The sequence below is a fragment of the Photobacterium sp. 53610 genome (genome assembly GCF_036409375.1).
Taxonomy (GTDB): domain Bacteria; phylum Pseudomonadota; class Gammaproteobacteria; order Enterobacterales; family Vibrionaceae; genus Photobacterium.
This window is the reverse complement of record NZ_JAXOFS010000005.1, coordinates 173,015-286,152: the sequence shown is the minus strand read 5'-3', so window position 1 is coordinate 286,152 and position 113,138 is coordinate 173,015. Positions and strand designations below refer to the sequence as shown.

Below are 113,138 nucleotides of genomic sequence, written 5' to 3'. Positions count from 1 at the left end.
AGATACAAAAAACCCGACGCTTTCGCATCGGGTTTCGTGTGTTGGCGGAGCGGACGGGACTCGATGGTCCGGCAACCCGGCCCGCGACCAAAGTGCACAGCGCTTTTCAGCAAACGTCAGATACAAAAAACCCGACGCTTTCGCATCGGGTTTCGTGTGTTGGCGGAGCGGACAGGACTCGATGGTCCGGCAATCCGGCCCGCGACCAAAGTGCGCAGCGCTTTTCAGCAAATGTCAGATACAAAAAACCCGACGCTTTTGCATCGGGTTTCGTGTATTGGCGGAGCGGACGGGACTCGAACCCGCGACCCCCGGCGTGACAGGCCGGTATTCTAACCAACTGAACTACCGCTCCAATTTTTTATCATGCTGGCGATGCCAACCTGATGAAAGTGGCGGAGAGATAGGGATTTGAACCCTAGATACGCTATTAACGTATGCCGGTTTTCAAGACCGGTGCTTTCAACCACTCAGCCATCTCTCCGTAATTGCGGTGAATAATACCAGCTCTTTTTTTACTGTAAAGTACCAAGATGTTCAAATGTCTATTTTTTGAACCAAAAAGAATGTTTTTTATGGTTTTGTGCTATTTTTAATCACTAACGGCCTGATTTTTGTAGTCAGCATTCCTAAAACACCGCAAAAACAAGGTAACATAGCTTCAGTTCACAGCTCAGTATCAGACTGATATCCCCTTAGCCAGCATTACTGGAACAAGGTTGCAACTTGGTACTAGCCTAAGGACTGGGGCTGCTGATAAAATCAGTCCACCTATCGAAAGTATCAATTACAGAGAGTGATTCCCCATGGGACGCAGTTTCGAAGTTCGTAAAGCCTCAATGGCTAAAACTCAAGGCGCAAAAATTAAGGTCTACTCCAAATACGGTAAAGAGATCTACATGAGTGCCAAAAACGGCGGTACAGATCCGGACAGCAACCTGTCTCTGCGCCGTCTGATGGAAAAAGCAAAGAAAGATCAGGTGCCGAGTCACGTGATCGAAAAAGCTATTGATAAAGCAAGCGGTGGCGGCGGTGAAGATTTTGCAACGGCGCGTTACGAAGGTTTTGGCCCGGGCGGCTGCTCTGTCATCGTTGACTGTCTGACCGACAACAACAACCGGACCTACATGGATGTTCGCCAGTGCTTTGTGAAAAACAACGCGAAAATCGGTGCTCCAGGTGCTGTTGCTCACATGTTCGATCATCAGGCTGTTTTCCAGTTCCAGGGTGACGATGAAGAAGCCGTCATGGAAGCGCTGATCATGGCCGACGTTGATGTTTCAGACATTGAAGCAGAAGACGGCGTGATCACAGTGTTTGCACCGCACACCGAGTTCTTCAAAGTGAAAAACGCGCTGTCTGACGCAATGCCTGACGTGACCATGGAAGTTGAAGAAATCACTTTCGTACCTCAAGCCATGCATCCGGTTACGGGTGACGATGTCGCAGCATTCGATAAGTTCCTCGACATGCTGAACGACTGTGACGACGTCCAGAACGTTTATCACAACGCAGAAATTGAAGGTTAATGCAGTCGCGTTGACCTGAAAAAAAGCCGGGGTTGCTGAACGACCCCGGCTTTTTTCTATGTCATTTCCAGCAAAATTAATGCTGTAAATGCTGTTCTGAATATCTTAACGCTTAGATTCTGTTCTTCGGACAATTGGCACAGTACTTCCCATCATCCCGACGGTAATGCATACAGCAGCTGACTCTCATTTGCTGCCACTGGCCTTCTTCTGAACAATATAAAGTATTGATATGTTTCCCTGGTAGACCCAGACTTTCCAGCCACCAAGCCGCATGTTGCAGTACAACGTCTGCAGGCAAGCGTTCGGGCAAGGTATTGTGGTAACGCAGCAGGACTGCAATCACGGTATCAGCCAGTAACTGACGGGTAAAACCGGGACGAATCCGCGTATGCTGTTCCATCTGCTCACGCAGTTCTTCATAAAGATCCACCAGCTCCCGCCCGGCGCACTGAATCAGCTTTTGCGTGTTTCCCTCACACCACTTACTGTTCTGACTGAAGCTGTAACCAGCCACCCAGCCTTCATTGTTATACTGCTGCACAATCTGGCTCAGCGGCGGCACCGCCTGCACACTATAGACACAGACAAAAGCCAGATACAGTGGCTGCCAGGTCAGCATCGACCAGCTTCGGGTTGTCCAGTAAGGTTGCCCGGCTTCCGGATAATTTTGCTGCCAGTACTGATAGAGGCTGGCTAACAACTGATCATTTTGCCCGTCCCGGGTGATAGAGAACAGGGTGTCGGGTGACTCAACGCCTTTCATGATAGGAATCAGACGCTCCCCGTCATGGAACAACCGGATCAGATGCTGCGGCTGAACCGCCCGGGCAATGATGCCAGGAAAACTCTGATGTTCCGTTCTCTGATCCATTTTCAACGCTGTCGACATGTCCACCAAACTCTCATGAATTCTCATTTCACCCGGCTTCGGGCAAAACTCATCTCGTGTGAATCACACTAGAATAAATAATAACTATTATCATTCAAGTAAAAATTATCATTTTAGTTAAATTCATGGTCAGCCTTTCGGTGTGATCACAGCTCAAGCACCCATCAGAAGTAAGAGACTGCCAGCGATAGCTCCAACCGATCGACCGTAAGGATGAAAACGGCAAAAAAAACCAGCCGCTCGGGCTGGTTGTGATCATTTATGCTTCCGGTGCAATGTCTTGCGGGGAATAGTCCTTTTCCAAAACCTCTGGTGAGACGATGACACCTGAATCAGTGACCCTGTCACCTAATGATAATGTTATCACCTGAGTGTGACTACCTGAATCGGCCCCGGCTCCCGGAAAATCACTGGAATTGAGTTGTACCGATTGGCCATACTGGCTCCCGAGAGCAGCCAGTAGGGCCTCATCGACAGTGAGGACACGAAGTGTTTGGACTGACTGATAACTGTGGAATGTCAGGGTATCCGCCATTAAGCCGAATACCTCGAACCATGCCTCTCTGGACATCAGATATTCACGGTAGACGGCACCAACAATCGGCCTCATATCCCGAACGATCACACTGTTTTCATGAATTTCAGCTTCAGAGGCGGCAGCAGGTTTCCCTTCCCCATCTAATGTGAAGGTCGTCACTGCCTTGCCAATTTCACTTCGGACAGGCAAACGGGCGTAAGCCATCGCGTTACGCTTCCACACCCTGCCAGACTGCTCGAAAGCATCCGCCAGAATCGGGCCAACTGTCTGGGACTGAGCAACGATCGGTGTTTCGGTCTCACTTTCAGCTGCGGCACCGAATGGAAACGCCAGAGCCACCAGCAAAGGCAGGTGGCTCAGAACCGAAATAGGTCTGCTGCGAGATTTCATTGTCATGCTAATTCTTAATTATTCGCTTTCAGTTTGTCTCCAGCATACCTGAACTCAGAGGTTTATGCTGCTCGATTCCCGCGCAACCGTTGCCAAAGCGAAACCGCGCCCAGAACCAGCAAACCCGCGACGACACCCACAAACAAGTTCGTCAGCATCGGAACCAGCCAGCTCACGCCAGGAAAATTATGCAGGCGTTCCATCAGCATTTCCAGCCAATGGTGAGAATCAGGCGCGCTGTGAACCACAATACCGCCACCAACAAGGAACATGGCCACAGTACCGACAACGGCCAGAACTTTCATCAGTTTAGGGGCCGCTGTGATGAGCATTTTTCCGAACGCATTGACCAGACCCGTTTTATAGCGTTTCACCAGATAAAAGCCGCCATCATCGAGTTTCACAATACCGGCCACCAGCCCGTAAACACCAATGGTCATCAGTACTGCAATAAAACTGACCACAGTCAGCTGTGTCAGCAGAGAAGCGCCCTGAACGGTACCCAATGCAATCACGATGATTTCAGCAGACAGAATAAAGTCGGTCCGGATCGCACCCTTTATTTTGCTGGCCTCGTATTCCTCCAGGTTCAGACCTTCAGGTAATTCATCATGATCTCTCAGCTCTTCTTCAGCGCCACCGTGCATGATTTGATGAACAACTTTCTCTGCGCCTTCAAAACACAGATACAAACCGCCAATTAAGAGTAATGGCATAATGAGCCAAGGTGCGATGGCACTAATCAGCAATGCCGCCGGCACCAGAATCAACTTATTTTTAAACGAGCCTTTCGCGACCCCCCAAACCACAGGGATCTCCCGCTCCGCACGTACACCGGCAACCTGCTGGGCATTTAAAGCCAAATCATCACCCAGCACACCTGCGGTTTTTCTTGCCGCAACTTTACTCATCACCGCAACATCATCCAGTACGGTTGCAATATCATCCAACAACGTTAGTAAACTTGCGCCTGCCACATCCCCTCCTCATTTTTGGGAAATTAACTGATTGAGAAACAGGTTATTCGTCCTGAGTCATCACATTCATCATAAAACATTTTTCGGTTCAGCCCGGGGTTCTCATTTCCGAACTGAAATGAAAGATTCCCCACCCATGACTCGCAGAGCGAGATGAAGTCCACTAAGATTTTAATCAATATAATGATCTGTCACGGCAATCTTCATGAATGCCACACCGTGAACAGCACTTGAACTGCGCGAAATAAATAACTTCCAGGGTTCGGTTTACCGATTTGTGTTCTTCTCAAGGATGCGACCAGTTTCGGTTGAAGGTGTTGCATGGCTATCGCCATTACCTTGATTTTTATTGTTATTGCTTCCGTTCTGTTTCATTTTCTCAGTCCCTGGTGGCTGACGCCGGCGGCGTCAAACTGGGGCGAAATCGACACTGCCCTGAATTTAACACTTATCATCACCGGGGCTTTTTTCGTTATTCTGAATCTGATCCTTGCCTGGTTGATTTTCCGTTTTCGCCATAAACCGGGCAGAACGTCCCGTTTTCAGCCGGACAGTAAAAAGCTGGAGGCCTGGCTGATCGGCATCACTTCCGTCGGGATTATAGCTTTGCTGGCACCGGGGCTTCTGGTCTACGGGCAATTCGTAAACGTACCGGATGATGCACGCATTGTTGAGGTCGTCGGTGAGCAATGGCGCTGGCGGTTTCGCTTTCCCGGCGACGACCAGCAGCTGGGAAAAAGTGATGCGCGTTTTGTGTCCGCGACCAATCCGCTGGGCCTCGATCCAGATGATCCGGCGGGTGCCGACGATCGCATCATCCTGACCCCCGAGCTGCATCTGCCACTCTACGCGCCGCATAAGATGCTGCTGCGTTCAAAAGACGTCCTGCACGATTTCAATGTGCCTCAGTTCCGAGCAAAGATGGATCTGGTTCCGGGGACAGTGTCCCATTTCTGGCTCAGACCGACTGAGCGGGGTCAGTTCGATATTCTCTGCGCTGAGCTTTGCGGTGTCGGCCATTTCAATATGCGTGGCCGTGTCATTGTTGAAGATGAAGCAGAATTCGGCCGCTGGCTGGCAGCGCAGCCTACCTTTGCCCAGACACAGCAGCCCGCTGAGTCTGCAACCGCAACCGGCACACTGTCCGCAGAAGACCTCATTGCGATGGGCAAAAAGCTTTCTGAAGTGAACGGCTGCATCGCCTGCCACAGTCACGACGGCAAACCCGGTATCGGGCCAACCTGGCTGAAACTGTACGGAAAAACCGAAACCATGTCAGACGATACCCGTCAACAGGTGGATGAAACATATCTGCGACGTGCCATTCTTGAGGCCAGTGCTGAGCTGGTCAAAGGTTACCCGGCGGTAATGCCCGTCTACACTTTCAATGATCAGGAAATTGAGGCCCTGATCGCTTATATCCGGTCACTGGCGCAGTAGTGCACGCGGCGGAGGGGATATGACTGAACAAACAACAACACACGGTTACGGACATCCGCAATCATTCTGGACCAAATATGTCTGGAGCCAGGATCATAAAGTCATTGCCATTCAGTATTCACTGACGGCCATTTTCATGGGTCTGATTGCTCTGGTCATGTCCTGGCTGATGCGGCTGCAGCTCGGGTTTCCCGGGACGTTTGATTTCATCGACGCCAATGCCTATTACCAGGCTTTGACCATGCACGGCATGATCATGGTGGTCTACCTGCTGACCGCTTTGTTTCTCGGAGGATTCGGGAATTATCTGATCCCGCTGATGGTGGGTGCACGGGACATGGTGTTCCCGTTCCTGAATATGCTCAGTTACTGGTTTTATCTGCTCGCCTCGCTGATTCTGATCGCCAGCTTTTTTGTCACCGGCGGGCCTAGCGGAGCTGGCTGGACGCTCTACCCACCGCAAGCCATCCTGCCGGGAACACCCGGCACAGACTGGGGGATCGTCCTGATGCTGGTCTCGCTGGCTGTATTCATCATTGCAGCCACGATGGGCGGCCTGAATTATGTCACCACTGTCCTGCAAGCTCGGACCCGGGGCATGACCCTGCTGCGGATGCCGTTAACTGTCTGGGGGATATTTACAGCGTCAGCCATGGCATTACTGGCCTTCCCGGCTCTGTTCGTCAGCGCTGTCATGATGCTGTTCGATAAGTTGCTGGGCACCAGTTTTTTCATGCCTGCGGTCATTTCAATGGGACAGCTCAGCGACCACGGCGGCGGCAGCCCGATTCTGTTCCAGCATCTATTCTGGTTTTTCGGCCACCCGGAAGTTTACATCGTGGCCCTGCCCGCATTCGGAATTGTCTCGGATCTCATCAGTATTCATGCCCGCAAAAATATCTTTGGCTACAAAATGATGGTGTGGGCCATTCTGGCCATTGGCGCCCTGAGTTTCATTGTCTGGGCACACCATATGTATGTGAGTGGCATGAACCCTTATTTTGGCTTCTTCTTTGCCATCACCACCTTAGTCATTGCCGTTCCCACCGCCATCAAGGTCTACAACTGGCTCTTTACGCTCTGGCGGGGTGATATTCATCTGACGCTGCCGATGCTGTTTGCCCTCGCCTTCATCAGTACCTTTGTGATCGGCGGATTAACGGGCCTGTTTCTGGGCAATGTGATCGTCGATATACCGCTGTCGGACACTTACTTTGTGGTGGCACATTTCCATATGGTGATGGGGGTTTCACCGATTCTGGCAATCTTTGGCGGCCTGTATCACTGGTATCCTAAAGTCACCGGCCGCATGCTGAACAGTACCATGGGCCATATCCATTTCTGGATCACCTTTCTGGGTACTTACGCAATTTATTTCCCCATGCACTATCTGGGCATCATGGGCATGCCGAGACGCTACTATGCCTACGGGGATTACAGCTTTATTCCGGAATCCGCACAGTATCTGAATACTTTCATCACCGTGGCGGCGCTGATTGTTGGTGCCGCCCAGTTACTCTTTATTTTCAATATGTACTGGAGCTATCGCCATGAGCAGGCTGTCGGCAGTAACCCATGGCGGGCAACGTCGCTGGAATGGCAGACGCCGGACACACCGCCGAAGCACGGTAACTGGGGCGAAGCGTTACCCGTAGTATACCGCTGGGCTTATGACTTTAACGTGCCCGGTGCCAAAGAAGACTTTCTGCCGCAGAATCAGCCGCCGGATACGGAAGAAATGCCGGATGTACAGCCGCAGCCCGGGGAGTCTGAAACATGAGCCGCAACAAACCTGTTTTTTCAACCCTGGCTTCCGGGCATCTGAGTCCGGAGCCGGATGCACGTTACCAGCCAGCAAGCAAGTTAACCGTTGCCTCCACCGGTTTGTGGATTCTGATGGGTGTGATCAGTGCACTCTTCGCCCTCTTTACCCTGGCCTATTACATCCGGCATGAAGTCAGTGACTGGCAACCGCTCAATGAACCCTGGCAGTTGCTCCTGAGTACCACTTTGCTCGTGCTGAGCTGTATCACCCTGCATTTTGCCACCCGTAAAGCCCGGTTATTGCCTTCACTTGCTGCCTGTAAGACAGAGCTCCTGCTGGCGGTCGGCTTCACTGTCGGATTCATTCTGGCGCAGCTCTGGGCCTGGCAGGCATTGATCAGTATTCATCAGGGCGTTCAGACGAACCCGGCCAACAGCTTTTTCTTTCTGCTGACAGGATTACATGCCATTCATGTGGCTGGCGGTGTCATTGCGCTGGCCATTGTGGTGTATCAGGTATGGCAGGGACAGCGGGATAACCTACATATCTGGTTACATTTCTGCGCCCGGTACTGGCACTTTCTGTTGTTCATCTGGTTGTTTCTGCTGGGACTGTTACGTTTCACCTGAAGCGTATTACGCCCGAAACCGAATGAGGATTGAGTCATGAGTCAAACCCGACAACCTCAGGCCCCCACACTCGCGGCCTCAAGTGGCTGGACCGGTGTGGTGAAAGACTATGCCAGCGACAAAGCGGCATTTCAGGTCTCTGCCAATAAAACCATGATGTGGATTTTCCTGCTCAGCGATACCTTTATCTTCGGCTGTTTTCTGGTGGGCTACATGTCAGTGCGTATGACCACCACCGAAAACTGGCCCCTGCCGAGTGAAGTGTTCGCCCTGACAATTGGCGGCCATTCAATTCCGTTAATTCTGATCGCCATCATGACCTTTGTGCTGATCACCAGCAGCGGCACCATGGCTATGGCCGTGAACTGCGGCTATCAGCGCAAGCGCTTTACCGCCGCACTCTTGATGCTGGTCACCGCCTTGCTGGGGGTCACTTTTGTCAGCATGCAGGCATTTGAATGGAGCAAACTGATCGCAGAAGGGATCCGGCCCTGGGGAAATGCGGAGGGCGCTTCCCAGTTCGGCGCGGCTTTCTTCATGATCACCGGATTTCATGGTCTGCATGTCAGTGTCGGGGTGATATACCTGACCACTGTCGCCATCCGGGTTGCGCTGGGTAAATATGAGAAGAAACAGGTCGATCCCCAGGCTGCCGGTGTTCAGGGAGGACGCTATGAAATCATCGAAATCGCCGGACTGTACTGGCATTTCGTCGATTTGGTCTGGGTCTTTATCTTTGCATTTTTCTATCTGTGGTAGGCCAAACTGAGAATCCGGGAGGTTATGATGTCAGACGCAGAACTCACCCAAACACCGGCCAAACAACAGCACCCCATCAGCCTTTACCTCAAAGTCTGGGCTTTGTTGTTTCTCCTCAGTACCCTGTCTTACCTGGTCGATTATTTTCACCTGCAGGGTTTACTGCGCTGGAGCCTGATCGTCCTCTTCATGTTGCTCAAAGCCGGACTGATCGCTTCCGTCTTTATGCATATGCGCTGGGAACGCCTGGCACTGGTATACACCATTTTCATCCCCCCATTAGTGCTGCTGGTCCTGGTGGGACTGATGGTGAGTGAGGCCAGTTATATTTATGCATTAAGAGAATGGTTTTTCAGTCTGCCGGGCGGCTGATGGCCCGGCAGACTGCATTGCCAGCAAGTTTCTGAAGCAAGAAGTCTGAGGCAATGTTTTAAAGTTAATCTTCCTAAGGCAATGTTTTCATCATCCGTTGCCATTTCTCCTGCATCACGACGAGCCAGTGCGGCGGGGATTTACCTGTGCCCGCAGGTTTCAGCTTATCGTGTGCCAGTGTAATGCTGGCCAGCTGCAATTCCTGCTCGGGTTCCACATCAACCATGAGTACATGCTGGCCGGATTTCAGAACATTTTTGAAGCGACGGAACTGATAATGCAGTTCCTGGAAGCCAAACAGGCCCCCTTCCCAGGTAATGAATCCCAGCATCGCGACTGCCAGTAAAATAAATGGCGCCCAACCGACCGCATCCGTCACGCCAGACGCATAAGCCGCAATTAAAATACCTGCAGCTGCAATCACACCAATCACTGCACCAATTTCGGTGGAGTGAACCACGTCATTCCGCATCACTGATTGCACCGGATGCAAATGTTTATGGCTGGAGACTTCAGCATCTTTGTTACTGAGCACATGAATCTGCGGCGCTGTAAAGCCACTTAACTCAAGCTCATGTTCAACCAGCTCAAGTTCATCCAGGTCATCACTGATATAAAAAACCCGTTTCATAATTTGCCTCCTGAAGGCAGTGAATGAAGAAGGTTACTATCAGTTTACAAGGACTTTTCGGAATTTTGCTTCAAGAAGAAAACTAAAGTTTGAAAGAAGTGTCATATTATCCTGCCAAAAGCACTCAGTCCGCACTTTACCAATAATTGACAATCGGCTAACACATTTCCGGAATGAATCCATTAGAGTGCCCGTTTTTCCAGTACGATGGCGACAATAATGAAAAAGCTGACTCTGCTTGGCCTGCTGGCTGCGAGCCTGTCTCTGACTGGCTGCCAACTGACGCGTGTGGAAGGCAATGTGGATGGCGTGAATATCAAAGCTTCCACCAATGGCGATTATCATGACGATCACAGCCACAGCACCGGTGGATTCTGCCCACCCGGACAGGCAAAAAAAGGCCGCTGTTAAACCAGCGGCCTCATCATGAGATAAGCGATACCCGTGTCCGTCAGTCGCTGACACCAACAGCGAACGACTTAAGATGACTTGCGTTGAAATACTTTTCTGATCAGCGCACCGCCCGCAGCCAGGATCACGATCCAGAACTTCTTAAACAGCAGCAAAGCTGCAGCAATCAGGCCGGTTTTCGCCGCAACTTTACCCGCAATCAAAGCACCCAGACCGTAAGCGGCAACTTTATCGATGCTGGCATCAAAATCACCATACTTCGCGCCGTTATCAAATTCTGCCAGTGCCAGAACATCATCCAGTTTTGACTCAATCACTGGTTTCTGATCCATCGCCGCAATGAAGTTCATCACCAGAACGCCCTGACGACCCAGCACCCGAATGTTGTAGTTCAGGGTATTCACGTCCTCATTGCCAAACTTGATTTCCTTTGCCCAATGCAATTTATGCGCACTGGCATCGTAAAAAGGCGAAGCTGCCCAGCCAACCAGCTCAATGGCTTCATATCCCTGCTTCACACGCTCTTTGCTTGCTGCTGCAGTGTCTGACTTCATCTGATCCAGCATGTCGTCATAATCAATCTTGTGAGCATCTTCGTCCGACACATAGCCGTCTTCTTCATAGCTGATTGTGACAGCCCAGGCATTCGGGTCGAAAGGTGTCATGTCCTCAGGAAAAATCATGCCCAGCGTATTTTGCCCTGGCGGGTTCCCCCAGACATCCACCAGCACGGTTTCACTGTCACCCGGAGAAAGGTAATAAAAACCCTCTGGGATATGCAGTGTCGCCTTTGCGGCGGATAACGGAATGTCACCCTTTTGTGGTTTCAGCGAATCCCAGGTTTCCTGAGCCCACTGAACATATTCTTCTTCAGTGAGTTCAGCGGTGTCCTTTGCAAAAGAAGTCATCGAAAAAAGTAGGAACAAAGGGACAACAAAGTGTTTGATATTCATTTTTACTCCATCATGAATCTCACCTTCATTGAAATAACAGGCTGCAACTGAATAGCTCAGGCCAGATGGCTGAATACTCATGTCAGACACTGAATCAATCAAAGCGGATTTCTGCGAAATTAATAGCCGCTGAACTTTACGACCTTCTTCACACAGAAACAAGTTGTTACATTTATTTTTTGGGTGTTTTAGGTGTGCTATTTTCTTTTCTGTGAAGAAAAAACTTCTTCTTGTATTCCTGCTGCCGAACAGATGCCGATGGGTTTCAAATCAGAATATTCTAAAAAATGAAAAAGCAATTTAACGTCAGAAGTACAATTCAAGCGCAGGCAACAGCACTGTCTTCAGCAAAGTTCAGAAATATTTCAGAAGGCTGGGAACACCATTGTATCCCCAGCAAGTTACAGATGATTGTCAGCCATGATGAACAGATAAATCGTATGCTGCGACAGCCTGTTTTAATTGTGTCAGATCAGATGAACATAAATATCTTTTCAGCGATTCAAATTTCTTCGGCGGCCAGTCATAGATCCGGAACGCCATCAGTTCATCAATGACGGACGGTTCAAAACGATATTTTACGATTTTTGCCGGAGCCCCAGAAACGATACTGTAAGGTTCGACATCTTGAGTCACGACACTGTTGGCCGCGACAATCGCTCCTTCTCCAATCGTCACACCCGGCATGATCATTGACCGCATCCCCAGCCAGACACCGTCGTAAATCACAGTATCTCCTTTGCCGACATAAGCTTCTTCGATAAAGTCCATGAACGGATACAAGCAGAACCAGTCGGCTCTGTGGGTATGATTCCCGCCCATCAGGATGATGACTTCAGATGCAATGCAGACATAATCGCCGATATACAGTTTATCAATCGGCCATTTCGGCTCCCACTGACGACTGATTTCATCTCCGTGCAGGTAACGGACAACAGATTCTTCAAAGCCGTGATCCCAACAGTCGCTGTAATAACTGTGGGTACCTTTGATAGTGATATTCGGATTCGTGACAACTTCATGCAATAACTGCACTTTCGACCAATGTTTTTCTCTCATGAACGACCTCATAAGCTCAAATAGTGACAACCACAGGGGAAACCTCCACTGCGGCGGTATGTTTATTTCAGAGACTCATGCGTCAGTGAATACGAGGTTGTTTTAACAGTGGGATCAGTTTCATCAGTATGCTTCGAATAAATCACGCAGCAGGATTCTAACGCCCAACTGTCGTACAATCAAACTCACCACTTTCAAAAATCAGCGCGCCGTTGGTGCCTGAGAGACCTGATTTGGCAAGGCCAGCCGAAAGTCGAAACAAATCAATTCGCCAGCCGATCGGTCTTTCAGAACAGGAGCCTGTATATCTGACTGGCGTTGCGGATACACCAGAAAAGCCACATGAGGTTCCTGACGCAATGTACGATACATGAAGCGCTTGCCCGTCTCCGTTCTCTGCCACGGATTCGGACCATCCAGCACCTTGCCAACAGCATGGTAAATCACACGAATGCTCGGTTCATTTTCATCCGCTCCAAAGGCATATACATCGGTCGGATGTGTCAAATCAACTCCAGCCCGGTTTAGCTGCGCCTGTAAATTTTCGGGCAGTACCTGTCGCCAGCAAGCTTTCCATCTCGCGCACCATGCACACAAACACCCATCTGCCGGCACTCCCGGCTGATTTTGAAGATTCAGAGTCGCTTGTAAATGAATTGCCAGTTTCCATTCCGCAACAGGAATGGTCGGGCGTAATTTTTTCATCACAGATGAACCAGACTATGTTGGATTAAAATACAGGCGATTCGGGAAAGCCAATCGCCTGTTAAGGAAGAAATCAAACTCAGCGATGATATTGCTGAATCACCTCTTGCACTTCATCACTGTCCCATCGCAGCCCCTGTGCATATAAGGCTTCCACTTGCGCATTTGCTGCCTGAAGCTCTGGAGACATTGGACGCCATTCAGCTTCAGGGATCGGCTGTGACCAGGCAATAAAATCTTCCCGCGCCATCGCTTTTTCCTGCAATGTATCGATAAGATACTCCAGATACCAGTGAGCAAAGTAACGCAAGGTGATCACATTCAAAATCCACCAGAAAGGAAAAATAAACGGTGTCTCTCGCATGCGCTTTCGAATTAGCTGGCGATAGCCCTCGCGGCTATATTCCCCCCGATGATCCGAGATGTGACCCGCTGCGGTATGCTCAATCCCCGACACACCTTTTTCCATATATTCTCTGAACAATTCATACAAGCTGAGTGCTTCTTCTTTGGAGTATACCGGAATGCTGAAAAGCACTCTTTCTTGTTCCGGATGATCGGGAATTGGCGCACTAAAGGTCAGGTTTTGCAGGCTTATCATGCCCCATGGATTGACGCCATCGCCCCGCAGGTACTCGACATAGACCTCCTCCCAGGGTACAGCGAATAATTCTACGGATATTTTCAAACCTCTTTTCGCTTTGAAATATTGAAGCCAGGGTTTACTGGTAATGTAAGCAGGAAACAAACCAATGATAAAAGATATAAGTCCAGAATAAAAAATCCAGCTATAGAAACCTCGACGAATATCACCCAGCATAAATGTTAATCCGGCTAAGATTAACATCATTGCTGCCAATGGGTAAGGGTCAATAAGATGAAATCCATTTAAATCAGGGCGAATTGGAATTTTTTTATTCTCATTCGTGTAATTGAATAATACTTCTCGCTTTTGTGAATGAAATCGAAATGGGAGTTTTTCATCAACATTTCCAACTTGAGATTTCACATTCAATATAAATGGAATAAATACCGCCATACTTATTGCAAAATAAAGTGGGGTTACAACATAAAGCATGTCTAAAGAAACATTCCCCCAAAGAAACGCGAGCATGATAAAGAAAGCAATAGTCATCATAAAAAACAATTGTATGATGTGTACATCCGCATTCACTAAACGGACATCTAAGGAACCTTCCTTGTTTTTTGCAACAAACTGATTGTTCGAAATCGGTTTTCGCCCGGTCACCACAGGAAGCGGCGACAAGCCAACTCGGAGTATGTCATCTTGATGTTCTGTCTCACCATGGGCGAGTGTTTTTGATGGCACTTTTTCCATTGAATTAAAACCCCAAGGTAATTTGTTATAAAAAATCACACCAACAACCAATTTATATTTTTTCTGAGCTCATGTGACCAACTCTGGCTCATTCAATACAACAGAGTCATTGACACTTAGTGATTCATAAGAATCAAATAATAAACGCTGAAACTTAGCGAGTATATGGCTTAATTTCAGTTAATTTTTAAGCGATGTGATTTTCAGCTCAAACTTAACTATTTTAGTATAAATAATTTCAATTTAGCCGTGATATACCATCTTTATACATTCTTCCAACCAAAATTAACTGCATAGCTTGGAAACTAGTTAATGAAACAACATGAAGTTAAAAAAATTTATCATGAACCATCATTTATTACTTTTAAGACCTATCATTTTTTAAGTCACTAACCATAGTCTATAAATATTTCTCATGAAAACAGCCAGGTTTTCATTTGTTTTAATTGAAACTGAATAACCGCGTTCAAACTAAAAAATACCTTGAACACGGATTTATCAATCACACACACCCATCTATATTTCAACCTTCACCGGGGCATATTCATGACCTTGATTGAAACTGCGCTTCAAAATCTTGGAACCTAGCCCAGTCAGACTTTGTCATTGAGCTTGCGAGCGTAATCGGCTGCTCACCGGTTTCATCAACTGCAGTCAGTAGCGCCTTTAATTCAAAACGTCTCAGGGTTACCAGATAATAGAGAGCACCAATGCCGATCAGGCTCAACGGCAAGACAAGCCCCCAGCCCTCAGGAAACATCAGCCAGTACTGAATTGCCCAGCCAACGGCTGAATACTGAAACATGATGGCCAACATACGGGTGAACTGACATTTCCAGGTCAGCTTTCGGCCCCAAACCGATTGAATTCGATTCAACGTAAAAGCACGCTGACCAATAAGAAGATGTTCCCGGGTCAATTTAATTTCTGTCATTTGTTTTTATACATCCTGTCATGAAATTTCCCTGAATGACGCCGTGATACCTAGTACCGTGACACTTTCGTTGTTCACAGGCAAAAAACACAAATTTGATATCTCAATCCTATTCCAGAGACAGCATAAAGAGAGAAAGCAAACTTACCCGGTAGGTTTTTCCCCGATAAGTGACCCGCACAGGTTTTATCTTTAACATCGTCCCCTGAAACAGAAAAGCGACTGAGATATTCACGACAATGATTCTGCAAAAGGTCAGCTCTGTTTATCCAATGACTTTTTGAAATACTGCTTATATTTCGTGTTCTCCTGATAACCAAGGGCCTCATAAAGGCGCTGTGCCGCGACATTCTCGCAAGCAGTTTCCAGTGCGATCCCCTTTGAGTGCGTCGCCAGTGCATAGGCGTCTACTGCAGCCAGTAAGGCGGAACCAGCACCTAAGCCTCTTGCTTTCTCCACAACATAGAGAGCATTCAGCGTCCAATATGTCTGCAGAGAAACTGAGCTGAAACTTTGATATAAAGTGGCAAAGCCAATCATTTCTCCCGCATCTTCAGCGATAAAGAACGTTGCATCTTGATGCCGGATTCGTGCTTCGATCCAGTCTTTCGAAGCCGCTTCAGGTTGGTCGTTATCTAAACTGACAGAAAGCTGTCGGTAGGCATGAAACAGAACCGATAACTGTGCTGTATCAGACAGCGTTGCAATTTTGACTTCCATGTATCTCTCTGACTGAAATGAATACGGGTATCGTGATGAAAATATCATCAATCCACATTGGCTCGCCTTGTTGTTTCGCCCGGATATTTATTTTCTGGCAACAACCTGCGCCAGCACTATCCGGCCCTCTTTCAGGTTACGCCCCTGATTTTGAGCCATTTGCTGAAACTCAGGTCCCATCAGTAAATGAAATCCCAGCGGCGGCAGTCCCTCTTGCTGTATTTTGGTGACCAAGGCAGTAAACCATTCACAGGCGGCTTCGGTTGTGTCTGACCAGCCTGAGATTTCAAATCCCGCTTGCTCCAGCAGATCACGTAACTCAGATGGCTGTACGAGGAAACTGGTCTCCGGTGTGCGCGCCCAAGGCACAGGAAACAGAACAGGGCCGGACGTACCGGCAAGAATGTCGTAGATCGCCACTGTCCCGCCCGGCTTGAGTACCCGGTACATCTCGCCGTACAAACGGGGCTTATCGGAAATATTCATCGCCACGTGTTCTGTCCAGACCACGTCAAAGGTGTCATCTTGAAAGGGCAGCTGAGTCGCATCCCCCTGGCGATAATCAATCCGTTCAGTGAACCCGACCTTCGCAGAAAGCATCCTCGCTGCACGGCAGTACTCTTCGGTTAAATCAATCCCCGTGACCCGGCAGCCAAACTCTTTCGCAAGACAACGAGAAGTCCCACCAATGCCGCTACCGACATCAAGAACGTGGCAATTCGTACTCAGACCAACTGCCTGTGCAAGTTCAAGCGTTGCCGCACGCCCCCGTATGTGGAACTCATCAACCGGGGCTAAATCATCCAGTGACAGCCGGTTGATATCTTTTCCCGCTTTTTCCAGCGCCGACAAAATCACATCCCCAATGTCCGGATGAGCATAATGCGTCTGAATCGCTTCGTTGATATCTTTCGACATAGCTGACTCCTGAAATTCGAAAGTAAGCAGTTACTCAAATATGGCGTCATCAGGCTAGGGAACGGTTGTCACAGGGATGCGACTGCAACGAAAATTGCCTTCGCATTGCGCTGAATACGGCTTCATTCATCAAGGACCGGGAAACTGTTTCGAGCCCGGATCAGCAAACCGTCTGCATCACACCCGGCGAGTTTCACCTTCAAAACAAAACGGAACAGAAACCATGTGTGGTCCCTGTTCCGTCAGCAAAACTCAGTGTTCAGACACAATTAACCGATCAGAACATATCAGCAATGTTCTTGATATTCTGAATCGTGTTTTCTGTTGTCGACAAGGTGTCATAGAATTTACGTTTATCGTTTAGTTTCACCAGCCGTTGATTCAGCATTGATTTTTGTGCATCGGAAATATTATCAACTGTCAGCTGTTGATGAATCTGACCAATCTCTCGGTCAATTTTATGAATCGCCAGTTCATATTCAAAGCGGTTGACTTCAAACTCTGCACGTTCCTGAGACGATTTCGCAGACTTCAGGGATGCTTTGAACATTTTTTTATCGTCTTTCGAAAGCTGTGTGTCACCCAGTTTTTCTTTGTAGCTGTTCACTGTACTTTCAATCGAACTCAGTCTCGATCTTGCTTCGGCCAGATTGTGGTATGGGGTATACCCAGACAGAAACTCCTTCGCTGAATCAGCCGGGCAAACATTCTCGTAGCTCTGATTTGCCTGACCGACAAGCGTGCCATTTTCATAAGTGCAGTAGGTCTTCAGCCCTTCTTTCCGGCCATCCAGATACGTTTTTAAGTCTACAGTGACGCCATATTCTGCGCATTCTTCACTGTAAGTCGCAGCATAGCTTTTCTTACCGCTCTGACCATCCACCAGACCAATCTGATACCAGTCTCCCAACCGGCACTCTTCTTCACTGATCGCAGAGCACCCAGAAAGGGTTAATAGTAATGCCACACCGGCAGGCATAACGTAACGTTTATTCATGGACTTTTCTTTCCTGATTTTCTTTTGGCTTCTCAATGTGCCGAACCTTTCAATGCGAACCCTTTGTCCTTCGATACAGCACGCATTGGTAATCTTTCAACACACCACTCCTGTTCTTCCTGAAATAGAGCGGCGGGTAAGCTTGCTTTATTTACCCTGTGAAACCCACATGTGATTCGGCAAAAGACTGTGGTTGGCGGTAAACATATACTACAACCCGTCTCATATCTACGATTTATATTCAATACGATGTGATTGATTCGCTGAGGTTTGTGAGAACCGTCTTTCACTGCAGAGCGGCTGCTTGGCAGCAAATGCGGGGAAATGGCCACCCGCTGTCAGAATCAGGAAGAAAACTGGCAGGATCATCCGGCCAGCAATTCGCTGACCGGAACCAGAAAAGAAGGTTTAACGTGTGTTGTGCAGATAACGGTGAATCGACAGCCCATCAGTATCGATATCTGTATCGTTCCCGCTGACAATATCAGCCAGCAAACGACCGGAGCCACAAGCCATTGTCCATCCCAGCGTGCCATGCCCCGTATTGGTATACAGATTCTCAAAGGGGGTTTTTCCGATCACGGGCGTACCGTCCGGCGTCATCGGACGTAATCCGGTCCAGTATTCCGCTTTGTTCAGATCGCCGCCTTCCGGGAACAGATCATCAACAACCATCGCGATCGTTTCTTTTCGCTGTTCAGTCAGGTGCAGGTTGAAACCCGCCAGCTCCGCAGTACCCGCCACCCGGATCCGGTCGTCAAAACGGGTCATCGCGACTTTATAAGTTTCATCGATCACCGTAGAAACCGGCGCGCCGTCACTGTCTTTCAGCGGCATAGTCAGCGAGTAACCTTTGACCGGATACACCGGTAACTGTAAGCCCAGGGTCGACAGCATAGCCGTTGAATAGCTGCCCATCGACACCACGTAAGCATCCGCTTTGAACTCACCTTTATCGGTGTCGACGGCAACAATCCGGCCATGTTCGTGGCGCAGCCCATGAATTTGAGTGTTAAAGGCAAATTTCACGCCCGCCTGTTCTGCCAGTGCAGTCAATTGCTGACAAAACTTATAGCAATCTCCGGTTTCATCATTCGGCAGACGCAAGCCACCCGCAACTTTCTCCCGCACTTTTGCCAGCGCAGGCTCGGCCCGGATACATCCTTCAACATCCAGCAACTCGTACTGAATCCCGCTTTCTTCCAGAACCTGGATGTCTTTGCCGACCGCATCAAGCTGTGCCTGAGTCCGCAGCAATTGCAAGGTGCCCTGCTGACGGCCTTCATAACTCAAAGCATGATGTTTGCGCAATTCGATCAGACATTCACGGCTGTAGTTCGCCACCCGCAGCATCCGGGATTTATTCCGCTGATAGCTGACGTAATTACAGTTCGCCAGCATTTTTCCCATCCAGCTGTACAGATCCGCCGACAGCGAAGGTTTGATCTTCAGCGGGGCATGCTTCTGAACCAGCCATTTCATCGCTTTGGCGGGGATCCCGGGGGCAGCCCAGGGAGAAGAGTAGCCGTAGGAGATCTGACCGGCATTGGCAAAACTGGTTTCTTCGGCGCTGCGGGACTGACGATCAATCACCGTCACCTGATGGCCGTTCTGAGCCAGATACCAGGCTGATGTCAGCCCGACGACACCACTTCCCAATACAATCACTTCCATCATTTACTCTCTTTTCTGAACAATTACGGGTCACAGGAAATAAAGCGCAGATTGCGGTATTTACACCGGGTTAACAATCGATAATTATTAACAACAGCCTTTAGCCAAACTAAACACTCATCATTCAAGGCTGGCTGAAAATATCTGAGTGCAACCCGGAGAAAAAAACCATGTCTGCTGTAAAAGGTAGTGTACTGGCTGCCCTGGCAACCTTTAATATCGCCGCCAGAACACAAAGCTTCACCCGTGCAGCCACGGAATTACATGTCACGACAGGCGCGGTCAGCCAGCAGATCCGGCAACTGGAGCAACAACTCGGCTTTGCTGTGTTTTTGCGTCACGCACGGGGAATTACCCTGACAGAGCAGGGTCAGCAGCTCTACCAGGTTGTTCACCGCAGCTTGCAAGAGATAGAAGCCGTCATTCATGCGCTGCAACCAGGGTTGCAGGCTGAAGGGGAAATCCGGCTGAAACTCACCCCCTCATTCGCTTTCAAATGGCTGGTCCCCAGACTGCATGATTTCTATCAGCAGTTTCCGGAAATCAACGTCCAGACCTTTGCCGACGGCGCACTGGTCGACAGCCAGAATACCGACTGCGATCTGGTGATTGATTATCGGCGGGATGATGACATTCAGATGGACAGCCAGACCAGCCTGCTGCTGGCTGAATTCCTGTTACCGGTCATGAGTCCGGACTATCAGGCGAAATTCAACTGGCAACAACCGCAGGCCTGGAAAGCCGCCACCCTGCTGCATGATGCCATGCCCTGGCGAAATGCCGAACGGGACACCGAATGGCGTTACTGGTTCGATGCGATGCAGATTTCGGCGGACAGCCGACGCGGACATTTCTTCAACCGCACCGACATGGCCATGGCGGCCGCCGAAGCCGGACTGGGTGTGGCGATGGCCCGGCAGGCCCTGATCGGAGACGACGTCAGTAAAGGCAAACTGGTTTCCCCGTTTTCGCCGCTGCCCGCCAATGCCGGTTATTACCTGATCCGCCACCGGCAGTCCGCAGCGATTGACTGTTTTATCCGCTGGCTTGAGGACCAGCTGGCACCTTAAAGCTTTAGCTGGCCATAGCGATCAAAGGCGAACCGGCGAATCACACTCAGGGTGGTAGCCACACTGGCCGCCACCGCCACCAGAATGGCAATCATGATCGCGATCTGATATTTCACCGCCAGAATCGGTTCGGTGCCGCCAAGGATCTGGCCCGTCATCATTCCGGGTAAGGCGACAATCCCGAGCGTACTCATGCTGGCCAGCTGCGGCGTCAGGGCCGCTTTAACGGCTTCGCGCTGAAAAGGCAGCATCGGGTGCGGTGCTCCCATCGCCAGATAAAACTGGTACTCATTATTTTTCTCTTTCAAACTGCTATACCAGCGTTCCAGCGCCAGTACATTGGCTGTCAGTGCATTTCCCAGAAGCATTCCGGACACCGGGATCAGATACTGCGCCTGCCACCAGGGATCCGCATGAATCAAGCCAATCAGCATCGGGGGCAACACCACCAGCAGACTGACCAGCAAGCCAATAATCACGGCAACCGTTGCTTTTCCCAGCGGCACCCCCGAGCGGCGGCAGATACTGAAACCAGCCACAAGCACCATCACACTCAGCCATAACAGATTCAGTCCCAGATGCTGAAAACTGAACAGGGTTTGCAGGTATATCCCGACAACGGCAAGCTGTAATGTCATCCGCAATACTGAGATGACAGCCACTTTGCTCAGACCCAGCTGCCAGCGGTAAAACACCCCCAGCGGCAGCAGCAACAGCAGATAAAAAGCCGCCAGCGATAAATTTGACAGACTGACCGCATTATCCATGGCGCTCCCCCATGTCGACAACCTGATCCGCGCGTTCCAGCCAGTGCGGGTCATGTGAAACCGACACACAGGTCAGCGACTTTGCCGCCAGCAAGGCCATCACCATATCCCGGCTGGTATGATCCAGCGCCGATGTGGGTTCATCCATCAGCCAGACCGGCCGCTCCATCAACAACGCACGTACGATGGCGACCCGCTGCTGTTCTCCGCCGGACAGTTCAGCCACTGCTTTGTCCAAATCATGCCGGATGTCCAGTGACCGCAGACTTTCACAGCAGGCATTGTCATCAGGCATCCCGCCATTGACCGCTTTCAGCCGCCACGGCAAACGAATCGCCTCAGCCAGTGTTTCAGCGCCCATCACGGGGGACTGAGGCAGATAACAAAATTGCTGGCGCCACCAGCGTAAATTACCGGGTTGAATCACTTCACTCTGCCAGGAAAAGTAGCCCGATTGCGCAGGCAACAGACCCGCGAGCACTTTCAGCAGACTGGACTTTCCACTGCCTGAACGACCGGACAACGCCAGATGCTGCCCGCCGCGCAGACTGATATCCAGCACGCTGTCACTGCGATGTTCCATCCCGGACCGCAATGAAACGATCTGTAATGACTGATTATCCATTATTTTCAGTTCCATTCACTTTGCATTCATTGAACTCGTGCATCATTATCTAAATACTGATTTTTTAAGTCTCGCTGACAACAGTTAACAAATACAGACTAGGGCGAACAGCCCAAAACTTTCAATACTTTCCGCTCACTTGCGGATATTCCTATCAGCGACATCTGAATTACTTACACAGTTGGAATCAATCATTTATGTTCAAGTTTTTTGAGAGACTCACGGCTCCCTTCCCGGACGAAATGCCCCGGCAACCCCCGGGAAGCCTGTTTGCGTTTTGCCGCTTTTATACCCGGGGGTTCGGCTGGCCATTAATTATCATGTCTGTGCTGAGCGCCTGCATTGCAATTGTTGAAGTGTCGCTGCTGGGTTTTATGGGTCAGTTGGTTGATCTTCTGGCTCAGCATTCTCCCGACACTTTTTTGACGGAAGAAAGCGGCAAGCTGTGGACGATGGGCCTGCTGGTGGTTGTGGTGATCCCTTCACTTGCACTCGCGCATTCCTTAATTATGCACCAAAGCCTGCTGGGCAATTACCCGATGTCCATCCGCTGGCTGGCACACCGTTATCTGCTGCGTCAGAGTGTTTCTTTCTATCAGGATGATTTTGCAGGGCGACTGGCAACCAAAGTGATGCAGACGTCCCTGGCCGTCAGGGAAACCGTGATGAAACTGGTGGATGTGCTGGTTTACATCAGTGTGTATTTCACGGCCATGATTGTGATGATGGCCAGTGCGGACCTTGTGATGATGGTGCCGATTGTGGTCTGGCTGCTGGCCTATATTGGGATTCAGTTTTATTTTGTACCGAAAATGAAAGCCATCGCCACCGAGCAGGCCGACGCCCGTTCCTCCATGACCGGACGGATTGTCGACAGTTATACAAACATCACCACGGTCAAACTCTTTTCCCATACCAACCGCGAAACAGAATACGCTGAAGAGAGCATGAAAGGCTTTCTGGATACCGTGTACCGCCAGATGCGTCTCGCGACCAAGCTCATTCTGAGTGTGGATGCAATCAACTACCTGCTGCTGTTTGTCATTGCAACGGTGTCCATCACGCTGTGGATGAACAGTGCGGTGACCGTCGGTGTCATCGCGGTGGGGATCAGTATTGCACTGCGGGTTCAGGGCATGTCGAAATGGATTATGTGGGAAATTGGCGCGCTGTTTGAAAACCTGGGGACGGTTGTCGACGGCATGAAAACGCTGTCTAAACCCGTAAGCATCGAAGACAAAGACAATGCCAGTCCGCTGGCAGTCACACGAGGCGGCATTGAGTTCGATAACATCAGTTTCCACTACGGCGATAAAGCCAAAGGCGTTATTGAACAGTTATCCTTGCACATCAAACCCGGCGAGAAAGTCGGCGTGGTGGGCCGCTCCGGTGCCGGTAAATCGACGCTGGTGAACCTGTTGCTGCGCTTCCACGATCTGGAATCCGGCACCATTCGCATTGACGGGCAGGATATCGCCCACGTCACCCAGGATTCCCTGCGCAGCAATATCGGTATGATCACGCAGGACACATCCCTGCTGCACCGCTCGATTCGTGAAAATATTCTGTACGGTAAACCGGAAGCCAGCGAAGCTGAATTGCTGGCCGCAACCCGTCAGGCGCACGCCCATGAGTTCATTGAAACGCTGTCTGACCCGCACGGCAACGTCGGCTACGATGCACAGGTCGGTGAGCGGGGCGTGAAGCTCTCCGGCGGGCAGCGTCAGCGGATTGCAATTTCCCGGGTCCTACTGAAAGATGCACCGATTCTGGTGATGGACGAAGCCACTTCCGCGCTGGATTCTGAAGTGGAAGCGGCCATTCAGGAAAGCTTATATCAGCTGATGGAAGGCAAAACCGTCATCGCGATTGCACACCGTCTGTCGACCATTGCCGCCATGGACCGCCTGATTGTGATCGACAACGGCCAGATCATCGAACAGGGCAGCCATCAGGAACTGCTGAGCCAGAACGGCATATACGCCCATCTTTGGGCCCATCAGACCGGCGGCTTCATTGGCTGCGATCTGGAAGAATCGGCGCCGGAAGCAGTCTTGGCGAAATAAGCCAATACTCGAACTGGCCTTCACTGGCTTTCAAACATTCAACCAGCCTCAGGGCTGGTTTTTTTGCGTCTGTTATCCCCCGGCACGGCAGGCAGCTCACGATTAACCTGCAAGGAAACGCTTTCATAACCACATGAGAAAAAAGAAAAAATGACGCTTTTTTTACGCCCAATCTGATGCATTTTTCGTTACAGTGAACACAAGATTTCCTCATCAGCTGTTTATCCTATGAGTTTTTGGCACCAGATTCTGCAACCTGAAAAAATCAGACAATTATTCCTGCCATCGTCTGTGATGACGCTCGCGGTCGGTGCTGCCTACGGACTGAATACCCTCCTGGCAACTCAGATCGGTATTTTGCTGATCCTACAGTTAGGGGTGGTAGTTGTAGCCCTGTTCTCGACCCGCTTTGATTCATTATTTGCTGGTCTGGCAGGCGCATTGTGCTTCAATTATTTTTTCACTGAGCCCAGATTTTCACTGCAGATGTCCAATGCATCAGACATTTTCAATCTGATGGTTTTCCTGCTGATCGCCATTTTAACCAGCCATCTGGCGATCAAATACAGACAGCAACGCCAGGCGCTTGAGCAGGCGGAGTTACGAAGCAGTATCCTGCTTTCTGTGTCCCATGACCTGCGAACACCGCTTGCAGGCATTCTCGGTAATCTCAGCACGCTGAAGGATTACCAGTCACGTCTGGCACAGGAAGAACAGGACGAGCTGTTACAGGCCGCCATTGAAGAAAGCCATCGCCTGCACCGGTATATCGAAAATCTGCTTCAGGCGACACGGATTCAGCACGGAAAACTTGCCATGCAAACGGACATTCAGCCTGTCCTTCCAGTGCTCCGGGCACTGATCGACCGGGTTGACCCGGCCCGCATTCAACTGAGTGCAGCAACACCGTTACCTGAAGTTGCCATTCGGGCTTCCCTGTTCGAGCAGGCCATCCACAATATTCTGGATAATGCCCTGAAATACGGACTTCCCGGCTCGCCGGTCAATGTCAAAGTCCGGTCTGCCAATCAGAGCCTGCAAATCGATATCGAGAATCAGGGCAGCCCCCTGACCGATACACATCGCCGCCGGGTCTTTGAATTATTTTACTCTTCCCGCAAAGGCGACCGCGGGGAAGGCGGCGCAGGTTTGGGCTTAACCGTCAGTCAGGGGATCATCCATGCACACAGCGGTGACGTTGAAATGCTACCGACGAAGACTGGCTGTACCGTCCGGATTACTCTGCCCGTGGCTGAAGGAAACTGATCATGCTTGCACAGATTCTGGTGATTGATGATGAACCTGAAATCCAACGTTTCATCCGGATCTCCCTCAAAGCCGAAGGATTCAGCTACGCGGGTGCCGGAACCGGTGCTGAAGGACTAAACCTGTTCCGCCAGTCTCAACCGGAGCTGATCATTCTCGACCTCGGACTGCCGGACGTCGATGGGTATGAGCTGCTGAAGACGATCAGAGAAACCAGCCTGGTCCCGATACTGGTGCTGACCGCCCGGGATGAAGAAGATGAAATGATTAAACTTCTGGACGCCGGGGCTAATGATTATTTGTGTAAGCCGTTCAGCATCAGAACCCTGATTGCCCGTATCAATGTTCTGCTTCGCGATTTCAGCCAGCTGCGCCAGGCGGCGACTGAGGCTCATGTGATGAACTTTCAGGGATTGCAGATTGACAGTCAAAACCATCAGGTCTACCTCCACGGGAATCAGCTCTCATTATCGAAAAAAGAGTTCAGGCTGCTGCACATGCTGGCCGAACGGCGGGGATGTTTAGTCACACAGAAAGAATTGCTGGTCACAATCTGGGGGAATACCCACGCAGAAGATACCCATTACTTACGTAATTTTGTCAGCCATCTGAGAAAAAAACTTCAGGATGATGCAGACAATCCGACATATATTCAAACAGAACCCGGGGTTGGTTATCGCTTATTAGGAAATAACTGAAACTTCCATGTAATTCATTTCGTTTCATCCAAACAGAAAGAGAAACAATATGGCACATTTTACCGTCATTGGACTCGGTCGCTTTGGTGTGGCTGCAAGTCTGGAACTAATTCATTTGGGTCATACCGTGACCGGCATTGATCTCAATGAAAAAATTGCAGAAAAATATATTTCAGAACTCACCCAGACCGTGATTTGCGACGCGACGGATGAGAACGCATTAAGAGAATTAAATTTAGGAAACAGTGAAGCGGTTCTGGTTGCGATCGGTAAAGATATGGAAGCCAGTCTGCTCTGCACTTTATGTCTGAAAAAACTGGGAGTCAAAGCTTTATGGGTGAAAGCCAATACCGTGGCACACCATGCGATCGTCTCAAAACTGGGTGTCACCCGTATTATTCATCCGGAGGAAGAGATGGGAGTCCGGGTCGCGCAGGCCTTACATTACCCGATGATTAATAATTATATTTCTCTGGGTCATGACCAATATATTGTTGAAGTTCATCTTCAGGAAAAACACCGGACATTTACAATTGGAAATTTAATCAAAGGATTGGGCGACAGTATTCGACCGTTATTAATTAAACGCGGAAAAGAAAATATTACGGTCATTGATCATGATATGGCTTTATTTGAAAAAGATATTCTTTTATTAAGCGGGCACCGTCAGGCTTTAGCAGCGCTGGCACCCAGACTGGTATAACACAATGATCCAATGGCACCCTGCTGTCTCTCCGCTGGAGAGAAAACCCAAAGCGGCCGTCAAAATACAAGCCGCGCCACCCGTGATTTTATCGGGCTGTTTTTTGCTGCTGATTCTGTCCGGCGCAATACTGCTAAAATTGCCCTTCGCAACCACAGCGCCTATCAGCTGGCTGCAGAGCCTGTTTACGGCCACCTCAGCAGTAACGGTGACAGGTTTGGTCGTTGTCGATACCGGCAGTACCTTCACGTTGTTCGGCCAAATCATCATTGCATTACTGATTCAGCTGGGTGGCCTTGGCATCATGACATTTGCCGTCGTCACGCTGATTGCACTGGGCGGAAAAATCGGCTTTCTTCAGCAACACATCGCCAAAGAAGCATTTAATCAGACCGACACGTCCATGCTAGTGACAACCGCGAAATCTGTGCTGATCTTTGCTTTTACGGCAGAAACGATCGGTATGCTGATTCTCGCCCTGCACTGGCAACCTGAACTGGGCTGGACAACGGCCCTGTTCCATGGCTTTTTCTACACCATTTCTGCATTCAATAACGCCGGGTTTGCGCTTCACCCGGACAGTCTGATGCCCTACGTTGATGACCCCGTCGTGAACCTGACGATTACCGGACTCTTCATTACAGGCGGTCTGGGTTTTACCGTCTGGATGGACTTGTGGCGACAACGGCGCTGGCAACGTCTCAGTCTCTACAGCCGGATTATGATCGGGGGGACGGTATTCATCAATCTCTTTGCTCTGCTGGCCATCTACAGGATCGAACTGGATAACAGTGCGACACTGGCCCCGCTGTCTGAGTCCGGTAAATGGCTGGCCGCCTGGTTTCAGGCCGTCACGCCCAGAACCGCAGGATTCAATACCCTCCCCATCGATCAACTGGAAGATGCCACCACAGTCCTGATGCTACTGCTGATGTTCATCGGTGGCGGCTCCCTCAGCACCGCCAGCGGCATTAAAGTTGTCACTTTTGTCGTACTGCTGGTTGCAACGGTGCAGTTTCTCAAGCGGCAGGATGCCATCAACCTGTGCCAGCGTCAGATTCAACCCAGAACCGTCCAGAAAGCACTGGCACTCACCCTGATCTCCTGTGCTGCCGTGTGGCTTTCAATTTTTCTGCTGACGCTGACTGAAGACGCTCCTTTTCTGGATGTCGTGTTTGAGGCGGTGTCCGCATTAGGAACCGTGGGTTTATCCAGGGGACTCACCGGAGCACTGTCACCAGAAGGCGAGTGCATCATCATTTTCATGATGTTCGCCGGACGGCTGGGGCCGCTGACACTGGCCTACCTGCTGGCCAGTCCGAAGACAACTCATCTTCGATATCCGGCAACACCTTTAACGATTGGCTGACGGATCCCGGTCGCAGCCCGTCTCTTCCGCGAGACGGGCTGCTTCAAACATGCTGATCATGCTGGTTAAGGCGTGGTTGACGCATCCGGCGTTTCTTCAGGGGGTGGGAACGGGTCACTGAAGATCGGATTCGACAGGAAACCTTCGTCGGTCAGAGTCTCCAGGAAAGCCACAAGCGCTGCTTTATCGGCCTGGGTCAGATTCATCCGGACTGGCCGGCCCAAACGATCCCGCAGATCCGGGCTCAGATTCGTGTGATTGTTAATGCCACTGTTATAAAACTCCACGACCGACATCAGATCCGGCAGATGACCGTCATGAAAATAAGGTGCGCCTACCGCAATATTGCGTAACGAACCGGTTTTAAAGAAACCCGCCAGATTTCCCCCAACGCCCTGATCCGGGTCATTATTGCTGACAGAGCCGTTGTTATGATTCCGGTCGAGCACAAAAGCTGTGGTTGTATGGCAGCTGGTACAGTTCAGGGTATCGAATAACTCCAGCCCCCTGAGCTCCTGATCACTCAATACCGGTGTCGGATCGTTATTCAGCTCAACCTGTACCGCCAGGTCAAATTTCGATTCATAACTCACCATGGCACGCATGAACTGCGATAATGCCCGGGAGATTCTGTCGCTGGTAATGGCCTCATCACCAAAAGCATCTGTAAACAACGGGCCGTAAAAACTGGTCTGGCCTAATTTAGTCTCCAGATCGAGCAGATTCATCCCCATTTCCACGGAATCCTGAATTGGCATCAGGGTCTGATCTTCCATGGTTGCAGCCCGTTCATCCCAGAAGAACCGGCCGGGATCGTAAAACCTCGCATTGCTCAGTCCCATTGAATTCCGGCGTGTATGGCCGCCCTCAAAGCCCGTGCTCAGTTGAGCCGGGTCCGTAAAGCCATGTTCCTGCTGGTGGCATGAGGCACATGAAACGGTATTATTGGCAGACAAACGAACGTCATAAAACAGTACCCGCCCCAGTTTGGCCACAGGATTACTCAGCTCGTTATCCCGCGGAGTATTGTCCTGTGTGGCGACACTCGTGAAGCGAATGTTATGGAACTCAGTACTGGACAGACTGGTGTAGTATTCCGGCTGTCCGGCAACGTAAGATTCATAGTCGGGATTGGTTGCCGTATCCGGCAGAGGCTGACCGTCAATATCCACTCGGGGCTCAGGTTCCGGTCCCGGATCCGGCGTCGGGTTATCATCACCGGGTGTCTGACCATCCCCCGGTACATTTCCCGGATTATCACCGATACCATCTCCGGGAATGGCAGTTGGCGGCGCATTGCTGTCCGATGGTGTGCTGTCATTGTGGTTACATCCCGCAAGCACAAATAATGAGATTGCCCATAAAAAGACATGTGCATTTTTCATGATGTCACCCCTGCCTAACCACTGCATTTTTGTTATTCGTCGAGGAACTGGCGGTGCATTCCGCTTAATGAAAACAGTAGCATTCGTGCAGATGGGGAGTTTTCTGATTTTTAAGACGAAAAATCCCGGTCATTCACCGGGATTAGACGTTTTTTGCCAATTTTCACAGCACTTTTTTAATCTCAGTCAAACAGCGCTAGAAACCCATATCCGGCAACGCCGGAAATGCATCCACACCATACTTTGCGCGGCTCTCATAAAACGTATTTTCCGGCATCAAATCCGCTTTATCCACCGGCGCCTGACCCACCACATCGTTTTGACGGACATCCTGCTGATAGCCACCGGCTGAAGGCAGGGCAAGCAACTGACTACCCGCCTGGCGGTCCAGCACAATGACGTTATTTTCCAGTGTCACACGGTTCGATTTTGTTGCGTCATAAGTAGACTCCAGACCGAAGCCAATTAACTGACGGTTTGAAGAGTTCGGCCCCTGCTCCAGCACACTGTTCCGGATCACCAGCTCGCCCCCGTTCGGAGTATCCACCAGCCGGCTGTCGTCGCCGTTAATCGATGCAATTTCACTGTATTCAATCAGCGTACGCTGCGCCCGGCTTTTAATTTCATGCCCTTCGTCTTTCGAGCTGTGAAAACGGCTGTACCGAATTGTCAGACTATCGTTATTACTGTAAACCGCATGAGCACGGCCCGCTTTGCCCAACCGTTCAAACCGGCTGTGCTCAATCGTCAGATTGCCCGTACCGGGGGCCGAAAGGATCCCTTGCTCACTGTCGTGAAAGAACACCCGGGACAACACCAGATCGCGACCTTGCTGACGCACACAAGCCCCGTTCTGATCCGGAACGGTAACCTGACTGCACTCGATGTTTTCGATCCGAACATCATCGCCATCCACAATAAAGGTGGCTTTGTCCTTCAGCTGTGCCCCCCGAAAATGCGTGTTTCCGCTGCCGGTGACCGTCACATTGTCCCGCAGAATCTCCAGACCCCGGGTATAGATACCATTCCCAATGACAACATTGCTGCCAGGTTGAATGGCCGCTTCGGCTTTTTCCAGCTCAGTGTAAGTTGTTCCATCAACTTCGATGGTCTGATCCGCCACGGTATTGGCTGGCGGTTGAACCGGGTCTGAACTCTTCGATTCATCCGGTTGTAATCCGCCGGTTTCACTGCTCTCAGTGACAGGTTCCCGGTCCTGGGCTGCTGTTTCTGATGTTGAGCTGCCACCGCCGCCACATCCGGCCAGCGTCAAAGCAAACAGTAACGGCCAGTGTTTTTTCCATCGTGTTCTTGAATTCTGCATTTTGGTGCTCTTCTTTGTCAGCAAAAAAACGCAGGTATTGTCAAAAACAGGCAGACAAGATTTGTCAAAACTAAGTTAAAAATCGTCACGATCACCAAAAATAGAAACAAAGTTTGTGATTTTTATGAACTTTTTCAGAATCGAGATTTGACTCAAAGTCGGGAAAGATTTGACTGCAAATCAAATTTTCATGTCACGGGAAAATTCATACGGTTTAAATCATTGTTATCAGCTAAAAAACAGTGGTTTACATTGATTATTCAAACAAAATAAACACACAACTAAACATTACAACCCTAAACAATTTTTGACTTTGATCAATCAATGTGACATTTTGTTTTTAATTAAACGTTCAATCAAAAAAGAATTAGGGACAGATCATGCCCAAAATCGGAATGCCGGAAATCCGCAAACCACAATTGGTCGACGCCACCATGGCAGCGATTGATGAAGTGGGTCTGGCAGGTGCGAGCGTGGCTCTAATCAGCAAAAAAGCCGGGGTTTCACCCGGCATTATCAACCACTATTTCGGTGGCAAACACGGCTTGCTTGAGGAAACCATGCGCTCTGTCCTGCGCCAGCTCTCTCACACCGTGATGGAACACTTAGCGAGAGTCGATAAACACGACGTACCGGGCCGAATCAAAGCCATCGTCGCCGGAAATTTCGACAGCTATCAGGTGGATAACAAGGTCGTCAAAACCTGGCTGGCCTTCTGGGCGCAGGCAATGCATGACCCGCAATTGCACCGCTTACAACGCGTGAACGAAAAGCGTCTGCTGTCCCATCTGCGATATGAACTCAAGCAGGTGCTGCCCGCTGATAAGGCGATTTTTGTCGCTCAGGGCACCGCAGCGCTGATTGACGGGATCTGGCTGCGCGGCGCACTGACGCCGGGCGGTATCAGTCCTTCCCAGGCGCAGGCCATCATTACCGATTATCTGGAAAAACAGCTGGCACCGCCTCAGTAAGACCAGTATTCACAGCACAAACACAGGCTGAAACAGCCTGTCAGACATGACACAGGAGCACAGAAGCAGTATGACGATGACATCCCTGTACATTCACGGGCAAGCCACGCAAGCCACTTCAGGCGAGCACTTCGAAACCCGCAATCCAGCGACCGGCGAAGTGATCGCTCAGATCGGTCAGGCATCAGAAGCTGACATGGCACGCGCGATTGCCTCAGCCAAAGAAGGCTTCGCAATCTGGTCTGCGATGAGCGGTGCGGAACGCGGTCGGATTCTGATGAAAGCTGTTGCTTTACTGCGTGAACGCAATGATGAACTGGCTGCACTTGAAGTGCAGGATACGGGCAAACCACTGCAGGAAGCACTGGAAGTCGACATCGTTACCGGTGCGGATGTAATTGAGTACTACGCCGGTCTGGCCGCCAGTGTCTCCGGTCAGCAGCAGGATCTCGGCCACGGTCAGTTTTTCTATACCCGCCGCGAACCGCTGGGTATCTGTGCCGGGATCGGCGCGTGGAACTACCCGATTCAAATCGCGATGTGGAAATCGGCCCCTGCACTGGCTGCCGGGAATGTCATGATTTTCAAACCTTCCGAAGAGACCCCGCTGACTGCCCTGAAACTAGCAGAAATCTTTACCGAAGCCGGAGTACCGGACGGCGTATTTAACGTGGTTCAGGGCGACTACCGCGTCGGCCAGATGCTGTCCCGTCACCCGGAAATCGCCAAAGTATCATTCACGGGTGAATGTGGCACCGGAAAAAAAGTGATGGCCGATGCGGCAGGTTCACTGAAAGACGTCACGATGGAACTGGGCGGTAAATCGCCGCTGATTGTCTTTGATGATGCCCAACTGGATAACGCAGTTTCCGCTGCCATGATGGCGAATTTCTACACTCAGGGCGAAGTGTGTACTCACGGCACCCGCGTCTTTGTACACGAAGCTGTTTACGACGAGTTTCTGAATCGTCTGGCAGCACGCACTGCCCGGCTGAAAGTCGGCGACCCGAGCGACATCAGCACCCAAATTGGTGCCCTGATCTCTACGGAGCATCTGGAAAAAGTACTGGGCTTCATTGAAGCCGGAAAACAATCCGGTGCCCGCCTGCTGGCCGGTGGTCATCGCGTCACGGAAAACGGTCTGGACAAAGGCAACTTCGTCGCACCGACCATTTTTGCCGACTGCACCGATGATATGCCGCAAGTGAAAGAAGAAATCTTTGGGCCGGTGATGTCTGTGCTGCGTTTCCGTGATGAGGACGAAGTGATCCGCCGTGCCAATGACACCGACTACGGACTGGCGGCCGGTATCTTCACGCAAAACCTGTCACGCGCACATCGTCTGATTGCCCGGATTGAGGCCGGTATCTGCTGGATCAATACCTGGGGCGGCTCACCGGCGGAAATGCCGGTTGGCGGCTACAAACATTCCGGAATCGGACGTGAAAACGGCCTGGAAACGCTGAACCACTATACCCAGACCAAAAGCGTGCTGATTGAGCTGGGTGATCTTGAATGCCCTTACCCGTAATCACGTATCTGGAAAAAACACGCCAAGCCAACGCGAAAAGACGTAAAGGGAACGCCATGAAGCAAGAATTTGATTACATCATTGTCGGTGCCGGTTCAGCAGGTTGTGTGCTGGCAGACCGCCTCACAGCAAGCGGAGAGCATCAGGTCCTGCTGCTGGAAGCCGGCGGCAGTGACAAGAGTATTTTCATTCAGATGCCAACGGCACTGTCGTACCCGATGAACAGCGACAAATACGCCTGGCAGTTTGAGACCCAGCCGGAGTTTGGTCTGGATGGCCGCCAGCTGCACTGTCCGCGCGGTAAGGTGCTGGGCGGCAGCTCATCCATCAACGGCATGGTTTATGTCCGTGGTCATGCCTGCGATTTTGACGAGTGGGTTGAACATGGCGCGGAAGGCTGGAGCTACCGTGAATGCCTGCCGTATTTCCGTCGTGCCGAAAACTGGAAAGATGGCGAGGATGCCTACCGTGGCGAAAATGGTCCGGTGGCGACCTGCAACGGCAACGATATGGCACTCAATCCGCTGTATCAGGCCTTTATTGACGCCGGTCAGCAGGCAGGATACCCGGCCACGGACGATTACAACGGTTACCAGCAGGAAGGCTTCGGTCCGATGCACATGACGGTCGACTCCGGCGTACGTGCCTCGACCTCGAATGCCTACCTGCGCCGTGCCATGAAACGCAGCAACCTGACGCTTCTGACTGGTGTCCTGAGCCGGAAAGTGCTGCTGGAAGGCAAGCAGGCAACCGGCATTGAGTTTGAGCGTGGCGGAACAGTGCAAACAGCCTCAGCACGCAAAGAGGTCATTCTGTCAGCGGGTTCTGTCGGTTCTCCGCAGCTGCTGCAACTGTCTGGAATCGGTCCGAAAGCCGTGCTCGAAGATGCCGGGATCCCGGTCAGACACGATCTGCCGGGGGTCGGGGAAAACCTGCAGGACCACCTGGAAGTATATTTCCAGTACGAGTGCAAAGAGCCGGTCACACTGAACAGCAAGCTGGGCCTGATCAGCAAAGGGCTGATCGGCACACGCTGGATCCTGTTCAAAGACGGGTTGGGTGCGACAAACCACTTTGAGTCCTGCGCTTTCATTCGCTCCCGTGCCGGACTGAAGTGGCCCAACATTCAGTATCACTTCCTGCCGGCCGCCATGCGCTACGACGGTCAGGCTGCTTTTGACGGTCATGGTTTTCAGGTCCATGTCGGCCCGAACAAGCCAGAAAGCCGTGGCCGCGTCTGGGTGAGATCTGCCGATCCGAAAGCCAAACCGGGGATTGAGTTTAACTACATCAGCACCGAACAGGACAAGCAGGACTGGCGGGATACCATTCGCCTGACCCGCGAGATCCTGACTCAGCCAGCGATGTCTGCGTATCGTGGTCAGGAAATCCAGCCGGGGGAAACCGTTCAGAGCGACGAAGCGATTGATGCCTGGGTTCGTGAAAACGTCGAAAGTGCGTATCACCCGTCCTGCACCTGCAAAATGGGCAGCGACGATGACGCCATGGCAGTGCTGAACCGTGACTGTCAGGTCCGCGGTATCAACAACCTGCGCGTGGTTGATTCCTCAGTCTTCCCGACCATTCCGAACGGCAACCTGAATGCGCCGACCATCATGGTCGCGGAAAAAGCCGCTGACAAGATTCTGGGCAAACCCGCCCTGCCGGCTGCCCGAGTGCCGGTCTGGATTGCAGACAACTGGCAAACCAGCCAGCGCACTACCATGCCGGAAACCGCTGTGGCAAGCACTGGTCCGGAATCAGAAACTCCGTCGATGGTGATATGAACCACGACAGGGCCAGCGCAGGACTGTCTTCAGTCATCCGACTGGCCCGACTCACTCATGCCTCATTCAGACACGAGGCGACATTAACGAACATGGATCAAGGACAAGTCATGACGACACTCAACAAAACCATCAAATTTACGGCACTTGCCACGGTACTCGCCGCGGGTACACCGGCTATAGCCGCTCAGTGCGACACCGTCCGCTTCTCCGATGTTGGCTGGACCGACATCACCGCAACCACAGCCGTGACCAGCGAAGTCCTGAAAGGTCTGGGCTATCAAACCAAAACACAGTTGCTGTCTGTACCGGTGACCTACTCCTCGATGGCAAACGGCGACATTGATGTCTTCCTGGGGAACTGGATGCCGACCATGGAAGGCGATATCGCCAAATACCGTGACAACGGCACTGTCGAAACGATCCGGGCCAATCTGGAAGGCGCCAAATACACGCTGGCCGTCCCCAAATATGTCTACGATGCCGGTGTGCACAGCTTTGCCGATCTGGCGAAATTCGAGGATAAATTCCGGGGCCGCATCTACGGGATCGAGCCGGGCAACGACGGCAACCGCCTGATTCAGGACATGATCGACAAAAATGCTTTCGCACTGAAAGACTTCCGTCTGGTGGAATCCAGTGAAGCGGGCATGGTGTCTCAGGTAAAACGCGCCGTGAACCGCAAACAATGGGTCGTTTTCCTGGGCTGGGCACCGCATCCGATGAACAACAATTTCGACCTGAAATATCTGGATGGCGGCGACGATTTCTTCGGCCCGAACTACGGCGGCGCCAGTGTTTACACCAATGTTCGCAAAGATTACATGCAAACCTGCCCGAACGTGGGCCAATTGCTGAAAAACCTTCAGTTCAGCCTGGACATGGAAAACGAACTGATGGGTGACATCCTCGATGACCAGAAGAAACCGGCTGCGGCGGCAAAAGCCTGGCTGCAGGAACATCCGGAAGTTCTGGATCAATGGCTGAAGAACGTGAAGTCCGTTGACGGCAGCAACGGGACTGATGCCGTGAAGAAGTATCTGAATATCTGATTTTCCCGCAGGCACCTGAATGCCGGTGCCTGCGACTGCTTTTGTTGTACCCCTTTTAAGGAGTTATTGTGAATTTTATTACCGATCATAAGATCCCACTGGGTGAATGGATGGCAAACCTGGTCGACTGGCTGACTTTCAATGCGGCTGGTTTCTTCGACGCCATTTCCTACAGCCTGGAATCTCTGATCATGATGCTGGTCGATGTCTTCAAGTGGATGCCGCCTGCGGTTCCCATCCTGATGACCGCAGCCCTAGCCTGGGCCCTGCATCGCAGTTTTTCGCTGGTTGCCTTTGTTGTCGCAGCGCTGCTGCTGATCCTGAATCTGGGTTACTGGCAGGAAATGCTGGAGACCTTCGTTCTGGTTCTGACCGCAACCTCGATCTCCGTGCTGGTTGGCGTGCCGATTGGCATCATGGCGGCACATCGCCCGTGGCTGTATACCCTGATGCGTCCGATTCTGGATTTAATGCAGACCATTCCGACCTTTGTGTACCTGATTCCGACTCTGGTGCTGTTCGGTCTGGGGGTTGTACCGGGACTCATTTCCACCATTATTTTTGCCATTGCTGCTCCGATTCGACTGACCTATCTGGGGATCAGCCGTGTACCGGAAGAACTGCTGGAAGCAGGTCAGGCCTTCGGTGCAACACGTTCCAAGCTGCTGTTCAAAGTAGAACTGCCGGCGGCAATGCCAAACATCATGGCGGGGATTACTCAGTGCATCATGCTGTCACTGTCCATGGTAGTGATTGCGGCTCTGGTTGGTGCCGACGGTCTGGGTAAACCGGTCATCCGCGCCCTGAACACGGTCAACATTTCTCAGGGCTTTGAAGCGGGACTGGCGATTGTTCTGGTTGCCATCATCCTTGACCGCTTGTGTAAAACCCCGGCCAGCAAAAATCAGGAGGGCTGAACATGACTGCCATTCGAATTGAAAACTTAGACGTCATCTTCGGTAAAAATACCGGTCAGTCACTGGCACTGCTGGATCAGGGCAAGAACCGTCAGGAAATTATCGATGAAACAGGTGATGTGGTCGGAGTCGATAACGTCAGCCTGAATATTGAAGAAGGCGAAATTTGTGTGCTGATGGGCTTGTCCGGCTCCGGGAAGTCCAGCCTGCTGCGTGCCATTAACGGCCTGAATACCGTTTCACGCGGCACACTGGAAGTGCAGGACGGCGACAACATGGTCGACCTGGCCAGCTGCGATGCGAACACGCTGCGTCACATGCGAACCGAGCGAATTTCCATGGTTTTCCAGAAATTCGCCCTCATGCCCTGGCTGACCGTACTGGATAATGCAGCTTTTGGTCTGGAAATGCAGGGCATCAGCAAAACTGAACGCCGTCGCCGGGCCATGGAAAAGCTGGAGATGGTCGGTCTGGCTGAATGGAAAGACAAGTTCCCGCACGAACTGTCCGGCGGGATGCAGCAGCGTGTCGGTCTGGCCCGTGCCTTTACCATGGACAGCGACATCCTGCTGATGGATGAACCGTTTTCAGCACTTGACCCGTTGATCCGCAGCCAGCTTCAGGATGAGTTACTGGTACTTCAGCGTAAACTGAACAAGACCATTGTCTTCGTCAGCCACGATCTGGATGAAGCCCTGAAGATTGGTAACAACATTGCCATTATGGAGTCCGGCAAACTGATTCAGCATGGCAAGCCGGAAGAGATTGTCCTGAAGCCAAACACTCAATATGTGAAAGACTTCGTAGCCCACACCAATCCGCTGAATGTGCTGCGCGGCCGGTCACTGATGACGCCAACCAGCGAACTGGAAAGCCTGGAAGACATGCTGATCCTGAACCGCCATGAAGGCACTCGTCTGAATACCAATGAAGCCGGTGAAATTCTGGCAGCTAGCCGCCAGGAGCAGGATTTAGCACTGCAGAGCTGGCGACAGGGGGATGATCTGGAGAGGCTGGCGCAGGAACAGATTGTGACCGCCAGTCCGGACATTTCCATGCGTGACGCCTTGGAAATCCGCTATCGGACCGGTCAGCCCGTGTTACTCACCGAAGACAAAAAGGGCGGCAAAAACAAACTGGTTGGGATCCTGTCCGATCAGGACTTCTATCACGCTCTGCTCGGGAAGCATTTTGAGGCAAAAGTAGCGTAAGCGACTGAACGTTCAAAAATACGCATCAAAAAAAGAACCCAGCCTGAGCTGGGTTCTTGCGATTACTTGGTCACTATGTCGACCTTTGTTGAAGCGACAATCTCCAGCAGTTCTTTCTGTTCCTGTGCCGGGACTTCATATTTAACCATCAGTTCTTTGAAAATCGTTTCCATACGATTCCATTCTTTTTCCGTCACATTCAGGTGAGCGTGGGCCTCTTTCATCCCGCGACCGGTATAAGTACACGGGCCGCCTGTCACCTGGCAAACCATCGATGTCACCTGATATTTCAGATAAGGCGGCGGGACCCGTTTCCGGGATGCATCGATTGCCGGATTTGCATTCAATGTTTCATCAATCACTAACTGATCGATCAGATCATTGACCACGACCGAAATTGCAGTCAGCCCTCCCAGACGTTCATAGAGTGATGGCTTTGCCGGTTGCGCTTCTTCTTGCGCCCAAAGCAATGGCGTTGCAAACATTAAAATCAGGGCAAAAAATAACGCTGACGAGTTTCGAGTATTCTTACTTTGCATGTCAGACCTCCTGATGCTGTGAGATCGCATCATCTGCCCTACTTTATATAATCAACATTCGACCGCTTTGCCACTTGCCATCTGATCCGCCTTTTTTCACAGCTTGAATCTGAGCCGTCAGAGCCCGCCAGAGGGGTCAATAAAACTGCCCGTCACAAATGAAGCCTTCTCTGATGCCAGCCAGTAAATGGCTTCAGCAACCTCGACTGCCTGACCACCGCGGCGCAAAGGAATCACTGATTTCAGACGTTCAACCCGTTTGGCTTCGCCACCAGACTCGTGAATGTCGGTATAAATCAGTCCAGGTCTGACTGCATTCACCCGGATGCCTTCCTGCGCGACTTCCAAGGCCAGTCCCCGGGTAAAGCTATCCATTGCCCCTTTCGATGCTGCATAGTCAACATATTCATTCGGTGAGCCGCTTTTCGATGCACCTGAAGACACATTCACAATACTGCCGCCGGAGCCGCCATGCTTTGTCGACATCCGTTTCATTGCTTCTTTTGAACACAGGAAACAACTCATCACATTGGTCTGTAATACATTCAGAAAGCGTTCTTCTGAAATATCCTCAACGCGCGACTGAGTCTGTAAAATACCCACATTGTTCACCAGAACCGTCAGACGCCCCAGTTCCCGGTCAACCGTTTCAAATAACCGGCTGACCTCATCAGCTTTTGAAACATCAGCCTGTACGGTGATACATGTGCCGCCTTCTTCAAGAATGGCTTGTCTGACTTTTTCTGCTGCTTCAGCATTGGCAATATAATTAATACAAACAGCATATCCCTGCCGGGCAAATAATTTCGCTGATTCTGCGCCAATTCCCCGACTGGCCCCCGTAATCAGCACGACTTTCTCTGAACCCATGCTTTCCCTTTACCGACTCAAATAAAAAACTGGTGGGATCGCTGAAATCTCACCAGCAAAGAATTTGCTTAAAACATTATCATCAGGACGCATCAGATTCAAAGCGGGCGATAATTGTTGTATACCGCACAGACTTCGAAAAAAATTGTTCTTTTACCTTCACATAGTCCTGATCGGTAAAGAATTCGTTTTTACGGGACTCATTGGGAAAACGAATCGTAAACACGCGGTTAATAGGTTCAGTCACCTGAGACAACAACACTTCAGACACTTGAAAATCGTAACCAAAGCTTCCGCCATATGCAGACAAAATAGGTTTCATGGCATGACGATAGTTTGAATAAACTTCATCATCGGTTACATCCAGCCCAACGATCATTTCATACATCGCTTTCACTCCTTGCTTTCGGTTGATACCCAATCATCAGAACTGCGATTCATCTTCACTATCCTATATGGCTTTCTCCGAAAAGGGGAAAACTCAGATTCATTTACGATGGATTGCGCGCAAACTCAGGAATTTCTGAGCATCACAGAAAGAAATGAAATCGCCGGGAGTTTTAGTTTTTGTACTTATAATTGCCATTGTCAGTGAATTTTACCCAGCCAGTATTGATGCCGATGACAGCACAAGAGCAAACCAACGATTCAAAGCATTACTGACGCTGGCTGACTCTCAGGTACAGGTAAAACGGTAAACCACAGGACACGCCAATCGTCAGTGTTCCAATCACCGCCAGCCAGCGATGACGGATCTGATGCTGCTGGCCATCGACCACAATCCACAGCAGTAAAGCCACCGCTGAAATCAGGACATCCAACCATGCAAATATGCTGACAGGATTCGCGATCGCTTGATTGTAAAACAGGGGAAGATCCGGGCCATGTTCCAGCAGCCAAGGTAAAAAAGCACCGTAAGGCAGCACAATGCCAAGCAGTGTCAGGAAAAGCAGAGCACGTTTCATCATCCGTCCCGGAATGAATTAATAGCGGTCTAACTCTGGATTTGCCATCACTCTGCCCCAGAATTCTGACAGGCCCATACCGGTTCTGACCCGTTCCGCCCAGACAGCACCAACCACGAAACCAATCACGGTGAAGCTGGCAACGATCGGTAAATTTAAATCACCTAATATCAGACACACAGGTCCGGCGAGTAATAATCCAAGTAAAGCAGGAGCAACAGCGATCATTAACCACAAAGTCGCGGCTACGAATCTGGAAATAACTTTCAGCACAGTGACATCCTTTTTCACATCGTGATCTACGAAGAGACAAAGTGATCCTAATGCCCAATGCATGATGTTGCACTGATGATTTTGAATAACTGTCCAGAAATGTGATCCGGTGCATACGCAAGCGATTACGCATAAAATCATGATTTTGCACTGGTTCTTTGTCATGAGGCTGAAATAAATATCAGTTCGTCTCTGAAGATAATCATTTGGCGCCTGTGGCATATCTCTGCTTGTTAAATTTTTGATAATTTCTCAAACGATACTCGCAAGGAGGCACAATGAATTCTCATTACGATTATGTTGTGATTGGCGCAGGTTCCGCGGGATGTGTACTGGCCAATCGCTTATCCGAAAGCGGACAATACTCAGTTCTGGTGCTGGAAGCCGGCCCTTCTGAAAAGACCCCTTTGGTCAGCACGCCCGGCGCTTTTGCCTGTTTTATGTTTTCTAAAAAGTATAACTGGGCTTACAACGCCAAATCAGACCCGGCCCTGCGAAAGGGACAAGCTGTTTTTGTCCCCAGAGGGAAAGTTCTGGGCGGCAGTTCCTCAGTGAACGCGATGTTGTATGTCCGCGGTCAGAAGGAGGACTATGATCACTGGGCGTCACTCGGCAATCAGGGCTGGGGTTTCAATGACTTACTCCATTATTTTAAAAAAGCAGAATGCAACGAACGGGGCAGCGACGCACTTCATGGTGACCAGGGGCCGCTCTATGTCAGTGACCTTCCGGCGCAGTTCCCACTAAATCATGCGTTTGTGAAAGCGAGTCAGCAAGCAGGTTTTCCATATAATCCGGACTTCAATGGCCCGGAGCAGGAAGGGATTGGGTTTTATCAGTACACGATCAAAGACGGTCAGCGCTGCGGGGCCGCACGCAGCTATCTGCGACCGGCAATGGCGCGCCCCAACCTGACTGTGATCACCGAAGCCAGGGTACAAAGCATAGCCATCGAGAATAAACAGGCGGTCACGGTTACCTTTCTGAATAAAGGTCAGACGTATTCAGTTCACGCCAGACAGGAAATTATTCTGAGCGGCGGCGCGATTAACTCGCCTCAGTTACTGATGTTGTCAGGCATTGGCGATCAGGCGCATCTGGCTGAGCACGGCATCGACTGCAAACTTCATTTGCCGGGTGTAGGTCACAACTTGCAGGAACACGTCGACGCCTGTGTGCTGGTGAAAAGCAGGAAAAAAGACGGCATCACCGCCTCTGTTGGCGGTGTGTTACGCATGGTGCCTGATACTCTGAAATATATGCTGAAAAAAGAAGGAAAGCTGGCGAGCCCGATTTCTGAAGCCGGTGGTTTTATCAAATCCCGTGATGAACTGGATCGCCCGGATATTCAGCTGCACATGTTGCCGCTGCTGTTTGATGACAGCGGCCGCGATCTGTCACTCATGTCTCAGCACGGCTATTCCTGCCATGTCTGTGTTTTGCGCCCCAAAAGCACAGGGACAGTGAGGCTGGCATCTGCCGACCCGATGGCTGAACCGGAAATCGACTTCAATTTCTTTGCCCATCAAGAAGATAAGCAGGTGCTCGTCAATGGGATCCGTCAGCTCCGTAAAATTCTGGCTGCGCCTGCTTTTGATACGTACCGGGCAGATGAGCTGGCGCCAGGGATTGAGGCAGAATCCGACGAAGCCATTTTTGAGAAAATCAGACAGCATATTGGCCTCGTGTACCACCCGGTCGGGACTTGCAAAATGGGGCACGACCCAATGGCCGTCGTCGATGACCAGCTCCGGGTCCACGGCATTGAAAAACTGCGTGTGGTGGATGCTTCCATCATGCCAACGTTGATCAGCGGGAATACCAACGCACCGACGATTGCGATTGCCGAGAAAGCCGCAGACATGATTTTGAACCATCACGCAACCACAGTCCGCACCGAGACCGTGCTGGAAAACGCCTGAGAAACAATAAAAAAAGCCGCTGTTTCAGCGGCTTCTTTTCCGGTCAGTCAGCCAGTGCTTCAGCCTTCGCGGAAGGCGTGATCGTTCGGATCACCCGGCAGGGATTACCGGCCGCAACACAGTTATCCGGAATGTCTTTGGTCACGACACTCCCCGCGCCAATCACACAGTTATGGCCGATACGAATCCCCGGCAGAACGGAGACGTTCCCGCCCAGCCAGACATTATCACCAATCCACACCGGTGCACCGTCTTCGGTTTTCAGTCGCTCCATCGGATCAATCGGATGCGTCGCCGCAGAGATCATGACATTCGGCCCGATGAATGCGTTCTCTCCAATCGTCACCTTGCACACATCCAGAATCGTCAGATTGTGGTTTGAGTAGAAATTCGGCCCGAGCTCAATGTTATAGCCGTAATCACAATAGAAAGACGGCTCCATATGGGCATCACCACGAAACTGAACCCGCTCAGCCAGAATCGCCATCCGGGCCGCCATATCGCTCGGGTCAGCCAGATTAAAGCGGTGACACATGATTTTGGCTTGCTTGCGATCATTGACCAATGCTTCGTCCCGGGCATTGTATTCCAGCCCGGCCATCATCTTTTCTTTCTCTGTCATCTGTTCAGACACCGCCTCCTCCTTCTCTCACAGTGCAATGCCGTATAAAGCCAGATACCCGCCATTGGGCAAGGGTTCCTGATTTTTCTCAAAACTGAATCCCAGCCGGGTCAGCAGGCTGATGCAACGGGCATTCGCGGAATCCGTGATTGCCACCAACCGCCGTAAAGCCATTTCCTCACGAGCAAGAGCCATCATCGCTTCTGCCGCTTCGAAGGCGTACCCTTGCCCTTCAAAAGCAGGTAAATAGCCATAACCCAAATCGATATCATCCAGACTGTCTCGCTTGATGAGGCCGCAGATACCAATCGGTGTATCATCGCCTTGCAGCGCAATCCGAAACAGCCCCATCCCAGCCGTTTCGTACATCGACATCAGATTTTTTGTCAGATAGTGGCGTGCATCCTGTGTCGAATGCAGCTGTTTATCTCCGACAAAGCGTTTAAAGCCAGCGGTGTTATACAGCTCAAAAATAAAATCTGTATCTGATTCCGTGAGCGGACAGATGGTCAGGCGTTTTGTGTGAATCGATACCATGTCATTCATCCACAAGCGATTTCATCATGAAATGTTTATTCGAATGACGCGGAAAATCCTCCAGCGTCATCACGCAGTGATAGCCCTGTTTCTCGTAAAACGGGCGCGCCTGGAAGCTGAAAGTATCCAGCAAAACAGAGTGGCAGCCCTGTGCTCTGGCATACGCCTCAACCTGCGTCAGTAATTTGCCGCCAATCCCCAGATGTTGCAAGCTTGGGTCCACCCAAAGAAAATCAATCTGCAACCAGTTCCCCCAAACCGCGCCGCTGATCCCGCCCAATTTCTGGCCTTGTTCGTCCTGATAAAAACATGCCACTGGCTGATGCTCAATCTGACTAAGATGTGGCAAATTATGCGCGCGCAATCCCTCACGAATCGCAAGCAGATCGTCATCCGCCGGTTCGGTGGTGAATGAAAAAGACATGATCATCGTACTCCCTGATGCAGTGTTCAATTCTGAGCACAATGCTGACTTTACGGATAAATTTCAAGACGATCCGTTTTTCGGCAATATAAAAAAGCAGCCGGATAGCACGATGGGCTGCCTGGTCAGTTATTTTGCAGCCATGTCGAAGCAATTGTTCAGATGCTTTGTTCTTCCGCTCTGAGCGTCAGCACTTCATAGCCGGTGTCTGTCACCAGGATCGTGTGCTCCCATTGCGCCGACAGTTTTTTGTCTTTCGTAACCACCGTCCAGCCATCTTTCTTCGTTTTGGTTTTGAACGTGCCTTCATTGATCATCGGTTCAATGGTGAACGTCATCCCCGGCTGTAAGCGCAGTCCGCGTCCTTGATGGCCCACGTGAAGTACCTGCGGGTCTTCATGCATTTCTCGGCCAATCCCGTGACCACAATACTCACGAACAACGGAATAACCATGGCTTTCTGCATGCTTTTGAATCGCATAACCAATGTCGCCAAGTGTCGCGCCGGGCTGCACCTGTTTAATTCCCTGCCACATGGCCTCGTAGGTACATTTCACCAGGCGCATGGCACGGGGTTCAACTTCGCCAATGCAATACATTTTACTGGAGTCAGCAATGAATCCGTTTTTCTCCAGCGTGATATCCACATTGATGATGTCGCCAGGCTTCAGCACACGATTTTCATCCGGCATGCCATGGCACACAACTTCGTTAATCGAGGTGTTCAACACATATGGGTAATCATACTGACCTTTACTGGCAGGTCTGGCAGCCAGCTCGCCCGTAATAAAAGTCTCGACCTTATCGTTAATGGCCATCGTCGAGACGCCCGCTGCAATATAGTCATCCAGCATCTTGAAGACCGAAGCCAGCAGCCGGCCGGATTCCCGCATCAGTTCAATTTCTTCGGCCGTTTTCAGATTAATTTTGTTCATGCATTAATTCCCGGACTGATTCCGCGTCGCTGAGGAGCAACTTCCGAATCAGCTCGTTATAGGTCAGGTCAGGATTCATTTCCGCCAGCAGACCCATTTTGATCCAAAACTCAGCCTGGGCATTGATTGAGCGTGACATCATCTGACTGGCTTTCCGGATTTCCTCGTGCAGTTCATCCGAGATTTTCACGATTCCCATGATTTGACTCGATATTATATGATTGATATACGGATTGTATATGTAATGTATAAAGCGTTCAATGGAATGCGATCAGGATCTAAGTCAGTCTTGACAGACACGAGCAGACTTTGCTTTCTGCGAAGAGCCGCACAATAATGTCGCTCTGTTTTTCATATTCGAGCAGTAGCATGATTCAGGTACCCATTACTCCCCGCCCCAACTGGAAAAACCTCGCCGACGAATTTGGATTTCGCTTTCATACGCTGGACGGTGAGCCGTACTGGATGGAAGACCGTTACTACCAGTTCAGTCTCAAACAGATTGAAGAAGAACTGGAAGCACCAACTGCTGAACTGCATGAAATGAGCCTGGAGGCTGTCGACCGGGTCCTGAAAGACGAAGCGCTGCTGAGAAAATTCCAGATCCCGGAAAACATGTGGGATCTCATCGTCAGTTCCTGGAAACAAAAAGCGCCCAGCTTGTACGGGCGACTGGATTTTTCCTACGATGGCAAACAACCGGCAAAATTACTTGAATTTAACAGTGATACGCCGACGTCCCTGTATGAAGCCAGCTTCTGGCAATGGCTGTGGCTGGAAGATCAGGTTAATGCCGGCAAACTACCAAGACGTGCCGATCAGTTTAACCTGATTCAGGAACTGATGATTCAGCGGATGGCTACCTTAGGCACCTATCAGCCGGGACAAACACTGCATTTTGCCTGTTGCCGCGACAGCATTGAAGACAGAGATACCGTTCAGTATCTGGAAGACTGTGCCAAAGAAGCCGGTTTGAAGATTTCGTTTGTTTACGTGGAAGATATCGGCGTGAATGAAGACGGCGAATTTACCGATCTGGACGATACGCCCATTCGCTGGATGTTTAAACTGTATCCTTGGGAGTTTATGTTCCGGGAAGAGTATGCCGCATATCTGAAAACGGCCAATGTGAACTGGCTGGAGCCCATGTGGAAGAGCGTCAGTTCGAATAAAGCCATTTTGCCGCTGTTATGGGAAATGTTCCCGAATCATCCGAACCTGCTGCCATCCTACTTTTCCAATGATCCGAAGGCTGCCAGCCTGACTGATTTCGTGAAGAAACCGATTTTCAGCCGGGAAGGCTCAAATATCAGTGTGCATCGCGGTGGTGAACTACTGCAACACGAGCCCGGCCCCTATGGGGAAGAAGGCTACATCGTTCAGCAATACACGCAACTCCCGCGTTTTGGGAATCACCATATGCTGATTGGCAGTTGGCTGATTAATGATGAACCGGCAGGCCTGACGATTCGTGAAGATGTAGGTTATATCACCAAAGATACATCGATGTTTATCCCGCATATTATTCTGGACTAACACAGAACAATCCCAGACGGCGGATATTTCCGCCGTCGAATCAATGAAAATCGAATCAACCACAAGACCAACACATGTCTGAAGCGTGTATGAAAAATCTGTGACTCGTGTATTCAGTCAAAACGCGCAATTATCTGGCTTGATCCTCTTTGTATAGAAAAAAAGCAACATCCATCTCTGAGTTTTTTAGCGAGTTCGTCTCAGTGGTAGCGGCAGCTATACAATCCAAATAGCGCAATCCAAGGGTCAGAATCCGGAAGACCAAAAGTGGCAGATGTTAAATAATATCCATGCCATGAATGATAAATACAGGACCATATGAACGAATACTTAAAGTTAGATTTGCTGACTCTGGCGCAGTTATCGCAAGACGCTGGCAAGCCGATTGACGAAGCCTTATATCTGAAATCCCTCCACAAAGCGGATCAAGACGGACTTCTGTTTGAATGCAGAAAACAAGGGTTACTTCAATGGGTATTTCACACTCAGAAAACTGGATGAACCAACATGGATTATCCCGATGTTCGTCGTCCATCCGCAGCACCGAAATAAAGTTGTATTAACTTCTCTGTTTACACAACTGGCTCGTTTCATCAGAAAAAATTCCGTTCAAAAAATAGTCAGTAATGTATTCAGAAACAATACATTATCGGTCAACTTTCATCAGCGACTTGGCTTTGTCATCACGCGAGAAAACGAACTGAGGTATGAATTCCAGTTAACCATCAATGAAAAAGTGCACACCCAATGGAAGCACCTCGGAAAAGATCGCTAACTACAGAGTAAGGCAGCTCCCTTTACAAGCAGACTGTATTTTGACCACATAAATGAACTATAGATCAATCACTTGCCTTAAAGAGGATCTGCATAGATACTAGCGCAACATTGAGCTATGCAATCAACTGATCATGATTTGTTAGCATCTCATCTCTGTTTATCAGACTGTTTGGGACCGGCTCAAGATGCCGTGGACATGGCTCAGCTTTTTACACTCTTCGAAAGACAAGGTATATCAAGTGAAGATGAAACTTTTTTCTGTTGTCAGTTTAGTGGCATTAGTCGGTTGTGGTGGCACTACAACAGAAGATCTCGGAAATACAGAAACCGTTTTTCATGGAAGCAGCACTGGATATTCCAGTGAGATTTCAGATTGGTTTGACATTGAAGTTGGACTGTACAATCAGATTCAAAACTCGGTAGAGAAATCAAGCATTCGGATTACATTTGACATCAATCAAAACGCAATCTTCGATGACGGGGATATTCGAATCATTGCCGGTAACGCAACTGACTTCACTCAGATACTGGGCTCATGGGCTTATAATTCTGATTACATCGTTGAACTCAACAATGGTGGTTCTCCAGTGATCCTCCGTGAGCCAAAAGGAATCATTATTCGCGATTCGAAGACTCAGTATGTCAGTAATCTGGGAGGTGTAAAAACCGACATTGAAAAAGTTAACGGAAACGTTACTAAGCAGAGTTTAATCCTGCGTACAAACAGAAATATTTCTGGCTCGACTCCGGAAGTCATGCAATTCGTACAGCAAGCGAGATTGATTGATGCAAACACACCAATCAATATTGAGTTAACCGATGGGTTGAGTGATGCGAGTTTTGACTATGTCCCAGAACGTAATCTCTTTACTCAGCAGCCTGTGCTTTCTTTGAAAGACCCTCAACATGATTATGTTGGCAATAGTTCATGGGTTGATATTAAATCCGTAAACTTTACATCCAGCCGAATTGAATAATCAACCTACAAGTGATATCAACTGATATTTAGTCGCTGAAATTCAACGCCGCCAATGGTTCATTGGCGGCATTCTATATCACACCAAACCTGATATGAAATACCGGGACTTTTATTTAAATCCAGAGGTTTTGCTTTACCTGAACGAAGAATCATTCGTTCAAACACGATTTATCTGATTGACATCAATCTGATTTCAACAGCAAATTTTTCAACAACAAAGCTATCAACATGGTAATACAATCACCCCAAGTGGTTGCAACAACTGCTCTTGCTGCCAGTCGCAAATTTTAACACCGCTTAAATCGACTGTTCTGGGATCAAGACCGTCGAGTTCTGAATGACTGAGATCAGCGCCCTGGATGGAAAATTGTCCCCAGCTGTCTTCTGAAAATACGCTTCTGCTCAGATCAGAGCCTTTGAATGATGCGCCACGCAGGTTGGCCCCAGTCCATTTATTTTCAAATAAATCGCATTTTTCAATACACTGCCGTTCAAAGTTTGTATAAGACAAATTGCAGCCTGTCATATAAGCAGCACAAAAATACATCTGATGACTGACCTGATTCACAAAACTTGCCTGAATGAAATTCGCACCTTTCAGGTCACAGTCTCTGAATTCAATTCCAAAACAATTTGCCCCGCTGAAATTCGCCAGTGACAACTGACAGTTTTTAAAGCTGGCTTCCCTCAAGTCACAATAATCAAAATGGCAGCCTTCAATGGCTCCCTGCTCGATAAAGAGACAATCTTCAAATTGTGTCTCTCTCAGTTTCGCCCGGCTGAAATTACAACGATAGAATTTACAGTGCTTGAAGGATAAATGGCTCAGATCCTGATTTGAAAAATCAACCTGTTCAAATATTTCATTTTCTTTGGTCATGCGTCGTCTCCTGAAAACCCGGGCCAGAGACTAGCACTGAAAAAACGAACGACCAAGAAAAACAACCCCTTTAAAAACAGCAATTTAACACCTCTTCAAATCGCCATTTTAAGGCGCCAAATCAACCCACAGAGAAGCGTTTAAAGAGATGTACGACCGCTGAATGAAGAAAAAAGTTTTGCCGAATACAGCGCGATACAGGGATTATCTTATTTTCATGATATACAGGAAATTCCGGCCTGCATCTGAAAGGCAGATGGGTACGCTTTTGCCATTGAAACTTGTCATTCACAACGCGAAAGCAAGATAAGGTGCAGTCAGTCCCGCCTGACAGCACCGCTGGACTCAATTGCTGCCCCCTTACTCCTGGAAGCTGTACCGGCGCTTCACTTCCACAACTTCAACCGTATAAGAGGCATACCACTTTTCACGGCCCAGCTGCTGTGCCAGTGCGTGCTGGCTGTCTTTGTGCCAATTCTGGATATCCGCTTCAGAAGTCCAGTAAGAGATCGTGATTTCCTGATCGCCTTCGGTCACTGCGATAAAATCCTGACAGTCATACTTGGTAAATGCCAGCTCCCGCATCACTTTCACCATGTCCGAATAGTGGCTGTCCTGCTCACCAGTTTTTGCTTTAAAAATGACAGCAAACATCGTGGCTCCATTGCTTTTGTGATTCTATTGCACGATCTACAGTAATCCTGAGCGCCTGAATGGCACTCAGGATTCGGTCTCTTACTCTGATTCCAGCCAAACATTCACGAATTCACAGTCTGGCAAACCATGACCACTCGCTTTCGGAATTGTGCTGGAAGTCTTGTAATAAAATCCGACTTTTTTATTTGCAGCCTTGGCCGTTAAGAATAAAGACAATAAATCTTTATCGTCCGCAGACAGCAACACCCGAGGCAAATGATTACTGTCAGCGCGACAATCCCCTGCATGTTGCAAAGCATTTTTCAGCTGAATAAAGTGCCCGCTATTGGTTTTATTAGCACTGACAGCAACCCAGTCAACAACATTATTCCGGGATATTTCTGCATTTGACGTCAACGGGAACAGCATAAATGAAAGCAACACAATCTTTTTCATCATTGAACTTTTATCTCCTTCGTGATTGATATCAAACAATAGGTGCAAACAACTTCATCCAGTGAAACTGAAACTTACCTTTCAACACAAGCTGCCACAGCAGTGGCTTCTGACACTGAAAGCTCATAAAACTTTCTTTTTGCCATTGCTTTGACCGGATGTGATAACTTTCTGATATTGCCAAGTTCCCAGGCGAGATAACCGCCACAAATTCGGACTCATCACAACCCGCTTGACGGCATTCCGATTGAACCCAGGATTTACAACCGACAATATCAACAATCGCGACCACTTCACCGTTTGGATCAATCTGACCGGCCTGAGTTAAGCGAATCTCATTCTGGACAAGCGCAATATTTTTCATCGGTAATGTGTCAGGTTGCCAGGAGCGAATTTCTAACGTCTTCTGACCATTGGCAATGATGTTTCCCCAGGGGGATACCACAGAGAATGCTTTCAATTTTCCTCCCTGAAACAGGCATTATTTTGTCATTTGAAAATCAATGACTTGTAACCGATTCTTCAATTCAGCCGCTAAGATACAATACAACAAGACTCATATCGACCGATTGTAACTGAATCTGTCATGCTGAAAGCCGGAAATGAATGAAATCCGTTCATGATGTCCGGATCATCTACAAAAAAACGGCGGGAGATCCGCCGTTCATTGGTACTGATGAATTATTCGGACAATATCCGATGCCGCGCCTGTAATGCCACATCAGCAACCTTTTCAATCAAATCGCTTTGCTGACGGACAATCTCAGAAACTGACATCCATCGGCAATCACTGGCGTCATCACCGGGTTGCAACTCTCCGTTCAGATACCGGCACAGTACTGGAACCAAAATGAAGTGGTGATGACAGTTATCTGCATCAAACTCATTGACTTCTACCACTTCCAGCAATTGCTCTGGCTCAGCCGCAACGCCGGTTTCTTCTCTGAGTTCACGTACGGCTGCATCATACAGACTTTCCCCGGGCCAGACCGAGCCACCGGGAAACCCCCAGCCACCTTTTTGGGGTTCATTTTTACGTTGGACCAAAATCAGCTGATCGGCTTGATAAGTCACCGCAAGGACGGCCACTCTGGGTGTGGAGAAAGGATGGTCTGGCTTTGTCATGACTGGCTTCCAAAAATATCTCAGAGCGCCATGATAAAACATGTTGCAGGACGAGCATACCTTCCGGCCCGTACAGACCGGAAAGTAAGAGAAAAGAGTCAGTTCAGCGGTTTAATCGGGGCAGTTTTAAACTCTGGATCCAGTTGATCATTAATCTTGATGTAATCTTTCCCTTTCGCATCGTAAATTGACGGTTGCTGAGTCACGACATTTTGACCCGTCCAGAACTCAATTGGATTCAGGACCACATAATCAGCCACCGTTGCGACAGCGTATACCGGAGACATCAGAATTGTCAGGCCGCCCCGGGCGTAACGGTTGTCCACAGCGTCCATATTCAATTCCATTGTTGCCTGAGTGGCCGCCATTTGACCCGCACAGCCCGTCAGCAAAGTCACCAGAGAAACAGCAACAAAAGCCAATTTTTTCATATTGATTACTCTAAAAATAACAGGCCTGAATTGTACCAACCCGCTTTTTTATTGAAATAAAAGAAGTGTCAAATCTCCGCAAAATTCAGCGAAAATTCAGAGAAAAACAACGTTATATTCATGAGAGAAATCTTGCGGGGGGAATACTTTTTCCAGATGGATAGGGTTGACTCAATAGCACCTATTCCTTATCAAAACTATCTACGATAATTGCCCCCATTGAAGCCGGCATGGCAATCACCAGCGCACGTTTCACTGCAACAACCCAATTGTCCAGAATCGGAAATTGATTCAAAGAGAATAAAATTAAGCAAACGACCAGGTAAGTGATCAAATAAGCACCAAAAACCCGGGCTAAAAAAACCGGAACACGTCGGTGAATATTCTGACCAAACATTGATTGATAGGCATACAAACCAATAAAGACCAGTGTAATCGAAACGAGTACGGTCAGATTAAGCAGCGGCAGCGTTTCACTCAATTGCCAGGCTTCTTCAGAAAAAGAGATGGGGACCCCTAAGGCAAAAGCACCAATGACAATCTGCCCCAGATCTTCAGTATTGAATTTCCAGTCCATCGCCTGTCCTCCATCCACTTTACCGGCAAATCTGCGGAAGTGGCTGCCTGTAGTTCAGGCCGCCATTTCCCCCTCCGTAATCCCGGAGGGGAAAGACACAGGTTAACCGAGCAAAAACAAGCTGCCCAATCCCAGAAATGTGAAGAAACCGACCACATCAGTGACGGTGGTCAGAATGACTGAACCCGACAGCGCCGGATCGATTTCATACTTATCCAGGATCACCGGGATCACGACGCCAGATATCGCAGCAACTACAATGTTGATGGTGATCGCCGCTGCAATCACACCGCCAATCGGCACACTACTGAACCAAAACGCGGCAATGATAGCGATGACAATCGCCCATAACACCCCATTCAGACAGGCGACCAGCAACTCTTTCTTAGCCAGCGACCACACGTTACCGAAGGTAATCTGCCCCATCGCCAGACCGCGAATGATCAGCGTCAGTGTCTGACTGCCGGCAATTCCCCCCATTGAGGCAACAATCGGCATCAGAACGGCCAGCGCAACCACCTGACTCAGTGTGGCTTCAAACAAACCAATGGTCCAGGATGCCAGAAACGCCGTCAGCAGGTTAATACCCAGCCACAAAGCCCGGCGTTTCGCACTGAGCCAGACCGGCGAGAACAGATCCGTATCTTCATCCAGACCGGCACGGGCCATTAGTTTCGCTTCATAAGATTCGCGCGTAATTTCCATCGCCAGTCGCAGAGTTGCGCGCCCGACAAAACGCCCGCTTTCATCCACAACGGCCATCGCAGCCTGATCGGAGTGCTCCAGACGTTCTGCGGCGTCATCCACATCCATCTCTGCATTCAGCGGTGCCGCAATGTCGTCCTGCAAGGTATCCACTCTGGCCTGGCCATCTGCGGCCAGCAGCACAGACAACGACACTTCGCCTTTGTACATCCCTTTTTTATCAACAATATACACCCGGTCCAGCATGGCATGCTCCGCACGGCGGACAGCCCGCAAGGCTTCCGCAACCCGGGTATTCGGTGTCAGCATCACCAGATTGTGATCAACATAGCGGCCGATTTGTTCTTCATTATACTGCTGGCTTTGCTCATACCAGGTTTTCTGATCCTGGCTCATCTTCGCCAGTGCAAAATCCACCAGCTTATCTGACAGGCTCTGTGACAGCTCGATCAGATCCTCGGCATCCAGACCATGCAGCATGGCCCGCAGATCCGGCATGCTGAGGTTATCGATCAGCGTACTTCGCGCATCCCCCCGCATGGCAACCAGAACTTCAACCCGTTGTTCTGGTGCAACCGTTTGCCAAATCGCCAGACGCTCGCCCATTGGCAGAGATTCAAGCAGAAGACCAAGTTCTGAAGTTTCCAGCGCTTCTGACGCTTCATGGAATACCCGTTCCTGCTCTTCATCCTGCGCACGGTTCAGATCCTCAACCCATTGACTGAGTTCCTGCTGAGGAAGCAGATCCTTTACGGCTGCATTTACATCTGAATTGTTTTCTTCTTCCGTCATATTTCTTCTTTTTATTGAGATTACTGCGGGTTGACCTGTACGACTTCCGCCTGCGGAACTCCCTCAGTTTCCGGTTTGGCGGCTTCCGTCAACCGGGTCAGTTTAATCACAGGTTTTTGCAAAATGATGTTATTGGGATAAGTGACCAGACTTCCGTCCGCACGCTGAATCAGCACATGAAACATGGTGATGTCCTGAATCACACCACTGATATCTTCGTCCTTATCCACCACTTTCACCATGTCGCCGATACGGTACGGAAACACAAAAAAGATCAGCACGCTGGCGGTCACGTTACTCAGCATGGACCACTGGGCAAACAGCGCCACACCCAGCACGGCAAAAGCCGACGAGAAAAACAGCGAGATGTCACTGTAACCCAGCCCCAGACTGATCACCGTAATGCTGAACAGCACAAAAAACACCGCCGATGAAAGCACGCGTGAAATAAATTTCACTCTGACTTCGCTGACCATCTTTGTCTTCCCCAGCCGGATCAACCAGAGATTCAGCACACGTTTGGCTATGGTGTAAACCACCAGAAATGTCAGAATAATAAACAGGTTATACGTGAGCCTGCTTTCGAGAACAGCTTCTAGCATTAAAGAAATTTCATCCTTCTCAACAGAATAATTTCAAACAAGGTAATCGCACCCAATGCGATACAAAAGGCCCAGAATGATGCCGCAGAGTCCACCCCGGGCATGCCGCCGATATTAACCCCCAGCAGCCCGGTAAGAAAGCTGATTGGCAGAAAAATAATGGAGATCAGCGAAATCAGATATGTGTTTCGGTTCACTTTTTCTGACTGGATCTGTCCGAGGTGCTGATTGACCACCTGAATCTGTTCAATGTAAAAGTTAATGGATTCATTGATCCGGATGACCAGATCACGACAGTTCAGCAACGGAATACGCCAGGCTTCTAATTCATACATTTCCGACTGGATCAAATCATCCAGCGCATACCGTTGCGGCGTTAAAAATCGCCGGATTTTCAGCAGTCGCTTGTTCAGATCAGCCAGCGACTGACTGTCCGCTTCATCCTGATGCTCGGCGTAATACTCAATTTTTTCCTCAATCGGATCGAGGAAGATTTCAATATTTCGGTTGAGTTTATCAATAATAGTGATCAGCAAAGCGATCAGATTCGCCGGCCCTTTGCCTTCTTCATACTGTCGGCGCGCTTCTGCAATCGCCCGGGACGGATACTTCCGTGTCGAAATCAGACTGCCTCTGAAATAAAGAAACCGGATACTCAGCATGTCATCCGGATTGGTGCCTTCGTTCAGGTTGATTCCCCGAAGAATTAACAGAAAAATGTCATCTTCCAGCTGCTCGAAACGCGGGCGGGTATCATCAGAAAGCAGTACCGAAGCAATCGGTGAAGGCACACCAACGGCAGATAACCATTCTTTCAAACCTGCTGCATCCCGCTGGCAGTGATACCAGCAATTTTTTTCCAGCTGTTCACAATCCGCCAGTGTCAGCTTCTTTGGCGTTTCCCCTAACTGCCAGCCATCGATGAACCATGCACCATCGTATTCAGAAATACCCATAAGGCGCGCCTCCTCTGCGCAAAAATTGAAAGACCTGAATGACAGCTTCGTTTAAGTGATATCTACTTCATCACTGACTTCGTCGAGAAAATTCTCAATTTGTTGTTCCACTTCCGAACTGGCGCCTTTACTGAAAGAAGCCAGATGAAACACCGCATCACCTTCATTGACCAATGGCAGCATTTGCTGGCCAATCACAATACCATCCCTTGGCGCCACCATCGTATCTTCTCCCTGGCCCAGCGGTGCGCTGATATAGGCCAGCACCTGACCTTTGATCACGCGTTCACCCAGCGCGACCACACAACGGACAATCCCGTTCTGCTCGGCCCGCACCCAGCTGCTGGAGCGGGCGATAAAAGGAGATGCTGTTTCTTTCTTCCGGCTGACCCGGCGAATCATACCCAGCATCCGCATCACACCGACCACGCCTTTGACCGCCGCGGCAATCACCAACGGTTCGAAACGCAACGCTTCACCGCCTTCATACGTGATCACGGGAATATTTGCAGAATCCGCCACCGCACGTAATGAACCGTCGCGGATCGCAGCATCCAGAATCACTGGGGTTCCGAAAGCATGCGCCATGGCCGAGCTGGCTTCATCTTCCAGATTCGCCCGGACCTGAGGCAGATTCGCCCGGTGGATCGCTCCGGTATGCAAATCGATAATATGGGTACATTTCTTCACGACATGCTCACTGAACTGATAAGCCATTCTGGCTGCAGTTGAGCCTCGTTCTGAACCGGGAAAACAGCGATTGAGATCTCTTCGATCCGGTAAATAGCGTGATTTATGGATAAAACCGAACACATTCACCACAGGCACAGCAACCAGTGTACCGTGCAGTTTCATCGGATCGACTTTATTCAGCAGTTGCCGAACGGCTTCCACACCATTGAGTTCATCTCCGTGAATTGCAGCACTGACCAGTAACACAGGTCCCTGATACCGGCCATTCACCACATGAACCGGAATGTTCAGCGGTGAATGGGTATAAAGTTGCGCAGCTTCAAGATCAATGGTGGCGGATTGCCCGGGAGGCACTTCTGTGCCCATAAATTCGATGACTTTATTTGATTTAGCCTTTGCCACTCGTGCGCGTCCTTTGCGGTTTTGCAGTTGATTCTATGTATTTGATTATCATACCGGCGATATCCTTACCAGTGGCTTGTTCAATCCCTTCCAAACCTGGGGAGGAGTTCACTTCCATGACCAGCGGCCCCCGCTGAGAACGCAGCAAATCGACCCCGGCAACCCGAAGGCCCATCACTTTCGCGGCCAGTACCGCAGTTCTCCGCTCCTCCGGGGTGATCCGTACCAGTGACGCCGAGCCTCCCCGGTGCAGATTTGAGCGAAATTCCCCTTCTGCCCCCTGACGCTTCATCGCTGCGATCACTTTATCGCCGATCACAAAACAACGAATATCCGCCCCGCCGGCTTCTTTGATGTATTCCTGTACCATAATGTTGGCCCGCAGACCCAGAAAAGCTTCAATGACACTTTCTGCCGCTTTGCGGGTTTCCGCCAGCACCACACCAATCCCCTGCGTCCCCTCCAGCAGTTTAATCACCACCGGCGCACCGCCGACCATTTTCAGCAAGTCATCAATATCGTCAGGCTTACTGGCGAAACCGGTAATCGGCATCCCCACCCCTTTCCGGGACAGTAACTGAAGTGAACGCAGCTTGTCGCGCGAACGGGTAATCGCAACAGACTCATTCACTGGGAACACCCCCATCATTTCAAACTGCCGCAACACCGCACAGCCATAAAAGGTCACAGACGCGCCAATTCTCGGAATAATGACATCGAAACCAGAAAGATCCTGGCCTCTGGCATGGATAGAAGGTTTATCTGAATTGATGTTCATGTAACACCGCAAAGCATCGATCACTTCAACCTGATGGTCTCTCTCCTGACAGGCTTCAATCAGTCTTCGGGTTGAATAAAGTTTCGAGTTGCGGGAAAGGATACCGATTTTCATTGTTACTCCAGTAAAACACTTGTCGTCGTAATGTATGGGACAGCCAGCGCTGAAGGAAAATCACCCGGAGCCGGACCCAATTCGTCATCGCGACATGATTCGTCCGCATCATGACAGTCTCACGACATGAATCCTGCATGGGCCGAGAAGGTTGCAAAGCTGAGGCACCGCCCGGTTCAGCTGCTGACTATACTCCCCCTATGCTCAATACGCCTTATAAAGACTGAAGTTCAGCCTCAAAGAAACAATAGCTCTCAATAGCTTAGCTGAAAATAACGTGCACCGAGGGAATGAAGCACAACCGATTTAATTCTGTGCGTGGAAAAATATGGTCGATTGCTGTGCTCTGAATCTGGCAAGAGGTCTGCTCATCGGCGGCGTCCTTTGCCCATCTGCCTGGGCAACGCCCGATACCGTTCAGCCGGATTTCGGTCCGCTCAAAACCTATGCGCAGTCACCATTGCAGTCCACCAGCCTGAGTCCGCAACTCCGAAGCGGCTTTGCACTGCCTGAAGACAGCCTGGAATTTTATGCCAATGCGACGGCATCCAGTATCTGGGCAGAAACAGATGAGTATCGTGCCGATTATTATCAATCCACTTTCAGCACCGGGCTGATGTGGCAGGTCACAGAAGGATGGCAACTGGAACTGGATGCCAGCTGGCGGATTGCTCTCGATACTCATTTAGATAACCTGACGATTGGCTTTCACAAACTGTTCGGTATCGACCAGAATGGCAGGCAACAAGTGCCGAGACACAGTTTCGATATCGCCATCCCGGAATATGATGTGGCCTATTCAGACTTTGAAGGGGAAACGCTGTCTCGCACTTTTACCCTGTACAGCGGATGGCAAGTGATTGATTACCCAAATGAAGCCTTATCAATTGGCGCCTCACTCTATTACAACTATGTCGGTTCCGGTCCGTTTCACACCCATAATTTTGAACAGGCACTTCAGATCAACTACAGCTATCACCAGGATCGCCATCGCTTTCATGCCATGTTCGGCGGCGTGTACCGGAAAAATCCGGCAGCACTGATCCCGTATAACAAGCTGACCTATGCCGCTGCCGCCGGATGGCAGTACCAGTTCAACGGTCCGCACCGTTTTTTACTGGAATACCATTTTTATGAAGGGGCATCGGAAGCCACCTCAGCCCTGTCACAAGCTTCCAATGAAATTCTGACCGGGTACCGGTACCACTTTTCAAGCAGTGTGCTCGAACTGATCCTGATTGAAAATGTTTTCAATATGGACAACAGCCCGGATGTCGCCATTACTTTGGGCTACCGTCAGCGTTGGTAACCGCTGCAAACTGAGCCAGCAGGAAATCAATAAACAAACGCAATCGCTTCGGAATCAGTTCTCTCTGCGGATAGACAAAGCTGATCGGAACCACAGGCGATTGCCAGTCCGGCAGAATCCGGACCAGCTCATTTTTCTCGAGGTATTCCCGACAGATAAATTCCGGCAACATGGAAATACCCAGTCCGTCGACACAGGCAGAAACTGCCGAGGTAATGGTATTGACCCGGAAACGGTAAGGCAGATCAACCTGCATCTTCTGGCCGTCTTTCTCCAGCTCCCAGTAGGTCAGCTTCACCGCATTGTAAATTTTGATCTGATGATGCGGTGCAACCAGATCTGCTGGGGTCATGATTTCCCCGTGCGCGGCCAGATATTCCGGACTGGCGACCAGTATCCGGCGGGATGAGTGGAACGGCCTCGCGACCATCCCCGAATCATTCATATCCCCCACCTGGATATACAGATCAATGCCTTCGGCTACCAGATCGACTTCCCGGTTACTCAGCTCAAGATGCAGGCTGACATGAGGGTAAAGCTTCAAAAACTCGTTCATGCTTTTCCCGAATACTTTCTGACCCAGCTCGACCGGCATCACAACATTCAAACGGCCTCGGATCAGTTCCTGATTCGCCGAAACTTCCAGCTCCGCCTGATTGGCAATTTCGACCACCTGACGACAGGAGCGGTAGAAGGTTTCTCCTTCATGGGTCAGCACCAGACTCCGTGTACTCCGCGTCAGTAAACGGACACCGAGATCTTTCTCCAGCTCTGCAATTTTCCGGCTGAGCGTGGATTTGGTGATATCCATCGCTGCAGCAGCCTGCGTGAAACTGCCGCATTCCACAACCTGAGCAAACATCGCCCATGCATTTAAATCCATTCCCCACCCATTCGTTCAAATATTGCAACAGTGTTTTCGATTTTTCCTATCTAATAAACCAATTCATATTTTTTTACAATTCTTGCTCAAACATAAATGACAACAATATGAGTTCCCATGGCCGAACAATCATCCAAAAAATCTTCTCGTCTTCCTTTGATTGCAACGCTTGTGCTGGGAGTGGTGGCTGCGTCCGCAGCTGGCTACTGGTATGGCTACGGCCGTTATTTCCAGTCAACGGACAATGCCTACCTGCAAGGCGAAATCACCAATATCAGCCCTAAAATTGCCGGATACATTCAGGAAACCTACGTCAGCGATAATGAGCTGGTAAAAGCCGGTCAGCTTCTGGCCACCATTGATGACCGGGATTACCAGGCTGCGCTGGAAAAAGCCAAAGCAAATCTGGCTGTCACACAGGCCGCAGTCACCAATCTCAAAGCACAGTCTCAGTTACAGAAAACCGTCATTCGTCAGTCCGCCAGCCAGGTTGACTCCGCGCAGGCTGAAGTCGAACGAGCCCAGCAACAGGCCAAACGTGCCCGCTCTCTGCTGGCCAAAAATTATTCCTCTCAGGATGAAGTAGACGATGCCAGCTCACACCTGAAAGTCAGTCAGGCAGAGTTCGAAGCCGCAAACGCAAGTCTGCAGGCTGCCCGGGATCAGCTGCAGGTGCTCAACAGCCAGAAAAATCAGGCAGAAGCCTCGGTCAGTGAAGCACTGGCACAGGTCAAACAGGCAGAGCTGAATCTCAGCTATACCCACATTTATGCACCGGTCGATGGCATCATCGGAAAACGCAGTCTTCGTCTCGGCCTGTATGTTCAACCGGGCATGCCGTTACTGAGTCTGGTACCGACGCATGAAGTGTGGATTGAAGCCAACTTCAAGGAAACGCAGCTGGCCAACATTCGTCAGGGGCAGCATGTGGAAGTTGAGCTGGACGCCTATCCGGGCCAGACACTGGAAGGGATTGTCGATAGCTTTTCTCCGGCCACAGGCGCCAAATTTGCCTTGCTGCCGCCCGAAAATGCCACAGGCAACTTCACCAAAATCGTGCAGCGTGTGCCGGTAAAAATTGTGATTCCGCATCCCGAACAGCTCAATGGTCAGCTTTTGCCGGGACTGTCGGTGATCACCATCATCGATACCCGTGGATCTTCAGTACAAGACCCTGAAACCCTGGCTAAAGCTGAGGTTGCCCATGAGTGAACAGGCACTGACACAACCGATCGCTGCTCCTGCTCAGCAAAACGCCGATGCGGTGCCACGCCGCCATTGGATCGCGCTGCTGGGCGGGATGCTGGGTGCCTTCATGGCCATTCTGGATATCCAGATCACCAACTCGTCGCTGAAAGATATTCAGGGCGCCCTGTCGGCCACACTGGATGAAAGCTCGTGGATCTCCACCTCCTATCTGGTCGCAGAAATGATCGCGATTCCGTTGAGTGGCTGGCTGTCCAGAGCGCTGGGAACACGACGTTATCTGATTGGCACCACGGTAATTTTCACCCTGTCATCCCTGCTCTGTTCTGTGTCCTGGAATATGGGTTCAATGATCGCCTTCCGGGCAATTCAGGGATTCAGCGGCGGTGCGCTGATTCCCATGGCTTTCTCGCTGGTCGTCCAACTCCTCCCCATTCACAAGCGGGCAATTGGCATGGCGATGTTTGGGGTCACAGCGACCTTTGCGCCTTCCATCGGTCCGACACTGGGGGGCTGGCTGACGGAAAATCTGTCCTGGCACTATATCTTCTACATCAACCTGCCCCCGGCATTGCTGATGCTCGCCATGCTCCACTATGGGCTGGATGATGAGCCGATGAATATCGACACCCTGAAAAAAGCAGACTGGACAGGTATCTCGACCATGGCCATTGGTCTGGGAAGTCTGGAAGTTCTGCTGGAAGAAGGCAACCGGGAAGAGTGGTTCAGCTCACAGTTCATCATCGCCCTGGCTGTCATTGCCAGCCTCAGCCTGATTGCTTTTGTGATTACCGAGCTGCGTCATCCAAAACCACTGGTGAACCTCAGATTACTCCGCAATCCGCACTTTGCCATGTCCGGACTGGCCTATCTGATCCTCGGTATGGCGCTGCTGGGTTCCATTTATGTTCTGCCTTTATATCTGACGCAAATTCAGCATTACAACGCACTGGAAATCGGTAAGGTTCTGATGTGGATGGGATTCCCGCAGTTGCTGCTGTTCCCTCTGATCCCCAGACTGACCCGGATGATCAAACCTAAGTATCTGGTTGCGTTTGGTTTCGTGATGTTCGGGCTGAGCTGTTATGTCAACACCCATATGAGTCAGGATTTCGGCGGACAACAGATGATGCTTTCCATGCTGCTCCGGGCCTTTGGCAGTCCGTTCATTATTGTGCCCCTGTCGCTGGTCGCCATGCAGACGATCGAAAAACCACAGACACCCGATGCCTCAACCATCACCAATGTCCTGCGGAACTTAGGCGGCGCATTCAGTATCGCCCTGATAGCCACTATGCTGGATAACAAAGCCCGGGAGCATCTGGCGCACATCAAAGCCAGTCTGCCCAGCGTCAGTAACGATGCCTGGCATCAGCTGGCACAACAGGCCGGTCAGTATCTGCAACAGGGCACCGATTCGACGACGGCGATGCTCAAAGCCAAAGCCAGTCTGGCGCAAAGCATGCAAACCGACGCTTTCATCATGGCTTATAATGATATCTTCATGATGATGACAGGCTTCCTGGCCTTCGCAGCCATTCTGATTCTGTCGCTGCCGGATGCAGAGCCGGCCAGTGACTAAGTGAATCACCAGCGGCACAACAGCAAAGCGCCTTGCCGGGAATCATTGGCAAGGCGCTTTTTATTTCAGTAAAAAGGGTATCCGGGGTCTTTTTCAGGACGTGAGATGCGCATACCTCCGCTCGGCAGTAAAATAAGCGACAACGCTATACAGCAGCATAAACAGGCACAGCAAATACCAGGTACGGTAGAAGTAAAGTGCCCATGTTATTGCACTGACTTCGTCTTTTGGATAGGGCAACGGCGGATAAACATAGACCACCAGCTCCTGTTCCTGTGGCCTGAAAAAACTGACCGACGCGTGCATCGGTTGAGCCGTTCCGTAAAGATAGCCAGTCAGTGCCCGTTTCACTTGCTGCTGTAATTGTTGCTCGTTCAGTGGCTGCGCACTGAGATAAGCGGACGAGTCAAAAATTTTTGCCTGAACCTGTGCCAGCGAAAATTCTGCGACATCAAAGTGCCTTTCCCCGATCTCAATTTTCAATTTCGCCTGAGACTTCACAGCTTGCTTAGCGGCAACCAGTTGTCGGTAAATCGCACCTTGCTGACGGAGTAACAGCTCACTTTCATCATGCAATCGCTGGAGCGCATTTGAAGCGTCTACAGTCGGTTCAGTCAGCATCGACCTGACTCTGTCTACAATCAGACCTGTTAAACGGCGAAGTAATGTTTCATCCAGGCTGTCATAGGCGTAAAGCACGCCGGAATCATCGCTCGAAGTAAAATAAATATCCTGAAGTTTGATTGTCTCACCGGAATTGAGCGCAGCAAGTTGCTCAAAGTCTATCTGATCAATCACTTGGTAATTCACATGAAAATGAGTGAAATTTGCATATTCCTGGTAGGTCTCAGAGCGATAAAAATTCAATGTCATATAGCCAAAAAGTACATTTACAATCAGCCACAGTCCAATGCAATACTTTAACGAACGTTTCTTCTCGGCAAGAGAAAAAGAAAAATTCTTACCGTTAATCAACAATGGTTCAATGTGAATAGACGGTTTTAAATGAATTCTTCCATGAACTGTATAGTGTTCACCCTCTTCAAATACAGCACGATGACCTTGAATGGGAACACTGGCAATCTCTCCGCTCGTTTGAAACATTGAATCTCTGTATCTTTCTTTACACTGAAAAACACCAATCAACTCATACAACCTGTGTTGTCTATATATTTCCTGACAGATCACGCCAACCGGAAAAAAAGCAAATAAAACATTACAAAAAGTCAGATATCCATAGGCCACGCCATGTCCATACTCATATCTAAATGCCAGCATCAAAAACATATTTACAAAAGAAGCAGGAATCAGTAAATACGACAAATCATAATGATCAGGATTTACTTTCATGACTCTCGGAAGTGTATAGAATGGCTCGAATTTTGATAATATCTGCACCTGATCAATACGAGTTACATAAAAAGAATTCAAGAATATCACGCCTGATATCTGAACTTGCAACGGACCCGACGTCTGATTTTTTTCAACTTTTCTTATTTTATCTTCAGGCCAATAGACGGAGTGAACCTTCATCTCATCAATGTAATAGCATGAGCCATCTATTTTCAAAGTCCCATGAAGTTCATATAGCCGACGGTCATAAAAAGGTCGTTTGTATATCTTTCTCAGTAATTTCATCTGTTCATTAGATAAGTTTACTCGTTCTTCCTGACAGCGAATTGCATGAATCAGTCCCGCTCGTTTGTAAATATATGTGACTATGCCATAGATAATCGCACCTAAAATATAAAAAAGCATGGGTACAGCAAGAAAAACAAAAATTGATGCAAGAAAATCAAACAAGTCAGCATTCCTGTCATATGGCAAAATCAACGAAGTTCAATCACATTCATCAGGGTATGATTGAACTTCGGCATGTTCTGAAAAAATATTGAGGCTAATGGTTGTTCTGTTCAGATTCAACCCAATGGCCATATCGCTTATCCAACGACAAATAGACAGAGAGTGAATACAAGAAAAATATAATATACAAAATCACCCAGAAGCGATAAACGCGCATACTGACCGAAATCTGATACACCTCATCAGGCAATTTCTTCGGCTGATAAAGATAAACAACCAGAATTTGTTCATCCGGCAGGAAATAACTGACAGAGGCATGCATCGGTGCGACAGCACCATAAAGATATTGAATCACGGCCTGTTTAATTTTGGTATACAGTGCATTTGACGTGATTGTCTGAGTTCCGGACACATGGAATACTTTTGCTAGGAGCGCTTTCAGAGAGAGTGTTTGTGCTTCAAATTTTTTTTCGCCGATATCAATTCTGATGTGTGGTTGTGATAAGACTTGCCTTTTGGCAGCAATCAATTGCTGCTCTAAATTTCCTGGATGGCTCGTCATATTTTCTTTATGCGTAAAAAATGACTTGAATTTTCTGATATCTAAACTCTCCCGACGCTGATTCTCAGGGATCGTACGCCAAACTTCACTGAAAATACTTTCGGTAAGTTGTTCAATCAGTGTTTCATTCAGTTCACTGCTTGCCCGTATGATCCCGGGTTCATTGCCGGGAGAAAAATAGACATCTTCGAATTTAATCGCATCTCCCGAGACATAAGATGATAGCTGATCCGTATCAATCTCTCTCACGATCTGATAATCGGCATGCAGTGTTTTGAAACGCGTATATTCCTGATACATACCCGACTGATAAAACCGACCGGTCATCACGATAAATAAGTAGCCCATCGCAAACCAGATCAGCATCCCCCAACGCATGATTTTCTTCATATCATTCAGAGAAAATCCTGGTCTTTTCTCATCAACAAATCTCACATCGAGATGAAATTCAGGGCAAAGTTTGATTTGTCCGTGTACGGTATAACTCTGATCTTCCTTGAAATCAAAAGAATATGATTTTACCGGAAACCCATTGATCTCACCCTGACTCGAAAATAAATCATTTGACAGTTCCACTGACCGAAACTTTCCTGTTAACTCAGAAACCCAGCGATTTTTTCTGAGTTCATTCCAAAGCCACAATAGAAATAAAGTGGCTATTCCATTACAAAAGAACAAGAAATCAGAAGCGCTGTCATAATCCATCGCAGCCAGAATGAATAGATTCAAAAAAGCAACTGGCATCAGGGAAAACAGAAACGCCAATAGACCCAAATTACTTTTCTTCACTTTTGGCAATGCAAAATAAGGTGCTAAAGTTTCAAGAATATTGAAATCATCAACACGAATCACGTAAAAACCATGCTTGTAAACCACACCTTCTAATTTCGTTATTTTCCCGCCTTCTTTTTCTAATAATTCTTTCTCTTCAATTGTGTTTGCTTCGGGAATATCTTGATCTGGCCAGTAAATTGATTCGATCTTCAGCTCATTCAGACAGACTTCCACATAGCGCTGATACAATTGCCCGTTGAGTTCAAATACACGATTATCATTGAAATTCTTTTGATAGATGTTTTTCAGCAGCTGCATTTGCTGGGTCGATAAATGGGCCTTATGCCTTTGCCTCGCTAGCTTTGAAATTAATGCTCGCTGATGAAAAAAACCTGACACCAAGTTCGCAATGACGCCAACGATCAGGTAAATCACAGCAATGGATAACAGAAAAGTGAATAAAACTTCCATGGAGAGACGAACCAGATGAAATTAACGCTCTGATAATGCGACCAAAATCAGAAATTATAAAATGAGTCGCACAAGGTTCGTTTCATCAAGAGCCTGAATAAAGACAAAAATTCAAGTGCTCAGCTGGATGTTACTCTCACAGGAAAGTACAGTCCAAAACGGGCCATAGTTACCCTATTTACAATGTAAATCCACTTACTTCTTCACGGTCAGTCCTTCGTGTTCAAGCAACCATTGTTTTTTATCTAACCCGCCGGCATAGCCTGTCAGTGTACCTGAACTGCCGATAATCCGGTGACAGGGAACAACAATCGGAATCGGATTCTTCCCGTTTGCAGCACCGACCGCCCGGACCGCTTTTGGACGCTCAATCCGAGAGGCGATATCAGAATATGAGCAGGTGACACCGAACGGAACGGCCGTAAGCGTTTGCCAGACTTGCTGCTGAAATTGAGTTCCCGGCATCTTCAGCGGCAGATCAAAGGTTGTCCGCTGGCCTGAAAAATACTCCTGCAACTGTGTCACACCGGCTTGCGTGATATTGTTCCCGGCATCATCCGGCTTTGTTTCCGCGTCAAATTCGATGGTGACAATCGCAGACACGTCTGCCACCACCGCCAGCCAACCAATCGGGGTGTCCACTAACTGACGAAACCGCGCTGTTTCTGCTGAATTTCGGGAAGTCATAACATGCTCCATAAATACAAAGTGAGGTAACTGCGCCACGGTGCAGCGGCTGACTCATTGATGGGTTGATCCCATTGCAATAGCGCTTTTTTCACGCCTAAATCCCCCGACAAAAAGATATCCGGGTCACTCAACCCACGCATGCGCATATAGTGAAGCGTCCAGGGACCGATGCCTGGCAGCGCCAGCACTTCTTTTTCCGGTGCGTCCAATCCCGCCGGATGCGACAGCGCAAAACGGGCAAAATGCTGCAAGGTTTCACGGCGTTTCTGTGGCATGCCGAGCTGTTGTAAGTCGGTCTCCAGAACTTGCTGCGGCGAAGGGAAAAACTGATGCACTTCACCACTGTCCGGATTGAGTTGTACCAGTTTTTCGACAAGGTTCCGGGCCGCTTTCACTGAAACCTGCTGACCCAAAATCGCACGGATCCCGGCTTCAAACGGGCTCCAGATCCCAGGCAGCCGGATTCCGGATTGAACGTCAGGAGAATCTGAGGCCGCCATAGCCAGCCGAATTGCTTCAGCGATCCGTTCGCTGTCCGCATCCAGATCCAGACAGCGCCGGATATTTTGGATCACCGGAATCAGGCCGCACAAGTGATCGATCTGAATCGTCACATCAAAACAGCATTTTTCAGGGCAATGAGTCGCCGTAAAATATCCCTGATAATGCTGTTCCGGATCTCCGCCGGACCGATGCGAAAACGTCCGGCCGTAGCTGCGATCGGTTTGCCATTCCAGACCGGGAATCAGCCGCGCCGCATAAAAATCATGTACCTGTTGCCAGTGATAGGGCGGCCGATAAGCTAATTGCAGCCGGATCCCCTGTCCCAGCGACTGCTCGGCTTTGCCCTGTCTGCGCAGTTGCGAGGGCGACAATGAAAACTGTTTTTGGAAACAATCATTAAAGCGGCGAACACTGTGAAAGCCACTCGCATAGGCGATTTGGGTGATCGGTAATTGCGTTTCATGCAGTAATTTTTTTGCCATCAGGCATTGCTGATACAAACTGTAAGCTTTCGGTGAAAGTCCGGTTGCCTCTGTCACTAACTGCCGCAGATACCGGTCTGTGACCCCTAAACGGGATGCCAGAGTTTCAAGCGACTGATTCATGAGCGTCCCTTCATCAAGCAATCTGAGCGCGCGTTTCACCGTTGCGCCGGTGCCCAGCCATGCCGGTGAACCCGGAGCACTGTCCGGACGACAACGCAGACAAGGACGATACCCCGCCCGTGCCGCTTCCACAGCCGTCGGAAAGTATTCCACATTCACTTCTTTCGGTGCCGGGGCAGGACAGATAGAGCGGCAATAAATCCCGGTCGTTTTCACGGCGGTAAAAAACAGTCCGTCATAGCGGGGATCTTTGGCAAGTCTTGCCTGCTGACACTGTGAAGGTGATAAATTCATGCACTAAGCCTGCGTTGTGGCGCTATCAGACACGCCATACTTCATCCATGTGCTCAGTGTACTCCGACAGCCAGACAAAACTAGCCAGAATCGGAACTGAATAGGAGGGATTGATGTAAACGTTCAGCTCAGCTTCACTGCAGTCCCGTAAACCAGAATTTCTGAAGCCCCCTGCATGATGGTACTGGTTGTAAAACGGACATTGACGATAGCATCCGCCCCCATATGCTCCGCTTCAGCAATGGCACGATGCATGGCCTCTTCTCGCGCCTCCACCAGCATTTGGGTATATCCGCGAATTTCTCCGCCGAAAATCGACTTGAATCCGGCCATGATATCGCGGCCCACATGTTTGGATTGCACCACACTGCCACTCACGATGCCCAGCACCGATTGAATCTGGCGATGCGCTACATCTGGTGTCGTTACACAAAGCATATTTTCACCCCGGTGTGTTCAGGGCGGAGCAAAAGCTCCGCCTTTAATTGAAATCATCTTAAAATCAGAGTGTTTCACTCAGATATGCCAAAAAGCGCTGCCAGGATTTCCGGTCCGCATCTTCACGGTAACGGTCAGAGCCAAAGACCGTGAACGCATGCGGTGCACCACTGTAGACGACCATCTCATTTGGAATGCCAGCCGTTTCCAGCGTCTGATTCAGGGCAACAAAATCATCCATTGTCACCGAGGTATCTGCAGCCCCGTGGAAAACCAAAATATTGCCTTGGGTCTGACTATAGTTCTGTCCCTCTGGTGTGGCCAAGCCCCCATGGAAAGTCACAAATCCCTTCAAATTTGCGCCCGAACGGGCAAATTCCAGTACTGCTGTACCGCCGAAACAGTAACCCATCGCTACCGCATCCGACGTATTCCCGCCCGCATGTTTCGCAGCAGCAAGCGCCCCCTGCATCAGGCTCCGCATCTTGCCACGATTCTGATAAAGCGCGCCGGTCAACTGGCGCTTATCTTCGACGCTTTCCGGACGAACGCCGGCACCAAATAAATCTGCGGCAAAAACTGCATAACCTTTCTCAGCCAGCATCTTCGCCCTTTTCTTCTCGTAATCAGTCAGGCCGTCCCAGTCATGGACCATCAAAACCAGTGGAGCATCTTTCTTCGGAGAAATGTAATACCCCTCATAATCTGCACCATCCACCTGATAACGAATGCTCTGCCCTTCATCCACCGCAGCTTGCGCAGACATCAGCGTTCCCGCAAGAAACACAACCCAGCCCACCACTGCTGCTTTATTCATTTTTACTTTATTCATCAGGTCGTCCTCATCATCTTCTGACAACAAGTGTAGGACACAGGTTAAATCAACCTACAAAATACAAGCAGTTGACGTTCAGATGCTGCCCACGCCAAATCAGATTATTTTTTCACCAGCATGAACCCCAAACATCCCCAAAGTTACCCACTGTTTTTGTGGATAAACTTATTTATTCCTTCAAAAACAGCCGATTAAAAAATGCAAACGCCATTTTTGCTAAAATAACAATTCAGTTTTTTGTTGAAATTTTCAGGACAGGTGCATTGCATCGCTTGGCGTGAAAAAACGAAACCGCCTGAGATGAAAAAGAAGATTCTTCATCTCAGGCGGTTTTTGTCATTCCGGTCGGTGTACCTCAAATACCCTGAATCCGATTGAAATCAGGCGATTCCGGAAACAGCGGTCTTTTCAGTTTGAGCTCTGAAATTCGTGCACGCCCTACGAGTCGGAATCTTCATGCGGTAGCAACCATTTGCGCAATAAGCCAGCCAACGCTTCCTGTTCATCGGATGTCAGTGGATCCAGAATTTTTCTTTCGTTCTCCACGTGATCTGCCACAGCCTGATCAATCAGCGCTTTACCTGCATCCGTCAGCGTCACACTACAGCTGCGCCGGTCTTCGGCACTTGCGATTCTATCAATGAAACCACGCTTCACGAGGGCATCAATCCGTGTACTCATCGCACCGGACGACAGCATTAAGGTCTGATAGAGCTCAGTGGGAGTCAGCGCTTCCCGGCTTCGGCGTAATGTAGCCAGAATATCGAATTCAATCGCGCTGAGATCGTGTAATTTAAATGCCCTGAGCAATTGCTTATCAACAATCCTGCTGGCTCGGCTGAGCCGGCCAATCACCCCCATTGGTGAGCAATCCAGTTCTGGTCGACACGCCTGCCACTGTGCCAGCACTTTATCGACATGATCTTGTTTCAAAGGCCCCCCTACATTCATTGCTTTCTAAAAAGTGACTTGAGTGAAAATTTATCCCTGTGCATCCGCAAATGAAAGGACTTTCTCCTCTTACTTCCTGTTGCTCAGATAGATACCGGACAAAATCAGACAAGCACCCAATACCCGGTACAGCCCAGGGACTTCACCACGACTGAGACAATCAATCACCACAGCAGACAGCATCTGTCCGGCAATCACAAAAATGGCAGCCTTCATGGCCCCCAGTCGCGGAAAAATATAGCTGCTGACAGCCACAAACAGCGCACCAAACACCCCACCGAGATAGGCCCAGACCGGTACGTTACCAAATGCAGAAAGCTGCCAGTCTGTTCCCATCGACAGCACTAAAATAACAGTCAGGAAAATCAGCCCGACAATATGGTTCCATAGTGAGGCCCTGAACGCCCCCAAAGACACACTCAACTGGCCATTTATGGTTCTGGCCGTTCCGATCATCACGCCATTCAGCATGGCAACGAATAAAAAAGTCATCATCAGATATCAGGCTCCAAATAAAATCATCGCGCTGCCGGCCAGTACCAAAACAACCACACCCATGTCTTTCAGGGTAATGTTTCTTTTTTGCGTGTTCAGCAGACCAAAGCGGTCCGAGAGCATGCCAAACAGGATCTGGCCAACCAGTCCTAAAGAAATTGTGCCGGATAACGTCAGGCCGCCATTGATCGCAATTGCCGCAAGAATCACCGTGAACGCACCGGGGATCCCGCCCAGATATAACCACAACGGTATTTTTTCCCGGGTTTGCTGGTTACGGCGCTGACCTGAGAATGCCCGAATCGCAATCAACACAATCAGTAAAGCCGTCAGTGCGCCTATACCGTGTGCAACCCAGGAAGCAAAAAGAGGAGAAGTATCTCTGGCCAGCAGGCTGTTTGTCTGGATCATCAGCGTTAAAAAACTACCGCCAAACAAAGCCAGACTGATGTTTTTGATGGTGTTCACCATGTTGGTGTGATCTGTACTCATACTACCTTTTAAACTTAACAAAAAGTATCTTTCAAAAAAGATATACCAACAAAGGCGCCCTATCAAGTATCTTTTGCAAAAGCTTTCTTGGCATCACAAGTTTCTTCTGATACACAGCCATTTCCAAAACAGGTCGCTTCAACTCCCGCAATGACAAAACACCCGTGCTTCGACAAATATCACTCTCTTTTACCGAAACAGGACTAATCTTGATCTAAATTCACGACACAACAGGGAGTTGGACATGGGCAGTTACGAGTTGAAGAAAGCGAAAAATGATCAGATTTATTTTGTTCTGAAAGCCGCAAACGGCGAAGTTATCCTCAAAAGTGAAATGTATACCACCAAGGCAGCCGCGCAGAATGGGATTAAGTCGGTTCAGACCAATGCGCCCCATGCTGAACAGTTCGAACTGAAAGAAGCCTCAAACGGACAATTTCACTTCAATCTGAAAGCCAAGAATCATCAGATCATTGGCAGCAGTGAAATGTATCAGTCCAAATCCGGTGCAGATCATGGGATCAAATCGGTGCAGAAAAATGGCCCGACGGACAAAATTAAAGATCTGACTGCCTGAACGAATGCTTGAGCCACCTCTTTTACCTGTCATCTCCACTGACCAATGCGGATGGAGATGACATTCCGCCATTTATGGAATAAATCTTTTTCATGAATGCGCTGTTTGACGGTCTGCGAAGCCGTTACCCTTTGCCGGGAATTACAATTCCATAACATCATTCATGTATCCGCATGTCGAACAGGGAGTCCTGCATGCATATCCGTCGCCTTTATCCCGCCAAGCCACAAAAAGTTTATCTCTACGCCACCTGTCTGGTCGATATGTTTGACCCTCAGGCCGGTCTGGATGCCATCTCGCTGCTCGAACGTGAAGGGATTGAGGTCATCTTTATCCCCAAACAAACATGCTGCGGCCAGCCCGCCTACAGCAGTGGCTATAACCGGGAATCCCGTCAGATTGCCCTGAATCAGATCGCCCTGTTTCCTGAATCCTGGCCGGTTGTGGTGCTGTCCGGCTCCTGTGGCGGCATGATGCATCACCATTACTTACGTCTGTTTGAAGGCAGCAAACATGCACTTGAGGTCAGCCGTTTCTGTGAGCGGGTTTTTGAATTCACGGAATTTCTGATCAACGTCTGCCGGGTCCGCTGGCAGGATACCGGGGAACCCACTTCAGTGGTCATGCACACCTCCTGCGCCGCCAGACGTGAAATGCAGGTTCATGTCACCGCCCGGCAACTGCTCAGCCAGCTTGCGCATGTCGACCTCCGTGAACAGGCTTACGAAAGTGAATGCTGCGGCTTCGGTGGCACCTTTGCTGTCCGGCATCCGAACATCAGCCAGGCGATGGTCGAGGATAAAACACATCATCTTTGCGATACTCAGGCGGAACACCTCGTCAGTGCAGACTGGGGCTGCCTGCTCAATATTAACGGCGCCCTTTCCTATCAGGGCCGAACGTTACAGGGGCAACACTTAGCCAGCTTTCTGCTCAGCAGAACCGGAGGCCAGCATGAGTAAATTTCAGCCGGAACACTTTCACCAGCAGGCCGCCGATGCGCTGGCTGATCCGCAACTCAGACACAATTTTCGGGGAGCGATGGATTACCTGCAGAGCAAGCGCAAAAGCGCATTTGCAGATCCCCAAGAAGAGGCAGCCATCCGTGACCGCGCCGAGGCCATTCGTCGGCGCTGCCTGCGGAAACTGCCCGAACTGCTGGAACAACTGGAAACCAACTGCACCGCCAACGGGATTCAGGTGCACTGGGCCGAAAATGCGGAACAGGCCAACGCAATCTTCCTGGCTATCGCCCAATCCATCACGCAGCCCGTCTCTAATCCAAAGACGAATCACGCCTTGCTGATGATCAAAGGAAAATCGATGGTCAGTGAGGAAATCAATCTCAATCATGAAATGGCGAAGCATCAGATCACCTGCCTTGAAAGTGACATGGGCGAATACATCATCCAGCTGGATGGCGACACACCGTCCCATATCATCATGCCGGCGATCCACAAAAACAAACAGCAGGTCAGCGACACCTTTTCTGAACATCTGGATCACTTTACCCCCACCACAGATGTCGACAGTCTGATCCGGACCGGCCGGCAGCAGCTCAGGGAAAAATTCCGCACCGCGCAAATCGGTGTTTCCGGAGTGAACTTTGCGGTCGCTGAAACCGGCACGCTTTGTCTGGTTGAAAACGAAGGCAATGGCCGGATGTGTACCACAGTACCTGACATCCACATTGCCGTCACAGGCATTGAGAAAGTGGTGGAATTATTAAGTGACGTGCCGCCCCTGTACAGCGCGCTGACCCGTTCCGCAACCGGGCAGGCCATCACAACCTATTTCAATATGATTTCATCGCCGCGCAAACCCGGTGAGCTGGACGGTCCGAAAGCGGTGCATCTGATTCTGCTGGATAATGGCCGCAGTCAGGCCTATCAGGATGAGGAAACCCGCCAGACCCTGCAATGCATTCGCTGTGGCGCCTGTATGAATCATTGCCCGGTCTATACCCGAATTGGCGGCCATGCTTATGGCACAGTTTATCCGGGGCCGATCGGCAAAATTATCTCGCCGCATCTGCTGGGCCTTGAAGCCACGCAAGACTTAGTCACTGCGTCCAGCCTGTGCGGAGCCTGCGGGGAAGTCTGCCCGGTCCGCATTCCCATTCCGTCCCTGCTGCAGCGTTTACGCCATGATGCGAAACTGCCTCCGGAACAGGAGCATCAACCCTTACGCGGCCAGCAATCTGCGGCCAACACTACAGAATCCATGATGATGAAAGCCTTTGCTGCCGTGGCTTGCCATCCTTCGGTTTATCACACCGGCACCTGGCTGGCCGGGAAAGTTCGCCATTGGATGCCCGACAACATGAGCAATTGGACACAATGCCGTACAGCCCCGAAACCGGCAGCCACTTCCCTGCACCACCTGTTAAAACAAAAACGAAAAGGAACGCAGCAATGAACCCAGCCAGACAAGCCATTCTGGCCCGCTTACGCGCCGGACAATCCACAGCATCAGTCACGGACACACAGGAACCGGCATATACTGCCTGGACAGCCCGTGACCCAGCAGAGCAAATGGCTCAGTTTTGTGAACAGCTGACCGCCAGCCATGCTGAGGTTTATCACTGCACATCAGACACTCTTTCAGAGCAGCTGGCGGAACTCATCAGTGAGACTGGCGTCAGACGAATTGCAGCCGGTACAGCTGGTGAATTTCTTGCTCAGATACAGCACGCTTGCCGCACCGCAGAACTTGTTCCTTTCGATGACCTCATAGACAACTGGAAAGATACGCTGTTTTCTGAGGTGGATGCCGGGGTCACGCATGTGCATGCTGCCATTGCTGAGACCGGCACTCTCGTATTGTGGCCGGATCGCAAAGAACCCAGAACCTTATCGCTGGTGCCCCCTTGTCATATCGCACTGGTCAATGCGTCTCAGCTGACCGACAACTTTACGGCCCTGATGCACCAGCAACAATGGCATCAGGGTTTACCCACCAATGTGGTCCTCATTTCGGGGCCTTCAAAAACAGCCGACATACAGCAAACACTGGCGTATGGTGCCCACGGCCCGAGCAGACTGATGGTTCTGATTGTGGTAAACCGGTAAAAACAGTCGTTTCGTTCACAATTCAGGGCAAGCCGGAGAAGGAGCACAGATTGGTACTGCGGTGCCGTGAAAATTTCCTGGACAAAAAAAGCCGCACGTTGCGTGCGGCTTGTGTTCGTTATCACCTTCAGTCTACCTACTCAGCACACCGATGGTATTTATAACGGGGGCTTCGCCACTCATTACGTTGAGTATGCCGGACTCGATAATCGTCATTTCTTCCAATCGAGCTTTATGGTTTATTGGCGAAGAAGTATTAATTTTGTGGTGTCACTTTCCAAATTGTAACACTAAGTTTTCACAGGCTTAGTGCCTTGGTGGCTGCATCCTCTGAAGCCGGAAACAACCGTGAAGCACAGAACGCAAGACAGTCGAAGAACAGCTTTGATCCTCCAGAAGCTAGAGCATGAAACTCTCTCAGTTCATACGCTTCACTATTACTATGGGATCAAATCCTGTATTTCGCAACTTTTGTCCTCACTCTTTCTGTATCCGCTTCTTTGACTCATTCCGTACCGATTACCGGTATGTTTAGCCCGTACCAGAGAATCTTTCTATTCTTAAGCGATTGGCCGGGATCATTTGTCATCATTTCGTGTAAAATCCCCTCTCTTTGATTAGCTGGTCAATTGAAAAGGAGACCCAGTGACACTCGGCAAAGCATTCGCACAAGTTCCTACCGCTCAGGCTGCTTTAGCATTAGCCATCACAGGGACCGGCCTTGCCTGGTCACTCTACTATCCAAGTTATGGCAATTTCATCCGCTCTCTCTGTGCGTTCGTCGGTGCCTGCCTCCTGATCCCGGTCGTACTGAAATATCTGCTGAATCCGAAGCTGTTTCTGTCCGATCTCAACCATCCGTTATACGGCAGTCTGATGCCCCCGATGTCAATGACAATGCTGGTACTGGCCGATTATCTGGCAGGCATTCATCAGGCCAGTGCCCGCATGCTGTGGTATCCGGCTCTGGCCCTGCACTTAACCATGATGGTGATCTTTTTCAGTTGTCAGTTAAAGAAATTTCGTCTGATTCATCTCTATCCCAGCTGGTTCCTGTACCCGGTTGGCGCCATCAGCGGTACTCTGGCCGGTTCACAACTCGGGTACACTGAGTTTTCAATCTTCATGACCAACGCCTGCGTGGCCATTTACTTCTTCATGCTGCCTGTTGTGTTGTACCGGCTGTGCTTTGCCGGACGGCTTCCGCGCGTGGCAAGACCAACGCTGACCATCATGGCCGCGCCGGTGAACTTATCTCTGACCGCGTATCTGACCAATCTGGACACGCCGGATCCCGTTCTTACCGGTGCGCTGGCCGGAATCGGGATCACCATGACGATCTTTGTCTACCTGTGCTACATCGATATTTTAAAGTACCGCTTTCAGCCCTCCATGGCTGCGATTACCTTCCCTTCGGTGATCAGTGCCGTTGCGATGCACCGCCTGATCGAGTGGCTGCCGGACGATCACGTTCTGTCGAAGTACCTCAATATGACGGGAGTGATTGAAATCAGCGTTGCAACCTTACTGGTCCTCTGGGTAGGCGCTAACTACGCTGTCCATTATTGGAACACCTACCTCAGAGAGCCGTCCAACGCCAGTCGCTGATCTAAAAAAGGCCCTGAACGGGCCTTTTCTTATTGAGCTGATGGTGCTGTTTCTGATGCTGCCGAAGGTTCACCAGACCGATCCAAATGTCCCGAAAACCAGGTTAACAGGAAAGCCAGCATCACGATCAGTGCCCCAATCCACGGTGCATCCGTCAGCGCCATTCTTTCAACGACCACACCGCCGATGACAGATCCTAAGGCAATCCCCACGTTAAACGCAGCAATATTCAAACCTGAAGCGACGTCGACTGCGTTCGGATTATACTTGCCGGCAAGCTGCACCACATAAACCTGTAAACCAGGTACATTTCCGAACGCAAAGGCGCCCCAAACCAGGACCGTCAAAACGGCCAGTACAGGACTGTGCGCAGTCATGCTGAACACCAGCAAGGTCAGCGACAGGGCCGCAAAAATCCACAGCAAAGCATTCACCGGTCCCTGCCGGTCAGCCAGCTTCCCGCCCCAGATGTTGCCAACCGCGACGGATACACCATACACCAGCATCACCAGACTGATAGCACCTTCCGCCAGCCCGGTGACCTGCTGAAGGATTGGCGCCAGATATGTGAACGCCACAAACGTACCCCCATAACCCACTGCAGTCATCGCGTAGACCAGCAATAACCGCGGATGGATCAGTACAGCCAGTTGCTGTTTCAGTTGTGCTGGCGGTGATTGCTTCAGATTGGAAGGGACAAGAAGCGCACTGCCGATCAAAGCAATCAGCCCCAGTAACGCCACAATCAGAAAAGTTGCCCGCCAGCCAAAAACCTGACCAATCCAGGTTCCCAGTGGCACACCCGTCACCAGCGCAACGGTCAGCCCCGTGAACATGGTCGCGATCGCACTGGCTTCTTTTTCTTTGCTCACCAGACTTGTCGCAATCGTCGAGCCGATAGAGAAAAAGACACCGTGGGCCAGACCGGTCAGAATCCGTGCGGCAATCAGGGATTCATATCCGGGGGCCAGCCAGGCCAGAAGATTCCCGCCAATGAACAACGCCATCAGTGCAAGTAAAACCGTTTTGCGCGGCCAGCGTCCGGTCAGTGCTGTCAGCACCGGCGCCCCAATGGCAACACCCATGGCATACAGGCTAACCAGCAACCCCGCAGAGGGCAGGGAAACCGACAAATCCTGTGCAATCGTGGGGACAAGCCCGACAATCACAAACTCTGTGGTTCCGATAGCAAACGCACTCAATGTGAGTGCCCAAAGTGCAAGCGGCATACATCAATTCTCCGTGATTTAAGATTGACGGCGAGTATGCCCAGCCTTATTTTTGTAAAAAACAGCACCAACAACAAATGACTTTATCGAAAATGACAATAATTTCCCGCACAGAAGAGCTGGAGATTTTCCTGGCTGTCGTCGACAGCGGCGGATTTTCTGCAGCAGCAAATCAATTAAACATTCAGGTTGCCAAGGTTTCCCGGGCCATTGTGAGGCTGGAAACAGAACTCAGCACAACCTTGCTGACACGCACCACACGTCGGGTCGAACTCACTGAAGAAGGGCGCTTCTTTGCCGAACACATCCGCCATGGCCTGAGCCAGATTGCCGGTGCAGAAGAAAAACTTCGCCTGCTCAAAGGCAAGCCTGCCGGACGCTTACGGGTCGATTCGGCCAGCCCGTTCATCCTGCATCAACTCGTGCCTCATATGGCAGCATTTCAGGCAGCCTACCCGGACATTGAGATTGAACTGATTTCCAGTGAAAGCTTCATTGATCTGATCGAAAAGCGCACCGATCTGGCCATCCGGATTGGGGAGCTGAAAGATTCAAACCTGCATGCAAAATTCCTCGGACGCAGCCCGCTGCGGATTGTCGCCAGTCCGGGCTACCTGGCAGAGTACGGCACACCAGACAGTATTGAAGCCCTGAGTACACATCGCTGTATTGGCTTTGCCAGTCAGCCGAATCTGAACAAATGGCCCTTTGTGAAAGGCCCCTATTCCCCGCGGATGCACATCCAGGGCAGCAGCGGGGAAACAGTCCGGCAACTGTGTCTGTCCGGGAACGGATTCGCACTGCTGTCAAACTTCATGGTGTGCCGCGATCTGGCCGCGGGCAGGCTGGTATCTGTCCTTGAAGCAGACATTGTGACCCCCAACGACAGAGAACCGATTCATGCGGTGTATTACAGAAACACGGCACTTTCGCCGCGTATTCGCGCTTTCCTCGACTTTATTGCGGAAAGACTGTGCCTTTAGCCACTGATTATTGTGAATTCTGAAATAGTTATTTGTTCGTTGTGGTCTTTTTCAAAGTGCAAAGGGGAGTAACCTGAGCAGCATCACTCACAATCCCAACAAGGAATACAACATGAATCACCCGATGCCGCATCTGGGCTTTGGCACTTTTCGTCTGGAAGGACAAACCGCATTTGACTCCGTCACCCTGGCGCTGAATGCAGGTTATCGCCATATCGATACGGCGCAAATCTATGGCAATGAGCAAGCCGTAGGCGATGCGATTCAGGCATCCGGTATTGCCCGAGAAGACATTTTCCTGACCACAAAAGTCTGGACAGATAATTTCAGCCGGGAATTATTCATTCCGAGCGTTCAGGAAAGCCTGCGTCAATTGGGCACATCTGATGTCGATTTGCTGCTGATTCACTGGCCGCTGAAGAATCAGGAAGTCGATATGGCGGACTATCTGGCTTCACTCAAGCAGGCTCAGGATCTGGGGCTGACCCGTCAGATCGGTATTTCCAACTTTACCTTGGCTCACATGGAGCAAGCCGTTCAGATCCTGGGGAAAGATGTATTGCTGACCAACCAGATTGAGGTACACCCGTATCTGCAAAACCGCCAGGTGACTGAATACTGTCGCGCGCTGGGCATGCGCGTCACAGGTTACATGCCGTTTGCCTACGGTGCTGTCCTGCAAGATCCTGTCATTCAGGCGATTGCAGAAAAACATCAGGCCACAGCAGCGCAGGTCGTTCTGGCCTGGATGCGTCAGCAAGGATTCGTCACCATCCCGTCTTCCACCAAACAGGCGAATATCGAAAGCAACCTGGACGCTGACAGACTGACGCTGGATGAAACCGATCTGGCGGACATCGCCGCATTGGATCGTGGGCACCGAGTTGCAAATCCTGACTTTGCACCAGCATGGGACTAACGATCGCTGGTCTGGGTCATTGTTCCCGGCAGCCGGATTGTAAACCGGCTGCCTTCTCCCAGCACGGAGTTCAGCTCAATACGACCTTGCAGCGTATTTACCATAGCAGAAACCATGGCGAGCCCTAACCCGTACCCCGGCTGATGACGACTTCCTTCCACCCGGTACAAACGCCTGAAAATCAGCGCCTGATGCTCAGGCGCAATCCCCATCCCCTGATCGGTCACGCTGAACCAGACACCTGTCCCATCGTAACCACAGGCCAGCTGAACTTCAGTGCCAGCCGGGCTGTATTTCATGCTGTTATCCACCAGATTCACGACAATTTGTATCAGGCGTTTGGCGTCAGAGATGAAAGTCACAGCTTCTAAGCCGTCGGTGTCCAGCCGAATTTCCGCATCTTCAGCGACTTCCTCATACCAGGCTGCGACCTCCGACAATAATTGGGCCAGTTCAATCGGCTGTGTTTCCAGCACATGCCGTCCCACCTGTTCGTCATGAATCCGCATCAGGGTCGTCAGCATCTGATTCGCCTGCTGGGCTGATTCAGCACAATCAGACAGGGCGGAACGCAGGGAGGCTTCAATTTGCTCGGGCTGAAGCTTTGCTGTGTCCCGGCTCAATGCGGCCTCGGTGGTCAGTATCATACGAGACAATGGTGTCCGGACATCATGAGCAATGGCATCGACGGTTTGATCCATGCCTCGAACGGTTTCTTTCAGCCGATTGAGTACCTGCTGCACACTTTGACTGAGCTGACCCAGCGGGCCGCCCGATTCAAGCTCTGGCAGATCCGTTTCCAGCATCACATCCAGGGACCAGCCCCGAACCTGATCCACCCCTTTGGCAAGGCTGTGCAACGGCGACAGCGTTCGGCTCAGCAAACGCCAGACGATCAACGCAATCAAGCCAACCATCGCCGCCAACGCAACAAACAACCCGGTTCCCTGAACAAATAGCTGGGTCCGTCTGGGCGTGCCGTCCATAATGAGCCAGTACTGCGAAGGTTTGCCATCCAGTTTCAGACTCAGATAAGGCGCATGGCTGAATAAATGATACCAACGCCGGTTCATGGACTGATATGCAGAAACAGTTTCCGGTAAATCAGGCCGATCAGCACCACTGAGCCACTCCAACTCTCCCGAAGAGTCGGCCCGGACAACGCTGATCGCATTTTCGATGAGCCGGTTGGGATTATTGATGACCACATGTTCCAGTTTGGTATCAGATTCAAAAGTCAGAATACGCTGATATTCCTGCCCGAGTGAACTCAGCAGCTTCCGCTCCTGGTAGTCGAGCAGATAGGTCAGGATGAACACCATCACAGCGTTGAGGAAGATAAAACAAATCAGCAGGGTCAGCAGAAAACGCTGAAACAGTGCCCGCTGAGCGGAACGGGAGGCCTGTTCAGCGTTCATGTCTGAGGACATAACCCACCCCGCGAATGGTGTGGAGTAAGGGCGCTGAAAAACCTTTATCGATTTTGCTGCGAAGACGGCAGACCAGCACATCCACGACATTTGTCTGGGGATCAAACTGAAATCCCCACACATGCTCCAGAATAATGGTTTTCGACAGCACCCGGCCCGGCTGGGTCATCAGTAATTTCAGGAGGGCAAACTCTCTGGGTTTCAGTTCAATACGCTGGCCATCGCGGCTGGCCTCCCGCGTCAGCAGATCCAGTGTCAGTCCCTGATAACACAGCGACTCAATACTGGCTGCCGACGACTGGCGCCGGAGCAACGTCTGGCATCGGGCTGCGAGTTCAGCAAAGGCAAACGGTTTGACCAGATAATCATCGGCACCGGACTGAAGCCCCAGCACACGCTCGTCGACTGAATGACGGGCACTTAAAATCAGCACTGGGGTCTGATGGCCTTCGCCCCGTAAACGGCGCAGCACTTCCATGCCATCCATTCCGGGCAACATCAGATCCAGAATGATCAAATCAAAAGCTTCCTGACAGGCAAGCTGATACCCCAGTTTGCCATCAGCACAGGCTGTCACCTGAAAATTCAGTTCTTCCAGCCCGTGACGGACGAACTCCCGAATCGACTGATCATCTTCGACCACTAAGATGTGCATCTCTTATCCTGTCTGTATGCCGCTGTGATATACCCAAGCCAGTTTTGATACTAACATGACGGTAAATTATCAAAGATTACAATCTGGTAATCTTCAGGCAAGTCTGTGGCAATTGAGGACACGTTAAAGTCTTTCCATCTCCCATCCCAAAGAAGGATAGAACATGAAAACTCTGACTCCCGTATGCCTGGCACTGTCCGTGTTTGCTGCTTCAGCATCTGCAGCAACGACAGTCGCAGAAACCCACCTTTCTTCAAACGCAGCTTTCGAACTCGCCAAGTCTACCGTCGCGCAATGCGCAAAAGATAATTACGCAGTGACGGCAACCGTCGTGGACCGTTCCGGAAGGGTTTTAGCTCAGTTGCGACAGAATCAGGCAGGATCGCATACGCTCGAAAGTTCGCGCAAAAAAGCCTTTACTGCAGTCAGCCTGAAGCAACCGACAGCGAACCTGATGAAACTAGTGAATGAAAAACCACTCTTAGCGCCGCTGAAAGATATGGATGACAACCTGCTGCTGCTGGCGGGTGGTTTACCGATTAACGTCAATAACCAGGTCGTTGGTGCGATCGGTGTCGGTGGTGCGCCGGGCGGGCACTTGGATGCGGCTTGTGCAGAAGCGGCCATCAAGGCCGTCATCAAATAATTTGTTTGTCTTGGCGATATCAATAACCGGCGGTATCGCCGGTTATTGTAATGAACTGAGCGTGATAAAGCGCTGAGAATGATTCCGTTTGTTTTTCAATCATCAACAGAAAGTACAACCGGAATCGTGAGCGCCTCAATCATGGCAAGCGTTGTGGTTGCCTGGCAATTAAAGTCGTTTTCTTGCTCATACTTTTCCACCGCTTCCTGTGCAGTCTCGGCATCAATACTCTTGATATCTAACTCAAACCCTTGCTCAAATAATTGTTTCTCTTCTTCGCGAAAGGTTTCTGAATTGACATCAAGAAACGTATAAGCTTCATGTTTTGTATAAAAATGAAATGTTTTCATTCTGTGTGCCCTTTTTCATCAGATAGTCACGGTGAACCAGATATATCAATGGGATTAAAAATGTTTCTTATCATCTGGTCGTCCAGCAATGAAATGGATCAGCGCTCGGATGAAAAGGCAATCTTGTCGAACATAAAATCAAATGCACCGGATTGGTGTTTATGGCGGCACTGCTCGACGGCTCTGAACTTTTGAATCGCTTCAGCGACTTCAGGGGCAGTGATCAGGAAATTTTCTTTCTCAAACCCTTGTTCAAGCAGCTGAGATTCACCTTCCCGATAATCAGACGCATCAATCTGAAGACAGGTATAAGACTTTTTCCTGGTAAAAAACTGATAGGTAGCCATCGTTACTCGCAGTCCCGTTCATAAAAAATGAAAATAAAAATTGGCTTTTACTGACGTTGACTTACAGGTGAACCCGGCGCTGAGAATCTAATTGATATTCATGATTTTCTGGTAGGACTTTTATCAAATGAAATATTTTTTTCGAGTCACTTCACGGTTCCAAGCCATTCAGTCTCGTTTGAAATCCCACCAGCAGTTCAAAATGCTTTAGAGATCCGCACCATCAGCACATAAGGCTCTGCTGGTGCGGTGATGGCAATCCATCAGGATGAAACAACCAACCGACCATTTACAGACTGAACCGGACGGTTATTACTATGCCCCAGGACCCGGTATAACGCCTGGATCTGATCTGCCGAAACTGTCTGAGGCTGCTTGAGCACAATCCAGCGAACCCCTTCAGTGCACGGCGGAGTCGTCAGCGAACCACTGAAACGGTAATAATCCTGTTTTGCCGGAAGCATCTGTCGCGCATCCACCTTTTGATTCAGAGAAACGGCTTTCCCGGCTACAGTCGGCATTTGTGTCCAGATATCAGCCAGCGTTTGATTGGCTTCACCTTCTTTAAACATCACAGCGATGACTGCCAGATTGCCGTTTTTATCCGCGTGAACAAAATGGCCTTCCAGCGGGAAAGACTGCCCCCGGATATGGTTCTCGCTCGGCGTGTGAAAATGAAACTGCTTCAGCTCAAACTGCTGGCCGTCCAGTGTCAGATAACTCCCCGGCGCATAATTCACCTGCACGGTATGTCCATTATCAATAACACTTGCCGACGCCGGCTGATAGTGCAATGAGAGCGGTGGTAATTGGCCCACAACCACTGCAGACAGATCAATCGGAGACTGATTTTTCCCCGTTGCGCATGTTGCAAAATCGCCACTGAGCGTCGCCCAGTGATCCGGTCCATTTGCCCCTTCGTATCCCCATGAATGCTCCGCAGCCTGTGCAACGGAGACAATTTGCAGCCCAATGAACAGACTGATCAACTGAACCACTTTTCGCATATTTCTGTTTTTCCTGTTGAAAGGTTCCATAATTCAAAATTTACATTGCTAAAAATTTCAGGACATGACTCAGCCATCCTGAATCAGATATCATCCGCTGCAATGAAACATCGAATTAACTAATAAATACTGCCTGAAGTTCAATCATAAAATTCAAATTAAATTTATTATTTGCTCGTCATCAAACAAACTCATGCAACAGAAAAAATTTAACAATAAACATGCAGAGAGAAGACAAAATCGAATGATTTAACCTGATATTAACCCCAACATAAAAATATATTTACATTGAATGAAAAAAATAAGAATAAATATAAAATCAACCTAGTAGATGTTTCAATTTGTAACAAAGTGAAATAAAAAGAACAATCGTTCTAAATAAACCCACTATTTATTTTTAAACGCTTTAGATAAGAGTTCAGGCTCATATTAAATAACAAAGGAACGAACCATGTACTGGTTCATTTCCCATAACTCAAATCACAGACTGAAAGCTCAGTCCACCAATTCAACACCTAAACTTTCAAGCAGATGCAAGGCTTCAAATCGGGAAAACCTGGCACCCTCAACGAAGTTCTCCAGCACATGAATATTGTATTGAGTCGATTCAGTGAAATCGACGCGACGCAGATCCGTTCGCATAAACAGGCTATGCGTAAAATCACAATACGTCATTGAGGAATGTTTAAAGTCCCCTTCCCTGAAATCAACATCGTGAAGTTTGCATTCATCCAGAACAAGTTCGTTCAGGGTCAGACCAAAAAATGAACCATCATTCAGAATACATTTCCGAAATTTCAATTCATGGTCAATATTGAATGCTGGCCAGTTTGCCTGCGTCCAATCGACACCGACTAATTTACATTCAACAAATGAGACCCCAAAAAAACGCGTCTGCGGTATCTTCAGCAGACTCAGATTACACCGATAAAACTGACAGTTAATAAATTTACAATTTTTGAAGGTCGACTCTGAAAAGTGACAGTCATGAAACTCGCAATCCTCAAACTCAACCCCATTGAACGCCGACAATGAAAGCAATAGTTTGCCGAAATTTTCATCATAATACTGTTCATGATCGGCAATGCGGTTCACTTGTGCTCCCATAAGCCTTAGTCCTCTGAAACAAAATCATAGACGACGACACGGCCAGGTAGAATTTCGCTTTGGCTGGTGCCCCGTCTCCGTACAACGGGTGACTGAAAATGACTTCAGTCTGTCCGTTTTTCACCTTACTCAGATTCTGATGTTGGCAGCACAAGATCAAACATACGTTTTAACTTATCGATGCGCTGGTTGACTTTGTTCGCAGCCCCATCCAACGTATAACCATCGTCTATCAACTCTTGTATCAATATGATTTTTTTCACATTAATCAGATCATACTGACGCGTCGAACTGTTTCCTGAGGTTGTCTCGATATACCCCTTCTCCTGCCAATAGCGAATCTTTCGGGTTGGGACACCGGTAATATCCGATGCTTCATGGATACCGACTTTCACTTTCTTTAAAAATTGTTGGTATTGATTCTCTGCCCCAAGACTGTCTTCAAGGATCATACTCAGCTCACTTCCCTTATCACCATTTAGTCATAGCATCTACCAAAAGCACTCGTTGCAGATTATTACTTCTACCTTTATCAGATATTCAGTCAATAACACCAACGACTCTAATTGGTCCGACTTGAGCTCTATAGTAGACCAATTGGTGTTTATGCTCAAAATCGATATTAGACGTAAAAGTGTAACAATCGGCGAATAGCACATACATGCAATGAAACTATTGACATAATGACAAACCTGCAATTACATTAATTGTCGTCAAGTTACAATTAATGAAGCTAGGGTTCACGATGAATACAAAATACAATTACTACCTCATCCTCTTTGTGGTTAGCGCAATCGCAGTTGTCTCACAGCTGTATCTCCTTCTCCCCGTCAGTCAGCTGCTCGCAGATGTCTTTCATTCCAGAACAGAATCAATTGTCTTATTGACCAGTTGCTTTGGGTTCGCCTATGCCAGCGGTTTTCTCTTCTGGGGACCGTTATCAGACCGCTTCGGTCGCAAGGCTGTACTGGTTGCAGGGATGGCAGGATTATCCGTCACCACCATCATTGTTGCCTTATGTCAGCAATATGAATGGGTGCTCACATTGCGCATCATCCAGGGTTTTATGGCCGCTTCTTTCCCGCCGGTGGCCCTGGCCTTTATCGGGGAATCCTTTCCGGAGAAAATGCGCATGAAAGGGATTGCCTGGTTAAGCTCTGCATTCCTTTTATCTGCACTGGTCGGACAAACTCTGGGCGCAGCAATGATTGAGGACTCCCTGCAAAATGTCATGCTGCTTCTTTCCAGCGTCTATATTCTGAGCCTGCTTGCCTGCAGCCGCTTACCTGGCTCACAGAGCCAAAACACGCCCAAGGTGAATGCCAAGGGGTATTTCAATATTCTTTTCAGAACCGTCACCAATCTCCGGTTATTACGGATCTATCTGGTTGCACTGGTTTTGCTGGGCAGTTTCGTGACCTTATATGCCACACTCACGTCCCAACATGCCGACGGTTTTATTTTTGAGAACCTGCAGGTCAATGATTTAAGGCTCTATTCAATTCCGTGTATGTTTATGCCGCTTCTGATTGGCCGTTTCATCGTCAGACTTGGTGCCCCGACAACCGTTTTTATATCAGTCATCACAGCTTCTCTGACGCTGTTCCTGCAGATGCAAACTTCGGACAGTGTTGTATTCATCATTCTGCACTTAATTTTTGTCTCTTCCATTGCTTCGGCCGTCCCGAGTGTCATCAGCCTGGTCAGCCAGACATCAGACGCGAGTAACCGCGGACTAGCCGTATCTTTATACACTTTCACACTCTTCATTGGCGCAAGCATTGGCGCAGTCATCCCAATGCACTTTGGAGAAAAAGGCGTGCTCTACTTTTCAGCATGTTTAGTTTTGTCTGCATTACTGAATGTACCGCTGTCTATTTTCAGGAAGGAAAAAAGTAGATATGCGAGCTAATCCGTCGGTTTTTTCATTCGCCTGTTTCGGCTTAGCGTTATTACTGATACCGGCACAAAGCGCAGCAACACAAACACTGAATTCGAAGACAAAGGAATATAAAACCATGACAAACTATCAGGCTTGGATTGAAGAAGATTATGCTCCGGTAAAAACATTTTCAGGCGCGATGGATGGCACAGAGGTTACCGTCACCCGATATGAAGACAACACAGACAACCCGTTCATCCTGGGTGGAGAACACATCACATTTGTTTCAGATAAAGGAGGGAAACTAAAAGGCTTAGCCCGGATTCTTGGTTTATATCAATTGGAGAACACCACATTACCAACTGAAAATGAGTCAAAGAATATTGCGATGAATTTTCTTGAATCAAATGCACCAGACTTACTTCAAAACATGAAAATTCAATGGATTAAGCCGCATGATGAAGAAGTAATGATTGATAACAAAAAAATTATCATCACAGGCATGAAAGTGAAATGCCGTAATCTTGATGATGGAAAATATTTCTGGGTTATTGTCGGACATGATAATTCAGTGATGGTTTTCGAAAGGGACATTGTCTGGGACTTTTTTAAAGCCGGCAGACAAACAGAAAAATGGCTGCATGACAGCTGGTTAAAATCTCAAATATAGAAATTCAAATCGAAAGGGAAAAACAATGGAAAATATCAATACTCTATTTACTATCGTTGGCGATAAATTAACAAACTATAACGCATTCCCACAATGCATTACGTATAGTGAAATGATAGAGTTCATTGACAAAGGGAACTTCCTGGATTCCTATTATCAGATTGGACAAGGATTGTCCGAGGAATCCATTAGCTTTCTGATCGCAAAGTTTGAACGTCATGGCGGCTCTCACCTTTTAGTGAATGGCAGAGATAAACTGTTCAGCTATGCATCAAGGAAGGAAACCCATAAATATAAAAAAGAGAATATTTTGATCACCTCTCCGGAGCGGGTCGATGAATATCATTACCATTTAAATCTGGTGATGGATGAAAGAGGTGAATTACTGCAAGATCATCTCACCGGTTACCATATCCAGGGCATGGTTCTGATTGAAGCGGCCAGACAAGCATTCCTCGCTGTCACAGAAAAATTCTTTTACAGTGATGAATTGCCGTCTTCGCACTATTTCGTTATCAATTCAATGAATACAAGCTATCAGGCTTTTGTTTTTGCGGTTGATACTGAGATCAAATACTCAATCATTGAGCATGCGAATAAACCTGGCAGAGATTTTTATTCCGTAAAAATTGAGTTCTTCCAGAATGAAACCGTCTGTACGACAGTTGATGTTGAATTTACAGTTTTTGAATCTGCACGGCTTGAACAAAAAGAGTTTCAGCTCGCACAAAATGCGATTTCATATGCGACGAATCATCTTGAATCAAACATCGTGAGAAAGGCTGGATAATATGACCCGGATTGCAGCTTTCTATGATGTTGATGAAACCATAATTAATATAAAAAGCATGTTTAGCTTTCTACAGTTTTTTTATCAATCATGTGACGGTCAAGATAAAGGACGTTCTCGGTTTGAATCGATGATGAAATCGTTTCAGACCATGGCAAAAGAGCGTTCACGTGCAGAGGTCAATCGTTACTATTATCAGCAATTTAAAGGATTCAACCGAAATTCATTCATTGACATGACCCAATCCTGGTTTCAAGAAGTTCATCAATCCGATAATTTCTTTATCAATGAAACATTAGAGACGCTTCGTTGGCATCAGGCACAAGGACATCTCATCGTATTTGTCTCTGGTGCAAGTCATGAAATTTTGCGTCCGTTGGCCAGCCTGCTGAATGTACAGCATATATTAGGCGTCCAATTGGAAACACAGGATGACCTATTCACAGGTGCAATTATCCCGCCTCAGACAATCGGTGAAGGGAAAGCAGAAGCGGTAAAATATTTTATGGAAAAACATCAGATTTGTGCTCGCGAAAGCTTTGCTTATGGCGATCATCACACTGACATTCCCATGCTTCAGTGTGTGGGTCATCCTCATGTCCTGCGTGGTGACGATGTACTTGAACAATGGGCATCCGAAAACAACGGTTCTTTTATTGAGGTCATCCATTGAAGTCTTTCTATTTATTTAAAGCGGCGATTGTTACCGGCTTAGCCATGTGGCTGACAATCGCAGCAACCAATAACTTATTGGATAGCGGCACAAATCAGTTTTTGCTGTCATCCATGTTTAAAATGGAAGGGTTGATTGCCGACCCTGTTTTTGGAAATGGTCTTGAGTCAAGAGCGATTCACATCAATGGAATTGAAAAAATAGCGCTTTCGATCATTATATTGGTTCAATACATTGTCTCGCTCTCTTTATGGTATGCCTCCTATTGTTACTTCAAAGCTTTTGCTTCGAAGGGATGTGAGGTCAAAGCAATCAGTGTGACCAATATTGCACTGTCACTTTTTGCCATGATTTGGGTCTGTTTCCTGTGCGGCGGGTTATATTTTGGTTATTGGCTAAAATTTTCCGGCCCGCAAGGTGTCCATTTCACCTTACTGATTATTTCAATCATCGCTTTTGTGATGAACAACATTCCCTCACTGAAATGGGAAGCCGCACATCAGTAATTGATTTCCAGTCGCACTGATGAGTGCTGATATGACAAAAAAAGCCCGTTCCGGTACACATCCGGAGCGGGCTTTTTATCTCAGCCAAACAATCAGACGGAGCAAAGATCAAAGATAACGATGTTAACTCTTTACTGTTTCGACACAGCCATTATCGATAACTGATCGCGTACATGCGGCAATATTTACCCTTTGAGCCTGACCAGATTTCATCCGGCAAACCAAAAGCCATAACGGATGTTTTTGCCTGATAGGCCGCAATCACCATCGATAAATTTGCCTGGAAACCCGGATCGGTCTTCCGCAGCCAGTAACCGCTCGGGCACGTTGCTTCAGGTGACGCGAGTTTAAATACAACATCACCATCGCCGTATTCAGAATACGAGGTTACCTCTTTAATCGTCGATACCGTTGATCCAATATAGTTTTGATTCACTGCATAGCTGTGAAAAGACATCAGCCCGAATACCAAAGCAGCCCAAAATTTCATTCCATTCATCCTTAATCAATCTACCCAAATAAAACTAAGTGCATATTGAACCACAGAAGGTAACCGTGATCACCAAGACGAGGAACATCAGAAGAAAAAAACCGCTCTGGTCCGAAACCCGAGCGGTTTTTCATCACAATTGAGTGCTATTCTTTAGACCGCAATCCGTTGCTGAGTCGTGGCATCAAAGTAAACAGCTTTAGACAGATCAATACAAAATGGCAGCGTATCACCAACATTCGCATTGAAATCTGGGGAAATACGACACGCGACCTCTTGCCCATTCATCGTCACCATCGCAATCGTGTCCGGACCGGTTGGCTCCAGAACATCGATCGTCAATGGCAAACTGGCACAGGTTTCCCCTTCTGCCATTTGCTCGGTGATATTCTCCGGGCGCAGTCCGATGACAATCGATTGTCCGTCCCGCTCCCGCAACGATGCCGGGAGTGGCAAGGCATAGGTATCGCTGCCGAGTTGAACCTGCGCGATGGGTTTATCCTGTGCGTCTAAATCGACCCGGGTATGAATGAAGTTCATCGATGGTGATCCCATGAACCCAGCAACAAACATATTGCTGGGCTGGGTATAGATTTCTTTTGACGTACCCAGTTGCTGCAGTTCACCATCCTTCATGACGGCAATCCGGTCTGCCAGCGTCATGGCTTCAATCTGATCATGCGTGACATAAACAATGGTGGTACCGAGCTGCTGATGCAAGCGTTTGATTTGAGTCCGCATTTCGACCCGGAGTTTGGCATCCAGGTTCGACAGCGGTTCATCAAACAAATACAGCTTCGGCTGGCGCGCCAGTGCACGACCCATGGCAACCCGCTGGCGCTGCCCGCCTGATAACTGTGCGGGTTTACGATCCAGGAGGTGATCGATTTGCAGCATGGACGCCACACGGTCCACTTCCTGCGCAATCTTTGCCTTGTCCAGCTTTCGAATTTTCAGACCAAAGGCGATGTTATCGCGAACCGACATGTTCGGATACAGCGCATAAGACTGAAATACCATGGCAATATCGCGATCTTTGGGTTCGACCTGCGCCACATCGATACCATCAATCAGAATTTCACCGGAACTGATGTCTTCCAGACCGGCAATGGTGTTCATCAATGTGGATTTTCCGCAACCCGAGGGACCAACCAGGATCAGAAACTCTCCGGAATCTATGCTGATATCAATTCCTTTCAGCGTCTCAATCTCAGCATTTCGGTAAGTTTTGCGAATCTGTTTTAAAGCGAGTGTCGCCATAATGGTTATCCTTTCACTGATCCCGCGGTCAGACCGCGTACAAAATACTTCCCTGCCAGCACGTACACCAAAAGTGTCGGTAAGGCGGCAATAATGGCGGCGGCCATGTCAACGTTATACTCTTTCACCCCGGTACTGGTGTTCACCAGGTTATTCAGCGCCACGGTAATGGGCTGTGTTTCGGCACCGGAATACACCACGCCGAACAGGAAATCATTCCAGATCGCGGTGAACTGCCAGATCACCGTCACCATGATGATGGGTGTCGACAGCGGCAGCAGAATACGGAAGAAAATGGTAAAGAAGCCTGCACCGTCGAGCTTGGCCGCTTTCACCAGTTCATCAGGCACGCCCACGTAAAAGTTACGGAAAAACAGCGTCGTGAACGCCAGGCCATAAATCACGTGCACCGTCACCAGCCCCGCCGTGGTGTTCGCCAGACCCAGCTTGCCGAGCAGCGCTGCCATCGGCAGCAAAATCACCTGAAACGGAATGAAACAGCCGAACAGCATCAGGCTGAAAAACAGCTGAGAACCGCGAAACTGCCATTTACTGATCACATAACCGTTGAACGCGCCCAGCAGTGTTGAAATCGCAACCGCCGGGATCACCATCTGAAATGAATTCCAGAAATAGCCTTTGATACCGTCACAGCTCACACCGGTACAGGCGCCGGACCAGGCTTTATTCCAGGCATATCCCACCCATTCCTGAGGCAGTGACATCAGGTTGCCGCTTTTAATGTCCGGCAGCGTTTTAAATGATGTCATCACCATCACGACCAATGGCATCAGGTAAACCACACAGAAAAAGAGCAGTCCGCTGTAAATCGCCATCCGGCCAAGCGTGAAATGCTTATTCATGATTTTTTCTCCCGCAATTCCGAATAGAGGTAAGGCACCAGAATCGCCAGAACACCAGCCAGCATCATGATGGCACTGGCAGCCCCCAGACCAATCTGGCCGCGGGTAAAGGAGTGGGCATACATAAAGAGTGCAGGCAGGTCAGAAGAATAACCCGGGCCACCCGCCGTCAGAGCAGTTACCAGATCGAAACTCTTAATCGCAATGTGCGAGGTAATAATGACTGCGCTGAAAAAGACCGGACGCAGACAAGGCAGAATAATTTTCCAGTAAATGACCGGCATGCTGGCACCATCCATTTGCGCAGCTTTCATGATTGAGGAATCAATTCCGCGCAGACCCGCCAGAAACATCGCCATCACAAAGCCGGACGACTGCCAGACCGCAGCAATCACCAGGGTATACACCGCCATATCCTGATCCACCAGCCAGTGAAACTGAAAGTCGGTAAAGCCCCAGTCGTGCATCAGTTTTTCAATGCCCAGTCCCGGGTTCAGAATCCATTTCCAGGCCGTCCCCGTCACGATGAAAGACAAAGCCATCGGATAAAGATAAATCGTGCGAATCGCGCCTTCCTGACGAATGTTCTGATCCAGCAAAATTGCCAGCCCCACGCCAAGTACGATGGCGATGAACATGAACATCAGGCCAAAAATCCCCAGATTGGTGACCGAGGTGAGCCAGCGATCGTTGTCCATCAGTTTTTCGTATTGCAGCAAACCGGCAAAGTTGAAACTGGGCAGAAAACGGGAATTGGTCAGCGACAAGTAAAAGGTCCAGAACATAAAGCCGTAAATACAAACCACAGTGACCAGCATGGTCGGGGCCAGCACGATTTTCGGCAGCCACTTCTGCAATCTGTCCGCCAGACCGGGTCTGGCAGCTTTCTGTTTGGTCAGCGACAAGGTGTGCTCCATAGTGCGTCCTTGATTTGGGTGACATCTCAATCACGTGACTTCCCGGGCAACAACATCCCGCAGCGCTGAAATTCAGCACCGTGAAGTCACGTGAATCAAAAAATGCGGGCCGGTATTCAGCCCGCTGACGGTTGATTAAATGGCGGCTTTTACGGCTTTGGCCAGTTGTTGCGCGGCTTGTTTCGGATCAGCATCGCTATCGTTGAAGAAATTGGTGACCACATCATAGATTGCGCCCTGAACATAGCTGGTTGTCGCCAGACCATGCGCCATACTTGGCACCAGATCACCTGTTTTCGCAGATGCCTTGAAGGTTGCCATCGAATCCAGCGCACACTGGTCGAACTTATCCATATTCATATCCAGACGAACCGGAATTGAACCTTTATTCAGGTTAAACACTTCCTGGAAGTCTTTATCCAGAATGGTTTTCGCCAGATGTTTCTGAGCAACTTCATTGTCTTTATTGTTCAGTTTAAAGAAGGCAAAGCTGTCAATGTTGAAGGTAAACTGGTTCGCCGTGCCTGGAGTCGGTGCGCAAATGTAGTCTTTACCCGGCTTTTTCCCGGCCGCAGCAAACTCACCTTTTGCCCAGTCACCCATGATTTGCATGGCGGCATCTCCGTTGATCACCATTGAGGTGGCAATATTCCAGTCACGACCCGGAGAATTGTCATCAATATAGTTGTGCATGCGCTGGAAGGTCGCGAAGGTTTCCACCATTTTCGGACCGGACAGCACACCCATATCTAAATCGACAAAGGCTTTGTTGTAATCTTGCGACCCCAGCACATCCAGCGCCACAGCTTCGAACAACGTTGCGTCCTGCCACGGCTGCCCCCCATGAGCCAGCGGAATAAATCCGGCTGCTTTGATTTTGTCTGCCGCGGCAAAAAATTCTTTCATGTTCGTTGGCACTTGCGCACCGGCTTTTTTGAATACCTCAGGGTTGGCCCAGAGCCAGTTCACACGGTGTACATTCACCGGGACGGCCACGTAATCACCATGGTATTTCATTACTTTCGTTACGACTGCAGGCAGAACGTCATCCCAGTGACCCGCTTTTGCAACATCATCCAGTGTGGTCAGGAAGCCAAGATCACCCCACTCCTGAATATCATGGCCTTTAATCTGTGCCGCAGATGGCGGATTGCCAGAAACCGCGCGGGTTTTCAAAACGGTCATCGCACTTTCACCGCCGCCACCGGCAACTGCGAAATCTTTCCAGCTATCTCCCTGTTTTTCTAACATTTGTTTCAAAACAGCGGCGGACTTGGCTTCACCGCCGGAAGTCCACCAGTGAAGGACTTCAACTTCACCCGCATGCGCCATAGAACTTACCGCTGCAAAGGACATTGCAATCAGTGATTTTTTCAGTGTAAAGGTACGATTCTTTATCATTATGATGTTCTTCCTTGTGTTCAGGTTGAATGCTGGCGTACAGGGTACGGCGAGCCAGTCCTCCTGAGTCTACCCATCCAAGGAAAACGCACTGTAACAAAAGGAAACCCAAACGTAACACGCAAGTAACATTATTATTTTTAATCTTTAGAAGCAGAGACTTGCAGTGTTAACAAAATGATAAAAAGTGTGAGGTGAGTTGGTGTGAGTTATATCGCTATGTCTGATGAATCAGGAATTCCTGCCTGCGCTGAAATCACAAAGCAGTGGCGGCATCCAAACATCAAACGCCGTCACTCCTGCGAAGGCAGGCGTCCGGAAGAGAAGAAAACACAGTCCGGCCATTTGCCTTAATCCTCAGGCAAACGGCCGGGCAGTTCAGTGTTCATACGTCACCGGAGCGGTAAAGATATAGCCGTTTCCGCGCATGGTTTTGATGAATTTGGGCTGTTTGCCACTGTCGCCCAGCCGCTGACGCAACCGGCTCAGCTGAACATCAATGCCCCGCTCGAACGGCAACGCCTCCCGACCGCGGGTGGCGTTCGAAATCGTGTCCCGGTCCAGCACTTCATTCGGACGGGATAAGAACAGCATCAGCAAGCTGAAATCCCCCCCGGTCAGCTCAAAGTCCTGCTCCGTTTGCAGGTTATACAAGCGATGGGACAGCGTCTCCAGCCGCCAGTGACCAAAACGAATGGTGCGCGGCAATGTAGCGGGTTGCTGAAATTCATCCTGTGCAACCGGCCGTGTCCGCCGTAACAGCGCTTTGATTCGTGCCAGCAACTGACGCGGACTGAACGGTTTGGCGATGTAATCGTCGGCCCCGATCTCCAGGCCCAGAATCTGATCCATTTCATCAGACGCTGCTGTCAGCATGATGATGGGCACTTCCGAAGTTTTCCGCACGAACTGGCACAGTGTGAAACCGTCATCCCCCGGCATCATCACGTCCAGCAAAATCAGATCGGGGGCGCTGACCTCCAGGCATTGTTTCATCACAATGCCATCTTCAGCGGTCATCACGGTATAACCGGATTTTGTCAGGTACTCTTGCAATAACTCGCGGATTTCAACGTCGTCATCCACAACAAGAATGGTCTTGCTTGACATCTTAGTGTTCTCTTCCCTTGCACACGTCGGTATCCGAAGCGCTCTCAACGAAGGCTGAGGTGACTTCGGTTTATTGTTTTTATTGGCAGTGTTATTCATTAGAGGCATGAAATCACGATTGATACCGCAAAAGTTTGAGGCGGGTAAAGTTTTCTGCAGCGATTGCAGGCTGAAAATTGCGAATGGCTTTTTCTCATACGCCATTCAGGCATAATGTCTGAAAAACTCATAAATAAGAAAAGAAGTGCCTATATGCTGACCATTCAAGACGCAACTTTCGACGATCATCAGGCCATCGCAGATCTGCACATCCAGAACTGGCAGATGGTGTACCGCCACGACTTATCTGAGCAGTACCTGACGCAGGACATTCATCAGGACAGAAAGCAGGTATGGCATCAACGACTCATCCAGCCGATGGAAAAACGACATATTCTGGTCGCAAAGCAGGACAATCAGCTCTGTGGTTTCATCTGTATTGAGCTGGATGCACACCCTGAACTCGGAACGCTGATCGATAACCTGCACGTCAGCCCGCAGACGAAAGGACAAGGCGTTGGAAAGCTGTTACTGAAAACGGCTGCCGGAATCATTGACCAGAAAGCGCAAGGTCAGGGTATCTATCTGGAAGTGCTGGCATCGAATTTGCCGGCCATTGGTTTTTACCAGCGTGTCGGGGGCACCGAATACTGTGCGCAAACCTGGCAGGCACCGGATGGCACCGTGGTCGATGAGTTTGTTTACAACTGGTCCGGAACAGACCGGCTGGTATGCTGATCACACTGAGCCGGGCATCTGCCCGGCTTACTATCCGACTGCAATGACTTACAGTTCAACAATCAGTTTGCCCTGATTCTCTCCGGAGAACAGCAGATTAATGCCTTCAATCGCGCTGTCCAGACCGTGCAGCGTATGCGCGCGGTATTTCAGCTGACCTGCCATCAGATGTTCAGCCAGCTTCTGTCCGTATTCCGCAAAACGGTGGTAATGATCCGGCATGGTAAAACCCTGAATCATTAATCGCTTACGGACAATGTTCATCCAGTTTGGACCCGGCAGCGGCGTCGCGGTATTGTAATCGGCAATCATGCCGCACACTGCAACACGGCCATGAGCATTCATCCGGTGATAAATGTGCTGCTGGGCCGCCCCCCCGGTGTTTTCGAAAAACAGATCGATGCCATCCGGCGTTGCTGCTGCCAGCTGCGCTGCAAAATCAGGATCTTTATAGTTGATCGCAGCATCAAAGCCCAGTGTTTCGGTCAGCCACTGACACTTCTCATCACTGCCTGCGACCCCAACAACCCGCACGCCTTCGAGCTTCGCCAGCTGACCGACCATCGAGCCTACAGAACCCGCGGCACCCGTCACAACTAAAGTCTGTCCTGCTTCAGGTTTCAGCACTTCATAAAGACCGTGGTAAGCCGTAACGCCCGGCAGTGCCACGACAGACAACAATGCTTCCTGCGGCACTGTAACCGGCACCGGTGAAAGGCCGCCTTTGGCAACAAAATATTCGGTCCAGCCCATCATCCCCATCACACGGGTACCCACCGGAAAGTCAGGATGACGGGATGCCACCACATCACCGATACCACTGGAGCGCATCACATCACCCAGTTCTACCGGCGGGATATAACTTTCCCGATCCGCACTCATCCAGCCGCGCATCGCAGGATCCAGCGACATATGGGTCTGCTTGACCAGAAACTCGCCTTCCGCCAGTTCAGGCATTGATTGGGTGACTTTTTCAAATACATCCGGCGTGATACGGGTGTCCGGACGTTTTTTCAGAAGAATCGCGTTATAGCTCATGATCTTGTTCCTCGCTTTGCGTTGAGGCACACTCTAACTCTTGCTGAAAATGAAAATAAGACAGCAGATTTAAGAAACACTTTTGCTTAAAGTGGAAGAATAACCAGAGAGAAATCGCATGGACAAACTCAAAGCCATGGAAGTTTTTGCCACAACCATCCAGTGTGGCAGCATTTCCGGTGCCGCCAAACAGTTACAGTTGCCGGTCTCCAGCGCATCCCGTCATCTCAGCTGGCTGGAAGAAACCCTGGGTTCCGAGCTGATGAAACGCAGCACCCGGGCCATCAAACTGACGGAAGTCGGCCAGGCCTATCTGGCCCAGTGTCAGCGGGCTCTCGAGCAGATCCGCCAGGCCGAGGAACTCGTCCAGACATACCAGCATACGCCTTCAGGTATCCTGAAAATCAGCTGTATGAGCCATTATTTTGAGAGTCAGATGCTGCCTCATCTGAGTGAATTTGAATCGCTGTATCCGGATATCCGTCTGGATATTGATGTGTCGGATAAAGTGAATGATCTGTCGCAGGCTGAAATCGATATCGCAATTCGGGGGGGCTATATGCCGGACGAGCGAATTCACGCCCGCTGGCTGTGTGATAACACGCCGCATCTGTGCGCCAGCCGCCAGTATCTCGACATGTTCGGAATGCCCGCAAGCCACGAGGAATTGCATCAGCATCAGTTGGCTTTTTACCGGGGTCCAAGCCAGATCCTCCGCTGGGGAATCGTCCGACAGGGCCAGTGGATGGCGATGAATCTCACGCCCTATGTGGTAACCAACTCCGGCCGGTACATTCGCGAACTGATGATGGCAGGCAAAGTCATGGCGCTGCTGCCGGATTGGGCGACTCAGGAGGACAGAGACAATGGCGAGCTGGTTAAAATTGATTTACCTCAGCCTGCGTGTCTGTCCACCGAAAAACTCGGGATTCACCTGCTCTATTACAAGCCAAGGTATCAGGTGCCCAAGATCAGAGCCGCCGTGGATTTCTTCACCAAAAAACTGCTCACCCAAGAGCTCATTACACAGCCAGATCATGGTTTATGAGGTCTTTGCTTCCAGCAGGACTGCACCTGTCCCTTCTTCGGCCAGCGCATCATCAGGGTTTCGCAGCTGGCATTTTTTCAGCGACAGGCAACCGCAACCAATGCACTCTCCCAGAGAATCCCGCATTTTCTGCAGCTTTATGATCCGTTCATCCAGCTGCTGTCGCCAGAGACTCGCCATCTCCTGCCACTCTTCCTGTGTCGGCGCATGATCTAACGGCAAGTGGGACAATGCCGCGCCGATCTCTTCCAGCGACATGCCCAGCTGCTGGGCCGTTTTGATCACAGCAATCCGGCGCAACACACTGCGGTCATAGCGGCGTTGATTGCCCGGATTTCGCCAGCTTTGAATCAGTCCTTTTTGCTCATAAAAATGCAGCGTTGATATTCTGACGTCTGCACGCTGCGCCACCTGTCCGACCGACATGTCCATTGCTTTTCCTGTCCCCAAGTAAAAATCTGTTTTTCCGCCTTGACCTCAAGTTTACTTGAGGTTTTAAGCTCTGCCCACCATCAAGAAAAATAAAAGGAAATCATCATGTCAGGGACTGTCACCTATCTTACCGGCCGCTTTTTTGACGGAATTTCTTCAGGCATGTTTATGCTGGCGTTACCCTGGGTCATGCTCAGTCAGGGGGATATGGGCGTATTTGTTGCAACGGTTTCACTGGTCTGCACTGCGTTATCATTTTTCGCGACGCCATTCACCGCGACTCTGATCGACCGCCATTCCAGAAAAGCCATTCTGGTCACCATTCAGATCATTCAGTCATCCACCGCCCTGGCTGTGCTGGTCGCATTTTTGTTTCAGGCCGATTCCATCTGGCTGCTGGCGCTGGCACAACTGATTTTCTGGCTGACCAACGATATAGCCTGGAGCACCAACAATGCCTTTACCCAGGAAAACTATGACAAAACCGACTATGCAAAAGTGACCGGCCAGCAGGAAGTCGTGATGCAGCTCACCACACTGGGAGCCGGGGCTGCCGGGATTGTGCTGCTGAGTCTCTGGTCCATGCGAGAATTTGCCCTGCTGGCCACCCTGGCTTCAGGCATCGCTGCAGTCAGTTATCTGCTCACACCATACCGGCGTCAGCTGATGACGCATCAACCTCAGGCATTCTTCCGCCAACTCTCGGACAGCCGCCAGATCTTCGCCCGTCAGCCGGCTTTTTATCTCTTTCTGGCGCTCTCGTGCCTGACATATCCGATGCTGTCTTATCTGGCGAAGCTGGTTCCGGTCTATTTTTCCGAGCAGCACATCAGCGGCAGCTGGTTTGCCTCCTGGTCTCTGAGCTACGGCATCGGCGCCTTGATCACAGGACTATTGGTGACCCGTTTGCTGACCCGGATCAGCCACGAAAAAGTAATGACCGGATCGGTGATTATTATCGGGGGTCTGCTGATGGTGATCTCAGTCTGGCTGACGCCGGAAGTTCTGGTCTGTGTGACCGTCATTCTGGGATTCTTCAACGCCCTGAACCGCATCGCCCGAACCAATAAGCTCAACCATGAAGTCAGTGTGTATGAGCGGGGACGCATTGAAGGGGGCCTGAAACTGTTTTCCGTCCTGAGCCAGGGACTAAGCTTTGTGCTGATTGCCGTCCTGAGCTCTCTGCAAATCACCGAACTGGGCTTTGCCATCATGGCTGTGATCATTCTGCTTGCAGGACTGGGCATGCAGATGCTTTACCAGCGTCAGGCCCATGTCCATCTGACGCCAGCCTGATCTCTGTCTGTGTGACACGCCGCCTTCCGCTGTTTCGGGGCGGCGTTTTTTTATTGTCCGGCCATCCACTCGAGCAAGAAACGGGAAAATGCCTGAACCTGACGGGGCTGAAATTTCCGGCCGGGAAACACCAGATGGATACCGACAGCATCGGAATCACCGGGATGGAGGCCAATGATCTGTTCATCAAACAGCACGACCAGCCGTCCATCCATGACATCTTTTCGGACATCCCACCAGGATTTCATGGCGATACCACAGCCATCAACGGCCCACTGACGAACCATTGCTCCATCGGTACTCACCAGTGCCGGGCGAACCTTGACCGACATCTGGCCGGTTTCCGTTCTGAAAAACCATTCATCCATTTCCTGACCGCCCCATGCCATCACCAGACAGCGATGCCTGACCAGCTCATCAGGAGATGCCGGCATGCCCGCCTGTTCAAGATACGCCGGAGAAGCGCACAGCACCCGGCGATTCTGAACCAGTGCGCGGGCGACCAGATTACTGTCAGGTAAATCGCCCATCCGGATGGCAATATCAATCCCTTCATCGATCAGTTTCAACCGGCCGTCTGTCAGATAAAGATGAGAAGAAACGTCCGGATGCGCAACATGAAATGCCGCCAGTGCCGGGGCGACATACTGTCTTCCAAAATCTGACGGCGCTGTGATCCGCAACGTCCCGGACAAGGCCGCTTCCTCTTCACTCAGTGCCGCCTCGGCCATCGCAACTTCTTCCAGAACACGCAGGCAGCCTTCATAAAAACGCTGCCCGGCTTCCGTCAGCGCAATGTGCCGTGTATTTCGGTTCAGAAGACGCGTTTGATAGTGCTGTTCTATCTGATTCATTCTGGCCGTCATGCTGGCTGGTGACAGCCCCAGTTTGCGCCCTGCGGCAGCCAGTCCGCCCGATTTCACCACCTGGGCAAACAGCGCCATGTCATCAATTTTCGCCATATTATTCAGTTTTTATGAAATGAGTTTTCAGATTCAAGCCAATTATCAATCTATTCTGAATCAATACACTGAATGCGTCCAATCACTGAATCATTCAACGGAGTTTCAAGATGACGGATTCCAACCTGTTCTCACCGCTTCAACTGGGCGCATTAACACTTTCCAACCGGGTTGTCATGGCCCCGATGACACGCTCACGCACCAGCCAGCCGGGCGATATTCCAAACCTCCTGATGGCGGATTACTATGCCCAGCGCGCCAGTGCCGGCCTGATTATCACAGAAGCCACCCAAATCTCACCGCAGGGGAAAGGCTACTCGTTCACCCCCGGCATTTACAGCTTTGAGCAGATTCAGGGATGGCGGGCTGTCACTCAGGCCGTCCATGCCCGGGGCGGCAAAATTTTCCTGCAATTGTGGCATGTCGGCCGGATGTCGCATCCGTCTTTCCATGCAGACGGGCAACCGGTCGCACCATCCGCAATTGCACCGGATGCTCAGGTCTGGGTTGTCGGCGAAGACGGCATTGGCCGGATGCAGGACTGCCCGGTTCCCCGCGCGCTGACGCTCCCGGAAATCAAAAACATTATTGAAGATTACCAGCAGGCTGCGATCAACGCGGTCGAGGCCGGATTTGACGGTGTGGAAATTCACGGCGCGAACGGTTATCTGATCGATCAGTTTCTGCGCCGCACCTCAAATCAGCGGACGGATGAATATGGCGGCTCGCTGGCAAAACGAATTCGTTTTGCCACAGACGTTGTTGATGCCGTCAGTGAAGCAATCGGCGCCGACAAAGTGGGCATCCGGCTGGCGCCTTTCATTACCCAGCGCGGCATGAATGATCCGCAGGCCACCGATGCTATCCTGCTGGCTGCCAGACACTTCGAACAAACCGGCATAGCCTACATCCATCTGGCTGAAGCCGACTGGAGTGATGCCCCTGAAGTGTCCGTCAGTTTTCGTAAAGCCCTGAGAGCCACCTTCAGTGGCAGCATCATAGTTGCCGGGAATTATACGCCGGAAAAAAGCCAGGCTCTGATGCAGACAGGTTTAGTCGATCTGATCGCGTTTGGACGCAAGTTTCTGGCAAACCCGGATCTGCCCTATCGTTTACAACACCAGCTCCCGCTGAATGAAATCACCGATCCGACCACGCTCTTTGGCGGCAACGAGACCGGTTATACCGATTATCCTTTTTATAACCCAAACCTTTAAGCAATCCGCAAGATAGAGGAATCCAGCATGAAAGCTGTCGCACTGACGCACTATTTACCCATTTCGAACCCGGACAGCCTGATGGATATTGAGCTCCCTGCCCCGAATGTTTCCGGCCGGGATATTCTGGTCCGGGTTGAGGCCATTTCCGTCAATCCGGTCGATGTCAAAGTCCGGGCACCGAAAGACAAAACTGAATCTCAGCCACGCGTGCTGGGCTGGGACGCCGCAGGTACCGTAATCGCCACCGGTGAAGATGTCACACGATTCAAAACAGGCGATGAAGTTTATTACGCCGGAGACATCACCCGCCCCGGCACCAACAGCGAATATCACCGGGTCGATGAACGTATTGTCGGGAAAAAACCGCAGTCCCTTTCGATGGCGGAATCAGCGGCCCTGCCGCTCACCGGAATTACCGCCTGGGAAGCTTTATTTGAACGGCTTGGCATCCCGTCTGAAGGTTTCCAAAGCCCCAAAAGCATCCTCATCATTGGCGGGGCCGGTGGCGTCGGTTCGATGGCGATTCAGCTGGCAAATCAAATCTCAGGCCTGACTGTCATCGCAACGGCATCGAGAGAAGAGACCGCCCAGTGCTGCCGGGATCTGGGGGCAGACCAGATCATCAGCCACCGCCAGAACATGGCGGAACAACTGGCCGAGCAGGGTTTTCCGGTTGTGGATTATATCCTCTGTCTCAACGACACTGCCGGGCACTGGGCTGCGATGACACAAATCATCAAGCCGCAGGGGATGATTTGCAGTATCGTGGAAAGCCCCGAACCGCTGGATCTGGAACCGTTAAAAAGCAAAAGCGCCGGGTTTATCTGGGAATTCATGTTCACCCGTTCGATGTTCCAGACCGAAGATATGGATGAGCAAGGCAAACTGCTGAACCAAATCAGTCAGCTTGTCGAGCACGACACCCTGCAAACCACAGTGCGGGAACACCTGACACCCATCAACGCAGACAATCTGCGCAAAGCCCATGCCATCGTTGAGCAAGGCAATATGATCGGCAAAGTGGTTCTGTCCGGCTGGGAGTAATCTGCTCTCACAAGCTGAAAACGCCACCGCCCTGCATCGCGATTGCAATGCAGGGCGGGTATTTCAAAACCGAGTCCGGCGTTGGTCGATCAACAAGCCGTGGGTTTCATACCAAATAACTTTCTTCACCAATATAGCTTTCTTCACAAAATAGTATTCATCACAGAAAAGCTCTCATCAAAAAAAGCTATCAGCCCTCCAATGCTCTCTAAGACACTGAAACACAGCGCTTAATCTCAGCCAGCCACCATCCGCCCTCAACAGTATACCCATAAAAATAATGCCGCCATTCAGTTTGGTTAAGGATATATCGTTGAGAAAACAATCACTTCTTGTCCTGATAACATTTTTGCTCATCGCAATTTTTGCAGGTTCCGCAGTCGCTGGTCCCGGAGGATCGATTGCATCATCAGGCTCTTCTTCAAGATCATCGTCGAGCACTTCATACAATTCCTATCACAGCACAAACTTTGATGGCGGTGATGGCTCTATCCCTGAATTCCTCCCGTTCCTGATATTTATCGGCATCCCCATCCTTCTGATTCTGAAGCTGTCAAATACACAACAAATTCGTACCCTCAAAAAAACAGCCAAAGCGCGATTAAATGAAATTGCTGAAGATGAGAAAACATTCGAGTGGCAAAAGCTACAGCCTCTTTTTGAACAACTGATGCACAATACCTATCGGGAATGGCAAAACCTGAATATATCCGCACTGTCAAAGTACATGACCCAGGATTTTTTACGGGAACAAAGCGAATCCTATTTACAGGAGTGGAAACAGGAAGGCTTTGTCAATGTTTGCCGTATCATCAAAATTAAAAGTCTCGAGCCTTATCTCATTCATACCGAAAAAGATTTTGATGCTAAAAATGGCATCATCTTGACTGTTGAGCTGGATGCAGTTGTCAAAGATTACCTGGAGTTTCCTGAGAACGGAAATATCGTTGAAGGCACAAAGGAAAATGTTCAATCCATCAGATACTGGACTTTTATACTCCGTCAGGGCAAATGGAAAGTGACTGAAATCGCAAGCAGACCGACTCACGTAAAATTCGTCAATCAATACCAGAAAAACAATTAAGTCCTTAGTGCATGAAGTCAATTCACACAATCGTCATTGGAAGGGAAAATACACCTTGAAAAAACAAATAACATTATTCATCTTATCAACTTTGGCTGTGGTATTTTTTACCCGGTTGGCAATAGCTGAGACCAGCCAACCAACACATTATTCAAAAACTGAAATGTATGCAAATAAAGCCATATCAGCTTATATAGAAGAATCAACCTCTTCTTCTATACCATTCCCTTGGTATATTTTTACTTCAGCCATCTTTTTCTTTATTCTCATCAAAATAATTATCACGGTAAGAACATATAAAGTAAATCGATTCAAGAAAAAAGCAAATATTGAATTGCACTCACTATCTGCAATTCACCCTGAATTTGACTTAAATTCCCTCAACACATTCATTGAAGATCGCATCCATGAAATTTATCAGAAATGGGAAGTTTCAGATACAGACGCTCTTTCAAAAAAAATGACAAAAGACTTTTTTGAACTCATGTATAAGCGATATTTCAGAGTATGGAAAATAGAGAATATCCTCAACATCCGCACACTAGAAGAGATCCACTTACTCGAACCCTATTTAGTCCACATTCAAAACAAAAAAAACTTAGAACATGGTATCACGATAACGTTCCACTTCCTTTCGACAGGGAAAAATTATTTTATCAGCACCTGTGGTGGTGGCCTGATAGAAGGTGACAAGGAAAGCCAATACTCTGAGAGCTTTTGGACTTTCATACTCCAAAAGGGTAAATGGAATCTCGCTGAAATTGCCGACTCTCCTAAACAAATAAAATTGATTCATCAGCAGATGGACCTTGAGAAAATTGATAACCAACTTAAGTAAAACTGCATTCATTCAAATCGACAGAGAAATATAAACAATGAAAAATAAAACTCCGATTCTCATATTAGCCGCTTTCGTTTTCGCATTCGCCGCTGAATCCGCCTTGGCTGCCCCCGGAGGATTTTCATCTTCATTCAAACACGCTCGCTCTTCTGGAAGTGTCGCCCCTTTCGTGATCATACTGGCTGTACCTGTCATCATTATTTTATTCATTTGTGAGTTTTGTAATTCATCCAGCCAAAAGTCTGACCTGCAACAGCAATTTGATTGCCTGATTGCAAAAAGCAATGACTTTGAATGGATCAATCTTCAGCCTGTCTTTGAGCAACTGATGCATGAGATCTATCGTTACTGGCAGGAAATGAATAAAGAAGCCTTGTCAAAAAGAATGACAAATGATTATTTTCATCAGCAAAACGAACGTTTTTTAACGCCATGGCAAAAAGAAGGCGTCATGAATATTTGCCGGATAGAAAGCATCACATCCCTGCAACCATATGCAATCCATGTAGCAGATCTGAATGATCTTAAAGACGGGATCACCGTAACCGCTTCATTGAATGCGATGATCAAAGATTATGTCGTCGATAAGGAAACCGGCAAAATCACGAAAGCCAGTGGTCAGTTGAAGAAAGGAACAGAATACGCCAAAAAATCTTCAAGCTACTGGACCTTTACCCGGATTGACGGTGAGTGGAAGCTTGCAGAAATTGCTTATCGTGAAACCGACATCCAGTATATCCATACACTGTAAAATACAGCATGAAATTTTCCGCCCTGCACGATCAATCCCGTACAGGGCGGACACTCATCTTATGATGCGCGTTTCATTTTCACCGGCTGCAAAACCGTCATTGCCACGCCAAACAGGACAAAGGCAAGTAATGCCATCCCGACCGGACCTGTCGTGTAGACAAACCCGGCAACACCAGACCATAGCGCAACCCCCAAATGCATCATGGTCATTGCCAGTGACATCAGGATTCCACGGTGTGCCGGCGACAGTTCCGCAATATAGCTTTGCAATGCCGGTGAACCCACACCGCCCGCCAGTGACCACAGCAATAATGGCGGAATCAGCACCAGCAGATTTTCTGCGGGGAACAGATAAAACCAGACGCTGACCAGCACACAAACCAATAAGGCGATACGCATGACCTGACGACCGCTTTCCAGACGCGCCGATAACCGCGGCATCAGAAGATTGCCGACTACGCTGACACAGCCCAGCACCGCATACAGGCTGCCGACTGACCACATGGACAAGCCCTGTGTGTCCCGTAAGTGCTGACCGATCAGGTTAAATAACCCAATCCCGCCGCCAAGACCAAAGCACATGGCCAGCAGCGCCCCGGCCGCACCGGGGATCGCCCAGATTTTGCCGGATGCATCTTCGCGCGTTTCAGATGCAACGACCGTTTTTACCGGCAGATCCTTTTCGCTGAGAGACAGATATCCCAATGCCGCTGCAATAATCCAGGCACAGACACCAAGCACCAAAAAACCAGCCCGCCAGGACAGGCTTTCCGCCAGAAATGCCCCCAGCGCCGGGCTGGCAATCATGCCCAGTGTCAGTCCGGACTGCACCCAGGCGATCCGTTTCATTGCTTCACCACCGGAAGAATCCGCTGCCAGGGCAAAGGCAATTGGCAGCATACCTGCACTCGCCAGCCCTGTCACAACCCGAGTCACCAGACCGGCTTCAAATGTGCCGACCACACCGGTCGCCACCGAAGCCAGCCCGAATAACAAAGATGCCGGGATCAGCACGGTCATCCGGCCATGTCGATCAGAATAAGCACCCAAAAACGGCGCCACACAGGCCAGTGCCACGCTGTAGGTCGTAATAAACAAAGTCACCCGCTCCGGCGCAACCCCCAAATCATTGCCGATAGGGGCCAGAATCGGCCCCAGCATCAGCTCATCTGCACCGACCAGAAAAGCAATCAAAAACAGCAGAACATTCAACATCTTCATCTTTCCTTAAACCAATGCCGCGCTTGCTGACGTCTGAACAGACTGGATATCCACCACCCGGTCCGGCCATCCGGCGACAAAATCCTTTTCGTGCGAAACCACAATCAACGTTCCGTTGTAATCCTTCAGCGCCTGCTTCAGCGCCGATTTCACTTTGGCATCCAGATGCGTGGTCGGCTCATCCAGCACCAGCAGGTTAGTTGGCTGAAGTGCCAGACGGCAGAGCTTCACTTTAGTCTGCTCGCCGCCGCTCAGTGAACGGATCGGTTGAATCGCCAGCTTGCCTGAAACCCCAAAGCGTGCCAAATGCTGTCTGGCCGCTTTGTCATCCGAACCAGGGCAGGCAGATATCACCAGATTCACAGGCGTTGCCTCCGGATCATCCCAGTGTAATTCCTGTTCGAAATAGCCCAGTTTCAGTCCCTGTGACAACGCCACCTGCCCGGCAATGGGCGCCAGTTCGCCGACCAGTGTTTTCAGCAAAGTGGATTTTCCGATCCCGTTAAAACCGGCAATCACCACTTTCTCGCCCCGGGACAGCGTGAGGCCCATTTCCGGCAGCAACGGCCGGGAATAACCAATCACCAGTGACGATGCCGACAGCACTTTCTGTGCAGCATGATCCGCAGTTCGGAAAGCAAACGAAATTGCCTTTTCCTGCTCTGGTGCAGCCAGACGATCCATGCGTGCCAGCTGCTTTTTCCGGCCATTGGCAATGCTCGCATTGACCCCGGCCCCGTTTTTGGCGATGAACTGTTCCAGCTTATCGATATGTTTTTTCTGCGCCAGATACTGCTTGGCATGCGCCGCATCCGCACTGGCTTTCTGGGCCAGCGCCTTATCCACATTACCTTTATATTTGCTGATTTGCTGACGGTCGATATCGCAGATCCCCGTTGCGATCCGGTTCAGAAAGGCTCGGTCATGAGACACCACCAGAAACGCACCCTCAAAGCTGTTCAGATAGTCAGCCAGCCAGTCGACATGCGCGGTATCCAGATAGTTGGTCGGTTCATCCAGCAGCAATACATCCGGCGAAATCAGCAACAGCGAAGCCAGCATCACTTTGTGCCGCTGCCCGCCGCTCAGATCACCCAGCCGGGTGTCCATTCCGAACTGAATGATCCCCAGCCCGTCAGCCACCGCATCAATCCGGCTGCTGATCACGTAAAAAGACTGGCTTTCCAGCGTAGCCTGAATCGTCGCCGCCCGGCTCAGATAGCTGTCCCGGACACTTTTTTCAGGGCAGGCATAAATCGCCATCATTTCCGCTTCGAGAGCATATAAATCAGCAAAGGCCGTTTGCAGATAACCGCGGACAGACAACGCAGCATTCATCTGCGCATGCTGGTCCAGATAACCGATCTGTACAGACGGCTGCCAGACAATATCGCCGCCGTCAGGCAAGATCTCTGCCTGAAGCAGTTTCAGAAAGGTACTTTTCCCGACGCCGTTCTTACCGGTCACCCCCAGATGCTCACCGGGGAACAGCATGAAATCGGCATTCTGATACAGGGTTTTGTCGCCGATGTGGTAAGTCAGATTTTGAATATTCAGTAAACTCATTGTGTTACATCCATAAAAAAACGGGAGGCGGTATTTACATACCGGCCCCCCGCTTCAAGAATTTTCTTCAAGAAACATCATGCTTTGTTTCTGTCTGCCAGAAACAAAAAAGGCCGGCGATGAAGGTCATCGTCGGCCCCACTCTCTACTTTGTTCAGATACAACACATCCGCCTGTAAAATCAGGCATGCCGGGTTATATCTGATGAAGATTCAGAAGAGTTTCAGCTCCGAGCAACACTTCATCGTGTTAATGCGCGGAGCACACTCGCCTGACAAAATTCTTAAAGAGGATGTAAAACATCGTAGAGAAGTCCAAATTCGTATTCGGCGGAAAGTTACCCAACTTTATTGTCAGAGTCAACTCCGCATCTGTTCGCGATGTTCCGATTCGCAATACATCGGTCAGCGATGTCATGCTTAGCCAAACGCGACCGCCAGCACTACAATCACCACAGCCAGCCCCAGAATCCCCTTCACCAGCAGCCCCAATTTATTGCTGCCGCCATTCGGTGCCTGATTACAACAGCCCATCGTATCCTCCTCATCAACAACAGCCATTAGCATAAAGCTTCCCGTTGCAGGAAGGTAAAGCAAAAAATCAATTCCGGACCTCAGGTTCTGAAACGCACAAAAAAAAACCGGTCACCCTGAGCGAATCACCGGTTTTGAATGTCAGGTCACCTGTGAATCAGAGCCTTACCGGGCCTGCGTAAACACAGTCACCGCTGTCCCTTCAACAACAACGTTGCCGGAAAGTCCGGGCTGGTTCTGAGCACCCGAAGCATCCGCAGCCAGCGTCCAGTTGCCCGCAGGCAGGCTGATGGTCTGATGGTTCCCGCTGTTATACACCACAAACAGGTTATGCGTGTCTTGCGGGTAGGTGATATAACCGGTCACCAGTTGGCCGCCAAACGCATCCGGTCTGGTAACCGTCAGGTAATTGGCAATATCCTGATTCGAGGTCATGCGCAGTCCGGCATGGTTACGTCGCAACGCAATCAGATCTTTCAGGTAGTCATAGGTGGCAGCGTTGTCAGCGCGACGATGCCACTTGATGCTGTTAAAGCTGTCCGGGGCATTGTACGTATTGTGCGTGCCGCCGTGATCACCGAAGTTCCAGGCGCTGGGGATGCTGATTTGTTCATTGTCGGTTTTAGTCCTTAAGAACTCATCCCCGGCATGGACAAACCCGATGCCCTGACTGGTCAGCACCATCCCCATGCCAAAGTTCACCACTCGCTTGGCGTAATCGAGATTTGCGGGCGGCGTCAGGCTGAGAATTTGGTGGGCACTGTTCTGCACGACATCACTCGACAGACTTAAGTAAACCTTATCCCACAACCCAAAGTTATCGTGGGCAGAAATGTAGTTGATGCTTTGCTCCGGATCAGCCGCATAATTCCTGAACCAGGTACTGTTCCGGCTGTCGTTCGGGTCGTATGCCGAACCGCGCATCCCGTCATAGATTGACCATCCGGCTTCTGCACTCTCCAGATTGTTGAACATAAAACCGGTGCGGGTATCGTCATTCGAGCCCTTCAGCGCTTCCCGATACGCACCGTTGAAGACGCCGACATGTTCTTCCGCCATGTTGTGCGTTGTGCCGTAGCGGACGCGTTGCGCTTCTTTCGGATCACTGGCGTAGCCATTCCACGGTTCACCGTAAATGAGCAAGTTGCGGTCCGGGAATTGCTGATTCAGCGCGCGTCCCCATTTTTCAACTTCACCGTAAGAGAAAATGCCGATCAGGTCGAAACGGAAGCCATCGACACCATACTCATCAACCCAGTAGGCCAGTGAATCCTGGATCATCCGGCTGACCATCGGCTGGTCGGCGTCAATTGAATTGCCGGTCCCGGAAAGGTCCGTTGCGGTGTAATAGCTGCCACTGATGTTTTCAAACATTTCATTGGCGAAAGTGTGGTTATACACCACATCCATGATGACCCGAATCCCGGCTTTGTGGAATTCATTCACCATGGTCTTAAACTCGTTGGCACGCGCCTCGTAATCGGTCGGCACCTGTGAATAACGCTCTTCCGGTACATTGTAATTGCGCGGATCATAACCCCAGTTGTAACAAGGGTCGCTGTCCGGCAGTCCGTCACAAGTCGCGAAATCAAAGACGGGAAGCAGCTGGACGTGTGTCACCCCCAGATCGGCCAGATGATCAATTCCTGTTTTCAGTCCGTTATAACGGGTGCCGCTTTCGACCATGCCCAGAAACTTACCGCGCTTGGCCGCGCTCACGCCAGAACTGGCATCGATCGTAAAATCACGGACATGAACTTCGTAAATCACGGCATCTTCCCGATTGACGAGTGCAGGCCGCTCAGCCCAGCCCCCTTCAGGACGGGTGCGAGACATATCCATCACAATGTTGATGGCTTCACTGTCTCCCGTACCGGGTTTCACCATTTTCCCGTAGGGGTCCCGGACCGGAATCCCGTTGATCTTGAAGGTATACTCAGCCAGATACAAATCCCCACTGACTTCGGTCTGATAAACATCGGTGTAACCGTTGAAGTCACTCACTTTGGTGAGCGGGTACTCTGTCCCATTCACGGTGACCGTGACATTGCTGTGGTCCGGCGACCAAATCGCAAAAGTCGTCTTATCCGGTTGATAGGTGGCGCCGAGTGTCGGTTGAACCGCACAGTCAGTGGTACATGGATTCACAGCCCTCAGACTGTAAGCCAATGTCTGGTCGTTCACCGTGACCACATAATCGCCACTCACGTTTGTGTAAATGTCACCGCCAGCCGCATCCAGCACGCCGTCATTCTGATTGTCACCATAGTTCTGCGACCAGTCCCCGGTCAGGTCAAATTTAAATCGCTGATTGGTCTGCCCGTCAAAATGAATCAGGCGCGACCACGTATGATCACCGGCCAGTGTCATCGCACCTGCGGCCCAGTTGTTGGCCGTGCCGCGAAAATAAAGCACGCTAAAATTTTGTGCATAAGTCTGGCTATCACAACTGGCAACTTGCGTGGTTTGTATGCTGTGGCTGTCGGTATAAAAATCAATTTGATAGCTTTGATCTCCGGTAACCGTGTAATCGCTGGCGGGATAACTTTCCTGCCAGTCAGCGTAGCGGTCAATTTTAAACCGGGCACCACCGGTGGCATCCCCTTGCTGAAAAGTCTGGCAGGTTTGATAGTGGTTGGCCGCGATTTCTGTCATCTGTACCGCGTTCCACTGGTTCGGCGTTCCCCGGAAGTGCCAGTCGGCGACCGCGGGAGCACTGATCAGCGTCGCGCCAATCACAAGTGTAGGTAAGGTTCTCATGTCGATTTCCTTTTGCCGTCCTTTGCGGGAGAGATGACTCCCGAAGGATCACGTTATTGTTGATGTTTTCTTACTACCCCCGACGCAGCGATTTACGCCCGTCAGGTGAGATGTAGATAGCACAAAAAATAACGTCCGAAATTCTGCTTCCGGTGAAATCCAATCGAAATGTGAACCGATTAACTTATTGTATGGCAAGAAAAAATTGAACTGTGATCTTGTTATCTCAACCCCTGCCTACGCCCCCTATTCTACGCCCTGAGGGGTGCTGTCACTGA

Annotated in this window: 118 protein-coding genes and 2 tRNA genes; 47 read left to right on the top strand and 73 right to left on the bottom strand. The window is 49.8% G+C overall.

Annotation, left to right across the window (positions count from 1 at the left end):
• Nucleotides 1-278 precede the first annotated feature (278 nt).
• Nucleotides 279-355, bottom strand: a tRNA-Asp gene (locus SPK40_RS15390).
• Between the two features lie 38 nt (nucleotides 356-393).
• A tRNA-Ser gene (locus tag SPK40_RS15385) sits at nucleotides 394-484 on the bottom strand.
• Nucleotides 485-806: 322 nt separating this feature from the next.
• Between SPK40_RS15385 and SPK40_RS15380 the strand changes: the two genes are divergently transcribed.
• Nucleotides 807-1,529: a YebC/PmpR family DNA-binding transcriptional regulator gene (locus SPK40_RS15380; protein WP_330961051.1), complete on the top strand. Its 723-nt coding sequence runs from the start codon at nucleotides 807-809 to the stop codon at nucleotides 1,527-1,529.
• 112 nt (nucleotides 1,530-1,641) lie between these two features.
• Here SPK40_RS15380 and SPK40_RS15375 read toward each other — a convergent pair whose 3' ends face one another.
• The 3 genes from SPK40_RS15375 to SPK40_RS15365 all read right to left on the bottom strand — a co-directional run bounded on the left by SPK40_RS15375 (nucleotide 1,642) and on the right by SPK40_RS15365 (nucleotide 4,326).
• Nucleotides 1,642-2,421: a siderophore ferric iron reductase gene (locus tag SPK40_RS15375; protein ID WP_330961059.1), complete on the bottom strand. Its 780-nt coding sequence runs from the start codon at nucleotides 2,419-2,421 to the stop codon at nucleotides 1,642-1,644.
• 259 nt (nucleotides 2,422-2,680) lie between these two features.
• Nucleotides 2,681-3,355 carry a hypothetical protein gene (locus SPK40_RS15370; protein ID WP_330961050.1) on the bottom strand — a complete coding sequence of 225 codons (675 nt, stop codon included), beginning with the start codon at nucleotides 3,353-3,355 and terminating at the stop codon, nucleotides 2,681-2,683.
• A 56-nt stretch (nucleotides 3,356-3,411) separates the two neighbouring features.
• Nucleotides 3,412-4,326: a DUF808 domain-containing protein gene (locus SPK40_RS15365; RefSeq protein ID WP_330961049.1), complete on the bottom strand. Its 915-nt coding sequence runs from the start codon at nucleotides 4,324-4,326 to the stop codon at nucleotides 3,412-3,414.
• A gap of 321 nt (nucleotides 4,327-4,647) precedes the next feature.
• Between SPK40_RS15365 and SPK40_RS15360 the strand changes: the two genes are divergently transcribed.
• From SPK40_RS15360 to SPK40_RS15340, 5 genes are read left to right on the top strand one after another with little or no spacing between them, the layout of a single operon-like run.
• The gene (locus tag SPK40_RS15360; RefSeq protein ID WP_330961048.1) at nucleotides 4,648-5,766 is read left to right on the top strand and encodes a cytochrome c oxidase subunit II; all 1,119 of its coding nucleotides are present in this window, start codon (nucleotides 4,648-4,650) and stop codon (nucleotides 5,764-5,766) included.
• A 19-nt stretch (nucleotides 5,767-5,785) separates the two neighbouring features.
• Nucleotides 5,786-7,546 carry a cytochrome c oxidase subunit I gene (gene ctaD / locus SPK40_RS15355; protein WP_330961047.1) on the top strand — a complete coding sequence of 587 codons (1,761 nt, stop codon included), beginning with the start codon at nucleotides 5,786-5,788 and terminating at the stop codon, nucleotides 7,544-7,546.
• The gene (locus SPK40_RS15350) at nucleotides 7,543-8,160 is read left to right on the top strand and encodes a cytochrome c oxidase subunit 3 (RefSeq protein WP_248142780.1); all 618 of its coding nucleotides are present in this window, start codon (nucleotides 7,543-7,545) and stop codon (nucleotides 8,158-8,160) included. The genes ctaD and SPK40_RS15350 overlap by 4 nt, the downstream gene beginning before the upstream one ends.
• A gap of 36 nt (nucleotides 8,161-8,196) precedes the next feature.
• The gene (locus SPK40_RS15345) at nucleotides 8,197-8,919 is read left to right on the top strand and encodes a heme-copper oxidase subunit III family protein (protein ID WP_330961046.1); all 723 of its coding nucleotides are present in this window, start codon (nucleotides 8,197-8,199) and stop codon (nucleotides 8,917-8,919) included.
• A gap of 24 nt (nucleotides 8,920-8,943) precedes the next feature.
• The gene (locus SPK40_RS15340; RefSeq protein ID WP_248142782.1) at nucleotides 8,944-9,291 is read left to right on the top strand and encodes a cytochrome C oxidase subunit IV family protein; all 348 of its coding nucleotides are present in this window, start codon (nucleotides 8,944-8,946) and stop codon (nucleotides 9,289-9,291) included.
• 73 nt (nucleotides 9,292-9,364) lie between these two features.
• Here SPK40_RS15340 and SPK40_RS15335 read toward each other — a convergent pair whose 3' ends face one another.
• Complete coding sequence (locus SPK40_RS15335) at nucleotides 9,365-9,922, bottom strand: NAD/FAD-utilizing enzyme (RefSeq protein WP_248142783.1); 558 nt, start codon at nucleotides 9,920-9,922, stop codon at nucleotides 9,365-9,367.
• Between the two features lie 219 nt (nucleotides 9,923-10,141).
• On the opposite strand from SPK40_RS15335, the gene SPK40_RS15330 reads away from it, so the two are divergent.
• Complete coding sequence (locus tag SPK40_RS15330) at nucleotides 10,142-10,333, top strand: hypothetical protein (RefSeq protein WP_248142784.1); 192 nt, start codon at nucleotides 10,142-10,144, stop codon at nucleotides 10,331-10,333.
• A 68-nt stretch (nucleotides 10,334-10,401) separates the two neighbouring features.
• Here the strand turns inward: SPK40_RS15330 and SPK40_RS15325 are convergent, their stop codons facing one another.
• The 9 genes from SPK40_RS15325 to SPK40_RS15285 form a co-directional block, all read right to left on the bottom strand.
• On the bottom strand, nucleotides 10,402-11,286 hold the full coding sequence (locus SPK40_RS15325; protein ID WP_330961045.1) for a DUF2167 domain-containing protein: 885 nt from the start codon (nucleotides 11,284-11,286) through the stop codon (nucleotides 10,402-10,404).
• 414 nt (nucleotides 11,287-11,700) lie between these two features.
• Nucleotides 11,701-12,345: a CatB-related O-acetyltransferase gene (locus SPK40_RS15320; protein WP_330961044.1), complete on the bottom strand. Its 645-nt coding sequence runs from the start codon at nucleotides 12,343-12,345 to the stop codon at nucleotides 11,701-11,703.
• Nucleotides 12,346-12,546: 201 nt separating this feature from the next.
• Nucleotides 12,547-13,050 (bottom strand): hypothetical protein, encoded by a 504-nt coding sequence (locus tag SPK40_RS15315; protein ID WP_330961043.1) that lies wholly within the window; start codon nucleotides 13,048-13,050, stop codon nucleotides 12,547-12,549.
• 79 nt (nucleotides 13,051-13,129) lie between these two features.
• Nucleotides 13,130-14,389, bottom strand: coding sequence for a hypothetical protein (locus SPK40_RS15310; protein WP_330961042.1), 1,260 nt, complete (start codon nucleotides 14,387-14,389; stop codon nucleotides 13,130-13,132).
• Nucleotides 14,390-14,933: 544 nt separating this feature from the next.
• Nucleotides 14,934-15,323 carry a DUF6232 family protein gene (locus tag SPK40_RS15305; RefSeq protein WP_330961041.1) on the bottom strand — a complete coding sequence of 130 codons (390 nt, stop codon included), beginning with the start codon at nucleotides 15,321-15,323 and terminating at the stop codon, nucleotides 14,934-14,936.
• 255 nt (nucleotides 15,324-15,578) lie between these two features.
• The gene (locus SPK40_RS15300; protein ID WP_330961040.1) at nucleotides 15,579-16,043 is read right to left on the bottom strand and encodes a GNAT family N-acetyltransferase; all 465 of its coding nucleotides are present in this window, start codon (nucleotides 16,041-16,043) and stop codon (nucleotides 15,579-15,581) included.
• An 87-nt stretch (nucleotides 16,044-16,130) separates the two neighbouring features.
• Entirely contained in the window at nucleotides 16,131-16,961 is an 831-nt protein-coding gene (locus SPK40_RS15295) for a class I SAM-dependent methyltransferase (protein WP_330961039.1), read from the bottom strand.
• A 277-nt stretch (nucleotides 16,962-17,238) separates the two neighbouring features.
• Nucleotides 17,239-17,958: a DUF2799 domain-containing protein gene (locus tag SPK40_RS15290; RefSeq protein ID WP_248142792.1), complete on the bottom strand. Its 720-nt coding sequence runs from the start codon at nucleotides 17,956-17,958 to the stop codon at nucleotides 17,239-17,241.
• 408 nt (nucleotides 17,959-18,366) lie between these two features.
• Nucleotides 18,367-19,632: a D-amino acid dehydrogenase gene (locus tag SPK40_RS15285; protein ID WP_330961058.1), complete on the bottom strand. Its 1,266-nt coding sequence runs from the start codon at nucleotides 19,630-19,632 to the stop codon at nucleotides 18,367-18,369.
• Nucleotides 19,633-19,802: 170 nt separating this feature from the next.
• Here SPK40_RS15285 and SPK40_RS15280 point away from each other — a divergent pair, with 170 nt between their 5' ends.
• Nucleotides 19,803-20,702 carry a LysR substrate-binding domain-containing protein gene (locus SPK40_RS15280; protein ID WP_330961038.1) on the top strand — a complete coding sequence of 300 codons (900 nt, stop codon included), beginning with the start codon at nucleotides 19,803-19,805 and terminating at the stop codon, nucleotides 20,700-20,702.
• On the opposite strand, the gene SPK40_RS15275 is transcribed toward SPK40_RS15280, so the two are convergent.
• Both SPK40_RS15275 and SPK40_RS15270 read right to left on the bottom strand, forming a co-directional pair.
• Nucleotides 20,699-21,469: an ABC transporter permease gene (locus tag SPK40_RS15275; protein ID WP_330961037.1), complete on the bottom strand. Its 771-nt coding sequence runs from the start codon at nucleotides 21,467-21,469 to the stop codon at nucleotides 20,699-20,701. The two genes, SPK40_RS15280 and SPK40_RS15275, sit on opposite strands and share 4 nt — an antisense overlap.
• Complete coding sequence (locus SPK40_RS15270) at nucleotides 21,462-22,109, bottom strand: ABC transporter ATP-binding protein (protein ID WP_330961036.1); 648 nt, start codon at nucleotides 22,107-22,109, stop codon at nucleotides 21,462-21,464. Before SPK40_RS15270 ends, SPK40_RS15275 begins: the two co-directional genes overlap by 8 nt.
• Nucleotides 22,110-22,291: 182 nt before the next feature.
• Here SPK40_RS15270 and SPK40_RS15265 point away from each other — a divergent pair, with 182 nt between their 5' ends.
• The 5 genes from SPK40_RS15265 to SPK40_RS15245 all read left to right on the top strand — a co-directional run bounded on the left by SPK40_RS15265 (nucleotide 22,292) and on the right by SPK40_RS15245 (nucleotide 28,196).
• Nucleotides 22,292-24,160, top strand: a complete 1,869-nt coding sequence (locus SPK40_RS15265; protein ID WP_330961035.1) for an ABC transporter ATP-binding protein — start codon at nucleotides 22,292-22,294, stop codon at nucleotides 24,158-24,160.
• Between the two features lie 228 nt (nucleotides 24,161-24,388).
• Complete coding sequence (locus SPK40_RS15260; RefSeq protein WP_248142797.1) at nucleotides 24,389-25,426, top strand: sensor histidine kinase; 1,038 nt, start codon at nucleotides 24,389-24,391, stop codon at nucleotides 25,424-25,426.
• A 2-nt stretch (nucleotides 25,427-25,428) separates the two neighbouring features.
• The gene (locus SPK40_RS15255; RefSeq protein ID WP_330961034.1) at nucleotides 25,429-26,124 is read left to right on the top strand and encodes a response regulator transcription factor; all 696 of its coding nucleotides are present in this window, start codon (nucleotides 25,429-25,431) and stop codon (nucleotides 26,122-26,124) included.
• A gap of 49 nt (nucleotides 26,125-26,173) precedes the next feature.
• On the top strand, nucleotides 26,174-26,827 hold the full coding sequence (locus SPK40_RS15250) for a potassium channel family protein (RefSeq protein ID WP_248142799.1): 654 nt from the start codon (nucleotides 26,174-26,176) through the stop codon (nucleotides 26,825-26,827).
• A gap of 4 nt (nucleotides 26,828-26,831) precedes the next feature.
• A complete protein-coding gene (locus tag SPK40_RS15245) occupies nucleotides 26,832-28,196 on the top strand; it encodes a TrkH family potassium uptake protein (RefSeq protein WP_330961033.1) in 1,365 nt (454 codons plus the stop codon).
• 65 nt (nucleotides 28,197-28,261) lie between these two features.
• Here SPK40_RS15245 and SPK40_RS15240 read toward each other — a convergent pair whose 3' ends face one another.
• A complete protein-coding gene (locus tag SPK40_RS15240; RefSeq protein ID WP_330961032.1) occupies nucleotides 28,262-29,581 on the bottom strand; it encodes a cytochrome-c peroxidase in 1,320 nt (439 codons plus the stop codon).
• 196 nt (nucleotides 29,582-29,777) lie between these two features.
• Nucleotides 29,778-30,905, bottom strand: a complete 1,128-nt coding sequence (locus SPK40_RS15235) for a right-handed parallel beta-helix repeat-containing protein (protein ID WP_330961031.1) — start codon at nucleotides 30,903-30,905, stop codon at nucleotides 29,778-29,780.
• Nucleotides 30,906-31,285: 380 nt separating this feature from the next.
• Here SPK40_RS15235 and betI point away from each other — a divergent pair, with 380 nt between their 5' ends.
• The 6 genes from betI to choV all read left to right on the top strand — a co-directional run bounded on the left by betI (nucleotide 31,286) and on the right by choV (nucleotide 38,374).
• Nucleotides 31,286-31,876 (top strand): transcriptional regulator BetI, encoded by a 591-nt coding sequence (gene betI / locus SPK40_RS15230; protein WP_330961030.1) that lies wholly within the window; start codon nucleotides 31,286-31,288, stop codon nucleotides 31,874-31,876.
• A 70-nt stretch (nucleotides 31,877-31,946) separates the two neighbouring features.
• Nucleotides 31,947-33,407: a betaine-aldehyde dehydrogenase gene (betB, locus tag SPK40_RS15225; protein WP_330961029.1), complete on the top strand. Its 1,461-nt coding sequence runs from the start codon at nucleotides 31,947-31,949 to the stop codon at nucleotides 33,405-33,407.
• Between the two features lie 56 nt (nucleotides 33,408-33,463).
• A complete protein-coding gene (betA, locus tag SPK40_RS15220) occupies nucleotides 33,464-35,194 on the top strand; it encodes a choline dehydrogenase (RefSeq protein WP_330961028.1) in 1,731 nt (576 codons plus the stop codon).
• Nucleotides 35,195-35,304: 110 nt separating this feature from the next.
• A complete protein-coding gene (locus tag SPK40_RS15215) occupies nucleotides 35,305-36,246 on the top strand; it encodes a choline ABC transporter substrate-binding protein (protein WP_330961027.1) in 942 nt (313 codons plus the stop codon).
• A gap of 68 nt (nucleotides 36,247-36,314) precedes the next feature.
• Nucleotides 36,315-37,163, top strand: coding sequence for a choline ABC transporter permease subunit (gene choW, locus SPK40_RS15210; protein ID WP_036747973.1), 849 nt, complete (start codon nucleotides 36,315-36,317; stop codon nucleotides 37,161-37,163).
• Between the two features lie 2 nt (nucleotides 37,164-37,165).
• Nucleotides 37,166-38,374: a choline ABC transporter ATP-binding protein gene (choV, locus tag SPK40_RS15205; protein WP_330961026.1), complete on the top strand. Its 1,209-nt coding sequence runs from the start codon at nucleotides 37,166-37,168 to the stop codon at nucleotides 38,372-38,374.
• A 62-nt stretch (nucleotides 38,375-38,436) separates the two neighbouring features.
• Here the strand turns inward: choV and SPK40_RS15200 are convergent, their stop codons facing one another.
• The 5 genes from SPK40_RS15200 to SPK40_RS15180 form a co-directional block, all read right to left on the bottom strand.
• A complete protein-coding gene (locus SPK40_RS15200) occupies nucleotides 38,437-38,913 on the bottom strand; it encodes a group I truncated hemoglobin (protein ID WP_330961025.1) in 477 nt (158 codons plus the stop codon).
• Between the two features lie 117 nt (nucleotides 38,914-39,030).
• On the bottom strand, nucleotides 39,031-39,783 hold the full coding sequence (locus tag SPK40_RS15195) for an SDR family oxidoreductase (protein ID WP_330961024.1): 753 nt from the start codon (nucleotides 39,781-39,783) through the stop codon (nucleotides 39,031-39,033).
• An 82-nt stretch (nucleotides 39,784-39,865) separates the two neighbouring features.
• Nucleotides 39,866-40,171 carry a DUF1330 domain-containing protein gene (locus SPK40_RS15190; RefSeq protein ID WP_330961023.1) on the bottom strand — a complete coding sequence of 102 codons (306 nt, stop codon included), beginning with the start codon at nucleotides 40,169-40,171 and terminating at the stop codon, nucleotides 39,866-39,868.
• A gap of 268 nt (nucleotides 40,172-40,439) precedes the next feature.
• Nucleotides 40,440-40,751: a DUF2834 domain-containing protein gene (locus tag SPK40_RS15185; RefSeq protein ID WP_330961022.1), complete on the bottom strand. Its 312-nt coding sequence runs from the start codon at nucleotides 40,749-40,751 to the stop codon at nucleotides 40,440-40,442.
• Between the two features lie 15 nt (nucleotides 40,752-40,766).
• Complete coding sequence (locus tag SPK40_RS15180; protein WP_330961021.1) at nucleotides 40,767-41,021, bottom strand: hypothetical protein; 255 nt, start codon at nucleotides 41,019-41,021, stop codon at nucleotides 40,767-40,769.
• Between the two features lie 278 nt (nucleotides 41,022-41,299).
• On the opposite strand from SPK40_RS15180, the gene SPK40_RS15175 reads away from it, so the two are divergent.
• The gene (locus SPK40_RS15175) at nucleotides 41,300-42,943 is read left to right on the top strand and encodes a GMC family oxidoreductase (RefSeq protein WP_330961020.1); all 1,644 of its coding nucleotides are present in this window, start codon (nucleotides 41,300-41,302) and stop codon (nucleotides 42,941-42,943) included.
• A 43-nt stretch (nucleotides 42,944-42,986) separates the two neighbouring features.
• Here SPK40_RS15175 and SPK40_RS15170 read toward each other — a convergent pair whose 3' ends face one another.
• The 5 genes from SPK40_RS15170 to SPK40_RS15150 all read right to left on the bottom strand — a co-directional run bounded on the left by SPK40_RS15170 (nucleotide 42,987) and on the right by SPK40_RS15150 (nucleotide 45,660).
• Complete coding sequence (locus SPK40_RS15170; RefSeq protein ID WP_248143350.1) at nucleotides 42,987-43,565, bottom strand: sugar O-acetyltransferase; 579 nt, start codon at nucleotides 43,563-43,565, stop codon at nucleotides 42,987-42,989.
• 27 nt (nucleotides 43,566-43,592) lie between these two features.
• On the bottom strand, nucleotides 43,593-44,102 hold the full coding sequence (locus SPK40_RS15165) for a GNAT family N-acetyltransferase (RefSeq protein WP_330961019.1): 510 nt from the start codon (nucleotides 44,100-44,102) through the stop codon (nucleotides 43,593-43,595).
• A 1-nt stretch (nucleotide 44,103) separates the two neighbouring features.
• Entirely contained in the window at nucleotides 44,104-44,526 is a 423-nt protein-coding gene (locus SPK40_RS15160; protein ID WP_248142815.1) for a GNAT family N-acetyltransferase, read from the bottom strand.
• A gap of 158 nt (nucleotides 44,527-44,684) precedes the next feature.
• Entirely contained in the window at nucleotides 44,685-45,461 is a 777-nt protein-coding gene (gene map / locus SPK40_RS15155; protein WP_330961018.1) for a type I methionyl aminopeptidase, read from the bottom strand.
• Nucleotides 45,448-45,660 carry a ParD-like family protein gene (locus tag SPK40_RS15150; RefSeq protein WP_248142817.1) on the bottom strand — a complete coding sequence of 71 codons (213 nt, stop codon included), beginning with the start codon at nucleotides 45,658-45,660 and terminating at the stop codon, nucleotides 45,448-45,450. Before SPK40_RS15150 ends, map begins: the two co-directional genes overlap by 14 nt.
• A 170-nt stretch (nucleotides 45,661-45,830) precedes the next feature.
• Between SPK40_RS15150 and SPK40_RS15145 the strand changes: the two genes are divergently transcribed.
• Nucleotides 45,831-46,997, top strand: coding sequence for a glutathionylspermidine synthase family protein (locus SPK40_RS15145; protein WP_248142818.1), 1,167 nt, complete (start codon nucleotides 45,831-45,833; stop codon nucleotides 46,995-46,997).
• A 277-nt stretch (nucleotides 46,998-47,274) separates the two neighbouring features.
• On the opposite strand, the gene SPK40_RS15140 is transcribed toward SPK40_RS15145, so the two are convergent.
• Entirely contained in the window at nucleotides 47,275-47,532 is a 258-nt protein-coding gene (locus tag SPK40_RS15140) for a hypothetical protein (RefSeq protein ID WP_330961060.1), read from the bottom strand.
• Here SPK40_RS15140 and SPK40_RS15135 point away from each other — a divergent pair.
• Together SPK40_RS15135 and SPK40_RS15130 are read left to right on the top strand one after the other, a co-directional pair.
• Nucleotides 47,440-47,772 (top strand): GNAT family N-acetyltransferase, encoded by a 333-nt coding sequence (locus SPK40_RS15135; RefSeq protein WP_330961017.1) that lies wholly within the window; start codon nucleotides 47,440-47,442, stop codon nucleotides 47,770-47,772. The genes SPK40_RS15140 and SPK40_RS15135 overlap by 93 nt on opposite strands.
• A 241-nt stretch (nucleotides 47,773-48,013) precedes the next feature.
• On the top strand, nucleotides 48,014-48,751 hold the full coding sequence (locus tag SPK40_RS15130; protein WP_330961016.1) for a hypothetical protein: 738 nt from the start codon (nucleotides 48,014-48,016) through the stop codon (nucleotides 48,749-48,751).
• Nucleotides 48,752-48,976: 225 nt separating this feature from the next.
• Here SPK40_RS15130 and SPK40_RS15125 read toward each other — a convergent pair whose 3' ends face one another.
• The 12 genes from SPK40_RS15125 to rimK all read right to left on the bottom strand — a co-directional run bounded on the left by SPK40_RS15125 (nucleotide 48,977) and on the right by rimK (nucleotide 57,900).
• Nucleotides 48,977-49,633 (bottom strand): Qnr family pentapeptide repeat protein, encoded by a 657-nt coding sequence (locus tag SPK40_RS15125; protein ID WP_330961015.1) that lies wholly within the window; start codon nucleotides 49,631-49,633, stop codon nucleotides 48,977-48,979.
• Nucleotides 49,634-49,993: 360 nt separating this feature from the next.
• Entirely contained in the window at nucleotides 49,994-50,287 is a 294-nt protein-coding gene (locus SPK40_RS15120; protein WP_330961014.1) for an antibiotic biosynthesis monooxygenase family protein, read from the bottom strand.
• An 81-nt stretch (nucleotides 50,288-50,368) separates the two neighbouring features.
• On the bottom strand, nucleotides 50,369-50,728 hold the full coding sequence (locus SPK40_RS15115; RefSeq protein WP_330961013.1) for a hypothetical protein: 360 nt from the start codon (nucleotides 50,726-50,728) through the stop codon (nucleotides 50,369-50,371).
• Between the two features lie 28 nt (nucleotides 50,729-50,756).
• Complete coding sequence (locus SPK40_RS15110) at nucleotides 50,757-51,185, bottom strand: ASCH domain-containing protein (RefSeq protein WP_330961012.1); 429 nt, start codon at nucleotides 51,183-51,185, stop codon at nucleotides 50,757-50,759.
• A 221-nt stretch (nucleotides 51,186-51,406) separates the two neighbouring features.
• Nucleotides 51,407-51,850 carry an NUDIX hydrolase gene (locus SPK40_RS15105; RefSeq protein ID WP_330961011.1) on the bottom strand — a complete coding sequence of 148 codons (444 nt, stop codon included), beginning with the start codon at nucleotides 51,848-51,850 and terminating at the stop codon, nucleotides 51,407-51,409.
• A 98-nt stretch (nucleotides 51,851-51,948) separates the two neighbouring features.
• Nucleotides 51,949-52,281 (bottom strand): DUF3332 family protein, encoded by a 333-nt coding sequence (locus SPK40_RS15100; protein WP_330961010.1) that lies wholly within the window; start codon nucleotides 52,279-52,281, stop codon nucleotides 51,949-51,951.
• 181 nt (nucleotides 52,282-52,462) lie between these two features.
• On the bottom strand, nucleotides 52,463-52,858 hold the full coding sequence (locus SPK40_RS15095; protein ID WP_248142832.1) for a DUF2391 family protein: 396 nt from the start codon (nucleotides 52,856-52,858) through the stop codon (nucleotides 52,463-52,465).
• 102 nt (nucleotides 52,859-52,960) lie between these two features.
• Entirely contained in the window at nucleotides 52,961-54,355 is a 1,395-nt protein-coding gene (locus SPK40_RS15090; RefSeq protein ID WP_248142833.1) for a magnesium transporter, read from the bottom strand.
• A 20-nt stretch (nucleotides 54,356-54,375) separates the two neighbouring features.
• Nucleotides 54,376-54,957 (bottom strand): mechanosensitive ion channel family protein, encoded by a 582-nt coding sequence (locus SPK40_RS15085; RefSeq protein ID WP_248142834.1) that lies wholly within the window; start codon nucleotides 54,955-54,957, stop codon nucleotides 54,376-54,378.
• Nucleotides 54,957-55,913, bottom strand: coding sequence for a CorA family divalent cation transporter (locus SPK40_RS15080; protein WP_330961009.1), 957 nt, complete (start codon nucleotides 55,911-55,913; stop codon nucleotides 54,957-54,959). Before SPK40_RS15080 ends, SPK40_RS15085 begins: the two co-directional genes overlap by 1 nt.
• Nucleotides 55,914-55,964: 51 nt before the next feature.
• The gene (locus SPK40_RS15075; protein ID WP_248142836.1) at nucleotides 55,965-57,008 is read right to left on the bottom strand and encodes a succinylglutamate desuccinylase/aspartoacylase family protein; all 1,044 of its coding nucleotides are present in this window, start codon (nucleotides 57,006-57,008) and stop codon (nucleotides 55,965-55,967) included.
• The gene (rimK, locus tag SPK40_RS15070; RefSeq protein ID WP_248142837.1) at nucleotides 56,995-57,900 is read right to left on the bottom strand and encodes a 30S ribosomal protein S6--L-glutamate ligase; all 906 of its coding nucleotides are present in this window, start codon (nucleotides 57,898-57,900) and stop codon (nucleotides 56,995-56,997) included. Before rimK ends, SPK40_RS15075 begins: the two co-directional genes overlap by 14 nt.
• A 328-nt stretch (nucleotides 57,901-58,228) precedes the next feature.
• Here rimK and SPK40_RS15065 point away from each other — a divergent pair, with 328 nt between their 5' ends.
• On the top strand, nucleotides 58,229-59,209 hold the full coding sequence (locus SPK40_RS15065) for a DUF3187 family protein (protein WP_330961008.1): 981 nt from the start codon (nucleotides 58,229-58,231) through the stop codon (nucleotides 59,207-59,209).
• Here SPK40_RS15065 and SPK40_RS15060 read toward each other — a convergent pair.
• On the bottom strand, nucleotides 59,181-60,092 hold the full coding sequence (locus SPK40_RS15060) for a LysR family transcriptional regulator (protein WP_248142839.1): 912 nt from the start codon (nucleotides 60,090-60,092) through the stop codon (nucleotides 59,181-59,183). The genes SPK40_RS15065 and SPK40_RS15060 overlap by 29 nt on opposite strands.
• A 117-nt stretch (nucleotides 60,093-60,209) precedes the next feature.
• On the opposite strand from SPK40_RS15060, the gene SPK40_RS15055 reads away from it, so the two are divergent.
• Nucleotides 60,210-61,304: an HlyD family secretion protein gene (locus SPK40_RS15055; protein WP_330961007.1), complete on the top strand. Its 1,095-nt coding sequence runs from the start codon at nucleotides 60,210-60,212 to the stop codon at nucleotides 61,302-61,304.
• Nucleotides 61,297-62,880: a DHA2 family efflux MFS transporter permease subunit gene (locus tag SPK40_RS15050; RefSeq protein ID WP_330961006.1), complete on the top strand. Its 1,584-nt coding sequence runs from the start codon at nucleotides 61,297-61,299 to the stop codon at nucleotides 62,878-62,880. The genes SPK40_RS15055 and SPK40_RS15050 overlap by 8 nt, the downstream gene beginning before the upstream one ends.
• A 93-nt stretch (nucleotides 62,881-62,973) precedes the next feature.
• Here SPK40_RS15050 and SPK40_RS15045 read toward each other — a convergent pair whose 3' ends face one another.
• From SPK40_RS15045 to SPK40_RS15005, 9 genes are all read right to left on the bottom strand, one after another.
• Nucleotides 62,974-64,683, bottom strand: coding sequence for a hypothetical protein (locus SPK40_RS15045; protein ID WP_330961005.1), 1,710 nt, complete (start codon nucleotides 64,681-64,683; stop codon nucleotides 62,974-62,976).
• A 94-nt stretch (nucleotides 64,684-64,777) separates the two neighbouring features.
• Complete coding sequence (locus SPK40_RS15040; RefSeq protein ID WP_330961004.1) at nucleotides 64,778-66,490, bottom strand: hypothetical protein; 1,713 nt, start codon at nucleotides 66,488-66,490, stop codon at nucleotides 64,778-64,780.
• A 195-nt stretch (nucleotides 66,491-66,685) separates the two neighbouring features.
• Nucleotides 66,686-67,177 (bottom strand): methylated-DNA--[protein]-cysteine S-methyltransferase, encoded by a 492-nt coding sequence (locus SPK40_RS15035; protein WP_330961003.1) that lies wholly within the window; start codon nucleotides 67,175-67,177, stop codon nucleotides 66,686-66,688.
• Nucleotides 67,174-68,583, bottom strand: coding sequence for a DNA-3-methyladenine glycosylase 2 family protein (locus SPK40_RS15030; RefSeq protein ID WP_248142845.1), 1,410 nt, complete (start codon nucleotides 68,581-68,583; stop codon nucleotides 67,174-67,176). The genes SPK40_RS15035 and SPK40_RS15030 overlap by 4 nt, the downstream gene beginning before the upstream one ends.
• Nucleotides 68,584-68,706: 123 nt before the next feature.
• Complete coding sequence (locus tag SPK40_RS15025; protein WP_248142846.1) at nucleotides 68,707-69,021, bottom strand: YbjQ family protein; 315 nt, start codon at nucleotides 69,019-69,021, stop codon at nucleotides 68,707-68,709.
• Between the two features lie 64 nt (nucleotides 69,022-69,085).
• On the bottom strand, nucleotides 69,086-69,787 hold the full coding sequence (locus SPK40_RS15020) for a dienelactone hydrolase family protein (RefSeq protein WP_330961057.1): 702 nt from the start codon (nucleotides 69,785-69,787) through the stop codon (nucleotides 69,086-69,088).
• Nucleotides 69,788-70,294: 507 nt separating this feature from the next.
• Nucleotides 70,295-70,789 (bottom strand): MarR family winged helix-turn-helix transcriptional regulator, encoded by a 495-nt coding sequence (locus SPK40_RS15015; protein ID WP_330961002.1) that lies wholly within the window; start codon nucleotides 70,787-70,789, stop codon nucleotides 70,295-70,297.
• An 87-nt stretch (nucleotides 70,790-70,876) separates the two neighbouring features.
• Entirely contained in the window at nucleotides 70,877-71,302 is a 426-nt protein-coding gene (locus tag SPK40_RS15010) for a DMT family transporter (protein WP_248142848.1), read from the bottom strand.
• Between the two features lie 6 nt (nucleotides 71,303-71,308).
• Entirely contained in the window at nucleotides 71,309-71,794 is a 486-nt protein-coding gene (locus SPK40_RS15005; protein ID WP_330961001.1) for a DMT family transporter, read from the bottom strand.
• 244 nt (nucleotides 71,795-72,038) lie between these two features.
• Here SPK40_RS15005 and SPK40_RS15000 point away from each other — a divergent pair, with 244 nt between their 5' ends.
• The 5 genes from SPK40_RS15000 to SPK40_RS14980 all read left to right on the top strand — a co-directional run bounded on the left by SPK40_RS15000 (nucleotide 72,039) and on the right by SPK40_RS14980 (nucleotide 77,050).
• Entirely contained in the window at nucleotides 72,039-72,371 is a 333-nt protein-coding gene (locus SPK40_RS15000; RefSeq protein WP_248142850.1) for a YegP family protein, read from the top strand.
• A 194-nt stretch (nucleotides 72,372-72,565) separates the two neighbouring features.
• A complete protein-coding gene (locus SPK40_RS14995; RefSeq protein WP_330961000.1) occupies nucleotides 72,566-73,333 on the top strand; it encodes a (Fe-S)-binding protein in 768 nt (255 codons plus the stop codon).
• Nucleotides 73,326-74,789 (top strand): LutB/LldF family L-lactate oxidation iron-sulfur protein, encoded by a 1,464-nt coding sequence (locus SPK40_RS14990; protein ID WP_330960999.1) that lies wholly within the window; start codon nucleotides 73,326-73,328, stop codon nucleotides 74,787-74,789. The genes SPK40_RS14995 and SPK40_RS14990 overlap by 8 nt, the downstream gene beginning before the upstream one ends.
• The gene (locus SPK40_RS14985) at nucleotides 74,786-75,442 is read left to right on the top strand and encodes a LutC/YkgG family protein (RefSeq protein ID WP_330960998.1); all 657 of its coding nucleotides are present in this window, start codon (nucleotides 74,786-74,788) and stop codon (nucleotides 75,440-75,442) included. The genes SPK40_RS14990 and SPK40_RS14985 overlap by 4 nt, the downstream gene beginning before the upstream one ends.
• Before the next feature lie 645 nt (nucleotides 75,443-76,087).
• A complete protein-coding gene (locus tag SPK40_RS14980) occupies nucleotides 76,088-77,050 on the top strand; it encodes a TDT family transporter (protein WP_248142854.1) in 963 nt (320 codons plus the stop codon).
• 29 nt (nucleotides 77,051-77,079) lie between these two features.
• Here the strand turns inward: SPK40_RS14980 and SPK40_RS14975 are convergent, their stop codons facing one another.
• Entirely contained in the window at nucleotides 77,080-78,279 is a 1,200-nt protein-coding gene (locus tag SPK40_RS14975; RefSeq protein ID WP_330960997.1) for an MFS transporter, read from the bottom strand.
• A 98-nt stretch (nucleotides 78,280-78,377) separates the two neighbouring features.
• Here SPK40_RS14975 and SPK40_RS14970 point away from each other — a divergent pair, with 98 nt between their 5' ends.
• Both SPK40_RS14970 and dkgB read left to right on the top strand, forming a co-directional pair.
• Nucleotides 78,378-79,262 carry a LysR family transcriptional regulator gene (locus tag SPK40_RS14970; protein ID WP_330961056.1) on the top strand — a complete coding sequence of 295 codons (885 nt, stop codon included), beginning with the start codon at nucleotides 78,378-78,380 and terminating at the stop codon, nucleotides 79,260-79,262.
• A gap of 112 nt (nucleotides 79,263-79,374) precedes the next feature.
• On the top strand, nucleotides 79,375-80,181 hold the full coding sequence (gene dkgB / locus SPK40_RS14965) for a 2,5-didehydrogluconate reductase DkgB (RefSeq protein WP_330960996.1): 807 nt from the start codon (nucleotides 79,375-79,377) through the stop codon (nucleotides 80,179-80,181).
• Here the strand turns inward: dkgB and SPK40_RS14960 are convergent.
• Both SPK40_RS14960 and SPK40_RS14955 read right to left on the bottom strand, forming a co-directional pair.
• On the bottom strand, nucleotides 80,178-81,611 hold the full coding sequence (locus SPK40_RS14960; RefSeq protein WP_330960995.1) for an ATP-binding protein: 1,434 nt from the start codon (nucleotides 81,609-81,611) through the stop codon (nucleotides 80,178-80,180). The genes dkgB and SPK40_RS14960 overlap by 4 nt on opposite strands.
• The gene (locus SPK40_RS14955; RefSeq protein ID WP_330960994.1) at nucleotides 81,589-82,266 is read right to left on the bottom strand and encodes a response regulator transcription factor; all 678 of its coding nucleotides are present in this window, start codon (nucleotides 82,264-82,266) and stop codon (nucleotides 81,589-81,591) included. Before SPK40_RS14955 ends, SPK40_RS14960 begins: the two co-directional genes overlap by 23 nt.
• Before the next feature lie 163 nt (nucleotides 82,267-82,429).
• On the opposite strand from SPK40_RS14955, the gene SPK40_RS14950 reads away from it, so the two are divergent.
• Nucleotides 82,430-82,912, top strand: coding sequence for a GlcG/HbpS family heme-binding protein (locus tag SPK40_RS14950; RefSeq protein WP_330960993.1), 483 nt, complete (start codon nucleotides 82,430-82,432; stop codon nucleotides 82,910-82,912).
• Between the two features lie 95 nt (nucleotides 82,913-83,007).
• Here SPK40_RS14950 and SPK40_RS14945 read toward each other — a convergent pair whose 3' ends face one another.
• From SPK40_RS14945 to SPK40_RS14925, 5 genes are all read right to left on the bottom strand, one after another.
• The gene (locus tag SPK40_RS14945) at nucleotides 83,008-83,262 is read right to left on the bottom strand and encodes a hypothetical protein (RefSeq protein ID WP_330960992.1); all 255 of its coding nucleotides are present in this window, start codon (nucleotides 83,260-83,262) and stop codon (nucleotides 83,008-83,010) included.
• A 98-nt stretch (nucleotides 83,263-83,360) separates the two neighbouring features.
• Nucleotides 83,361-83,609 carry a hypothetical protein gene (locus tag SPK40_RS14940; protein WP_330960991.1) on the bottom strand — a complete coding sequence of 83 codons (249 nt, stop codon included), beginning with the start codon at nucleotides 83,607-83,609 and terminating at the stop codon, nucleotides 83,361-83,363.
• Nucleotides 83,610-83,872: 263 nt separating this feature from the next.
• Nucleotides 83,873-84,616, bottom strand: a complete 744-nt coding sequence (locus SPK40_RS14935; protein WP_330960990.1) for a carbonic anhydrase — start codon at nucleotides 84,614-84,616, stop codon at nucleotides 83,873-83,875.
• Nucleotides 84,617-85,111: 495 nt separating this feature from the next.
• Complete coding sequence (locus SPK40_RS14930) at nucleotides 85,112-85,711, bottom strand: pentapeptide repeat-containing protein (RefSeq protein WP_442957583.1); 600 nt, start codon at nucleotides 85,709-85,711, stop codon at nucleotides 85,112-85,114.
• Between the two features lie 137 nt (nucleotides 85,712-85,848).
• Nucleotides 85,849-86,175, bottom strand: coding sequence for a MerR family transcriptional regulator (locus tag SPK40_RS14925; protein ID WP_248142864.1), 327 nt, complete (start codon nucleotides 86,173-86,175; stop codon nucleotides 85,849-85,851).
• Between the two features lie 293 nt (nucleotides 86,176-86,468).
• Here SPK40_RS14925 and SPK40_RS14920 point away from each other — a divergent pair, with 293 nt between their 5' ends.
• The 5 genes from SPK40_RS14920 to SPK40_RS14900 all read left to right on the top strand — a co-directional run bounded on the left by SPK40_RS14920 (nucleotide 86,469) and on the right by SPK40_RS14900 (nucleotide 90,244).
• Nucleotides 86,469-87,635 carry an MFS transporter gene (locus tag SPK40_RS14920; protein WP_330960988.1) on the top strand — a complete coding sequence of 389 codons (1,167 nt, stop codon included), beginning with the start codon at nucleotides 86,469-86,471 and terminating at the stop codon, nucleotides 87,633-87,635.
• A gap of 106 nt (nucleotides 87,636-87,741) precedes the next feature.
• Nucleotides 87,742-88,275: a hypothetical protein gene (locus SPK40_RS14915; protein ID WP_330960987.1), complete on the top strand. Its 534-nt coding sequence runs from the start codon at nucleotides 87,742-87,744 to the stop codon at nucleotides 88,273-88,275.
• 25 nt (nucleotides 88,276-88,300) lie between these two features.
• Nucleotides 88,301-89,065 carry an AfsA-related hotdog domain-containing protein gene (locus SPK40_RS14910; protein WP_248142867.1) on the top strand — a complete coding sequence of 255 codons (765 nt, stop codon included), beginning with the start codon at nucleotides 88,301-88,303 and terminating at the stop codon, nucleotides 89,063-89,065.
• A 1-nt stretch (nucleotide 89,066) separates the two neighbouring features.
• Nucleotides 89,067-89,738 carry an HAD family hydrolase gene (locus SPK40_RS14905; protein ID WP_248142868.1) on the top strand — a complete coding sequence of 224 codons (672 nt, stop codon included), beginning with the start codon at nucleotides 89,067-89,069 and terminating at the stop codon, nucleotides 89,736-89,738.
• Entirely contained in the window at nucleotides 89,735-90,244 is a 510-nt protein-coding gene (locus SPK40_RS14900; RefSeq protein ID WP_330960986.1) for a DUF2165 family protein, read from the top strand. The genes SPK40_RS14905 and SPK40_RS14900 overlap by 4 nt, the downstream gene beginning before the upstream one ends.
• A gap of 151 nt (nucleotides 90,245-90,395) precedes the next feature.
• Here the strand turns inward: SPK40_RS14900 and SPK40_RS14895 are convergent, their stop codons facing one another.
• From SPK40_RS14895 to SPK40_RS14870, 6 genes are all read right to left on the bottom strand, one after another.
• Entirely contained in the window at nucleotides 90,396-90,734 is a 339-nt protein-coding gene (locus SPK40_RS14895) for a hypothetical protein (protein ID WP_330960985.1), read from the bottom strand.
• A gap of 153 nt (nucleotides 90,735-90,887) precedes the next feature.
• Nucleotides 90,888-91,994 carry an ABC transporter ATP-binding protein gene (locus SPK40_RS14890; protein WP_330960984.1) on the bottom strand — a complete coding sequence of 369 codons (1,107 nt, stop codon included), beginning with the start codon at nucleotides 91,992-91,994 and terminating at the stop codon, nucleotides 90,888-90,890.
• A 5-nt stretch (nucleotides 91,995-91,999) separates the two neighbouring features.
• On the bottom strand, nucleotides 92,000-92,857 hold the full coding sequence (locus SPK40_RS14885) for a carbohydrate ABC transporter permease (RefSeq protein WP_248142872.1): 858 nt from the start codon (nucleotides 92,855-92,857) through the stop codon (nucleotides 92,000-92,002).
• On the bottom strand, nucleotides 92,854-93,774 hold the full coding sequence (locus tag SPK40_RS14880) for a carbohydrate ABC transporter permease (RefSeq protein ID WP_330960983.1): 921 nt from the start codon (nucleotides 93,772-93,774) through the stop codon (nucleotides 92,854-92,856). Before SPK40_RS14880 ends, SPK40_RS14885 begins: the two co-directional genes overlap by 4 nt.
• A 135-nt stretch (nucleotides 93,775-93,909) precedes the next feature.
• The gene (locus SPK40_RS14875) at nucleotides 93,910-95,130 is read right to left on the bottom strand and encodes an ABC transporter substrate-binding protein (protein ID WP_442957582.1); all 1,221 of its coding nucleotides are present in this window, start codon (nucleotides 95,128-95,130) and stop codon (nucleotides 93,910-93,912) included.
• A 423-nt stretch (nucleotides 95,131-95,553) separates the two neighbouring features.
• Nucleotides 95,554-96,285: a response regulator gene (locus tag SPK40_RS14870; protein WP_330960981.1), complete on the bottom strand. Its 732-nt coding sequence runs from the start codon at nucleotides 96,283-96,285 to the stop codon at nucleotides 95,554-95,556.
• 252 nt (nucleotides 96,286-96,537) lie between these two features.
• Here SPK40_RS14870 and SPK40_RS14865 point away from each other — a divergent pair, with 252 nt between their 5' ends.
• Nucleotides 96,538-97,062 carry a GNAT family N-acetyltransferase gene (locus SPK40_RS14865; RefSeq protein WP_248142876.1) on the top strand — a complete coding sequence of 175 codons (525 nt, stop codon included), beginning with the start codon at nucleotides 96,538-96,540 and terminating at the stop codon, nucleotides 97,060-97,062.
• Nucleotides 97,063-97,110: 48 nt separating this feature from the next.
• Here SPK40_RS14865 and SPK40_RS14860 read toward each other — a convergent pair whose 3' ends face one another.
• Nucleotides 97,111-98,100, bottom strand: a complete 990-nt coding sequence (locus SPK40_RS14860) for an NADP-dependent oxidoreductase (RefSeq protein ID WP_330960980.1) — start codon at nucleotides 98,098-98,100, stop codon at nucleotides 97,111-97,113.
• Nucleotides 98,101-98,218: 118 nt separating this feature from the next.
• Between SPK40_RS14860 and SPK40_RS14855 the strand changes: the two genes are divergently transcribed.
• A complete protein-coding gene (locus tag SPK40_RS14855; RefSeq protein WP_330960979.1) occupies nucleotides 98,219-99,148 on the top strand; it encodes a LysR family transcriptional regulator in 930 nt (309 codons plus the stop codon).
• On the opposite strand, the gene soxR is transcribed toward SPK40_RS14855, so the two are convergent.
• Nucleotides 99,143-99,580, bottom strand: a complete 438-nt coding sequence (soxR, locus tag SPK40_RS14850) for a redox-sensitive transcriptional activator SoxR (protein ID WP_248142879.1) — start codon at nucleotides 99,578-99,580, stop codon at nucleotides 99,143-99,145. The two genes, SPK40_RS14855 and soxR, sit on opposite strands and share 6 nt — an antisense overlap.
• A 102-nt stretch (nucleotides 99,581-99,682) precedes the next feature.
• Between soxR and SPK40_RS14845 the strand changes: the two genes are divergently transcribed.
• Nucleotides 99,683-100,876, top strand: coding sequence for an MFS transporter (locus SPK40_RS14845; RefSeq protein WP_442957581.1), 1,194 nt, complete (start codon nucleotides 99,683-99,685; stop codon nucleotides 100,874-100,876).
• A gap of 50 nt (nucleotides 100,877-100,926) precedes the next feature.
• On the opposite strand, the gene SPK40_RS14840 is transcribed toward SPK40_RS14845, so the two are convergent.
• On the bottom strand, nucleotides 100,927-101,838 hold the full coding sequence (locus SPK40_RS14840; RefSeq protein WP_330960977.1) for a LysR family transcriptional regulator: 912 nt from the start codon (nucleotides 101,836-101,838) through the stop codon (nucleotides 100,927-100,929).
• A gap of 110 nt (nucleotides 101,839-101,948) precedes the next feature.
• On the opposite strand from SPK40_RS14840, the gene SPK40_RS14835 reads away from it, so the two are divergent.
• From SPK40_RS14835 to SPK40_RS14815, 5 genes are all read left to right on the top strand, one after another.
• The gene (locus SPK40_RS14835) at nucleotides 101,949-103,055 is read left to right on the top strand and encodes an alkene reductase (protein ID WP_330960976.1); all 1,107 of its coding nucleotides are present in this window, start codon (nucleotides 101,949-101,951) and stop codon (nucleotides 103,053-103,055) included.
• Nucleotides 103,056-103,082: 27 nt separating this feature from the next.
• The gene (locus tag SPK40_RS14830; protein ID WP_330960975.1) at nucleotides 103,083-104,102 is read left to right on the top strand and encodes a zinc-binding alcohol dehydrogenase family protein; all 1,020 of its coding nucleotides are present in this window, start codon (nucleotides 103,083-103,085) and stop codon (nucleotides 104,100-104,102) included.
• A 313-nt stretch (nucleotides 104,103-104,415) separates the two neighbouring features.
• On the top strand, nucleotides 104,416-105,186 hold the full coding sequence (locus tag SPK40_RS14825) for a TIM44-like domain-containing protein (RefSeq protein WP_330960974.1): 771 nt from the start codon (nucleotides 104,416-104,418) through the stop codon (nucleotides 105,184-105,186).
• Between the two features lie 55 nt (nucleotides 105,187-105,241).
• Nucleotides 105,242-106,024: a hypothetical protein gene (locus SPK40_RS14820; protein ID WP_330960973.1), complete on the top strand. Its 783-nt coding sequence runs from the start codon at nucleotides 105,242-105,244 to the stop codon at nucleotides 106,022-106,024.
• 37 nt (nucleotides 106,025-106,061) lie between these two features.
• On the top strand, nucleotides 106,062-106,778 hold the full coding sequence (locus SPK40_RS14815) for a hypothetical protein (RefSeq protein ID WP_330960972.1): 717 nt from the start codon (nucleotides 106,062-106,064) through the stop codon (nucleotides 106,776-106,778).
• A gap of 59 nt (nucleotides 106,779-106,837) precedes the next feature.
• Here the strand turns inward: SPK40_RS14815 and SPK40_RS14810 are convergent, their stop codons facing one another.
• From SPK40_RS14810 to SPK40_RS14795, 4 genes are all read right to left on the bottom strand, one after another.
• Nucleotides 106,838-108,001 (bottom strand): MFS transporter, encoded by a 1,164-nt coding sequence (locus tag SPK40_RS14810; protein WP_330960971.1) that lies wholly within the window; start codon nucleotides 107,999-108,001, stop codon nucleotides 106,838-106,840.
• Between the two features lie 6 nt (nucleotides 108,002-108,007).
• A complete protein-coding gene (locus SPK40_RS14805) occupies nucleotides 108,008-109,567 on the bottom strand; it encodes an ABC-F family ATP-binding cassette domain-containing protein (RefSeq protein ID WP_330960970.1) in 1,560 nt (519 codons plus the stop codon).
• A 419-nt stretch (nucleotides 109,568-109,986) separates the two neighbouring features.
• Entirely contained in the window at nucleotides 109,987-110,133 is a 147-nt protein-coding gene (locus tag SPK40_RS14800) for a hypothetical protein (RefSeq protein WP_248143375.1), read from the bottom strand.
• Nucleotides 110,134-110,265: 132 nt separating this feature from the next.
• Complete coding sequence (locus SPK40_RS14795; protein ID WP_330960969.1) at nucleotides 110,266-112,860, bottom strand: alpha-amylase family glycosyl hydrolase; 2,595 nt, start codon at nucleotides 112,858-112,860, stop codon at nucleotides 110,266-110,268.
• Nucleotides 112,861-113,138 lie beyond the last annotated feature (278 nt).

Coding starts and splice junctions, on each gene's coding strand:
- SPK40_RS15190 (WP_330961023.1), bottom strand. CDS start 40,171: ATGTATGAAATGATCGTTGGGCTGGATGTAACCGATGATGAAGTTTAT.
- SPK40_RS14890 (WP_330960984.1), bottom strand. CDS start 91,994: ATGGCGACACTCGCTTTAAAACAGATTCGCAAAACTTACCGAAATGCT.
- SPK40_RS15165 (WP_330961019.1), bottom strand. CDS start 44,102: ATGGTATCGATTCACACAAAACGCCTGACCATCTGTCCGCTCACGGAA.
- SPK40_RS15125 (WP_330961015.1), bottom strand. CDS start 49,633: ATGACCAAAGAAAATGAAATATTTGAACAGGTTGATTTTTCAAATCAG.
- SPK40_RS14975 (WP_330960997.1), bottom strand. CDS start 78,279: ATGCCGCTTGCACTTTGGGCACTCACATTGAGTGCGTTTGCTATCGGA.
- SPK40_RS15310 (WP_330961042.1), bottom strand. CDS start 14,389: ATGGAAAAAGTGCCATCAAAAACACTCGCCCATGGTGAGACAGAACAT.
- SPK40_RS15105 (WP_330961011.1), bottom strand. CDS start 51,850: ATGACAAAGCCAGACCATCCTTTCTCCACACCCAGAGTGGCCGTCCTT.
- SPK40_RS15275 (WP_330961037.1), bottom strand. CDS start 21,469: ATGGATAATGCGGTCAGTCTGTCAAATTTATCGCTGGCGGCTTTTTAT.
- SPK40_RS15000 (WP_248142850.1), top strand. CDS start 72,039: ATGGGCAGTTACGAGTTGAAGAAAGCGAAAAATGATCAGATTTATTTT.
- SPK40_RS15295 (WP_330961039.1), bottom strand. CDS start 16,961: ATGTCGAAAGATATCAACGAAGCGATTCAGACGCATTATGCTCATCCG.
- SPK40_RS14985 (WP_330960998.1), top strand. CDS start 74,786: ATGAACCCAGCCAGACAAGCCATTCTGGCCCGCTTACGCGCCGGACAA.
- SPK40_RS14865 (WP_248142876.1), top strand. CDS start 96,538: ATGCTGACCATTCAAGACGCAACTTTCGACGATCATCAGGCCATCGCA.
- SPK40_RS14915 (WP_330960987.1), top strand. CDS start 87,742: ATGACAAACTATCAGGCTTGGATTGAAGAAGATTATGCTCCGGTAAAA.
- SPK40_RS15200 (WP_330961025.1), bottom strand. CDS start 38,913: ATGCAAAGTAAGAATACTCGAAACTCGTCAGCGTTATTTTTTGCCCTG.
- SPK40_RS14925 (WP_248142864.1), bottom strand. CDS start 86,175: ATGATCCTTGAAGACAGTCTTGGGGCAGAGAATCAATACCAACAATTT.
- SPK40_RS14830 (WP_330960975.1), top strand. CDS start 103,083: ATGAAAGCTGTCGCACTGACGCACTATTTACCCATTTCGAACCCGGAC.
- SPK40_RS15375 (WP_330961059.1), bottom strand. CDS start 2,421: ATGTCGACAGCGTTGAAAATGGATCAGAGAACGGAACATCAGAGTTTT.
- SPK40_RS15255 (WP_330961034.1), top strand. CDS start 25,429: ATGCTTGCACAGATTCTGGTGATTGATGATGAACCTGAAATCCAACGT.
- SPK40_RS15145 (WP_248142818.1), top strand. CDS start 45,831: ATGATTCAGGTACCCATTACTCCCCGCCCCAACTGGAAAAACCTCGCC.
- SPK40_RS15115 (WP_330961013.1), bottom strand. CDS start 50,728: ATGATGAAAAAGATTGTGTTGCTTTCATTTATGCTGTTCCCGTTGACG.
- SPK40_RS15060 (WP_248142839.1), bottom strand. CDS start 60,092: ATGGATTTAAATGCATGGGCGATGTTTGCTCAGGTTGTGGAATGCGGC.
- SPK40_RS14885 (WP_248142872.1), bottom strand. CDS start 92,857: ATGAATAAGCATTTCACGCTTGGCCGGATGGCGATTTACAGCGGACTG.
- SPK40_RS14955 (WP_330960994.1), bottom strand. CDS start 82,266: ATGCACATCTTAGTGGTCGAAGATGATCAGTCGATTCGGGAGTTCGTC.
- ctaD (WP_330961047.1), top strand. CDS start 5,786: ATGACTGAACAAACAACAACACACGGTTACGGACATCCGCAATCATTC.
- SPK40_RS15005 (WP_330961001.1), bottom strand. CDS start 71,794: ATGAGTACAGATCACACCAACATGGTGAACACCATCAAAAACATCAGT.
- SPK40_RS15260 (WP_248142797.1), top strand. CDS start 24,389: ATGAGTTTTTGGCACCAGATTCTGCAACCTGAAAAAATCAGACAATTA.
- SPK40_RS14860 (WP_330960980.1), bottom strand. CDS start 98,100: ATGAGCTATAACGCGATTCTTCTGAAAAAACGTCCGGACACCCGTATC.
- SPK40_RS15050 (WP_330961006.1), top strand. CDS start 61,297: ATGAGTGAACAGGCACTGACACAACCGATCGCTGCTCCTGCTCAGCAA.
- SPK40_RS14805 (WP_330960970.1), bottom strand. CDS start 109,567: ATGAGTTTACTGAATATTCAAAATCTGACTTACCACATCGGCGACAAA.
- SPK40_RS15240 (WP_330961032.1), bottom strand. CDS start 29,581: ATGAAAAATGCACATGTCTTTTTATGGGCAATCTCATTATTTGTGCTT.
- SPK40_RS14945 (WP_330960992.1), bottom strand. CDS start 83,262: ATGAAAACATTTCATTTTTATACAAAACATGAAGCTTATACGTTTCTT.
- SPK40_RS14855 (WP_330960979.1), top strand. CDS start 98,219: ATGGACAAACTCAAAGCCATGGAAGTTTTTGCCACAACCATCCAGTGT.
- SPK40_RS14815 (WP_330960972.1), top strand. CDS start 106,062: ATGAAAAATAAAACTCCGATTCTCATATTAGCCGCTTTCGTTTTCGCA.
- SPK40_RS14950 (WP_330960993.1), top strand. CDS start 82,430: ATGAAAACTCTGACTCCCGTATGCCTGGCACTGTCCGTGTTTGCTGCT.
- SPK40_RS15090 (WP_248142833.1), bottom strand. CDS start 54,355: ATGACGGAAGAAGAAAACAATTCAGATGTAAATGCAGCCGTAAAGGAT.
- betB (WP_330961029.1), top strand. CDS start 31,947: ATGACGATGACATCCCTGTACATTCACGGGCAAGCCACGCAAGCCACT.
- SPK40_RS15305 (WP_330961041.1), bottom strand. CDS start 15,323: ATGACAGAAATTAAATTGACCCGGGAACATCTTCTTATTGGTCAGCGT.
- SPK40_RS14800 (WP_248143375.1), bottom strand. CDS start 110,133: ATGCTAATGGCTGTTGTTGATGAGGAGGATACGATGGGCTGTTGTAAT.
- betI (WP_330961030.1), top strand. CDS start 31,286: ATGCCCAAAATCGGAATGCCGGAAATCCGCAAACCACAATTGGTCGAC.
- SPK40_RS15345 (WP_330961046.1), top strand. CDS start 8,197: ATGAGTCAAACCCGACAACCTCAGGCCCCCACACTCGCGGCCTCAAGT.
- map (WP_330961018.1), bottom strand. CDS start 45,461: ATGAACAAAATTAATCTGAAAACGGCCGAAGAAATTGAACTGATGCGG.
- SPK40_RS15065 (WP_330961008.1), top strand. CDS start 58,229: ATGGTCGATTGCTGTGCTCTGAATCTGGCAAGAGGTCTGCTCATCGGC.
- SPK40_RS15055 (WP_330961007.1), top strand. CDS start 60,210: ATGGCCGAACAATCATCCAAAAAATCTTCTCGTCTTCCTTTGATTGCA.
- SPK40_RS14905 (WP_248142868.1), top strand. CDS start 89,067: ATGACCCGGATTGCAGCTTTCTATGATGTTGATGAAACCATAATTAAT.
- SPK40_RS14960 (WP_330960995.1), bottom strand. CDS start 81,611: ATGTCCTCAGACATGAACGCTGAACAGGCCTCCCGTTCCGCTCAGCGG.
- SPK40_RS15280 (WP_330961038.1), top strand. CDS start 19,803: ATGTCTGCTGTAAAAGGTAGTGTACTGGCTGCCCTGGCAACCTTTAAT.
- SPK40_RS15175 (WP_330961020.1), top strand. CDS start 41,300: ATGAATTCTCATTACGATTATGTTGTGATTGGCGCAGGTTCCGCGGGA.
- SPK40_RS15250 (WP_248142799.1), top strand. CDS start 26,174: ATGGCACATTTTACCGTCATTGGACTCGGTCGCTTTGGTGTGGCTGCA.
- SPK40_RS15120 (WP_330961014.1), bottom strand. CDS start 50,287: ATGTTTGCTGTCATTTTTAAAGCAAAAACTGGTGAGCAGGACAGCCAC.
- dkgB (WP_330960996.1), top strand. CDS start 79,375: ATGAATCACCCGATGCCGCATCTGGGCTTTGGCACTTTTCGTCTGGAA.
- SPK40_RS14910 (WP_248142867.1), top strand. CDS start 88,301: ATGGAAAATATCAATACTCTATTTACTATCGTTGGCGATAAATTAACA.
- SPK40_RS15340 (WP_248142782.1), top strand. CDS start 8,944: ATGATGTCAGACGCAGAACTCACCCAAACACCGGCCAAACAACAGCAC.
- SPK40_RS15185 (WP_330961022.1), bottom strand. CDS start 40,751: ATGATGAAACGTGCTCTGCTTTTCCTGACACTGCTTGGCATTGTGCTG.
- SPK40_RS15320 (WP_330961044.1), bottom strand. CDS start 12,345: ATGAGAGAAAAACATTGGTCGAAAGTGCAGTTATTGCATGAAGTTGTC.
- SPK40_RS15245 (WP_330961033.1), top strand. CDS start 26,832: ATGATCCAATGGCACCCTGCTGTCTCTCCGCTGGAGAGAAAACCCAAA.
- SPK40_RS14935 (WP_330960990.1), bottom strand. CDS start 84,616: ATGCGAAAAGTGGTTCAGTTGATCAGTCTGTTCATTGGGCTGCAAATT.
- SPK40_RS15040 (WP_330961004.1), bottom strand. CDS start 66,490: ATGGAAGTTTTATTCACTTTTCTGTTATCCATTGCTGTGATTTACCTG.
- SPK40_RS15100 (WP_330961010.1), bottom strand. CDS start 52,281: ATGAAAAAATTGGCTTTTGTTGCTGTTTCTCTGGTGACTTTGCTGACG.
- SPK40_RS15215 (WP_330961027.1), top strand. CDS start 35,305: ATGACGACACTCAACAAAACCATCAAATTTACGGCACTTGCCACGGTA.
- SPK40_RS15095 (WP_248142832.1), bottom strand. CDS start 52,858: ATGGACTGGAAATTCAATACTGAAGATCTGGGGCAGATTGTCATTGGT.
- SPK40_RS15085 (WP_248142834.1), bottom strand. CDS start 54,957: ATGCTAGAAGCTGTTCTCGAAAGCAGGCTCACGTATAACCTGTTTATT.
- SPK40_RS14880 (WP_330960983.1), bottom strand. CDS start 93,774: ATGGAGCACACCTTGTCGCTGACCAAACAGAAAGCTGCCAGACCCGGT.
- SPK40_RS15300 (WP_330961040.1), bottom strand. CDS start 16,043: ATGGAAGTCAAAATTGCAACGCTGTCTGATACAGCACAGTTATCGGTT.
- soxR (WP_248142879.1), bottom strand. CDS start 99,580: ATGGACATGTCGGTCGGACAGGTGGCGCAGCGTGCAGACGTCAGAATA.
- SPK40_RS15150 (WP_248142817.1), bottom strand. CDS start 45,660: ATGGGAATCGTGAAAATCTCGGATGAACTGCACGAGGAAATCCGGAAA.
- betA (WP_330961028.1), top strand. CDS start 33,464: ATGAAGCAAGAATTTGATTACATCATTGTCGGTGCCGGTTCAGCAGGT.
- SPK40_RS14810 (WP_330960971.1), bottom strand. CDS start 108,001: ATGAAGATGTTGAATGTTCTGCTGTTTTTGATTGCTTTTCTGGTCGGT.
- choV (WP_330961026.1), top strand. CDS start 37,166: ATGACTGCCATTCGAATTGAAAACTTAGACGTCATCTTCGGTAAAAAT.
- SPK40_RS15315 (WP_330961043.1), bottom strand. CDS start 13,050: ATGAAAAAATTACGCCCGACCATTCCTGTTGCGGAATGGAAACTGGCA.
- SPK40_RS15235 (WP_330961031.1), bottom strand. CDS start 30,905: ATGCAGAATTCAAGAACACGATGGAAAAAACACTGGCCGTTACTGTTT.
- SPK40_RS14795 (WP_330960969.1), bottom strand. CDS start 112,860: ATGAGAACCTTACCTACACTTGTGATTGGCGCGACGCTGATCAGTGCT.
- SPK40_RS15380 (WP_330961051.1), top strand. CDS start 807: ATGGGACGCAGTTTCGAAGTTCGTAAAGCCTCAATGGCTAAAACTCAA.
- SPK40_RS15335 (WP_248142783.1), bottom strand. CDS start 9,922: ATGAAACGGGTTTTTTATATCAGTGATGACCTGGATGAACTTGAGCTG.
- SPK40_RS15025 (WP_248142846.1), bottom strand. CDS start 69,021: ATGCTTTGTGTAACGACACCAGATGTAGCGCATCGCCAGATTCAATCG.
- SPK40_RS14875 (WP_442957582.1), bottom strand. CDS start 95,130: ATGTCCTTTGCAGCGGTAAGTTCTATGGCGCATGCGGGTGAAGTTGAA.
- SPK40_RS15370 (WP_330961050.1), bottom strand. CDS start 3,355: ATGACAATGAAATCTCGCAGCAGACCTATTTCGGTTCTGAGCCACCTG.
- SPK40_RS15285 (WP_330961058.1), bottom strand. CDS start 19,632: ATGGAAGTGATTGTATTGGGAAGTGGTGTCGTCGGGCTGACATCAGCC.
- SPK40_RS15030 (WP_248142845.1), bottom strand. CDS start 68,583: ATGAATTTATCACCTTCACAGTGTCAGCAGGCAAGACTTGCCAAAGAT.
- SPK40_RS15270 (WP_330961036.1), bottom strand. CDS start 22,109: ATGGAACTGAAAATAATGGATAATCAGTCATTACAGATCGTTTCATTG.
- SPK40_RS15195 (WP_330961024.1), bottom strand. CDS start 39,783: ATGGGTTCAGAGAAAGTCGTGCTGATTACGGGGGCCAGTCGGGGAATT.
- SPK40_RS15020 (WP_330961057.1), bottom strand. CDS start 69,787: ATGTCTGCGCAAGCTGCGGTGGATGAAGGGCAGAGCATTCGTTATCAG.
- SPK40_RS15010 (WP_248142848.1), bottom strand. CDS start 71,302: ATGATGACTTTTTTATTCGTTGCCATGCTGAATGGCGTGATGATCGGA.
- SPK40_RS14835 (WP_330960976.1), top strand. CDS start 101,949: ATGACGGATTCCAACCTGTTCTCACCGCTTCAACTGGGCGCATTAACA.
- SPK40_RS14990 (WP_330960999.1), top strand. CDS start 73,326: ATGAGTAAATTTCAGCCGGAACACTTTCACCAGCAGGCCGCCGATGCG.
- SPK40_RS14940 (WP_330960991.1), bottom strand. CDS start 83,609: ATGGCTACCTATCAGTTTTTTACCAGGAAAAAGTCTTATACCTGTCTT.
- SPK40_RS15325 (WP_330961045.1), bottom strand. CDS start 11,286: ATGAATATCAAACACTTTGTTGTCCCTTTGTTCCTACTTTTTTCGATG.
- SPK40_RS15170 (WP_248143350.1), bottom strand. CDS start 43,565: ATGACAGAGAAAGAAAAGATGATGGCCGGGCTGGAATACAATGCCCGG.
- SPK40_RS14870 (WP_330960981.1), bottom strand. CDS start 96,285: ATGTCAAGCAAGACCATTCTTGTTGTGGATGACGACGTTGAAATCCGC.
- SPK40_RS14840 (WP_330960977.1), bottom strand. CDS start 101,838: ATGGCGAAAATTGATGACATGGCGCTGTTTGCCCAGGTGGTGAAATCG.
- SPK40_RS15140 (WP_330961060.1), bottom strand. CDS start 47,532: ATGGACGACGAACATCGGGATAATCCATGTTGGTTCATCCAGTTTTCT.
- SPK40_RS14920 (WP_330960988.1), top strand. CDS start 86,469: ATGAATACAAAATACAATTACTACCTCATCCTCTTTGTGGTTAGCGCA.
- SPK40_RS15290 (WP_248142792.1), bottom strand. CDS start 17,958: ATGAATAAACGTTACGTTATGCCTGCCGGTGTGGCATTACTATTAACC.
- SPK40_RS15160 (WP_248142815.1), bottom strand. CDS start 44,526: ATGTCTTTTTCATTCACCACCGAACCGGCGGATGACGATCTGCTTGCG.
- SPK40_RS14895 (WP_330960985.1), bottom strand. CDS start 90,734: ATGAAATTTTGGGCTGCTTTGGTATTCGGGCTGATGTCTTTTCACAGC.
- SPK40_RS15330 (WP_248142784.1), top strand. CDS start 10,142: ATGAAAAAGCTGACTCTGCTTGGCCTGCTGGCTGCGAGCCTGTCTCTG.
- SPK40_RS15080 (WP_330961009.1), bottom strand. CDS start 55,913: ATGGGTATTTCTGAATACGATGGTGCATGGTTCATCGATGGCTGGCAG.
- SPK40_RS15035 (WP_330961003.1), bottom strand. CDS start 67,177: ATGACTTCCCGAAATTCAGCAGAAACAGCGCGGTTTCGTCAGTTAGTG.
- SPK40_RS15350 (WP_248142780.1), top strand. CDS start 7,543: ATGAGCCGCAACAAACCTGTTTTTTCAACCCTGGCTTCCGGGCATCTG.
- rimK (WP_248142837.1), bottom strand. CDS start 57,900: ATGAAAATCGGTATCCTTTCCCGCAACTCGAAACTTTATTCAACCCGA.
- SPK40_RS15360 (WP_330961048.1), top strand. CDS start 4,648: ATGGCTATCGCCATTACCTTGATTTTTATTGTTATTGCTTCCGTTCTG.
- SPK40_RS14995 (WP_330961000.1), top strand. CDS start 72,566: ATGCATATCCGTCGCCTTTATCCCGCCAAGCCACAAAAAGTTTATCTC.
- SPK40_RS15265 (WP_330961035.1), top strand. CDS start 22,292: ATGTTCAAGTTTTTTGAGAGACTCACGGCTCCCTTCCCGGACGAAATG.